General features: G+C 72.3%; 92 protein-coding genes, 1 tRNA gene and 6 pseudogenes (1 of these 99 only partly in view). 35 read left to right on the top strand and 64 right to left on the bottom strand.

What is annotated here, in order from left to right:
• The 12 genes from BMX65_RS26455 to BMX65_RS26400 all read right to left on the bottom strand — a co-directional run.
• On the bottom strand, nt 1–964 hold the 5' end (the start) of the coding sequence (locus BMX65_RS26455) for an ATP-dependent Clp protease ATP-binding subunit (protein WP_069990399.1). It extends 1562 nt beyond the left edge of the window; 964 of the gene's 2526 nt are visible here — the first part of the coding sequence; its start codon is at nt 962–964; its stop codon lies off the left edge, out of view.
• Nucleotides 965–1563: 599 nt separating this feature from the next.
• A complete protein-coding gene (locus BMX65_RS26445; protein ID WP_075002862.1) occupies nt 1564–1902 on the bottom strand; it encodes a histone-like nucleoid-structuring protein Lsr2 in 339 nt (112 codons plus the stop codon).
• A 159-nt stretch (nt 1903–2061) separates the two neighbouring features.
• The gene (locus BMX65_RS26440; RefSeq protein ID WP_027761346.1) at nt 2062–2586 is read right to left on the bottom strand and encodes an amino-acid N-acetyltransferase; all 525 of its coding nucleotides are present in this window, start codon (nt 2584–2586) and stop codon (nt 2062–2064) included.
• A 9-nt stretch (nt 2587–2595) separates the two neighbouring features.
• Entirely contained in the window at nt 2596–3006 is a 411-nt protein-coding gene (locus BMX65_RS26435) for a BlaI/MecI/CopY family transcriptional regulator (protein ID WP_075002861.1), read from the bottom strand.
• 127 nt (nt 3007–3133) lie between these two features.
• Nucleotides 3134–3307 carry a hypothetical protein gene (locus tag BMX65_RS33055; RefSeq protein WP_177214350.1) on the bottom strand — a complete coding sequence of 58 codons (174 nt, stop codon included), beginning with the start codon at nt 3305–3307 and terminating at the stop codon, nt 3134–3136.
• 124 nt (nt 3308–3431) lie between these two features.
• Nucleotides 3432–4211: a hypothetical protein gene (locus tag BMX65_RS26430; protein ID WP_338068954.1), complete on the bottom strand. Its 780-nt coding sequence runs from the start codon at nt 4209–4211 to the stop codon at nt 3432–3434.
• A 285-nt stretch (nt 4212–4496) separates the two neighbouring features.
• Entirely contained in the window at nt 4497–5294 is a 798-nt protein-coding gene (locus BMX65_RS26425; RefSeq protein ID WP_019355666.1) for a type III pantothenate kinase, read from the bottom strand.
• Nucleotides 5294–6310 carry a carboxylating nicotinate-nucleotide diphosphorylase gene (gene nadC / locus BMX65_RS26420; protein WP_075002859.1) on the bottom strand — a complete coding sequence of 339 codons (1017 nt, stop codon included), beginning with the start codon at nt 6308–6310 and terminating at the stop codon, nt 5294–5296. The genes BMX65_RS26425 and nadC overlap by 1 nt, the downstream gene beginning before the upstream one ends.
• Nucleotides 6307–8118 carry an L-aspartate oxidase gene (locus tag BMX65_RS26415; RefSeq protein ID WP_075002858.1) on the bottom strand — a complete coding sequence of 604 codons (1812 nt, stop codon included), beginning with the start codon at nt 8116–8118 and terminating at the stop codon, nt 6307–6309. Before BMX65_RS26415 ends, nadC begins: the two co-directional genes overlap by 4 nt.
• Nucleotides 8115–8978, bottom strand: a complete 864-nt coding sequence (gene panC, locus BMX65_RS26410) for a pantoate--beta-alanine ligase (RefSeq protein WP_075002857.1) — start codon at nt 8976–8978, stop codon at nt 8115–8117. The genes BMX65_RS26415 and panC overlap by 4 nt, the downstream gene beginning before the upstream one ends.
• Complete coding sequence (locus BMX65_RS26405; RefSeq protein ID WP_239502167.1) at nt 8975–9973, bottom strand: Rossmann-like and DUF2520 domain-containing protein; 999 nt, start codon at nt 9971–9973, stop codon at nt 8975–8977. Before BMX65_RS26405 ends, panC begins: the two co-directional genes overlap by 4 nt.
• Nucleotides 9974–10152: 179 nt before the next feature.
• The gene (locus BMX65_RS26400) at nt 10153–10386 is read right to left on the bottom strand and encodes a hypothetical protein (protein WP_075002892.1); all 234 of its coding nucleotides are present in this window, start codon (nt 10384–10386) and stop codon (nt 10153–10155) included.
• Nucleotides 10387–10550: 164 nt separating this feature from the next.
• On the opposite strand from BMX65_RS26400, the gene BMX65_RS26395 reads away from it, so the two are divergent.
• Nucleotides 10551–11672, top strand: coding sequence for a DUF5937 family protein (locus BMX65_RS26395; protein WP_075002855.1), 1122 nt, complete (start codon nt 10551–10553; stop codon nt 11670–11672).
• Between the two features lie 60 nt (nt 11673–11732).
• Here the strand turns inward: BMX65_RS26395 and BMX65_RS26390 are convergent, their stop codons facing one another.
• Together BMX65_RS26390 and BMX65_RS26385 are read right to left on the bottom strand one after the other, a co-directional pair.
• Complete coding sequence (locus BMX65_RS26390; protein WP_075002854.1) at nt 11733–12413, bottom strand: response regulator; 681 nt, start codon at nt 12411–12413, stop codon at nt 11733–11735.
• 183 nt (nt 12414–12596) lie between these two features.
• Entirely contained in the window at nt 12597–13838 is a 1242-nt protein-coding gene (locus BMX65_RS26385; RefSeq protein ID WP_107437583.1) for a sensor histidine kinase, read from the bottom strand.
• A 227-nt stretch (nt 13839–14065) separates the two neighbouring features.
• Here BMX65_RS26385 and BMX65_RS26380 point away from each other — a divergent pair, with 227 nt between their 5' ends.
• Together BMX65_RS26380 and BMX65_RS26375 are read left to right on the top strand one after the other, a co-directional pair.
• Entirely contained in the window at nt 14066–15073 is a 1008-nt protein-coding gene (locus BMX65_RS26380; RefSeq protein ID WP_075002852.1) for an SAM-dependent methyltransferase, read from the top strand.
• Nucleotides 15074–15235: 162 nt separating this feature from the next.
• On the top strand, nt 15236–16678 hold the full coding sequence (locus tag BMX65_RS26375; protein WP_075002851.1) for a dihydrolipoyl dehydrogenase family protein: 1443 nt from the start codon (nt 15236–15238) through the stop codon (nt 16676–16678).
• A gap of 267 nt (nt 16679–16945) precedes the next feature.
• Here BMX65_RS26375 and BMX65_RS26370 read toward each other — a convergent pair whose 3' ends face one another.
• Nucleotides 16946–18127 (bottom strand): ABC transporter ATP-binding protein, encoded by a 1182-nt coding sequence (locus BMX65_RS26370; protein WP_075002850.1) that lies wholly within the window; start codon nt 18125–18127, stop codon nt 16946–16948.
• Between the two features lie 333 nt (nt 18128–18460).
• Here BMX65_RS26370 and BMX65_RS26365 point away from each other — a divergent pair, with 333 nt between their 5' ends.
• Genes BMX65_RS26365 through BMX65_RS26350 form a run of 4 tightly spaced genes read left to right on the top strand, consistent with a single transcriptional unit; the run spans nt 18461 to nt 21929 of the window.
• Nucleotides 18461–19222 (top strand): ABC transporter permease, encoded by a 762-nt coding sequence (locus BMX65_RS26365; RefSeq protein ID WP_075002849.1) that lies wholly within the window; start codon nt 18461–18463, stop codon nt 19220–19222.
• A gap of 4 nt (nt 19223–19226) precedes the next feature.
• Entirely contained in the window at nt 19227–19916 is a 690-nt protein-coding gene (locus BMX65_RS26360) for an ABC transporter permease (RefSeq protein ID WP_075002848.1), read from the top strand.
• Between the two features lie 36 nt (nt 19917–19952).
• The gene (locus BMX65_RS26355; protein ID WP_075002847.1) at nt 19953–20948 is read left to right on the top strand and encodes an ABC transporter substrate-binding protein; all 996 of its coding nucleotides are present in this window, start codon (nt 19953–19955) and stop codon (nt 20946–20948) included.
• 51 nt (nt 20949–20999) lie between these two features.
• A complete protein-coding gene (locus BMX65_RS26350) occupies nt 21000–21929 on the top strand; it encodes a coiled-coil domain-containing protein (protein WP_143081890.1) in 930 nt (309 codons plus the stop codon).
• 129 nt (nt 21930–22058) lie between these two features.
• On the opposite strand, the gene BMX65_RS26345 is transcribed toward BMX65_RS26350, so the two are convergent.
• A complete protein-coding gene (locus tag BMX65_RS26345; RefSeq protein ID WP_075002891.1) occupies nt 22059–23207 on the bottom strand; it encodes an NADH-quinone oxidoreductase subunit D in 1149 nt (382 codons plus the stop codon).
• 70 nt (nt 23208–23277) lie between these two features.
• Between BMX65_RS26345 and BMX65_RS26340 the strand changes: the two genes are divergently transcribed.
• From BMX65_RS26340 to BMX65_RS26310, 7 genes are all read left to right on the top strand, one after another.
• Nucleotides 23278–23862: a PH domain-containing protein gene (locus BMX65_RS26340; protein ID WP_107437588.1), complete on the top strand. Its 585-nt coding sequence runs from the start codon at nt 23278–23280 to the stop codon at nt 23860–23862.
• On the top strand, nt 23859–25346 hold the full coding sequence (locus BMX65_RS26335) for a PH domain-containing protein (protein WP_239502165.1): 1488 nt from the start codon (nt 23859–23861) through the stop codon (nt 25344–25346). Before BMX65_RS26340 ends, BMX65_RS26335 begins: the two co-directional genes overlap by 4 nt.
• 119 nt (nt 25347–25465) lie before the next feature.
• Nucleotides 25466–26395 carry a dihydropteroate synthase gene (gene folP, locus BMX65_RS26330; protein WP_075002845.1) on the top strand — a complete coding sequence of 310 codons (930 nt, stop codon included), beginning with the start codon at nt 25466–25468 and terminating at the stop codon, nt 26393–26395.
• Nucleotides 26392–26922 carry a nuclear transport factor 2 family protein gene (locus BMX65_RS26325; protein WP_075002844.1) on the top strand — a complete coding sequence of 177 codons (531 nt, stop codon included), beginning with the start codon at nt 26392–26394 and terminating at the stop codon, nt 26920–26922. The genes folP and BMX65_RS26325 overlap by 4 nt, the downstream gene beginning before the upstream one ends.
• A 289-nt stretch (nt 26923–27211) precedes the next feature.
• Nucleotides 27212–27571, top strand: a complete 360-nt coding sequence (folB, locus tag BMX65_RS26320; protein WP_019355644.1) for a dihydroneopterin aldolase — start codon at nt 27212–27214, stop codon at nt 27569–27571.
• The gene (gene folK / locus BMX65_RS26315; protein ID WP_075002843.1) at nt 27568–28164 is read left to right on the top strand and encodes a 2-amino-4-hydroxy-6-hydroxymethyldihydropteridine diphosphokinase; all 597 of its coding nucleotides are present in this window, start codon (nt 27568–27570) and stop codon (nt 28162–28164) included. Before folB ends, folK begins: the two co-directional genes overlap by 4 nt.
• Before the next feature lie 95 nt (nt 28165–28259).
• Nucleotides 28260–28748: a DUF3180 domain-containing protein gene (locus tag BMX65_RS26310; protein ID WP_075002842.1), complete on the top strand. Its 489-nt coding sequence runs from the start codon at nt 28260–28262 to the stop codon at nt 28746–28748.
• A gap of 322 nt (nt 28749–29070) precedes the next feature.
• Here BMX65_RS26310 and folE read toward each other — a convergent pair whose 3' ends face one another.
• The 6 genes from folE to dacB all read right to left on the bottom strand — a co-directional run bounded on the left by folE (nt 29071) and on the right by dacB (nt 37026).
• The gene (gene folE, locus BMX65_RS26305; protein ID WP_075002841.1) at nt 29071–29676 is read right to left on the bottom strand and encodes a GTP cyclohydrolase I FolE; all 606 of its coding nucleotides are present in this window, start codon (nt 29674–29676) and stop codon (nt 29071–29073) included.
• 158 nt (nt 29677–29834) lie between these two features.
• Nucleotides 29835–31856 carry an ATP-dependent zinc metalloprotease FtsH gene (gene ftsH / locus BMX65_RS26300; protein WP_020699826.1) on the bottom strand — a complete coding sequence of 674 codons (2022 nt, stop codon included), beginning with the start codon at nt 31854–31856 and terminating at the stop codon, nt 29835–29837.
• A 182-nt stretch (nt 31857–32038) separates the two neighbouring features.
• Entirely contained in the window at nt 32039–32578 is a 540-nt protein-coding gene (gene hpt, locus BMX65_RS26295; RefSeq protein ID WP_075002840.1) for a hypoxanthine phosphoribosyltransferase, read from the bottom strand.
• Between the two features lie 97 nt (nt 32579–32675).
• Nucleotides 32676–33914: a tRNA lysidine(34) synthetase TilS gene (gene tilS, locus BMX65_RS26290; protein ID WP_075002839.1), complete on the bottom strand. Its 1239-nt coding sequence runs from the start codon at nt 33912–33914 to the stop codon at nt 32676–32678.
• A gap of 203 nt (nt 33915–34117) precedes the next feature.
• Nucleotides 34118–35257, bottom strand: a complete 1140-nt coding sequence (locus BMX65_RS26285) for a zinc-dependent metalloprotease (protein ID WP_075002838.1) — start codon at nt 35255–35257, stop codon at nt 34118–34120.
• 68 nt (nt 35258–35325) lie between these two features.
• Nucleotides 35326–37026, bottom strand: a complete 1701-nt coding sequence (gene dacB / locus BMX65_RS26280; RefSeq protein WP_239502164.1) for a D-alanyl-D-alanine carboxypeptidase/D-alanyl-D-alanine endopeptidase — start codon at nt 37024–37026, stop codon at nt 35326–35328.
• A gap of 132 nt (nt 37027–37158) precedes the next feature.
• Between dacB and BMX65_RS26275 the strand changes: the two genes are divergently transcribed.
• Nucleotides 37159–37650: an inorganic diphosphatase gene (locus BMX65_RS26275; protein ID WP_019355633.1), complete on the top strand. Its 492-nt coding sequence runs from the start codon at nt 37159–37161 to the stop codon at nt 37648–37650.
• 84 nt (nt 37651–37734) lie between these two features.
• Here BMX65_RS26275 and BMX65_RS26270 read toward each other — a convergent pair whose 3' ends face one another.
• From BMX65_RS26270 to BMX65_RS26245, 6 genes are all read right to left on the bottom strand, one after another.
• Nucleotides 37735–39387 carry a threonine/serine exporter family protein gene (locus tag BMX65_RS26270; protein ID WP_075002836.1) on the bottom strand — a complete coding sequence of 551 codons (1653 nt, stop codon included), beginning with the start codon at nt 39385–39387 and terminating at the stop codon, nt 37735–37737.
• Nucleotides 39388–39605: 218 nt separating this feature from the next.
• Nucleotides 39606–40427 (bottom strand): MerR family transcriptional regulator, encoded by an 822-nt coding sequence (locus BMX65_RS26265; RefSeq protein WP_079172097.1) that lies wholly within the window; start codon nt 40425–40427, stop codon nt 39606–39608.
• A 93-nt stretch (nt 40428–40520) separates the two neighbouring features.
• Nucleotides 40521–41126: a PadR family transcriptional regulator gene (locus BMX65_RS26260; protein WP_075002835.1), complete on the bottom strand. Its 606-nt coding sequence runs from the start codon at nt 41124–41126 to the stop codon at nt 40521–40523.
• Between the two features lie 83 nt (nt 41127–41209).
• The gene (locus BMX65_RS26255) at nt 41210–41806 is read right to left on the bottom strand and encodes a DinB family protein (protein WP_075002834.1); all 597 of its coding nucleotides are present in this window, start codon (nt 41804–41806) and stop codon (nt 41210–41212) included.
• 256 nt (nt 41807–42062) lie between these two features.
• Nucleotides 42063–43520 carry an aldehyde dehydrogenase family protein gene (locus BMX65_RS26250; protein WP_075002833.1) on the bottom strand — a complete coding sequence of 486 codons (1458 nt, stop codon included), beginning with the start codon at nt 43518–43520 and terminating at the stop codon, nt 42063–42065.
• A gap of 56 nt (nt 43521–43576) precedes the next feature.
• Nucleotides 43577–44482, bottom strand: coding sequence for a helix-turn-helix domain-containing protein (locus tag BMX65_RS26245; protein WP_075002832.1), 906 nt, complete (start codon nt 44480–44482; stop codon nt 43577–43579).
• Between the two features lie 299 nt (nt 44483–44781).
• On the opposite strand from BMX65_RS26245, the pseudogene BMX65_RS34365 reads away from it, so the two are divergent.
• Both BMX65_RS34365 and BMX65_RS34360 read left to right on the top strand, forming a co-directional pair.
• Nucleotides 44782–45147 (top strand): annotated as a pseudogene (locus tag BMX65_RS34365) (ATP-binding protein); the annotation flags it as partial.
• Between the two features lie 282 nt (nt 45148–45429).
• Nucleotides 45430–45666, top strand: a pseudogene (locus tag BMX65_RS34360) (ATP-binding protein); the annotation flags it as partial.
• On the opposite strand, the gene BMX65_RS26235 reads toward BMX65_RS34360, so the two are convergent.
• Nucleotides 45629–45868: a DUF397 domain-containing protein gene (locus BMX65_RS26235; RefSeq protein WP_075002830.1), complete on the bottom strand. Its 240-nt coding sequence runs from the start codon at nt 45866–45868 to the stop codon at nt 45629–45631. The pseudogene BMX65_RS34360 and the gene BMX65_RS26235 overlap by 38 nt on opposite strands.
• Nucleotides 45869–46058: 190 nt before the next feature.
• On the opposite strand from BMX65_RS26235, the gene BMX65_RS26230 reads away from it, so the two are divergent.
• Both BMX65_RS26230 and BMX65_RS26225 read left to right on the top strand, forming a co-directional pair.
• Nucleotides 46059–48011: an ABC transporter ATP-binding protein gene (locus tag BMX65_RS26230; protein WP_075002829.1), complete on the top strand. Its 1953-nt coding sequence runs from the start codon at nt 46059–46061 to the stop codon at nt 48009–48011.
• Between the two features lie 242 nt (nt 48012–48253).
• A complete protein-coding gene (locus BMX65_RS26225) occupies nt 48254–49387 on the top strand; it encodes a rod shape-determining protein (protein ID WP_075002828.1) in 1134 nt (377 codons plus the stop codon).
• Nucleotides 49388–49428: 41 nt separating this feature from the next.
• On the opposite strand, the gene BMX65_RS26220 is transcribed toward BMX65_RS26225, so the two are convergent.
• A complete protein-coding gene (locus BMX65_RS26220) occupies nt 49429–49899 on the bottom strand; it encodes a Crp/Fnr family transcriptional regulator (RefSeq protein ID WP_075002827.1) in 471 nt (156 codons plus the stop codon).
• Nucleotides 49900–50014: 115 nt separating this feature from the next.
• On the opposite strand from BMX65_RS26220, the gene BMX65_RS26215 reads away from it, so the two are divergent.
• Nucleotides 50015–50227: a DUF2277 domain-containing protein gene (locus BMX65_RS26215; RefSeq protein WP_075002826.1), complete on the top strand. Its 213-nt coding sequence runs from the start codon at nt 50015–50017 to the stop codon at nt 50225–50227.
• A 203-nt stretch (nt 50228–50430) separates the two neighbouring features.
• Here the strand turns inward: BMX65_RS26215 and BMX65_RS26210 are convergent, their stop codons facing one another.
• The 3 genes from BMX65_RS26210 to BMX65_RS26200 all read right to left on the bottom strand — a co-directional run bounded on the left by BMX65_RS26210 (nt 50431) and on the right by BMX65_RS26200 (nt 53875).
• Nucleotides 50431–51024 carry a MarR family winged helix-turn-helix transcriptional regulator gene (locus BMX65_RS26210; protein WP_398761438.1) on the bottom strand — a complete coding sequence of 198 codons (594 nt, stop codon included), beginning with the start codon at nt 51022–51024 and terminating at the stop codon, nt 50431–50433.
• A 229-nt stretch (nt 51025–51253) separates the two neighbouring features.
• A complete protein-coding gene (locus BMX65_RS26205) occupies nt 51254–52651 on the bottom strand; it encodes a carbohydrate-binding protein (RefSeq protein WP_075002825.1) in 1398 nt (465 codons plus the stop codon).
• 252 nt (nt 52652–52903) lie between these two features.
• On the bottom strand, nt 52904–53875 hold the full coding sequence (locus tag BMX65_RS26200; protein WP_075002824.1) for a LysR family transcriptional regulator: 972 nt from the start codon (nt 53873–53875) through the stop codon (nt 52904–52906).
• 148 nt (nt 53876–54023) lie between these two features.
• Between BMX65_RS26200 and BMX65_RS26195 the strand changes: the two genes are divergently transcribed.
• The 3 genes from BMX65_RS26195 to BMX65_RS26185 all read left to right on the top strand — a co-directional run bounded on the left by BMX65_RS26195 (nt 54024) and on the right by BMX65_RS26185 (nt 56723).
• Nucleotides 54024–55394: an ANTAR domain-containing protein gene (locus BMX65_RS26195; RefSeq protein ID WP_075002823.1), complete on the top strand. Its 1371-nt coding sequence runs from the start codon at nt 54024–54026 to the stop codon at nt 55392–55394.
• 691 nt (nt 55395–56085) lie between these two features.
• Nucleotides 56086–56508 (top strand): SseB family protein, encoded by a 423-nt coding sequence (locus BMX65_RS26190; RefSeq protein WP_075002822.1) that lies wholly within the window; start codon nt 56086–56088, stop codon nt 56506–56508.
• Between the two features lie 2 nt (nt 56509–56510).
• Nucleotides 56511–56723, top strand: a complete 213-nt coding sequence (locus BMX65_RS26185; protein ID WP_079172096.1) for a hypothetical protein — start codon at nt 56511–56513, stop codon at nt 56721–56723.
• Nucleotides 56724–56875: 152 nt separating this feature from the next.
• Here BMX65_RS26185 and BMX65_RS26180 read toward each other — a convergent pair whose 3' ends face one another.
• The 3 genes from BMX65_RS26180 to BMX65_RS26170 all read right to left on the bottom strand — a co-directional run bounded on the left by BMX65_RS26180 (nt 56876) and on the right by BMX65_RS26170 (nt 61320).
• A complete protein-coding gene (locus BMX65_RS26180; RefSeq protein ID WP_075002820.1) occupies nt 56876–57565 on the bottom strand; it encodes a response regulator in 690 nt (229 codons plus the stop codon).
• Nucleotides 57562–59484, bottom strand: a complete 1923-nt coding sequence (locus tag BMX65_RS26175) for a sensor histidine kinase (RefSeq protein ID WP_079172095.1) — start codon at nt 59482–59484, stop codon at nt 57562–57564. Before BMX65_RS26175 ends, BMX65_RS26180 begins: the two co-directional genes overlap by 4 nt.
• A gap of 282 nt (nt 59485–59766) precedes the next feature.
• Complete coding sequence (locus tag BMX65_RS26170; RefSeq protein ID WP_075002819.1) at nt 59767–61320, bottom strand: CitMHS family transporter; 1554 nt, start codon at nt 61318–61320, stop codon at nt 59767–59769.
• A 484-nt stretch (nt 61321–61804) separates the two neighbouring features.
• Here BMX65_RS26170 and BMX65_RS26165 point away from each other — a divergent pair, with 484 nt between their 5' ends.
• Together BMX65_RS26165 and BMX65_RS26160 are read left to right on the top strand one after the other, a co-directional pair.
• Nucleotides 61805–62458, top strand: coding sequence for a dienelactone hydrolase family protein (locus tag BMX65_RS26165; RefSeq protein WP_075002818.1), 654 nt, complete (start codon nt 61805–61807; stop codon nt 62456–62458).
• Nucleotides 62459–62542: 84 nt separating this feature from the next.
• Nucleotides 62543–63193 (top strand): phosphoribosyltransferase, encoded by a 651-nt coding sequence (locus BMX65_RS26160; protein WP_075002817.1) that lies wholly within the window; start codon nt 62543–62545, stop codon nt 63191–63193.
• Between the two features lie 191 nt (nt 63194–63384).
• On the opposite strand, the gene BMX65_RS26155 is transcribed toward BMX65_RS26160, so the two are convergent.
• The gene (locus BMX65_RS26155) at nt 63385–64338 is read right to left on the bottom strand and encodes a SigB/SigF/SigG family RNA polymerase sigma factor (RefSeq protein WP_075002816.1); all 954 of its coding nucleotides are present in this window, start codon (nt 64336–64338) and stop codon (nt 63385–63387) included.
• 499 nt (nt 64339–64837) lie between these two features.
• Here BMX65_RS26155 and BMX65_RS26150 point away from each other — a divergent pair, with 499 nt between their 5' ends.
• The gene (locus BMX65_RS26150) at nt 64838–65206 is read left to right on the top strand and encodes a hypothetical protein (RefSeq protein WP_075002815.1); all 369 of its coding nucleotides are present in this window, start codon (nt 64838–64840) and stop codon (nt 65204–65206) included.
• 445 nt (nt 65207–65651) lie between these two features.
• Here the strand turns inward: BMX65_RS26150 and BMX65_RS26145 are convergent, their stop codons facing one another.
• Nucleotides 65652–66194, bottom strand: coding sequence for an ANTAR domain-containing protein (locus BMX65_RS26145; RefSeq protein WP_075002814.1), 543 nt, complete (start codon nt 66192–66194; stop codon nt 65652–65654).
• A gap of 326 nt (nt 66195–66520) precedes the next feature.
• Entirely contained in the window at nt 66521–67990 is a 1470-nt protein-coding gene (locus BMX65_RS26140) for a hypothetical protein (RefSeq protein WP_075002813.1), read from the bottom strand.
• Between the two features lie 584 nt (nt 67991–68574).
• On the opposite strand from BMX65_RS26140, the gene BMX65_RS26135 reads away from it, so the two are divergent.
• Together BMX65_RS26135 and BMX65_RS26130 are read left to right on the top strand one after the other, a co-directional pair.
• A complete protein-coding gene (locus BMX65_RS26135; protein WP_075002812.1) occupies nt 68575–69303 on the top strand; it encodes an ABC transporter ATP-binding protein in 729 nt (242 codons plus the stop codon).
• The gene (locus tag BMX65_RS26130) at nt 69300–71675 is read left to right on the top strand and encodes an ABC transporter permease (RefSeq protein WP_075002811.1); all 2376 of its coding nucleotides are present in this window, start codon (nt 69300–69302) and stop codon (nt 71673–71675) included. The genes BMX65_RS26135 and BMX65_RS26130 overlap by 4 nt, the downstream gene beginning before the upstream one ends.
• A gap of 215 nt (nt 71676–71890) precedes the next feature.
• Here the strand turns inward: BMX65_RS26130 and BMX65_RS26125 are convergent, their stop codons facing one another.
• Nucleotides 71891–73075 (bottom strand): GDSL-type esterase/lipase family protein, encoded by a 1185-nt coding sequence (locus BMX65_RS26125; protein ID WP_075002810.1) that lies wholly within the window; start codon nt 73073–73075, stop codon nt 71891–71893.
• Between the two features lie 124 nt (nt 73076–73199).
• On the bottom strand, nt 73200–73775 hold the full coding sequence (locus BMX65_RS26120) for a TetR/AcrR family transcriptional regulator (RefSeq protein WP_075002809.1): 576 nt from the start codon (nt 73773–73775) through the stop codon (nt 73200–73202).
• 71 nt (nt 73776–73846) lie between these two features.
• Between BMX65_RS26120 and BMX65_RS26115 the strand changes: the two genes are divergently transcribed.
• Nucleotides 73847–74338: an FBP domain-containing protein gene (locus tag BMX65_RS26115; RefSeq protein WP_075002808.1), complete on the top strand. Its 492-nt coding sequence runs from the start codon at nt 73847–73849 to the stop codon at nt 74336–74338.
• Nucleotides 74339–74605: 267 nt separating this feature from the next.
• Here the strand turns inward: BMX65_RS26115 and BMX65_RS32595 are convergent, their stop codons facing one another.
• The 8 genes from BMX65_RS32595 to BMX65_RS26080 form a co-directional block, all read right to left on the bottom strand.
• A complete protein-coding gene (locus BMX65_RS32595) occupies nt 74606–74818 on the bottom strand; it encodes a hypothetical protein (protein WP_143081889.1) in 213 nt (70 codons plus the stop codon).
• Between the two features lie 363 nt (nt 74819–75181).
• Nucleotides 75182–75592, bottom strand: coding sequence for a hypothetical protein (locus tag BMX65_RS32590; RefSeq protein WP_075002807.1), 411 nt, complete (start codon nt 75590–75592; stop codon nt 75182–75184).
• Between the two features lie 464 nt (nt 75593–76056).
• Nucleotides 76057–77703 carry a hypothetical protein gene (locus BMX65_RS26105; protein WP_075002887.1) on the bottom strand — a complete coding sequence of 549 codons (1647 nt, stop codon included), beginning with the start codon at nt 77701–77703 and terminating at the stop codon, nt 76057–76059.
• A complete protein-coding gene (locus BMX65_RS26100; RefSeq protein WP_075002806.1) occupies nt 77703–78614 on the bottom strand; it encodes an ABC transporter ATP-binding protein in 912 nt (303 codons plus the stop codon). Before BMX65_RS26100 ends, BMX65_RS26105 begins: the two co-directional genes overlap by 1 nt.
• Before the next feature lie 10 nt (nt 78615–78624).
• The gene (locus BMX65_RS26095; RefSeq protein WP_107437580.1) at nt 78625–78960 is read right to left on the bottom strand and encodes a hypothetical protein; all 336 of its coding nucleotides are present in this window, start codon (nt 78958–78960) and stop codon (nt 78625–78627) included.
• 162 nt (nt 78961–79122) lie between these two features.
• Nucleotides 79123–80337, bottom strand: a complete 1215-nt coding sequence (locus BMX65_RS26090) for a sensor histidine kinase (RefSeq protein WP_079172093.1) — start codon at nt 80335–80337, stop codon at nt 79123–79125.
• Nucleotides 80338–80413: 76 nt separating this feature from the next.
• Nucleotides 80414–81136: a response regulator gene (locus BMX65_RS26085; protein WP_075002804.1), complete on the bottom strand. Its 723-nt coding sequence runs from the start codon at nt 81134–81136 to the stop codon at nt 80414–80416.
• Nucleotides 81137–81547: 411 nt separating this feature from the next.
• Complete coding sequence (locus tag BMX65_RS26080) at nt 81548–83452, bottom strand: FtsX-like permease family protein (protein WP_079172092.1); 1905 nt, start codon at nt 83450–83452, stop codon at nt 81548–81550.
• 563 nt (nt 83453–84015) lie between these two features.
• On the opposite strand from BMX65_RS26080, the gene BMX65_RS26075 reads away from it, so the two are divergent.
• On the top strand, nt 84016–84672 hold the full coding sequence (locus BMX65_RS26075) for a response regulator (protein WP_177214349.1): 657 nt from the start codon (nt 84016–84018) through the stop codon (nt 84670–84672).
• A gap of 187 nt (nt 84673–84859) precedes the next feature.
• On the opposite strand, the gene BMX65_RS26070 is transcribed toward BMX65_RS26075, so the two are convergent.
• The gene (locus BMX65_RS26070) at nt 84860–86197 is read right to left on the bottom strand and encodes a sensor histidine kinase (protein WP_143081888.1); all 1338 of its coding nucleotides are present in this window, start codon (nt 86195–86197) and stop codon (nt 84860–84862) included.
• Between the two features lie 343 nt (nt 86198–86540).
• On the opposite strand from BMX65_RS26070, the pseudogene BMX65_RS26065 reads away from it, so the two are divergent.
• Nucleotides 86541–87217 (top strand): annotated as a pseudogene (locus BMX65_RS26065) (FAD-dependent oxidoreductase); the annotation flags it as partial.
• A 186-nt stretch (nt 87218–87403) separates the two neighbouring features.
• Here the strand turns inward: BMX65_RS26065 and BMX65_RS31720 are convergent.
• The 7 genes and pseudogenes from BMX65_RS31720 to BMX65_RS26025 form a co-directional block, all read right to left on the bottom strand.
• Nucleotides 87404–88214, bottom strand: a protein-coding gene (locus tag BMX65_RS31720; protein WP_239502162.1) for an IS5 family transposase whose coding sequence is annotated in 2 segments (ribosomal slippage) — nt 87404–87880 and nt 87882–88214 — 810 coding nt in all. Because the reading frame shifts where the segments join, the coding sequence is not laid out codon by codon here.
• Between the two features lie 139 nt (nt 88215–88353).
• A complete protein-coding gene (locus BMX65_RS32585; protein WP_143081887.1) occupies nt 88354–89115 on the bottom strand; it encodes a hypothetical protein in 762 nt (253 codons plus the stop codon).
• Nucleotides 89116–92632: 3517 nt separating this feature from the next.
• A pseudogene (locus BMX65_RS26045) lies at nt 92633–94336 on the bottom strand (relaxase/mobilization nuclease domain-containing protein); the annotation flags it as partial.
• Nucleotides 94333–94749: a MobC family plasmid mobilization relaxosome protein gene (locus tag BMX65_RS26040; protein WP_239502161.1), complete on the bottom strand. Its 417-nt coding sequence runs from the start codon at nt 94747–94749 to the stop codon at nt 94333–94335. The pseudogene BMX65_RS26045 and the gene BMX65_RS26040, both read right to left, overlap by 4 nt.
• Before the next feature lie 467 nt (nt 94750–95216).
• Complete coding sequence (locus BMX65_RS26035) at nt 95217–96068, bottom strand: DUF2637 domain-containing protein (RefSeq protein ID WP_075002799.1); 852 nt, start codon at nt 96066–96068, stop codon at nt 95217–95219.
• Between the two features lie 449 nt (nt 96069–96517).
• A pseudogene (locus tag BMX65_RS26030) lies at nt 96518–97831 on the bottom strand (DUF3631 domain-containing protein).
• Nucleotides 97832–98064: 233 nt separating this feature from the next.
• On the bottom strand, nt 98065–98295 hold the full coding sequence (locus tag BMX65_RS26025; RefSeq protein ID WP_030404206.1) for a hypothetical protein: 231 nt from the start codon (nt 98293–98295) through the stop codon (nt 98065–98067).
• A 94-nt stretch (nt 98296–98389) separates the two neighbouring features.
• Between BMX65_RS26025 and BMX65_RS26020 the strand changes: the two genes are divergently transcribed.
• Nucleotides 98390–99091 carry a helix-turn-helix domain-containing protein gene (locus tag BMX65_RS26020; protein WP_075002798.1) on the top strand — a complete coding sequence of 234 codons (702 nt, stop codon included), beginning with the start codon at nt 98390–98392 and terminating at the stop codon, nt 99089–99091.
• A pseudogene (locus BMX65_RS34195) lies at nt 99088–100753 on the top strand (tyrosine-type recombinase/integrase). The gene BMX65_RS26020 and the pseudogene BMX65_RS34195 overlap by 4 nt, the downstream one beginning before the upstream one ends.
• Nucleotides 100754–100868: 115 nt before the next feature.
• Here the strand turns inward: BMX65_RS34195 and BMX65_RS26005 are convergent.
• The 5 genes from BMX65_RS26005 to topA all read right to left on the bottom strand — a co-directional run bounded on the left by BMX65_RS26005 (nt 100869) and on the right by topA (nt 111160).
• A tRNA-Thr gene (locus BMX65_RS26005) sits at nt 100869–100945 on the bottom strand.
• An 81-nt stretch (nt 100946–101026) separates the two neighbouring features.
• The gene (locus BMX65_RS26000; RefSeq protein ID WP_075002795.1) at nt 101027–102688 is read right to left on the bottom strand and encodes an alpha/beta hydrolase; all 1662 of its coding nucleotides are present in this window, start codon (nt 102686–102688) and stop codon (nt 101027–101029) included.
• 263 nt (nt 102689–102951) lie between these two features.
• Nucleotides 102952–104163 carry a DNA polymerase III subunit delta' gene (locus tag BMX65_RS25995; RefSeq protein ID WP_075002794.1) on the bottom strand — a complete coding sequence of 404 codons (1212 nt, stop codon included), beginning with the start codon at nt 104161–104163 and terminating at the stop codon, nt 102952–102954.
• Between the two features lie 276 nt (nt 104164–104439).
• On the bottom strand, nt 104440–107919 hold the full coding sequence (gene tmk, locus BMX65_RS25990; protein ID WP_420856831.1) for a dTMP kinase: 3480 nt from the start codon (nt 107917–107919) through the stop codon (nt 104440–104442).
• A gap of 295 nt (nt 107920–108214) precedes the next feature.
• On the bottom strand, nt 108215–111160 hold the full coding sequence (gene topA / locus BMX65_RS25985; protein WP_075002792.1) for a type I DNA topoisomerase: 2946 nt from the start codon (nt 111158–111160) through the stop codon (nt 108215–108217).
• Nucleotides 111161–111369: 209 nt separating this feature from the next.
• Here topA and BMX65_RS25980 point away from each other — a divergent pair, with 209 nt between their 5' ends.
• Nucleotides 111370–111777, top strand: a complete 408-nt coding sequence (locus BMX65_RS25980; RefSeq protein ID WP_177214348.1) for a TM2 domain-containing protein — start codon at nt 111370–111372, stop codon at nt 111775–111777.
• A 55-nt stretch (nt 111778–111832) separates the two neighbouring features.
• On the top strand, nt 111833–112258 hold the full coding sequence (locus BMX65_RS25975; RefSeq protein ID WP_075002790.1) for a DUF2752 domain-containing protein: 426 nt from the start codon (nt 111833–111835) through the stop codon (nt 112256–112258).
• 175 nt (nt 112259–112433) lie between these two features.
• Here the strand turns inward: BMX65_RS25975 and BMX65_RS25970 are convergent, their stop codons facing one another.
• On the bottom strand, nt 112434–114074 hold the full coding sequence (locus tag BMX65_RS25970) for a DUF7059 domain-containing protein (protein ID WP_075002789.1): 1641 nt from the start codon (nt 114072–114074) through the stop codon (nt 112434–112436).
• Nucleotides 114075–114126: 52 nt separating this feature from the next.
• Nucleotides 114127–114699, bottom strand: coding sequence for a small secreted protein (locus tag BMX65_RS25965; RefSeq protein ID WP_075002788.1), 573 nt, complete (start codon nt 114697–114699; stop codon nt 114127–114129).
• Nucleotides 114700–115048 lie beyond the last annotated feature (349 nt).

Raw genomic sequence — 115048 nt, 5'->3', positions numbered from 1 at the left:
GCGTGGTGGCACCGATGGTCTGCAGCTCGCCGCGGGCCAGCATCGGCTTGAGGATGCTCGCCGCGTCGATGGCGCCCTCGGCGGCGCCCGCGCCGACCAGGGTGTGCAGCTCGTCGATGAACAGGATGATGTCGCCGCGCGTACGGATCTCCTTGAGCACCTTCTTCAGGCGCTCCTCGAAGTCGCCCCGGTAGCGGGAGCCGGCGACCAGCGCGCCCAGGTCGAGGGTGTAGAGGTGCTTGTCCTTGAGGGTCTCGGGCACCTCGCCCTTGACGATGGCCTGCGCCAGCCCCTCGACGACGGCGGTCTTGCCGACGCCGGGCTCACCGATGAGCACGGGGTTGTTCTTCGTACGGCGGGACAGGACCTGCATGACCCGCTCGATCTCCTTCTCGCGCCCGATGACCGGGTCGAGCTTGGACTCGCGGGCGGCCTGCGTGAGATTGCGGCCGAACTGGTCCAGCACCAGCGAGGTGGACGGCGTGCCCTCGGCGGGTCCGCCGGCCGTGGCGGCTTCCTTGCCACCGGAGTAACCGGACAGGAGCTGGATCACCTGCTGGCGCACCCTGTTCAGGTCGGCGCCCAGCTTGACGAGGACCTGGGCGGCGACGCCCTCGCCCTCGCGGATCAGCCCCAGCAGGATGTGCTCGGTACCGATGTAGTTGTGGCCGAGCTGAAGGGCTTCGCGGAGCGACAGCTCCAGCACCTTCTTGGCACGAGGAGTGAAGGGGATGTGGCCGGACGGCGCCTGCTGGCCCTGTCCGATGATCTCCTCCACCTGCTGGCGGACAGCCTCAAGCGAGATCCCGAGGCTCTCCAGTGCCTTAGCGGCGACACCCTCACCCTCGTGGATCAGGCCCAGAAGGATGTGCTCGGTGCCGATGTAGTTGTGGTTGAGCATCCGGGCTTCTTCCTGAGCCAGGACGACAACCCGCCGCGCGCGGTCGGTGAACCTCTCGAACATCGTTAATCGCTCCTCAGAGCGGTCAGGCAGTGAGGGGACGCTCCCCTCGCTGTCCTTCCGCAGCTTAGTCCCGCAACGGGGGACCGCTCATTCCAACTGCCGACTGCGGCCCGGTCGACCCGGTCGATCATGCGCCTCCTGCCCGGACAGCCGACACCAGTTCCAACCCGATGGTGCGAGACGATGTTCCCGCAGGCCAGGCGTATTCACCTGGATCCACTACGCCGAAGGCGAACACCTCCGCACCGGCACCCTGGCCGTGCGGTGGCACCTGTCACTCAGCACCCCCGATCCGCCGCCGCCACCTGGGGCTTCCTGGCTGTCAGAGCCTTCTTACCCGCTCGGTGTGACAATCCATGCGGCTTCCGCCGGATACGGCACCCCGCATCCGCTGAGGGCGAACAGGCGGGTGCCCTTTCCGTGGACACCGTAAGAGAGCGGGCACACCGGGTGACGCGGCACAGCAGCGCGTGACGGGACCGGTGCGCGACGGGACCTGCCGACCGGAGGTCGGCCGGCCCCTGGGGAGGCCGCCGCGAGGGGGCCTCCCGAACCGGGACGGCCATCGGGGTCAGGGTCGGCCCGTGAGCCGGAACGCGTCAGCCGTTGGCCTTCTCGTACGCCTCGCGAATGCTGGCCGGAACGCGCCCGCGGTCATTGACCTCGTAACCCTGCTCCTTGGCCCACGCGCGGATCTTCGCGGTGTCCTGGCTGCTGCTGGAACCCGATCCCGAGCGGCCCCCCTTTCCGCGCGAGGAACGGCCGCCGGTGCGCCGGCCACCCTTCAGATAGGGCTCCAGAGCGGATCGGAGCTTGTCCGCATTAGCGGTCGTGAGGTCGATCTCGTAGGACTTACCGTCCAGCGCGAACGTCACCGTCTCGTCCGCCTCGCCGCCCTCGAGGTCGTCGACAAGAAGAACCTGAACCTTCTGTGCCACCTGCTACTCCCATTCGTCCTGGATAACGGATTACAGATACCGACGTGGAAAGCAAACCGCTTTTCTCCGGGAAACACAAACCCTGTGCCGAGTTTGCCCGGCGGCTCCGCTGGGATTGGCGGGATCTTTCGGACATAGTGGCGGGGCTTCGCCCCCGGCTCACAGATGCAGCAGCATCCGGCTGTTGCCCAGGGTGTTGGGCTTCACCCGTTCGAGACCGAGGAACTCGGCCACGCCCTCGTCGGGGGAACGCAGCAGCTCGCTGTAGACATCCCCGTCCACCGGGGTCTCGCCGATCTCCGTGAAGCCGTGCTTGGCGAAGAACTCGACTTCGAAGGTGAGGCAGAAAATGCGCCGCACCCCGATCCAGCGGGCGGTGCGCAGGAGCTTCTCCAGCAGCAGATGTCCGACGCCGGTTCCGCGCCGGGAACGGTCCACGGCCAGAGTCCGGACCTCCGCGAGGTCTTCCCACATGACGTGCAGCGCGCCGCAGCCCACGACTTCCGCGTCCGCGTCCCGTTCCGCCACCCAGAACTCCTGGATGTCCTCGTAAAGGGTCACGGTGGCTTTGTCGAGCAGGATGCGGTCGCGCGAGTAGGCGTCGAGCAGTTGGCGCACCGCCGGGACATCGGCCGTGCGGGCCCTGCGGATGGTGATCTCGGATAGCGGTGCGCGTTCTGTCATGAACGGACGCTATCGACCCTCGGTCTCGCCGCCCGCAGCGGGGGGATCGAGATGGACACCGTTCAGATGTGCGACTCGCAAGGCGGTCCGCAACACTTCGGCCTGTTCCGGGGACATCATCCCGAAGAAGTCGACGAGAGCGGCGGCGGGGTTGTCACTGGCCGACCACGCCTCATGCATGAGAGCGGCCGAGTATGCGGCCCGGGTGGAGACGGCTGCATAACGATAGGCGCGGCCTTCTTGATCCCGGCGCAGCCAGCCCTTCTGGCGCAGGTTGTCCATTACGGTCATCACCGTCGTGTACGCGACGGTGCGTTCCTTCTGGAGATCTTCGAGGACTTCCCGCACGGTGACCGGGCGGTTCCAGCGCCACACCCGGGTCATCACGGCGTCTTCCAGCTCTCCCAATGGCCTCGGCACAGAAGAACAATAGTGGAAAATGTCCGAATCGAGGAAATTACCCGGACAGTGGGCGGGGTGCACCGGGGTGGTCCGGGGGTGGTCCGGAGTCCGGGGGATCCGCGGCGCGGCAGGCGCCGGGGAGGGCTCAGCTCCGGCGCTGCTGCCCTGCGGCCTCGGCGCGCGCGGCGGCGGCGGCGTCCACGATGCCGTCCTCCTTCGCCTTGTTCGCGCCACCCTGGGTCTTGACGATCGTCACGATGAGCGCCGTGAAGGCCACCGCCATCACGAGCGGCGGGGTCAGTGCGGCGACGTAGTCCATGACAGGGCCTCCTCGGTGAACAGAGCCCCCAGGGTAACGCCGCCCCCCGCGGCCGGACCGGCAGGGCCGCGCGACGGCGGGGCGGAGGCACTCCGCCGTCGCGGGACCACCGGCACGTGCCGCGTCACACAGGGACGGCGCGCGGCGCCAGGAGGGCCCGCGGCGGGCGGCCCCCGACGAGCCCCTGCTCCCCGGCGAGCCCCTGCTCGGTGTCCGGCTCCGCGTCCGGCTCGGCGCCCGGCTCCGCGGACGGCTCGCTCGGGGGCGGCGGCGCGGGCGGGGTCCGGCGCCGGGGCGGAAAGACCTCGGCGGGGGTGGGCACGGGCCGCGAGGGGGTGGCGGGGCGCTCGGCGGGAGCGGGCTCGGCCGGGCCGGGCGAGGGTTTCCCCGGCCGCCTGGGCGCCGGCTCCGGCCCGTCGCCGTCCTCCTGTCCTGCCTGCCCGGCCTGCCCGGCCGCCCGTACGGCGGGCACGCGGGACACCCGGCGGCCGTCCTGCGGACGGGGCAGCCGGGGGACACGGGCCTCCTCGGCACGCCGCAGCAGGCCCGTGCGGCGGGCGGCCTCGCGCGGGCCCACCGGCTGGGCGCACAGCGCGCGGAGCGCGGCGAGGTCGGCGGGGACGGGGAGGTACCCGGCGGCGAGGGCGTCCGCGAGCTGCTCCAGGTAGCCCGCCGCGGCGCCGGGCAGTGCCGCACGGTGGCGGGCGAGGTCGGCGCGTACGAAGGAGCGCAGCCGTGCGCCCTCACCGATCGCCTCGTCCACGGCCCGGACGAGCCGCAGGTACTCCTGGACCCGCTCGGGCGCGGGGTCGGACTGGAGGGCGATGGCGAGAGCGCCGCCGAGCACACGCAGCTCGTGCGGGCCGAACGCCACGCCGCCTCGGGAACCGTATGGCGTGGGCATGCGGCGACGATAGAGGGCGGGCGAGCCAAATGTACGTATTGCCTGATTTACGGCGTGGCGCGCCCACCCGCCCGGGGCCCGTCCACCGCGTGGCGCGCCCGTCGCTCCCGAGGGCCGTACCCCGCGGACACCGGAACGGGCCGTATGCGGACACCGGAGCGACCCGTACCCCGCGGACACCGTGAACGGGCGCACACGGCGCGAAGAGGCGTCGCGGGCGTCCCAGGGCGTGCGCCCGACGCGCGGAGTCCGCGCGAGCCGCCCGCCGGGCGGCGGGGAGCTGCCTCAGCCCCGTTCGACGTTGCGCTCGTACACCAGTCGCAGGCCGATCAGCGTCAGCCAGGGCTCGTGCTCGTCGATCACCGTCGACTCGCCCAGCACCATCGGGGCGAGCCCGCCGGTCGCGATGACGGTGACGTCCTGCGGATCGTCCGCCAGCTCCGCCGCCATCCGGTTGACGACCCCGTCCACCTGGCCCGCGAAGCCGTAGACGATGCCCGCCTGCATCGCCTCGACGGTGTTCTTGCCGATCACGCTGCGCGGCCGGGCGATCTCGATCTTGCGGAGCTGCGCGCCCCGCATGCCCAGCGCGTCCACCGAGATCTCGATACCGGGTGCGATGACGCCGCCGACGTACTCGCCGCGCGCCGAGACCGCGTCGAACGTGGTGGCCGTGCCGAAGTCGACCACCACGCACGGCCCGCCGTACAGCTCGACCGCCCCCAGCGCGTTGATGATCCGGTCGGCCCCGACCTCCTTCGGGTTGTCCATCAGGATCGGCACGCCGGTCTTGACTCCGGGCTCCACCAGCACCGCCGGGATGTCCCCGTAGTAGCGCCGGGTGACCTCGCGCAGCTCGTGCAGCACGGAGGGGACGGTCGAACAGATGGCGATGCCCTCGATGTTGTCGCCCAGCTCCTCGCCGAGCAGCGGGTGCATCCCCATCAGCCCGTTCAGCAGCACGGCCAGCTCGTCCGCCGTCCGGCGCGCCTCGGTCGAGATGCGCCAGTGCTCGACGATCTCCTCGCCGTCGAACAGGCCCAGCACGGTGTGGGTGTTGCCCACGTCGATGGTGAGCAGCATCAGCGCTGTTCCTCTCGCAGGTCCAGGCCGATGTCGAGCACCGGAGCGGAGTGGGTGAGCGCCCCTACGGCCAGGTAGTCGACGCCGGTGGCCGCGTACTCGGCGGCGTTGGCGAGCGTCAGCCGCCCGGAGGACTCCAGCCGCGCCCGGCCCGCCACCAGGGTGACGGCCTCGGCGGTCGTCCCCGGGGTGAAGTTGTCCAGCAGCAGCAGATCGGCCCCCTGGTCGAGCACCGGCGGGATCTGGTCGAGGCTGTCGACCTCCACCTCGATGGGGATGTCGGGGAACTCCGCGCGCACCCGCGCGAACGCCTCGGCCACACCGCCCGCGGCGATCACGTGGTTGTCCTTGATCAGCGCCGCGTCGGACAGCGACATCCGGTGGTTGACCCCGCCGCCGCAGCGCACCGCGAACTTCTCCAGGGCACGCAGCCCCGGCGTGGTCTTGCGGGTGTCGCGCACCCGCGCCCCGGTGCCCTCCAGCGCGTCCGCCCAGGCGCGGGTCGCGGTCGCGATCCCGGAGAGCCGGCACAGCAGGTTGAGGGCGCTGCGCTCGGCGGTGAGCAGGTCGCGGGTGCGGGTGCGGACCGTCAGCAGCCGCTGCCCGGCCACCACCCGGTCCCCGTCCAGCGCGTGCCGCTCCACCTCGAACTCGTCGGTGCACACCACCGAGAGGACCGCCTCGGCGACCCGGAGCCCGGCGACGGTGCCCGCCTCCCGGGCCGTGAAGTCGCCCGTGGCGACGGCCTCCTCCGGGATGGTGGCGACGCTGGTGACGTCCACACCGCGGTCGAGGTCCTCCTCGACCGCCAGGTGGGCGATGTCCTCGACCTGCACGGGGTCCAGGCCGGAGTCGCTCAGCAACTGCGCCAGATCGGGGTCCAGGCCGCACTCCAGCGGGTCGAGCCCGTCCGGGTCCGGCTCGGCCGAGCAGCCGCAGCCGTCGCCGCAGCCACCGCTCTCGGACGGCGCCGAGGGGCCCCGGCCGATCTGGAGGAGGGGGAGGTCGTCGGTCACTGTTGCTCCTTGGGCAGGGCGACAACCGGCGGGAAGGCGGTCGTCCGGGTGGTACGGAGAGTGCAGGCAGAAGCATCCGGAGCGGCTTCGTCCGCTCCGGCCGCGGGGGCGCCGGTCGCCTCGTCAGCGGCAGCGGCCTCGTCGGCGGCGCCTGCGGGGGCGCCGGTGGCGGTGAGGGTGACGACGAGGTGCCGGCGCCACCGCTCGTCGTCCCGGTCCGGGTGGTCCTCGCGCCAGTGGCAGCCCCGGGTCTCCTCGCGGCGGAGGGCCGCCGCGACCAGCACCCGGGCCACCAGATGGAGATTGGTCGTCTCCCAGGTGTCCACGCCCGGCTCGGGGCGCTTCTCGGCGGCCTCGCCGGAGAGAGCCGCCAGCCGGTCCGCAGCGCCCGCCAGGGAGGCGGCGCTGCGGAGCACTCCGGCGCCCTCGGTCATGACGCGCTGGATGCGGCTGCGCGCGGAAGCCGGAAGGAGCACCGCCCTCGCCGCGGCACCGGTGTCCGCGGGCCGCGCGGGCGCCGCGGACCCGCCGTCCGGACCCGCGGCCGGGTCGAGCACCGCCTCGGCGATCCGCTCCGCGAACACCAGGCCCTCCAGCAGGCTGTTGGAGGCCAGCCGGTTGGCGCCGTGCACACCGGTGCAGGCCGCCTCGCCGCACGCGTAGAGGCCCGGCACGGTGGTGCGGCCGTGCCGGTCGGTGCGGATGCCGCCGCTGGCGTAGTGGGCGGCGGGGGCCACCGGCACGGGCTGCGTCACCGGATCGATGCCGTGCGCCCGGCAGGCGGCCAGGATCGTGGGGAACCGGGTCTCCCACATGTCCGCGCCGAAGTGCCGGGCGTCCAGGTACATGTGGTCGGTGCCCTGCTCGGCGGCGCGCCGCGTGATGCCCTTGGCGACGATGTCGCGCGGCGCCAGCTCGGCCAGCGGATGGGCGCCCCGCATGAAGCGCACCCCGGCGGCGTCGACCAGATGGGCACCCTCCCCGCGGACCGCCTCGGAGATCAGCGGCTGCTGGCCCTCCGCGTCCGGGCCGAGGTAGAGCACCGTCGGATGGAACTGCACGAACTCCAGGTCGGAGACCTCGGCACCGGCCCGCAGCGCGAGGGCGACCCCGTCGCCGGTCGAGACGGCCGGATTGGTGGTCGCGGCGAACACCTGGCCCATGCCGCCGGTGGCCAGTACGACGGCGGGGGCGTGGACGGCGCCGACGCCGTCGTGCTGCCCCTCGCCCATCACATGCAGCGTGACACCCGCCGCCCGCCCCGCGGCGTCCTTGAGCAGGTCCAGGACGAGCGCGTTCTCGACGGTGCGGATGCCCTGTGCGCGGACGGCCTCGACCAGGGCGCGGGAGATCTCGGCGCCCGTCGCGTCGCCGCCCGCGTGGGCGATGCGATTGCGGTGGTGGCCGCCCTCGCGGGTCAGTGCTATCCCTCCGGTGCCGCGGGAGGTGTCGAACCGGGCGCCCGCCGCGATGAGCCGCCGCACGGCCGCCGGTCCCTCGGTGACGAGCGTGCGCACGGCGTTCTCGTCGCACAGCCCGGCACCGGCCACCAGGGTGTCGTCCAGATGCTGCTCGGGGCTGTCCTCCTCGTCCAGCGCCGCCGCGATCCCGCCCTGGGCCCAGCGGGTGGATCCGGCGTCCAGCCGGGCCTTGGTGACGACGACGGTGCGGGCTCCCCCGGCCGCGCAGCGCAGCGCCGCCGTCAGCCCCGCGACCCCGGAGCCGACCACGACGACGTCCGCCTCCAGGGTCCAGCCCGGCGGGGGCGCGGGCAGCACGGAACCGGCCGGGCCGGGTGCGGCGCTCATCGCTCCGCCCCGAAGTGCAGCGGGACGTTGTCGATCAACCGTGTCGCGCCCGCGCGGGCCGCGACGGCGAGGACGGCGTCGCCCTGCCAGTCCTCAGCGGTGATCACGGTGAACCCCTCGGGGTCGGCCAGGGCCGCGTAGTCCACGTCCAGTCCGTCCTCCGCCGCGGCGTCCAGCACCTGCCGGGCGGCGCCCAGCACCGCCGCCGGTCCCTGCGGCACGGCCCGTTCCCCGGCACGCAGGGCGCGGGAGAGGGCCAGGCCGAGGGCGCGCTCGGGGCCGCTCAGATAGCGGTTGCGGCTGGAGAGAGCCAGCCCGTCGTCCTCCCGCACGGTGGGGACCGCGACGATCTCCACCGGGAAGTCCAGGTCCCGCACCATCCGGCGGACCAGGGCGAGCTGCTGGGCGTCCTTCTGCCCGAAGAACGCCGCGTCGGGCGCCGTGAGGTGGAGCAGCTTGGCGACGACGGTGAGCATCCCGTCGAAGTGCCCGGGCCGGGAGGCGCCCTCCAGCACGGCGCCCGTCGGCCCCGCGGCGACCCGCACCCGCGGCTCGCCGCCCGGGTAGACCTCGGCCGCGGACGGGGCGAAGACCACGTCCGCGCCCTCCTTCCCGGCGACCTCCAGGTCGGCCTCCAGGGTGCGCGGGTAGCGCTCCAGGTCCTCACCGGCGCCGAACTGCAGCGGGTTGACGAAGACCGTCACGACGACCTGGCCCTGCGGACCCACCCGGTCCCGGGCGGCGCGCACCAGCGCGGCATGGCCCTCGTGCAGCGCGCCCATGGTCATGACGACGGCGCGCTCGCCCGCGCGTGCCAGGGAGCGCAGTTCGGCAGCCGTGCCGATGACTCGCGGCGTCATGCGCCCGCCTCCCCGTCCCGGTCCTGGCCCGGACCCTCGTCCGCACCGCTGCCGGGGTCGTTCCCCGGTGTCTGCGGGGTGCCGCCGGCCGGTCCGGCACCGCCGGACGAGCCGTCGCCCGGGGGGCCGCCCGGCGCGCCCGCCGCCGCCAGCACGTCCAGCAGCGCCTCGGCGGGCTCGGGCCGCAGCAGGCCGTGCGCCAGGGCTCGGTCGGCGGTCGCGCGGGCCATCGCCAGATATCCGGCCACCGTCTCCGGCGCGCTGCGCCGCAACTCCTCGACGTGCGCCGCGACGGTGCCCGCGTCCCCGCGGGCCACCGGGCCGGTCAGGGCGGCGTCACCGGAGCGCAGCGCATTGTCCAGGGCGGCGCCCAGCAGCGGGCCCAGCATCCTGTCGGGGGCTTGCACGCCGGTGGCGCGCAGCAGGTCCATCGACTGGTTGACCAGCGTGACCAGGTGGTTGGCGCCGATGGCGAGGGCCGCGTGGTAGAGCGGGCGGGCTTCTTCGGCGACCCACTCCGGCTCGCCGCCCATCTCGATGACGAGGGCCTCGGCCGCCAGCCGCAGCTCCTGCGGCGCGGTCACCCCGAACGCGCACCCGGCCAGCCGCTGCACGTCCACGGCCGTGCCGGTGAACGTCATCACAGGGTGCAGCGCGAGGGGCAGCGCCCCGGCGCGCAGCGCGGGTTCCAGCACCGAGATGCCGAACCGGCCCGAGGTGTGCGCCACCAGTTGGCCGGGGCGGACGGCGCCGGTCCGCGCCAGGCCGGACACCAGGTCCGGCAGCGCGTCGTCGGGCACGGTCAGCAGGACCAGCTCGGAGCGGGCCAGCACCTCGGCCGGGTCCACCAGCGGCACGCCGGGCAGCAGCTCGGCCGCCCGGCTGCGGGACGCGTCCGAGACCCCGGAGGCCGCGACCGGGCGGTGCCCGGCCAGCCGGAGCGCCGCGGCCAGCGCCGGGCCGACCCGTCCGGCGCCGACGACGCCCACGGACAGCCGCGCCGGGCGGTCCTCGGCGCGGGCCGGGACCGCGGGCTCGGGCCTGCCCCCGGCGCCGGGCCGGGAGGCGTCCCCGGTGCCGTCCGGGAGAGGGAAGTGGTGTGCGTTCACGAAAGCGGCCTTCCGTATGCGTTCCGGTCCGCTCAGTGGCCGGTACCGGACGAGACCACGCCATGCTAAGCCCTCCCCGCCCGGCGCCGGAGGGGCCGGGGTGCGGTCCGGGAGGCCCGCTGCTGAGCCTCGTCCCGGCCGGCGGTGCCGCCGGCCCCGAGCTCCTTCCTGGCCTCCCTGCGGGCCACCCACCACGCCCGCAGGAGCTTCGCCTCGTGGCTGCCGGGAGCCGGAGGCGGTGCCTGACCGTGGGAGCCGAGCCGCCAGATGTCCAACGCGTACTGATCCATGAGTGCCATGCGCACCACGGTGCGGCGCTCCCGCCACCGGAGCACGCGGGTTGACCAGGGCCGTCAATCGACCCGGCGTGGATTGACGACCCTGGTCAATCGGGGAAGAAGCGGCAGCGGAAAGACGGGTTCCGGCAGGGTCCGGCGTCCGGCCGGGAGGGCACTATGGGGGCATGAGCGTCACCATCGACATCGCCGGGCTGCCGCTGGAGCGCATCGTCTTCGCCCCCTCCCCGCTGGCGGAGCTGGGCACCGCGCTGCACACCCTCTCCGAGCCCGGACACCATCCCCGGGCGCACAACTGGGCGACCGCCGTGAACGCCTCCCTCCCGCCGGAACTCGCCGACCGGCTGTGCGAGGCGGACTTCCTGTGGCGTACGACGTTCTCCGATCTGCTGATGGGCTTCGCCGGGCTGGGCGACGCCGTCGTCCAGCCCGGGGCGACGCTCGCCGAGGACCTGGACCTGGTCGACAAGCTGGACGACGAGCAGTTCGTCACCACCGCCCTGGAGTTCACCTGCGGCGCCGACTACGCGGCCGCTGCCGGGCTCTCGCCGCTGTCGGACGCGGGGCTGCGCACCCGGGCGGTCGAGCTGGCCGCAGCACGGGGGCCGCAGCAGCGCCGGTTCACCGAGCGGCTGCTGGAGGACCCGCCCGCCGTACGGGCCTGGGTGCGGCGCCTGTTCGAGGACTGCGAGCAGGCGTTCTTCGCCGACACCTGGAACCGGGTGCGCGGCCAGCTCGCGGCGGACGCGCGGCAGAAGGCGGAACTGCTGCGCCGCCGGGGGCTGTCGGCGACTCTGGAGGCCGTCTCCGCCGCGCTGTCGACCGACGAGCGGGGTTCGGTCATCGCCGTGGACAAGCTCGTCAGCGGGCGCACCACGGCTGTGGACCCGGCGGTGGGCCCCGGGGTGACCTTCGTCCCCTCCGTCCACCAGTGGCCGCATCTGATGGTGCTGTACCGGCACGGCTGGCGGCCCGTCGTGCACTATCCGCTGGCGTCGCGGGAGCTGTCCGGGCCGCTGCCGGTCGAGCAGTTCAAGCTGCGGATGGAAGCGCTGGCGCACCCCATGCGGATGCAGTTGTGCCGCAGCCTGGCGCGCGGCCCGTACACCACCGGCGAACTGGCCGACCACCATTCGGTCAGCTCCCCGGAGATCTCCCGGCATCTGACCGTGCTGAAGAAAGCCGGTCTGATCACCGCGCAGCGGCGCGGGCGGTACGTCCAGTACCAACTGGACCTGAAAGTGGTGGGACGGCTGGGCAGCGACTTCCTGGAGACGGTGCTGCGCTGACCCCTCCCGGCGGCGGTGACGGGGCACTGCGCGGGCCGCGAACGGCCCCCGCAGTGCGCCTCACTGCCCCCCGGCCCGCACCAGCCCCGTCTCGTACGCCAGCACCACCGCCTGCACCCGGTCCCGCAGCCCCAGCTTGGCCAGGATGCGGCCCACATGCGTCTTGACCGTGGCCTCGGACAGCACCAGCCGGGCGGCGATCTCGCTGTTGGACAGACCCTGCGCGATCAGAGCGAGGACCTCGCGCTCGCGGTCGGTGATGCGGCGCAGCTCCTCGGCGACCGGCTCCGAGGACGAGGCCGGCAGCACGGAGGAGAAGCGGTCGATCAGCCGCCGGGTGGTGCTGGGGGCGACGACCGCGTCGCCGCTGCGCACGGCCCGGATCGCGGCCAGCAGGTCGCCGGGCGGCACGTCCTTGAGCATGAAGCCGCTGGCTCCGGCCTTGAGCGCGGAGAAGGCGTACTCGTCCAGGTCGAAGGTGGTCAGTATCAGCACCTTGGGGTCGCCCGGCCCGCCCTCGCCGCCGTCGCAGATCCGGCGGGTGGCCTCCACGCCGTCGACGCCGGGCATCCGCACGTCCATCAGCACCACGTCCACCGGCTGTTCGCGCAGCACGGCCAGTGCCTCGGCGCCGTCGCTCGCCTCCGCCACGACCTCCATGTCCTGCTGCGCGGTCAGCACCATGCGGAATCCGGTGCGCAGCAGCGCCTGGTCGTCGACGAGCATCACGCGGATGGTCATGGCAGGTCCTCGGGTTCTTCTCGGCTCGGGCAGCGGCTCGGTGGGTTCGGCGGGTTCGGCGGGTTCGGCGGAGACGGGCGGGAACAGCGGGGGGATCAGCAGCGGCAGGGGGTCGACGGGGCGGTGGACGGTGGGCGGGCGGGCCCGCGGCGCGGGCTCGCGGGCACCCGCCGGGGTGCGGCCTCAGTCCGCGGCCTTGAGGGGGAGGGCGGCACGGATGCGGAACCCGCCTCCGGAGCGGGGCCCGGCCTCCAGCGCACCCCCCACCATGCCGACACGTTCGCGCATCCCGATCAGCCCGTGTCCGAGGCCGTCGGCGCCGCCGTCCTGGTACAGCTCGCGCTGGGCGCCGCGGCCGTCGTCCTCGGCCAGCACGGACAGCTCGTCGTCCCGGTAGCAGAGCTGCACCGTAGCGCCCACGTGCGGACCGCCGTGCTTGCGGGTGTTGGTCAGCGCCTCCTGCACGATGCGGTACGCGGTCAGTTCGACGCTGCTGGGCAGCGGGTGCGGGTCGCCCTCCACCCTGAAGTCGACCGTCAGACCGGCGCCGCGCACCTGCTCGACCAGGTCGGCGATCTGCTCGACGCCGGGCTGCGGCAGATACGCGTCCCCGTCCCGCTTCGCGGTGTCGCCGCTGCGCAGCACGCCCAGCAGCCGGCGCATCTCGGCGAGGGCCTGGCGGCCGGTCCCCGAGATGGTCTCCAGCGCCATCCGCGTCTGATCGGGCGAAGCGTCCAGCACATAGGAGGCGCCGTCGGCCTGGACGACCATCACCGAGACGTTGTGCGCCACCACGTCGTGCAGTTCGCGGGCTATCCGGGCGCGCTCCGCCGCGACCGCCACCTTGGCCTGGGCCTCGCGCTCCTTCTCCAGCCGCTTGGCGCGCTGCTCCAGCTCCAGGTAGTAGGCGCGGCGGGTGCGCAGCGAGTCGCCGAGCACCCAGGCCAGCACGAACGCCAGGGTCATGAAGAGCGTGCCGAAGACGTCGGCGGTCGGATTGTGCGGCGAGCTGGGCCAGCGCAGCGTGTCGATGGTGGGGGCCAGCAGCGCCCCGGCCAGTGCCCAGCGGGAGGCCCAGCGGGTGTGCCGGGAGGCGACGGTGAAGAGGATGACGAGGAAGGCGAAGTTTCCGGGGAACGGACCCACGTCGGCGATCACCTGCGCGACTCCGGTACCGGTCGCCAGCAGCAGCATCTTCTCCGGCGCCCGCCGCCGCAGCGCCACCACCAGGCTCAGCGCGAGCGCGATGGGGACGATGGCGATCTGCTGGCCGGTCCCCCGCGGCAGCGGGTCGGAGGCGTCCGGGCCCGGAGGGGTCGACACGCTCGCGACGATCCACAGCGACGACATCATCAGCAGGAACACAGCCCAGAGGCTGTCCACCCAGGTGGGGTGCCTGCGGATGAAGTCGTAGAGCCGATTCACGTAACTAAGCGTATGCAGGGCACGCACGTGCAGGGGTCAGCCGGACGGCCGATCCCTGGCCGCCCGCCTACTCCGCAAGGTGGAGGGCAGGGGTCCGCACCAGCGGTGAGACCGGCCCGCTCCGTCGTCCGGACCCGGCCGGGCCACCGTCGGGAGCGGGGTCCGGTGCCGGGCGCACCCGGCCCGCGAGCGCGGCACGACCTCCGCGGCGGCTCTAGGGTGGGGCCGTGCACAACGAGCCGCCCGGGTGGCGCACGGCCACCGAACACGCGCTCTACGGGCCGGACGGCTTCTACGCCCACCAGGTCCCGGCGGCGCACTTCCGCACCTCGGTGCACGCCTCTCCGCTGTTCGCCGATGCCGTGGCGCGCCTCCTGCTGCGGGTGGACGAGGCACTGGGGCACCCCGAGCCGCTTGACCTGGTGGATGTCGGGGCCGGCGAGGGCGAACTGCTGACCGGCGTGCTGGCGGCGCTGCGGTCCCGGGAGGCGGCCGGCAGCGACGTGGCGGCCCGGCTGCGTCCGGTCGCCGTCGAGCGGCGGGCGCGGCCCGCGCGGCTGGACCCGGCGATCGGCTGGCAGCACGAGCTGCCGGAGCCGGGGACGTGCACGGGGCTGCTGTTCGCCAACGAGTGGCTGGACAACGTCCCCGTGGACGTCGCCGAGTACGACGCGGCGGGCACCGCGCGGCTGGTGCTGGTGGAGCCGGACGGCACCGAGCGGCCCGGTCCCCCGGTGTCCGGCGCGGACGCGGACTGGCTGGCCCGCTGGTGGCCGCCCGCGGGGGACGGCGCGCGGGCCGAGATCGGGCATCCGCGGGACACCGCGTGGGCGCGCGCGGCGAGCGCACTGCGCCGGGGCGCCGCCGTCGCCGTCGACTACGCGCACCGGCGCGCCGACCGGCCCCCCTTCGGCACCCTGACCGGCTTCCGCGGGGGGCAGAGCTGCCGGCCGGTGCCGGACGGCTCCTGCGATCTGACCTCCCATGTCGCTCTGGACGCGGTGGCCGCCGCAGCGCCGGGCAGCAGCACGCTGCTGACCCAGCGGGCGGCGCTGCGGGCGCTGGGGGTGACCGGGCGGCGCCCGGCGCTGTCCCTGGCCTCCGGCGACCCGGCAGCCTATGTGCGGGAGCTCGGTGCGGCCGGTGCGGCCGCGGAGCTGCTGGACCCGGGCGGTCTGGGCGGATTCGGCTGGCTGGTGTGCGAGGTGGGGTGCGCTGCCGGTCCCTGGGAGTGACCGGAGCGCCCGGCCTCCGACCGCGGTGCCGGGCCTCCGGGAGCGACCGCGCCGGACATGCCCGTCGGCGCCGGGGCTCTTATGCTCGCCGGAGGCCCGGCACCGCCCGGAGCGCCGGGCGGCGGCGCTCCGGGCGGGCCGACGAGCGGAGGAGTCCGGGGTATGGCGCGGGAATGCGATGTCGTCGTGCTGGGGATGGGACCGGGCGGCGAGGAGGTCGCGGGGCGGCTGGCCGAGGCGGGCCTGGACGTGGTGGGCGTCGAGGCGGAGCTGCTGGGTGGCGAGTGCCCGTACTGGGCGTGTGTGCCCAGCAAGATGATGGTGCGGGCCGGCGATCTGCTCGCCGAGGCGCGGCGGGTGCCCGGGATGGCGGGCACGGCGCGGGTGGAGCCGGATTTCACCCCCGTCCACGCCCGGATCCGGGACGAGGCGACCGCCGACTGGGACGACGCGGCGGCCGTCGAGCGGTTCACCGCCAAGGGCGGCCGCTTCGTACGCGGCCGCGGCAGGTTCACCGGGCAGGGCCGGGTCGAGGTCGACACCGGTAGAGACGGGGACGGGGACGGGGACGGGGACGGGGACGGGGACGGGGGCGGTACCGCCGCGGAGACGTTCACCGCGCGGGTCGGTGTCGTCCTGGCGACGGGCAGCGCCCCCGCGGCGCCGCCCGTGCCCGGCCTCGACCAGGTGCCGTACTGGACGAACCGGGAGGCGGTCTCCGCGGCGGAGGCCCCGGAGTCGCTGCTGGTGCTCGGCGGCGGCGCGGTGGGGGTGGAACTGGCCCAGTCCTACGCCCGCTTCGGCACCCGGGTGACCCTGGTCGAGGCGTCCGCGCGGGTGGTCTCGGCCGAGGAGCCGGAAGCCGGGGACCTGCTGCTGGAGGTACTGCGCCGGGAGGGGCTGACGGTGCTGACCGGCGCGCGCGCCGCCGCGGCGCGGTACGCGGACGGCGCCTTCGTCCTCACGCTGGACGGCGGCGAGGAGGTGTCCGCGGAGAAGCTGCTGGTGGCGACCGGGCGGCGACCGCGGCTGGACGCGCTGGACCGCGCGGCGCTGGGCCTGGGCGCGGAGGCCCGCCGGGTGGAGGTGGACGCGCACATGCGCGCGGCGCCCGGCGTGTGGGCCCTGGGGGACCTGGTGGGCGAGGGCGCCTTCACCCATGTGGCGATGTACCAGGCCGACGTGGCGGTACGCGCCGTGCTGGCCGCGGCGGGCCGGGGCGAAGCGGGTCCCGGTGCCGACTACCGCGCGGTGCCCCATGTGACCTTCACGGACCCGGAGATCGGTTCCGTGGGGCTGACCGAGGCCGTGGCGCGCGAGCGGGGGCTGACGGTCCGCACCGGGACGGCCCGGGTGCCGGACGGGGTACGCGGCTGGATCCACAAGGCGGGCAACGACGGTCTGATCAAGCTGGTGGAGGACGCCGAACGGGGCGTCCTGGTGGGCGCGACGGCCGCCGGGCCGATGGGCGGGGAGGTGCTCTACGGGCTCGCCGTGGCCATCCGCGCGGCCGTGCCCACGGCGACGCTGCGCGACATGATGTTCGCCTTCCCCACCTTCCACCGCAGCGTCCTGGAAGCGCTCGGCGACCTCGCCGCGGACTGACGGGCCCGGCGGCGGACCGACGGCCTCGCCGCAGGCCGAAGCGCGCCGCGGCGCATCCGGCGCCGCAGCGCATCCCGCCCGTACGCGGTGCGCCCGACCGCCGCCGTGCGGAGCGCCCGACCGCCGCTGTGCGGTGCGAGGCCGACCGCCGCCGTGCGCTGTGCGCCGGCCCGCGGCCCGGCTGCCGTGCGCCCGCGCCGGGACGGCCGCACAGCGGCTCCCGGCGGCTCCCGGCTCCTCCGCCGGCCCGGGAGGTGCCCGTCCCGCTCAGGAGCTCTCGATCGTCTCCAGTTCGACCTCCTGGCGGGCCACGGCGCGGGCGTCGGCGTCGACCGAGCGGCGCAGCGCCTCGTGCAGCTTGGCCGGGGTGAGCACGCCGACGAACCGGTCCCCGGCGTCCAGCACGGCGATCCATCCGGCATCGTGCTGGAGCATCGTGCTGAACGCCTGCTTGAGGGTGGAGCCCAGCGGCAGCCACGCCTCCATCCGCTGCGCGTGGTCGCCGACCGTCCCCGAGCCGTCCCCGCCCCGCACCGACGCCTCGACCAGGGCCGCGGCCGAGACCCAGCCGTGCAACTCCTCCGCGCCGTCCAGGACCACGGCCCAGCGCGCGCCGTCGGTCGCCATCCGTGCGGCCGCCTCGGCGAGCCCGTCGCTCAGGTGGAGGGTCGGCGGCTGCTCCAGGTCGCCGGGCTCTATCGGGGTGACCGACAGCCGCTTGAGGCCGCGGTCGGCGCCGACGAAGTCGGCCACATATCCGGACGCGGGAGCGCCCAGCACGGTGGCGGGTGTGTCGAACTGCTCGATCCGGCCCTCCCCGTAGACGGCGATCCGGTCGCCGAGCCGGACGGCTTCCTCGATGTCGTGCGTGACGAACAGCACCGTCTTGTGCAGCCGCGACTGGAGCCGCAGGAACTCGTTCTGCAGGTGCTCGCGCACCACCGGGTCCACGGCGCCGAACGGTTCGTCCATCAGCAGCACCGGCGGATCCGCGGCCAACGCCCTGGCGACCCCGACCCGCTGCCGCTGGCCCCCGCTGAGCTGCTCGGGGTAGCGGTCGCCGAACACGTGCGGGTCCAGGCCCACCAGGTCCAGCAGTTCGCGGGCGCGTTCCCGCCTGCGCGCCTTGGACCAGCCCAGCAGGTGCGGAACGGTGGCGGTGTTGTCCAGCACCGTGCGGTGCGGGAAGAGCCCGGTCTGCTGGATGACGTAGCCCATCCGGCGGCGCAGCTCGACCGGTTCGACGCGGGCGATGTCGGCGCCGTCGACCAGGATCCGCCCCTCGGTCGGCTCGATCAGCCGGTTGACCATCTTCATGGTGGTGGTCTTGCCGCAGCCCGAGGGCCCCACGAGGGTGACCAGTTCCCCGTCGGCCACCTCGAAGGAGAGCCCCTCGACCGCGACGGTCCCGTCGGGGTAGCGCTTGGCCACGTTCTCGAAGCGAATCATCTGCCCATCCTCGTCTCCGGCCCGTTCCCGGCTGGTGCCCCGGCCGCTCCGGTCGTATGCGGACAGCGAAACACAGCCCGCCGACAATCCTCCCGGCAGCCTGCTGATCCCGCGGACTGCGGATGAACCGAACGGTTCCGGGGTACGGCACTCCGGACTGATTGTCAGTCCGCCGGGATAGGGTCGGCCGTCATCGTGGCATGACACTTCACAACGTCGTCCGAACGGCACCGTCCGGACGGCAACCATCCGGACAAACCGTCCGAACAAACCGTCCGAACAAACCGTCCGGACAACGCCGTCCGAGCACCGCACAGCGCGGGGAGGTGACCGATGAGCAGCACGGCAGGAGGCGGCCCGCAGGGCTGTCTCGCGCAGAACGACTGGCTGTGCTGGACGTATGTGCGCACCCGGCAGAGCGAACTGCTCGACGCGACGGTGGAGCACGTCTGGATCACCGCGCTCTCCGTCGTGATCGCACTGGCGCTCGCCCTGCCGCTGGCGGTGGCGGCCCGGCGCTGGCGCGCGGCCCGCGCCCCGGCCCTGGGCGTGACGACGATCCTCTACACGATCCCCTCGCTGGCGATGTTCGCGCTGCTGCTGCCCGTCTTCGGGCTGTCGGCCGCCGTGGTGGTGACCGGCCTGGTGCTGTACTCCCTCACGGTCCTGGTGCGCAACATCCTGGCGGGGCTGGACGCGGTACCGGGCGAGGCCCGGCAGGCCGCCGAGGGGATGGGGTACGGACCGGGCAGGCTGCTGCTGGAGGTGGAGCTGCCGCTGGCACTGCCCGCGCTGCTGGCGGGAGTGCGCATCGCCACGGTCACGGCGGTCTCGCTCACCACGGTCGGCGCCATCGTCGGCTACGGCGGACTGGGAAACCTCATCTACGACGGCATGGAGAGCTATTTCAAGGCGCAGGTGCTGACCGCCTCGGCCATCTGCGTCGTCCTGGCGGTCGTCGCGGACCTGCTGCTGCTGTGGCTCCAGCGGATGCTGACCCCGTGGACCCGCGCGGGCGCCCGCAAGCGGGCCGTGCGCGCACCCGCCGCGCCCTCCGCTGCCGCGGCGCAGGACCTCGTGGGGAAGGCGGGCTGAGCGCATGGGCATCCTCACCGACGTATGGACCTGGTTGACGACCGGCTCCCACTGGACCGGCACCGGCGGCGTGCTGCAACGGCTCGGGGAACACATCTATCTGACGGGCGTCTGCCTGCTGCTCTCCTGCGCGCTGGCGCTGCCGCTCGCGCTGTGGCTCGGCCATGTGGGGCGGGGCGGCGCGCTGGCGGTGAACCTCTCGAACGCGGGCCGGGCCGTGCCCACCTTCGCCGTGCTGGTGCTGCTGTCGATGGGCCCGCTGGGCCGGTACGGCGACTGGGCGACGATCGTGGCGCTGGTGCTGTTCGCGCTGCCGCCGCTGCTGACCAACGCCTACACCGGTGTGCGCGAGGCGGACCGGGAGGTCGTCGAGGCGGCCCGGGGCATGGGGATGACGGGCGGGCAACTGCTGCGCCAGGTCGAACTGCCGCTCGCCCTCCCGCTGATCATGACCGGGGTGCAGACGGCCGCCGTGCAACTCGTCGCCACGGCTACGCTCGCCGCGCTGCCGGGCGGCGGCGGCCTCGGCCGGCTGATCACCGCCGGATTCGGCAACTACGACACTCCCCAGGTGGTCGCGGGCGCCCTGCTCGTGGCCGCGCTGGCGCTGCTGGTCGAGCGCGTCCTGACCCTCACCGAGCGGCTTCTGGACCCGATGCGGCGGCAGCCCGCCGGCCGCACGAAGCCCGTCTGACCGCCCCACCAAGAACGACACCGGACGAATGGACGCATGATGGCCCGCTCCCGCACCACCACCGACACCACCGCCCCCCGGCGCAGAACGGCGGCCCGGCGCGGTCTCGCCACCGCCGGCACGGCCTCCGCGCTGGCGCTGGCACTGGCCGCCTGCGGCGGCAGCGACCTGGAGGAGAAGGACTCCGGCTCAGGCGGCGGCAAGGGCAGTCTGGTCGTCGGCTCGGCCGGCTTCACCGAGTCGGAGATCCTCTCCGAGCTCTACTCCGGAGTGCTGTCCGAGGCCGGTTGGAAGACCACGGTCAAGAAGGTCAAGAACCGCGAGCTGTACGCGCCCGAGCTGGAGAAGGGCCGCATCGACGTCGTACCGGAGTACGCGGCGACGATGGCCGAGTTCCTCAACGCCAAGAAGAACGGCGCCAAGGCCGAGCCGGTCGCCTCCAGCGACGCGGACGAGACCGTCGAGGCGCTCCGCGACCTGGCCGAGCCGCGCGGTCTGAAGGTGCTGGAGGCCGGCGACGCGGTGGACCAGAACGCCTTCGCCGTCTCCGCGGACCACGCGAAGAAGCACGACCTCAAGACCCTCAGCGACCTGGGCCGTTCCAAGGAGCGCGTCACCATCGCGGCGGGCGACGAGTGCGAGACCCGGCCGTTCTGCCGCCCCGGGCTGGAGAAGACCTACGGGATCGACGTCAAGGGCATAGACCCCAAGGGCGTGGGCACCAGCCAGTCCAAGCAGGCCGTCAAGGACGGCAAGGACCAGCTCGTGCTGACCACCACCACCGACGCCACCCTCGACCAGTTCGGCCTGGTGCTGCTGGAGGACGACAAGAAGCTGCAGAACGCGGACAACATCGTGCCGGTCGTCAACGCGAAGGACGCCGGTGACAAGAAGGTGGCGGACGCGCTCGGCAAGCTCACCCGCACCCTCACCACCAAGGACCTGACCGAGCTCAACCGCAAGGTCGACCAGGACCGGGAGAAGCCCGCGGACGTCGCCGAGGAGTACCTGAAGAGCAAGGGGCTGGCGTGACACGGTTCGTCCGGTGTCGTCCCCCGGGTGGAACACGGTAAATTCCCAGCCATGCCACGTGGACGTCATCGCCATTCCCCGCCGCTGCACCGACGCCTGCCCCCGGTGTCCGTGGCGGTGTCCGCACTGGCCTGCGCCGGCGGGGCCTGGCTGTGCGGTGAGCCGGGCGTCGCCGACCTGGAGACGGTGGTGCTGCGCGCGCTCACCGCGGCAGCGGCGGCCGCCGCCGTCACCGGCGCCGTACTGCTGCGCGCCTGGGACCGCGCGGCGGGCAAGCAGGTCGGCGACCTCAAGGCGCAGCTCGCCAGCTCGGCCTGGCGGGCCGAGGAGAAGCAGGCGGACCTGGAGGGCGAGGTCGAGGAGCTGCGCGAGCTCCGCACCAAGCTGGAGGGCAGGCTCCGCGAGAAGCGCGCCGAGCTGACCGGTCTCCGCTCCGAGCACGCCGACCTGCTGCGCCGCTACGCCAACGCCCAGACGGAGCGGGCGAGTGCGCTGGAGGGGCGCAGGGTGCTGGAACTGGAGGCGGGGACGACGGCCCCCGCCAAGGCCCTCACCACCTCGGCCACCGACCACCGGCACAGCTCCGGCGCACCGACCCCGCTGACCTACCGGCAGGCGGGCGAGGCACTGGACGCGCTCGCCCGCAACGCGGTGCGGCAGCGCGCGGCGGCCCGGCTGTCCCACAGCCGCGCGGCCACCGTGGTGCCCCCGCAGGCCCCGCCGCGCTCCCGGCCAGTGGCCCCGCGTACGGCCGGGCGGCGCACGGCCGGGTCCGCCGCGCAGAACGGGCCCGCAGCCGGAGCGGACGGGTCCCGGGATCCGGATGAGGCCGCGGACGGTGCGGAGACCGGTTCGGCCGGGGCAGCCGGAACGGCCAGGGCGGCGGAAGGTGCGGCGTCCGAGCCGGACGGCCGCGACAGCGGCACGGGCGGCTTCGACTTCTTCGGGCGGAGCAGGCGCCGGACGCGCTCGCCGTCCTGACCCGCGGGCGGGGAGCGGGCGGCCGGGGAGCGCGCCCGGAGCCCCGGGCGCTCAGGGCCGCTCAGGGCCGCTCAGGGCCGCTCGCGGCACCATGCGGCCCTGCTCGGCGCCATCGGGTGCTGCTGAGCGCTATTTGTCGATGTCGCCCACCACGAAGAAGAACGACCCCAGGATCGCGACCATGTCCGCCACCAGCGTCCCGGGCAGCAGCTCGGTGAGCGCCTGGATGTTGTTGAACGAGGCGGAGCGGAGCTTGAGCCGGTGCGGGGTCTTCTCGCCCTTGGAGACCAGGTAGTAGCCGTTGAGGCCCAGCGGGTTCTCCGTCCAGGTGTAGGTGGCGCCCTCCGGCGCCTTGAGCACCTTGGGCAGCCGCTGGTTGACCGGCCCTGGCGGCAGTTCGGCGAGCCGGTCCAGGCAGGCGTCGGCCAGGTCCAGGGAGTTGTGCGTCTGGTCGAGCAGCAGCTCGAAGCGGGCCAGGCAGTCGCCCTCCGACCGGGTGGCCACCCGCAGTACGTCGGCCAGCTCGCCGTAGGCCAGATACGGCTCGTCGCGGCGCAGGTCGAAGTCGACCCCGGAGGCGCGGGCGATCGGACCGCTGACCCCGTAGGCGTGCACCAGCTCGGGGCTGAGCACGCCGACGCCCCGGGTGCGGCCCCGGAAGATCTCGTTGCCGAGCACCAGCTTGTCGAAGGTGTCCATCCGGCCGCGGACGGCGGCCACCGCCTGCCGCGCCCGGTCCCGCCAGCCCGCCGGGAGGTCGTCCTTGAGCCCGCCGACCCGGTTGAACATGTAGTGCATCCGGCCGCCCGAGAGCTCCTCCATCACGTTCTGGAGCACCTCGCGCTCCCGGAAGGAGTGGAAGACCGGCGTGATCCCGCCCAGCTCCAGCGGGTAGGAGCCCAGGAACATCAGGTGGTTGAGCACCCGGTTCAGCTCGGCCAGCAGGGTGCGGGTCCACACCGCGCGCTCCGGGACCTCCATGCCCAGCATCCGCTCGACGCCGAGCACCACGCCCAGCTCGTTGGAGAACGCCGACAGCCAGTCGTGGCGGTTGGCGAGCACGATGATCTGGCGGTAGTCGCGGGCCTCGAAGAGCTTCTCGGCGCCCCGGTGCATATAGCCGACCACCGGCTCGGCGTGCTCGATCCGCTCCCCGTCCAGGACCAGCCGCAGCCGCAGCACGCCGTGTGTGGAGGGGTGCTGCGGGCCGATGTTGAGCACCATGTCGGTGCTCTCCGCGGCACCGCCGATGCCGACGGTCGTCTCCGTCTGAGTCATGACGCTCATCCTGTCAGCTTCCTCCTGCGGACGGACACGGGCTCCGGTCGCCCGCACGTACGCTGAACGGATGACCGACCCCACCCCGGCACCGCCCGCCCCGCCGGGTTCCGGACAGCACGCCACCCCGCACGGCACCGGCCCGCACGGCACCGGCTCAGCGGAGCCCGGAACCGGTCCGGCCGGGCCGGACGGCCCCGCGTGGCGCGGCGTGGAGCGGGCGCTGCTGCCGCTGCGCCGGTGCGTGCTGCTGGCCTGGCTGCTGCCACCGGCCGCGGCGGCGGGAGTGGTACCGGCACTCACCGCGGGACCGGTGTGGGCGCTGTGCGCGCTGCTGCCGCTCGCGGCGGCCGGCTGGGGCTGGGGAGCACTGGCGCGCAACTGGCGCTCGTGGCGGTATCTGGAGCGCGCCGACGACCTGCTGATCTCCCGCGGCGTCCTGTGGCGCGAGACCACGGTGGTGCCCTACGGGCGGATGCAGCTCGTGGAGGTGACCTCCGGGCCGCTGGAGCGCCGCTTCGGACTGGCCTCGCTGCAACTGCACACGGCCGCCGCGACCACCGACGCCGGGATTCCGGGCCTCACGCCCGCGGAGGCCGAACGGCTGCGCGACCGGCTCACCGAGCTGGGCGAGGCCCGATCGGCGGGACTGTGACCGGCGACCCCGCGGCCGGCGGCCCGCCCCGGACCGACACCGGCACCCCGGCGACCGGCCCCACCGGCGCCCCGGCGGCCAAGACCACCGGCGCCCCGGCAGACCCCGCGGAGAACACCGCCCCCGCCGACCGGGGTCCGCGCTTCCTGCCGCGCCGCCCCGAGGGCAACCGGCTGCACCCGGTCACCCCGTGGCGGCGGGCCTGGGCGCCGCTCGCCGGGCTGCTGGCGTTCGCCATGCACGACCTCGACCGGGCCCGCGAGTGGTCCGAGCAGCTCACGGCGGTCTGGGCGGCGCTAGGACTGGCGGTGCTGCTGCCGGTGGCCGCCGGGTACGGATTCCTGTCCTGGTGGTGCACCAGCTATCTGGTCACCGACACCGAGCTGCGCATCCGTACCGGCCTGCTGTTCCGCCGCACCGCCCACATCCGGCTGGACCGCGTCCAAGCCATCGACATCTCCCGGCCGCTGCCGGCCCGGATCGCCGGGGTGGCCAAACTGAAGCTGGACGTCGTCGGCACCGAGGACAAGGACGAGCTGGCGTATCTGGGCGAGCGGCAGGCCGTCGCGCTCCGCGCCGAACTGCTCGCCCGCGCCGCCGGAATCGCCCCGGACGCGGCACCCGAGGCGGGCGAGGCGCCCGCCAGGGAGCTGCTGCGGGTGCCGCCGCGCACCCTGGTGGTCAGCGTGCTGCTGCGGGGCGCGGTCTGGGGGACGCTGGCCGCGCTGCTCCTCGTACCGACCCTGCTGTGGCTGGCGACGGAGAGCGTGTGGACGGTCCTGGCGACGGCGCTGCCGCTCGCGGGCGGCTGCTGGGCGGCGAGCGGCGGGCGGGTCGTCAGGGAGTTCGACTGGACCGTGGCCGAGTCCCCCGACGGGCTGCGCCTGGACGCAGGACTGCTGGACCGGCAGCACGCCACGGTGCCGCCCGGAAGGGTGCAGGCCGTCCGGATCGCGCAGCCGCTCCTGTGGCGGCGGCGGGACTGGGTGCGGGTCGACCTGGAGATCGCGGGCACCGGCGGCGGTACCGGAGACGGCGTGCTCGTGCCGGTGGCCACCTGGCCGGAGGCCGCAGCCGTGCTCGCACGGGTGCTGCCCGGCGTGGACCCGGACGCCGCGCTGGCCGCGTGGACACCGGTTCCCCGCCGCGCCCGCTGGTGTGCACCGGTGGTCCGCCGCGGCTACGGACACGGGGTCGCTCAGGGCGTCTTCGTCGCCCGCCAAGGACTGCTGACCCGCCAGACCACCCTGGTGCCGCACGCGAAGGTGCAGAGCGTGCGGTTCGCCCAGGGGCCGTGGGAGCGCCGCCACCGGCTGGCCGACGTGTACGTGGACCTCGGCGCCGGGGGCACCGCACGGGCGCGCCTGCGCGACCAGGACGAGGCCCTGGCCCTGCTGCGCGCCCAGGCCGACCGTTCGCGCACCGGCCGCCGCTCGGCGCTCCCGGAGCGCTGGCTGACGGCGCCGGACGGCTCGGCCGGCTGAGGCGCCCGGCGCGTCGGCCGGCACTCCGGCCCGGGGCCGGACCGCGGCGGCAGGGAGCCGGACCGCGGCGGCACGGTGGCGGTCCCACCCCGCGGAAGGCAGGCGCCTACCCTGGGCACATGGGTGCGAGAACGCGTGGCCGCGTGGACGGCCTCCCCGAATGGGACCGCTGCGCAGTAATGGGTGTGGTCAACGTGACCCCCGACTCGTTCTCGGACGGGGGGCGGTGGTTCGACACCGAAGCAGCGATCAAGCACGGGCTCGACCTGGTGGCGCAGGGCGCCGACCTGGTGGATGTCGGCGGCGAGTCCACCCGGCCCGGCGCCGCCCGGGTCGGCGAGGACGAGGAACTGCGCCGGGTGCTGCCGGTGGTGCGCGGGCTGGCCGGGGAGGGCCTGGTGGTCAGCGTCGACACCATGCGGGCCTCCGTGGCGGCGCAGGCGGTGGCAGCGGGTGCGGTCCTGGTCAACGACGTCAGCGGCGGCCGCGCCGATCCGGAGATGGTGCCCGCCGTCGCCGACGCCGGTGTGCCGTTCGTGGTGATGCACTGGCGGGGCCAGAGCATCGACATGAACAACCGCGCCGTCTACACGGATGTCGTCGGCGAAGTCCTCGACGAGCTGCGCACGGCGGTGCAGCAGGCCGTGGCGGGCGGCATCGACCCCGCGCGGATCGTGGTCGACCCCGGGCTGGGCTTCGCCAAGCGCGCCGAGCACGATCTCGCCCTCGTCGCGGCACTCGCCGAACTGCGCGCCGGGCTGCCCCACCCGATGCTGGTGGCCGCCTCCCGCAAGCGGTTCCTGGGCCGGGTGCTGACGGACGCGCAGGGCGCGACCCCGCCGCCGGCCCGCGAACGCGACGCGGCGACGGCCGCCGTCACCGCGCTGGCGGCCCGGGAGGGCGCCTGGGCGGTACGGGTCCACGAGGTGCGGGCCAGCGCGGACGCCGTCCGCGTGGTCCGGGCCGTGGACGCGGCCGCCGAGGCCCTGCCCGACGCGCCCCGGGTTCCGGTGACCCCCGGGACGACGAACCCGGAGGCGGCGACATGAGCGGCGCGCGAACCGACAGCGAGGCGGTCGAGGCCGCCAACACCGCCCTCTACGAGGCGGTCGAGCAGGGCGACATCGAGGCCCTCTCCCGGATGTGGCTGGGTGCGGAGGCGGTCGATCCGGACGACCCCGAGGGCGGTGAGGGCGAGCACGGGGTCCGGGTCGTCCACCCCGGCTGGCCGGTGCTCACCGGACGCGGCGAGGTGCTGCGCTCGTACGCCCTGATCATGGCCAACACCGAGTACGTCCAGTTCTTCCTCACCGATGTGGAGATCTCGGTGCTGGGCGACACCGCGCTGGTCAGCTGCACCGAGAACATCCTCAGCGGCGGCCCGGCCGAGGCGGACGGCTCGGCGGGACCGCTGGTCGGCGGCCTCGTGGTGGCCACCAACGTCTTCCGCCGCACCGAGCAGGGCGAGTGGAAGCTGTGGTCGCACCACGGCTCGCCGGTGCTGGTCGAGCAGGACGACGAGGACGGGGACGGCGAGGGGGAAGGGGACCTGGGCCAGGGCGACATCGAGCTCTAGACCCGCTCCGTACAGCTTCCGTGAGCGCGCCGGCGCCTCGGCCGGGGCGCCGGAGGACGCCCTGTCCGGCCTCGTCCCGTTCCTCCGCACCGGGCTGCGTTCGGCAACCGTTCCGCCAGGACCACCCGATCCGGCACACGGCCGGGAATGCGCGCGTGACCGCGAACGCTGAGGGGTAGGCGGCGCCGCGAGCCGTCACACCCACGGGTAGATTCGATCCGGTGCCGCCAGGGGCGGTCCGGTGCCCCGAGGGGCGGTAGACGTTCGCACGACCGACGGGAGTGGTGAAGTGGATCGCGTCGCACTGCGCGGCCTCGCGGCGCGTGGGCATCACGGCGTGTTCGAGAGGGAACGCGAGCAGGGGCAGACCTTCGTCGTGGACCTCGACATGGGACTCGACACGCGGTCGGCCGCCGAGAGCGACGACCTGTCCCGTACGGTCCATTACGGAGTCGTCGCCGAAGAGGTCGTCGCGGTCGTCGAGGGGGAACCTGTCGACCTGATCGAGACGCTCGCCCAGCGGATCGCCGACACCTGCCTGCGGCACGAGGCCGTACGCGAGGTGGAGGTGGTCGTGCACAAGCCCGACGCCCCGATCGCCGTGCCGTTCGAGGACGTGACCATCACTATCAAGCGGAGCCGCGCATGACGCCGAACAGTGACCCGACCGTACAGCCGGTGCCCGCCTCCGTGGTGCAGCAGGTGGACGCCGCCGACACGACGCTGCACAACCCGAAGACCGCCGTGCTGTCGATCGGCAGCAACCTCGGCAACCGCCTGGAGTCGCTGCAGAGCGCCGTCGACGCGCTCGCGGACACCCCGGGGATGAAGGTGACGGCCGTCTCGCCGGTCTACGAGACCGAGCCGTGGGGCGTCGAGCCGGGCAGCCAGCCCGCCTACTTCAACGCGGTCGTCGTGGTCCGCACCACCCTGCCGCCCGGCTCCCTCCTCGAACGCGGCCACGCCATCGAGGAGGCGCTGGAGCGGGTGCGCGAGGAGCGCTGGGAGCCGCGCCCCATCGATGTGGACATCGTGGCGTACCAGGGCGTCGTCTCCGACGACCCGCAGCTCACGCTCCCCCACCCCAGGGCGCACGAGCGGGCCTTCGTCCTCGTGCCCTGGCACGACGTGGACCCCGCGGCCGAGGTTCCGGGCCGCGGCAGCGTCGAGGAACTGCTGCGGACGCTCGGCACGGAGGGCGTCACCGCCCGTCCGGACCTGGAACTCATCGTGCACGCCTGAGCGTTGGCTGCGCGTACCCCGTTGCCCGTTCCCGCCCGGCGTCCCCCCGGCCGACGCCCGCACCGCCCGGATCGCACCCGCGAGGTGGAAGCTCGATGAACCAACTCCGTATCCGCACCCTCGCGGCGCTCTTCGTCGTCGCCGGAGTGCTCTCGTGGGGCGGAGCGCGGCTGTGGGACGCGCTGGGCACGCTGCCGGGGGTGCCGTTCGCCGCGCCCATCGTGCTCGGCGCCATCGCGGCGGTGCTGCTGGCCACCGCGCTCTCGCTGCGCTCCCGACTGAAGGCGCAGCGGGAGCGGGAGCCGGGTGCCAAGGGTGTGGACCCGATGATGGCGGCCCGTGCCGTCCTCTTCGGACAGGCGAGCGCCCTGGTGGCCGGGCTGGTCTCGGGCATGTACGGCGGAACCGGGCTGTTCCTGATCACCGAACGCGCCGACGTCCCGGCCCGCGCCCAGCAGGCGCTCTACGCGGGCCTCTCCGTGGTGGCGGGCATCGCGGTGATAGCGGCGGCCGTCCTGCTGGAGCGCATCTGCCGGCTGCCCGAGGACGAGGACGAGAACGGCCCCCCGACCGCCGCGGCCTGAACCCGGCGGGGCCGTGCCCGGACCGGGCCCGACGGGCCGGAGCACGGCCCGGACGGCGGGCGCGAAGGAGCCGGAACCGGCGGCAGCAGGGCCTTGCCGACCAGGAGGCGTCCCGGACGCTTCCGGCCCGGCCTCAGTCCCGGACGCTTCCGGCCCGGCCTTCACCCCGCGGAGGACATGCGCCGCAGGCTCAGGCCCGGCCTCAGGGACTCAGGCCCGGCCTCAGGGACTCAGGCCCGGACTCAGGGACTCAGGCCCGGACTCAGGGACTCAGGCCCGGACTCAGGGACTCAGGCCCGGACTCAGGGACTCAGGCCCGGACTCAGCGGGCCAATATCAGGCTCATCGCCTCGGCCCGGGTGGTCGCGTCGCGGAGCTGTCCGCGGACCGCGGAGGTCGTCGTCTTGGCGCCGGGCTTCCGGACCCCCCGCACCGACATGCACATGTGTTCGCACTCGATGACCACGATGACCCCGCGGGGCTCCAGAATCCGCATCAGCGAGTCGGCGATCTGGGTCGTCAGCCGCTCCTGCACCTGGGGCCGGCGGGCGAAGACGTCGACCAGCCGGGCCAGCTTGGACAACCCCGTGATCTTGCCGCTGGCGGACGGGATGTAGCCGACGTGCGCCATGCCGTGGAACGGCAGCAGGTGGTGCTCGCACTGGCTGACCACCTCGATGTCCTTGACCAGGACCATCTCGTCGTGACCAAGGTCGAACGTCGTGGTCAGCACGTCCTCGGGGCGCTGGTTCAAGCCCGCGAACATCTCCCGGTAGGCGCGGGCCACCCGCGCCGGGGTCTCCAGGAGTCCCTCCCGGTCGGGATCCTCGCCCACGGCGATCAGGAGCTCGCGTATCGCGTTCTCGGCGCGCTTCTCGTCGAAGGCGCTGTTCGGGCTCTCCCCGTCCAGGGTCACCGGGTCGGTCATCTGGTCCCTCGTTCCTCGACTTCCACAGCCTGCGGACCGTCACCGTGCGTGATCCGGCCGGACTGTCGCGTACACAGCGAAAAGCCGCGCCCCTCGACATTAACCCGAGGGGCGCGGCTGACATTCCGTGGCGCGGTTCTCACCGCGCCCACCTGCGGTTATCCGTTGTCCGGATCCACGGGCTCGACGATGGCGTCCGAGTCCCGGGGGCCGATCTCCTTGCCCAGGTTCGGGCCGGAGTTCCCGTTGGTCAGCGCCGCGGGCGGAGCCGACACCGGGGGCCGGGTGGAGGGAGTACGCCGCGAGGAACCCGTCCAGGCGGGGCGGGCCGGACGCTTGACGACAGGGTTGAAGACCTCGGCGATCTCCTCCTTGTTCAGCGTCTCCTTCTCCAGCAGGGCCAGGACGAGGTTGTCGAGGACGTCGCGGTTCTCCACCAGGATTTCCCAGGCTTCGTTGTGCGCCGTCTCGATCAGCTTCTTGACCTCCTCGTCCACCAGTCCGGCGACCTCCTCGGAGTAGTCCCGCTGGTGGGACATCTCCTTGCCCAGGAAGGGCTCGGACTGGTCGGAGCCGAACTTGATGGCGCCCAGCCGCTCGGTCATGCCGTACTGGGTGACCATCGCGCGCGCGGTGGCCGTCGCCTTCTCGATGTCATTGGCCGCGCCCGTGGTCGGGTCGTGGAAGACCAGCTCCTCGGCCGCCCGGCCGCCCATCATGTAGGCGAGCTGGTCGAGCATCTCGTTCCGCGTGGTCGAGTACTTGTCCTCGTCGGGGAGGACCATCGTGTACCCGAGCGCGCGGCCTCTGGAGAGGATGGTGATCTTGTGGACCGGATCGGAGTTGGGTGAGGCCGCCGCGACCAGGGCGTGTCCGCCCTCGTGGTACGCGGTGATCTTCTTCTCCTTGTCGCTCATGATCCGGGTCCGCTTCTGCGGTCCGGCCACGACGCGGTCGATCGCCTCGTCCAGATACTTGTTGTCGATCAGCTTCTGGTCGCTGCGCGCGGTGAGCAGCGCGGCCTCGTTCAGCACGTTGCTCAGGTCGGCGCCGGTGAAGCCCGGGGTGCGCCGGGCGACCGCACTCAGATCCACGTCGGGCGCCATCGGCTTGCCCTTCTGGTGGACCTGGAGGATCTCCAGGCGGCCCTGCATGTCCGGGCGGTCGACGGCGATCTGCCGGTCGAACCGGCCCGGCCGCAGCAGTGCCGGGTCCAGGATGTCCGGCCGGTTGGTGGCGGCGATCAGGATGACGCCGCCCTTGACGTCGAAGCCGTCCATCTCGACCAGGAGCTGGTTGAGGGTCTGCTCCCGCTCGTCGTGGCCGCCGCCCATACCGGCACCGCGGTGCCGGCCGACGGCGTCGATCTCGTCGACGAAGACGATGGCCGGGGCGTTCGCCTTGGCCTGCTCGAACAGGTCGCGCACCCGGGAGGCGCCGACACCGACGAACATCTCCACGAAGTCCGAACCGGAGATCGAGTAGAACGGCACGCCCGCCTCACCCGCGACCGCGCGGGCGAGCAGCGTCTTACCGGTGCCGGGCGGGCCGTAGAGCAGCACGCCCTTCGGGATCTTGGCACCGACGGCCTGGAACTTGGCGGGCTCCTGCAGGAAGTCCTTGATCTCGTGGAGCTCCTCGACGGCCTCGTCGGAGCCGGCCACGTCGGTGAAGGTCGTCTTCGGGGTGTCCTTGGTGATGAGCTTGGCCTTGGACTTCCCGAAGTTCATCACCCGGGAGCCGCCGCCCTGCATCTGGTTCATCAGGAACAGGAAGATGACGATGATCAGCACGAACGGCAGCAGCGAGATCAGCATCCCGACGAACGGGTTCTGCTTCTGCGGCGCGACCGTGTATCCCTTCGGGATCTCCTTCTGGTCGTACTTGCTCTGGAGTTCCTTGGCGATGTCGACTCCCTGGGAGTCGATGTAGCTCGCCTTGATCTTGTCGCTGTCCTCGACCTTGGCGCCGTCCTTGAGCTCGAGCTTGACGATCTGCTCGTCGCCCGTGGTGAGCTCTGCGGACTTCACCTTGTCCTGTCGGATCGCCTGTACGACCTGGCCGGTGTCCACCGTCTTGAAGCCGCCGGACGAGCCGACGACCTGCATCAACACGACCACGGCAAGGACGGCCAGCACGATCCACATGACCGGCCCGCGGAAGTATCGCTTCACGTCCATCCATACGGAGCGCGTGGGCCCCGTCCCTCCTGCCACAGTGAGTTGAAAAGCCTGACCTTCGGACGGTACCCCAGCATTGTCACCCGGCGCCGCCGAGGACGGTCAACCGCACCGCCCTCCGACCCTGCAACGAGGGACACCGACCCTGTGTTCCCGGCCCGCACGCGCGTGCGCGACGGATGTCAGCCGCCGTATACGTGCGGGGCAAGCGTGCCGACGAACGGCAGATTGCGGTACCGCTCGGCATAGTCGAGGCCGTAGCCGACGACGAACTCGTTCGGGATGTCGAAACCCACCCACTTCACGTCGATCGCCACCTTGGCGGCGTCCGGCTTGCGCAGCAGGGTGCACACGTTGAGGGAGGCGGGCTCGCGGGATCCCAGGTTGGACAGCAGCCAGGAGAGCGTCAGCCCCGAGTCGATGATGTCCTCGACGATCAGGACGTGCTTCCCCTTGATGTCCGTGTCCAGGTCCTTGAGGATCCGGACCACACCCGAGGACTGGGTCCCGGCGCCGTAGGAGGACACCGCCATCCAGTCCATCGTCGCCGGGGTGGACAGGGCGCGCGCCAGGTCCGCCATCACCATGACGGCACCCTTGAGCACCCCGACCAGCAGCAGGTCCTCGCCCGCGTACTCCGCGTCGATCCGCTCCGCCAGCTCGGCCAGCTTCGCGTCGATCTCTTCCTTGCTGACCAGCACCGACTGCAGGTCGGTGCCCATGTCTTTCTCGTCCACCCGTGCTGCTCTCGCTCGTCGCGGTCCGGTCGCCCCGGCCCGCCGCAGCCTCCGGACGGCCCGGTGAGTGCCGGGGCGCCGGTCAGCTCGGTGAGCCGTGCCGGATGACCAGTCTGCCACCCTGGCGCGCGACCTCCACACGCCCGGGCAGGTTGAGGGCCCGCTGACCGCGCCACGCGGTGATGAGGCGGTCCATCTCCTCGACGTGCCGGGCGAACAGCGACCCGGCCGGGGAGCCGGCCTCGATCGCCGCCCGGCGCAGCACCCGCCGCCGCACCGCGGGCGGCAGCGCGTACAGCCGCACCACGTCCAGCTCCACCGCTCCGTCGGCGCCGGGCGCGCCCTCCGTCCGGGCGACGGCCCGGCCGGAGGGCGCCGAACCGTCCGCCTGGTCCGGCACCCCGGCGTCCTCCGGACCGCTGCCGGGGGTGCGCACGACGGCGCGCTCGGCGTCGTCGGTCCATGCGTCGAGCGCGTCCGCGTCGTCCCGGGAGAGCTGCGCCGTACGGGCCAGGGCCTCGATGACGCCCTTGCCGAGCGCCTTCTCCAGCGCCGGCAGCGCCTCGTGGCGGACGCGGGAGCGGGTGTAGGCGGGATCCGCGTTGTGCGGGTCGTCCCAGACGGGGAGCGACTGGACCATGCACGCCTTGCGGGTGGTCTGCCGGTCGACGGCCAGGAACGGGCGGCGGTAGCGGCCGCCGGGCCCCGAGACCGCCGCCATGCCGGACAGCGAGCGGGTGCCGGAGCCGCGGGCCAGCCCGAGCAGCACCGTCTCCGCCTGGTCGTCGCGGGTGTGGCCGAGCAGCACGGCGGCCGCGCCGTACCGCTCCGCGATCGCGTCCAGCGCGGCGTACCGGCCCTCGCGCGCGGCGGCTTCGGGGCCGGTGTTGGTCCGTCCCACCTGGATGGCGACCGACTCGACCGGCGTCAGTCCGAGTCCGGCCAGCCGGTCGGCGACGTCCTGGGCGCGCTCGGCGGAGCCGGGCTGCAGGCCGTGGTCGACCGTGACGCCGCCGGCCCGCAGGCCGAGGCGGGGGGCTTCGAACGCGAGCGCGGAGGCGAGGGCCATCGAGTCGGCGCCGCCGGAGCAGGCGACGAGGACGAGCGGTGGCGGCGCTTCGGTGGCGGGGAGATCGGCGGGGAGATCAGTGGGGAGATCAGTGGGGAGGGGGCCGGCGGTCTGGGGGGTCGCCGCGAGGTGTGCGCCGCGCGCGCCGCGCGTGCTCGCGTCGTGGGCGCTGAGGTCGTGCGCGCTGAGCACGTCGTGGAGTGTGCGGCGGACCGCCAGGCGTATTGCGGCGACCGCGGGGTGGGGACCCATGTCCGATTCACTTCCTCGTCAGGAGCTGCGCAGACCGCGGAAGGGGGGCTTCCGCGGATCCGGGTGGGGGCGTCGAAGTCGGCAACTGCTGTCACGCTGTGTGTGTCGATGGTGACAGAGACGGACTGTGTTCCCCGAGCATCGCACGCGTACCCCGCCCGCACGGTCCCTCGGAAGGGTGATTGGCGAGGCTTCCGTCCGCCTCAATCGGCCTTGCGGTGCACCCTCGCGATCCACTCCGCGGGTCGGGCGATCTCCGCCTTCGTCGGAAGGGTGTTCGGTGACGTCCACACACGGTTGAAACCCTCCATGCCCACCTCGTCCACCACGGTGCGCACGAACCGCTCCCCGTCCCGGTACTGGCGCAGCTTCGCGTCCAGGCCCAGCAGCTTGCGCAGCGCCAGGTCGAGCCGTCCGGCACCGGCGGCCCGGCGCTTCTGGAACTTCTCGCGGATCTCGGTGACGGTCGGGACGACCTGCGGGCCCACACCGTCCATCACGTAGTCGGCGTGCCCCTCCAGCAGCGACATGACGGCGGTCAGCCGGCCCAGCACCTCGCGCTGCGCCGGGGTCTGCACCAGCTCCACGAGGCCGGGCCGCTCCTCCGCTTCGTCGGCCGCGCCGTCCTCGCCCGGCCTGCCGCCGGCCGGCGACTGGACGGCCTCCCGGAGCCGCTCCACCAGCGTCGAGGGGTCGATGTCGGTCTGCTCCAGGAAGGACTGGATCTCCATCCGCAGGTGGTCACGCAGCCAGGGCACCGCCGTGAACTGGGTGCGGTGCGTCTCCTCGTGCAGGCACACCCACAGCCGGAAGTCGTGCGGGTCCACCCCCAGCTCGCGCTCCACGTGCACGATGTTCGGCGCGACCAGCAGCAGCCGCCCGCCGCCGTCGGCGCCCCCCGGCAGGTCGCGGCCGGCCGGCGCGAACGTCTCGTACTGGCCCAGCACCCGCGAGGAGAGGAAGGACAGCAGCATGCCGACCTCCACCCCGGTGACCTTGCCGCCGACCGCGCCGAGCACGGCCCCGCCGGGGACACCGGCGCGGCGCTCGGCCACCTTTCCCAGCAGCGGCGAGAGCAGCTCCCGGAACCCGGCGACGTTGGCCCGCACCCAACCGGGCCGGTCCACCACCAGGACGGGCGTGTCCCCCGCCTCGGCGTCGGCGGGGGCCAGCCGGGTGAAGCCGCGTACGTGCTCCTCGGAGACCTTCGCGTGCCGCCTCAGCTCGGCGACGATGCCGCGGGCCTCTTCCCTGCTGACTTCCGGCCCCGGCCGTCCGAGCCGGGTCGCGGTCGTGACCGCGAGATTCCAGTCGACCATCTGCACACCACCGAGGCTCGTCATTCTTTCACCGTACGTGCAGTGCGTGCGGGGCGGGAGGAGACCGCGAGGACCACGCGCCCGCCCGGGGATCAGCCCGCGGAGGGCGAATCCCGGCAGCCGCAGTTGGCCAGGGCCGAGGCGAGCCGGTCCAGGGACCGCTGCGCCGCGTCCCGCGCACCGGCTCCCGTCGTCATGAACGCGAAGGCCAGCATCCGGCCGTCCGCGTCCACGACGGTGCCGGCCAGCGTGTTCACCCCGGTCAGGGTGCCGGTCTTGGCCCGCACCAGCCCCGCGCCGGGCTCGCCGCGCTCGCCGCCGTACCGGCTGCCGAGGGTGCCGGTGAACCGGGCGACGGGCAGCCCGGTGAGGACGGTGCGCAGCGCGGGGCGGTCCGGATCGGCCGCCAGGGTGAGCAGTCGGGTGAGCAGGGCCGGGGAGACCCGGTCCGCGCGGTCGAGGCCGCTGCCGTCCGCGAAGCGGGCACCTTCGAGCGGCAGGCCGAGCCGGTCGAGGGTGTGCCGTACGGCGCGGCCCGCACCACGGAAGCCGGCCGGCTCGCCCGCGGCGAGGGCCGTCTGACGCGCGAGGGCCTCGGCGAGGTCGTTGTCGCTGTGGGTGAGCATCCGCTCGACCAGCGCGCCGAGCGGCGCCGAGCGGTGCACGGCCAGTTCGGTGGCCTGCTTCCCCGCGGTGCGCTCCCGGGGTGCGCCCTCGACGGCGACCCCCTTGTCCTCGAGCGCGTCCGCGAACGCGTCGGCCGCCTCCCGGGCGGGGTCGGCGGCGCGCGGCGCCGGGCCGTGGTCGCTGTCGTCCGTGCGGCCTTCCTCGACCATCAGCGGGGTGACCCGGGCCAGGTTCTCGTTGGGCCCGATGACGTGCCGCTCGGTGCCGGTGTAGCGGGAGGTGTCGTACCGGAGCCGGACCGTGTGCACCTCGTCCCGGTCCAGGGCCCGGGCGGTCCGCGCGGCCAGGGCCGTCAGGTCCTTCCCGGTGAGCGTGGGGTCGCCGCCGCCGACGAGGGTGACCCGGTCGTCCTCGCGGACCGCGCGGGTGGCGATGCGGTACGTCTCGCCGCGCGCGGTCAGCGCCGCGACGGCGGTGGCCAGCTTGATCGTGGAGGCGGGGGCCGAGACCGCCCGGGCGTCCCGGGAGAAGAGCTGCCGCCCGGTGACGGCGTCCACGACGGAGGCGTGCCGTACGGCACCGAGCGAACCGTCCTCGATCAGCGGTTCGAGGGTGTCGGCGAGGGCCGAGGCGGTGGGCGGCGGCATCTGCTCCGGCCGGGTGTCGCCGCGACCGGAGCCCTGCGGGCCGCCCTCGCCCGCGCCCTGTTCCGGAACGGGCCCGGCCGCGGCGAGCACCTGGGGGGCGGCGGGGGGTCCGGAGGGGCGACCGGGGCTGCCGGGGGTGCCGGGGGTGTGGTCCGCGCCACTTCCGCGTTCCTGGCGGGCCGCCCGGACCCGCTCGGCCGTACGCTGACCCGAGTCCCACGGCCCCGCCGCGGCCACCGCCAGCAGCGCGGCCACGAGCCCCAGCGCGGTGGAGGCGGCGGTGAACCGGACCGTCAGCCGCTGCTGCGGAGAGGCCGCCCGCCAACGACGCCGGGCCCCGTGCACCGCGGCGCGCCCGCGGGCGGCCGCGCGGGCGGCGGTCGTACGAGTGTGTGCCGCGAGGGCGTGCGCACGGGGCGCGACGGTCCGGGTGTACGCCGCCGCGGAGCGGGCCGCGCGGAGGCCGGAGCGGTATGCCCGGTTCGCGGCGCCACGCACCTTCGATCCGGTGTCATGCACCTCGACCAGCCCCTTTCGCGAGCACACATGTGCGTGGGGGACACTTAATCACCAGACTGGAGTTCTTCTGGGGGACGGCCCCCAGGGCACACGAGTGCTGATCTCATCATGATCTATACGGAGGAGCCTCCCTTGGAGTTCGACGTCACCATCGAGATCCCGAAGGGCTCGCGGAACAAGTACGAGGTGGACCACGAGACGGGCCGCATCCGCCTCGACCGGCACCTGTTCACTTCGACCGTGTACCCGGCGGACTACGGCTTCGTCGACGGCACCCTGGGCGAGGACGGCGACCCGCTCGACGCGCTCGTGCTGCTGGAGGAGCCCACCTTCCCGGGGTGCATCATCAAGTGCCGCGCCATCGGGATGTTCCGGATGACCGACGAGGCGGGCGGCGACGACAAGCTGCTGTGCGTCCCCTCCTCGGACCCGCGGATGGAGCACCTGCGCGACATCCACCACGTGAGCGAGTTCGACCGGCTGGAGATCCAGCACTTCTTCGAGGTCTACAAGGACCTGGAGCCCGGCAAGTCGGTCGAGGGCGCCGACTGGGTGGGCCGCGCGGAGGCCGAGGCCGAGGTCGAGGCGTCCATCAAGCGGCTGGCCGCCGAGGGCGGGCACTGAGAACCGTTTCTGCACGGGGCTGCGCCCCTGCCCCCGTTCGGGTGACGGAGGGGCTGCCCGGTCGCCGGGCAGCCCCTCCGCCGCTCAGAAGCCCCGGGTGCGCTTTGCGGCGCGGCGGCCGGGCAGCGGGGTCTCCTGGCCCGGGGTCTTGATGAAGAGGCGGGCCAGCTCGCCGCCCAGGTTGACCCCGATGGCGATGGCCAGGGCCAGCGCGCCGGCCGTGGCCAGATGCTCGAACCCCTTGTTGACGTCGCCCTGGGCGATGTTCAGCAGCCCGAAGTAGGTGTTGCTACCCGGCAGCAGCGGCCCGATCGCCGCTGTGATGTACGGCAGCGACGAGGCGAACTGGTACCGGGACAGCAGTTGGCCGAAGAGGCCGACGAGCCCGGCGGCGACCACGGTGGCCGGGACCGGTGTGACGTCGGCCTTGGTCAGCACGCCGAAGATCAGCCAGGCGACGCCCCCGTTCATGGTGGCCAGCACCACGGTGTGGCGCTCCTGCTGGAGCAGCACGCAGAACGCGAGCGCCAGCAGCATGGCGGCCAGCAACTGGGTGAGCGGCCGGTCGCTGTGGTGCACGATGTCGGGCGTCAGCCGGGCGTTCAGCCGGGCGCCCAGGTACAGCACCATCAGCACGCCGCAGACGATCCCGACGATGAGGTAGATGACCTCCAGCAGCCGGGCGGCGGCGGTGATGTAGAAGCCGGTGAGTCCGTCGTGCACGGCGGCGACCAGTGCCCGCCCCGGGATCAGCGCGAAGAGGCCACCGGTGATGACCGCGGATGCCTGGATGCGGGTGTCGGTGTGCTGGGCGAGCAGTGCGACGCCGACGCCCATCCCGGCCGGGGGCATGGCGGCGGCCGCGAACTGGTAGAACTCCGGCAGTCCGCGCCCGGCGCACAGCCAGGCCAGCCGGTCGCCGAGCATGGCGCCGAACGCGGCCAGCACGAAGACCAGCCCGTCACCGCCCACCAGCAGCGAGGCCGCGCCGGACAGGGCGCCGCTGGCCACGGTCAGCGCCCACTTGGTGTAGGGGTGCCGGTTGCGGCGCATCTCCGCGAGCCGCCGGTATGCCTCTTCCAGCGACACCTCGCCCTGGGTGATGTCGGCGACGAGCGCGAAGACGGCCGACAGCCGGGTGTAGTCGGTGCCGCGCCTGCGGACGGTCCGGCTGAGCGTGACCGGGTCGTCCACCAGCGAGGGCTGGTGGGTGATGGACAGCAGGGTGAAGGTGACCTCGGGTTCGGTGCGGTCGAGTCCGTAGGCGTGTGCGACGCCGAACATGGCCGCCTCCACGTCCTCGGCGCCCTCCCCGCCCGCGAGCAGCAGCTCGCCGATCCGGAGCGTCAGGTCGAGAACGCGGGGAACGGGGGGTCCGCTCTCCGCGCCCTCGTCACCGCGCGGGGAGCGCTCGGGGACCGGACGCTCGGCGAGCGGCATCCGGACCATGGAGCGCATCCGGTCCTGCCAGGGCGAGCCCGGCTTGGCCAGCGGCCCGACGACGGGGATGCCGTCGGGCGGCGTGAAGGCGCTGCCCGGCTCGTACGACAGCGGACTGACCAGCCCCTCCGGGATGGTGAACTCGGAGGTCGGGTGCTCCTCCTCCGGGACGGGGGGAAGCGGCACGCCCAAGGGCGCCGTGAAGGCGCTGCGTGATTCGTCGGACGCCGGTTTGGTGTCGTCCGGCTCACCACCCTGCTCCGCGGCGTCGCCGTTTCCCCGGGGCTGCCCCACCACTTTCTGTGCGCTCCTTACCCTCTCGCGCCTGATGCGCGTTCCGTCTCAAGTTTCCAGCAGTGCCACACGACCGACGTGGTGTCCAACGGAAATGGTTCCACGACCCGGAAGCGTGCTACCTCACAGTGGAGCATGAGAAGTGATCCTCTCCCCAAAGGTCCCCCTGTACAGGGGAATTAAAAGAGAGAGAACACGAGGGCAGGGAGTGCGGAGGGGGCTCAGGGAGCGGAGGACCCGCTCTCGCCCCGCTCCGTGCTTACTGCGTTTGCCGCGCGTTCGCGCTCCCGCTCGCGCTCTTCGTTGGCCGCGATCGCGTCCCGCAGGTACCGGGCCAGCCCCGGCCGGATCGCGTCGTAGGTCGCGGTGAAGCGCTCGTCCTGGACGTACATCTCGCCGAGCCTGCTGTGCATCCCGTGATCGCACGGGTAGCTGGTCCGGGAGATGAACAGCCGGTGCCGCTCGGCCAGATCGGTCACTCCGGGTGCGTCCGGCGCGTCCCCGGCCGCCATCCGGTCGGCGACCGCGCGGTGGATCTCGTCCAGCTCCCGCGTGAGCGCCTGCCAGTCCTCCTTGGTGCGGGCGGCGGCGCGGCGCTGCGACTCCCGGTACGCCTCGGTGCTGCCCCAGCGGTGCTCCGCCTCCTCGGCGTGCGCCTCCGGGTCGAAGTCCCCGAAGACCTCGAACCGCTCCTCGGGGGTGAGACTGATGCCCATTTTCCGTGCCTCCATGGCGCGTTCCACGGCGGTGGCCATCTCCGTGAGCCGACCGATCCGCGCCGTCAGCACGGCGTGCTGCCGGCGCAGCAGGGTGATCGGGTCCGCAGCGGGGTCGTCCAGCAGGACGGCGACCTCCTCCAGCGGGAAGCCCAGTTCCCGGTGGAAGAGGATCTGCTGCAGCCGGTCCAGGTCGGCATCGGTGTAGCGCCGGTGTCCGGCCGCCGTGCGCTCCCCGGGGACCAGCAGTCCGATCTCGTCGTAGTGGTGCAGGGTGCGCACCGTGATCCCGGCGAAACCGGCGACCTGCCCGACGGAGTGGCCCATTTCCGCCTCCTCGTTCGCTTACGGCATCCACGGTGCTCCCTCACGTCACGTGAGGTGCAAGCCGTTCTTCCGGGCGCCGCTCCGGTGCCCGGGTCAGAACGGGCGCCGGTCCGTCAGAACGCTGAGGTCCCGGTCGCCCTCGCCCGCCATCACGAAGGCGCCGCCCTCCAGCCGGGAGATCAGGTCGCGGGCCCACGCCGCGTCGCTCTCGGCCGTGTGCACCCACAGCTTCATGATCTCCCCGATGTGGCCCCACTCCGGTGGAACACCGCCGTCCGGGGCCCAGCTCGAGGTGACCTCCGCGCGCCAGGACTCCAGCGCGGCGACCCGCTCCTCCAGCAGCGCGACGGCCTCGGCGCGGGGCAGGTCGACGAGGAACCCGACGGCGGAGGTGAGCAGCTCCTGCTTCTCCCGGGTGGCGGTCAGCGCGTGCCGCAGCAGCCGGAAGAACTCCGCCTCACCGGCCGCGGTGATCTCGTACTCGGTGCGCGGCGGACCGCCGGCGGTGCTGGGGGCGATGTCGTGCGCGAGCAGCAGATCCTGCTTGGCGAGCTGCTTGAGCGCGTGGTAGATCGAACCGGGCTTGGCCGCGGACCACTCGTGCGCGCCCCAGAACTCCAGATCGTTGCGGACCTGGTAGCCGTGCGCCCGCCCCCGCAGCCGCACGTCTCCCAGCACCAGCAGCCGGATCGCCGACATCGCTCCCTGCCCCAGTCACACCGCCGTGGTTCTGTCAAGCACCACCCTATGCGGGTCCGCCGGGGCGGGGAGCGGCAGCGGGCTCAGTTCTGCGCGGTGTCGCCCCCGCCGGGTGCGCCGCCGAAGGCCGACCAGTCCGGCTCGGGCATCGCGCCCGTCTCGAACACGAGGTCGAAGGCGCCCTTGCCGTCGAGCGTCTCGCGGATGATGTCGGCGTGCCCCGCGTGCCGCGCGTACTCCTCGATCAGGTGCAGCAGGCCCCAGCGCCAGGAGAACTCGCCGCCCTTGTCCCAGGGCGCGGGCGGCACGACGAAGGTCTCGTCCAGGGAGCCGAGCCCGCCGACGGCCCGCTCGGTCTCGGCACCGACCCGCTCGCTGTCGGCCAGCAGCACCTCGACGGTCTGCTCCGGGCCGGGGATGAAGCTGGTCTCCCACTCCGCGCGCTTCTCCTCCTCACCGGCCTCGATCCCGCGGAAGGTGCGCAGCCAGCTCACCTCCATCACGGTCACATGCTTGAGGACGCCGGCCACCGACAGTTCGCTGGCCGCAGGGGTGCTGCGGGCCTGCTCCTCGGTCAGCCCGTGCAGGGCCCGGCGGATGCCGCCGCGCTGCGCCTCCAGGAACGCCAGCAGGGCTCCGCGCTCGTCACCGGGGGTCTCTGCCTGGACGACTACCGGCATGCTGCTCGCCACCTCTCGGGTCGGTCCGGGGCCTCTCCCCGGCCGGTGACCACAAGCTATGCGGCCTCGCGGTCAGGTTCTGTCCTCGATCGCGCGCGAGCGGGCGGACCTTCCGGCGCCGTCGGCCCCGGCACGGGCGAGGGGACGCCGCGGCAGCACGGCAGCGCGGCGGGGGCGCCCGGTATCGGGAGGGCGCCATGCTGTTCTGACGGGCTCCACCCGGCCCGCGGGGGCCGGGTGGAGCCCGTCAGAACGGTCAGAACGGGAACTCGCTGCGCTCCCGCTGGATGGAGACCCAGCGGGTGGTGGTGAACGCCTCCACCACCTGGGGTCCGTTCAGCCTGCCGAGGCCCGAGTGCTTCTCGCCGCCGTACGGCACGATCGGTTCGTCGGCGACCGTGGAGTCGTTCACATGCACCATGCCCGCCTCGATCCGGCGGGCGACGGAGACACCGCGCTCGATGTCCGCGGTGTGCACCGCACCGGCGAGTCCGTAGGGGGTGTCGTTGGCGACCCGCACCGCGTCCTCCTCGCCGTCCGCGCCGATGATCAGCGCGACCGGCCCGAAGATCTCCTCGTGCCGCAGCGGGGAGTCGGGCGGCAGGTCCGCCAGCACGCTGGGCGAGACGAGGTTGCCGTCCGCCGAGCCGTGCAGCAGCGCCGTGGCACCCTCGGAGAGGGCCTGCTCGACGATGGCCGTCACCCGCTCCGCCTGGCGGGAATTGATCAGCGGGCCGATGTGGGTCTCCGGCTTCGCCGGGTCACCCACCACCAGCCTGCCGACCCGGTCCACGAACTTCGCGGTGAACTCCCGCTCCAGGCTGCGGTCCACGATGATCCGGTTGGCCGCCATGCACAGTTGGCCCTGGTTGACGAAGCGGCTGTAGACCGCGGCGTCCACGGCGTAGTCCACATCGGCGTCGTCCAGCACCACCAGGCCGCTGTTGGAGCCGAGTTGGAGTATCACCCGCTTGAAGTTGCGGCCCGCGACGGTGGCCACGTGGCGGCCGACGCGGTCGGAGCCGGTGAAGGAGATGACCTTCGGCACCGGGTGCTCGATCAGCGTGTCGCCGATCTCCGCGCTGTCGGTGATCACGACGTTCACCAGCCCCGGCGGCAGCCCGGCGTCCTCCAGCACCTTGGCGACCAGGGTGCCCCCGCACACCGGGGTCGACTGGTGCGGCTTGAGTACGGTGGCGTTGCCCAGCGCCAGCGCGGGTGCCACGGACTTGACCGCCAGCAGGAACGGGTAGTTGAAGGGGGAGATGACCCCCACGACCCCCACCGGGTCCCGGTAGACGCGGTTCTCCTTGCCCGGCACCGAGGAGGGCAGGATCTCCCCGAGCGGGTTGAGGGAGAGCTGGAGCGCCTCCCGGAAGAACTCCTTCACCATGTGGATCTCGAAGGCCGCCTTGTGCCGGGTGCCGCCCAGCTCGGCGATGATGGCCTCGGTGATCTGCGGCTCGTTCTCCTCGATGACCCGGATCGCCCGCTCGAAGACCCGTCTGCGGGTGTACGGGTTGGTGGCAGCCCAGTCGCGCTGCGCGCGTTCCGCCGCGCGATACGCCTCGTCCACCTCGTCGCGCGTGGCGACGGTGATGGAGGCGAGCTTCTCCCCGTTGTACGGGTTGAAGTCGATGATGTCCCAGGAGCCGGAGCCGGGACGCCACTCGCCGTTTATGCACTGGAGTGCCAGATCCGTGAAGTAGGCCATGCCATTCCTTCGGGGGGTTGAAGGAGATGCTGCTGCTTGGTCATCGTACCGATGTGTCACAGGAGTTGGCGGATTCGCCACAGGTGATCCCGGGTGTCTTCGGGAGAAAGGCTGATGTCCACCAGCCGCCGCAGCGCCTGGTCGTACTGTGCCACCTCGTCCCGCTTGTCCAGGTACAGGGCGCTGGTGAGCTGTTCGAGGTAGACGATGTCGTTGAGATCGGACTCGGGGAAGCGCAGCAGGGTGAAGGCACCGGCCTCGGCGGGATGCCCGCCGAGGGCGAACGGCACCACGTGCAGATGCACGTTGGGCTGGTGGGAGACCTCGGCCAGGTGGGCGAGCTGCGCCTCCATGACGGCCGGCGAGCCGAACGGCCGGTGCAGCGTGGCCTCGTCCAGCACGCAGACCAACTGCGGGGCGCTCTCGCCGAGGAGGAGCTTCTGCCGTTCCAGCCGGAGCGCGACGCGGCGCTCGGCGTCCTCCTCGGCCAGCGGGGTGCGGTGGCCGGCGGCGACCACGGCCCGGGCGTACTCGCCGGTCTGCAGGAGTCCGTGTACGAACTGGACCTCGAACGTGCTGATGTGCGAGGCGGCGCCCTCCAGCCCGACGTACGTCTGGAACCAGCCGGGCAGCACGTCGCTGAAGTTGTGCCACCAGCCCGCGACGCTGGAGTCCCTGGCCAGCCCCAGGAGGGGGGCCCGCTCGGCGTCGTCGGTGACGCCGTAGAGCGTGAGCAGATCCTCCACGTCCCGGGCCTTGAAACTGACCCGGCCCAGCTCCATCCGGCTGATTTTGGACTCGGAGGCCCGGATCGAGTACCCGGCGGCCTCTCGGGTGACACCGCGGGCCTCGCGCAATCTCCTGAGCTGCGATCCGAGCAGGATGCGCCGGACCATCGAGCCGCTGGAGCTGTTCACTCCCTTCGCCGCTCCGATGTCGCTCCCTGCCGATTCTGCTGCCATTCCGATCAGCCCTCCACCCCTGCTTGAAGGGAAGTGTGCCATCCCCGCGCTCCGTTGCGTGCCCGCCCGATTACACACGATCGAAAGTCTCTCGTGCACGTGCATCTGCCCTTGCATCTGCTGTGAGCATTGGGAACCATGGGGAGGGCACAAGTGGACTCGCCGGCACGGAAGTTGGCTGCGCGGGTTGCACTGTGGCGCCCGCACCAGACGGAGTAGCACGGCCGACAGGATCCGCACAGGATCGACACTGCCGCTGACGCCAGGAGTGGCCCTTGTTGGGGACCGAAGGACCGACGGTGCTGGAGCCCTTACGGGAGGGGCTCCGTACGCCGGATGCCACCTCGGTCTCCGGCTCCGCCTCCTGTGCGCTCCCGCCGCGCTACGAAGCGGTCTCCAGCGCCCGGAACTTCACCCGCAGCACGCTCCGGTACTGGGACCTGGCAGAGAAGTTCGACGACGTGGCGCTGGTGGTCTCCGAACTGGTGACCAACGCCATGCGGCACGGCCTCACCCCCGGCGCCGATCACGGGGCGGCGTCGGGGGACGAGGGCGACCCACCGGTCCGGCTGCATCTGATGCGCTGGTCGGCCCGGCTGGTCTGTGCCGTACGGGACCCCAGCGGCCAGCCCCCCGATGTGACGGCCGTGCGGGACACCGCCGCGCACCGGGGGGCACACGGGGGATTCGACGACCGCGGGACACCCGCCGGCCTTCACGACCGGCCGGCACTCGCACACTCCATGGAGTACGGGGGCTCCATGGATCGAGGGGGTGCCTCGGCTTCCGGGGCCCCTCTTGAACCCGGGAGGCCCCCCGGAACCGAGGGGCCTCCCGGACACGGGGAAAACGGGGGACACGGGGGACACGGGGGCGCCGTGGAAGCCGCTGACGCGTTCGCCGCGTGCGACGCGTCGGGCGTCTCGTACTCCGAGGACGCGGAGTACGAGACGCCCGGCTTCACGGCGGAGTCGGGCCGCGGTCTGCGCCTGGTCGACTCCTTCAGCGACGCCTGGGGCTGGCACCCGCTCTCCGGTCCGCTCGCCGGGAAGATCGTCTGGGCGCTCTTCCGGACCGGGCGCGAGGCACCGGCCCTGGGGGTGCCGGCCCTCGGCGAAGCTCCTGCCTCCGGCGGGGTGCCGGTGGTCAGCGGGCTGTCAGGTCGTCGAACTCACCGTCCTTGACGCCGAGGATCATCGCCTCCAGTTCGGCGGACGTGTAGACGAGCGCGGGCCCGTCGGGGAAGCGCGAATTGCGCATGGCGATCTCCCCGTTGGGCAGCTTGGCGAACTCCACGCAGGCTCCCTGCGAGTTGCTGAAGCGGCTCTTTCTCCACACGACCCCCTGGAGGTCCCTGGCGGCCATGCCGTTGAACGCTTCGGGCACTTGGAACTCCTGAGGTGGTCGAATGTGCAGGACCGGGTCGCGCAGCCGTGAACTGCCAACTTCCCGGGATCATAACTTCGTTCACGTACTGATGCATGTGCTGATGCACGTGCACGACCACGGGTCGCAAGGCCGTCACCTCCGGTCAGACCCTTGACTTGAACTTAGCTTCAAGTTCTAGCGTCACGCCATGAGCATGGAGATGACGGCCTGGCAGGCGCTCTACAACGCACGCCAGGCCCACCAGGACCAGCACCCCTTCTCCGCGGCCGCGATCGGCCGCATCGTCCGCTTCGCACACCGCCACCACCGCAGAATGCTCGCGTTCATGCTGCTCAGCAGCGTGCTCGCGGTGCTCACGGTGGCCACCCCGCTGCTCGCGGGCCGGGTGGTGACCGCGATCGACCACCAGGCCGCCGCCGGTACCGTGCTGGGACTGGCCGGGCTGATCGCGGCCATCGCCCTGGCGGAGGCGGGCGTCGGCCTTCTGACCCGCTGGCTGTCCGCGCGTGTCGGGGAGGGACTCATCCTCGATCTGCGTACCGCCGTCTACGACCATGTGCAGCGGATGCCGGTGGCCTTCTTCACCCGCACCCGTACCGGCGCCCTGGTGAGCCGCCTCAACAACGACGTCATCGGCGCCCAGCGTGCCTTCTCCTCCACCCTCTCGCAGGTCTTCAGCAACGTCGTCACCCTGCTGCTGACCCTGGTGGTGATGTTCAACCTGTCCTGGCGGATCACCCTGCTCGCACTGGTGCTGCTGCCGCTGTTCGTCCTCCCGGCGCGGCGGATGGGCGCCCGGCTCGCCCGGCTGGAGCGGGAGCGGGCCGACCACAACGCGCGGATGAGCACCCAGATGACCGAGCGCTTCTCCGCGCCCGGCGCCACCCTGGTCAAGCTGTTCGGACGGCCCCGCGAGGAGTCCGAGGAATTCGCCGCCCGCGCCGACCGGGTACGCGCCATCGGGGTGCGCACCGCCATGGTGCAGGAGGTCTTCTTCACCGCACTGACCCTGGTGGCGGCCCTGGCACTGGCCCTCGTCTACGGGCTCGGCGGCTACTACGCGCTGCGCGGCAGCCTGGAGCCGGGCGCCGTGGTCTCCCTCGCACTGCTGCTCACCCGCCTCTACGCCCCGCTGACCGCGCTGGCCAGCGCCCGGGTCGCAGTCATGAGCGCCCTGGTCAGCTTCCAGCGGGTCTTCGAAGTCCTCGACCTCGAACCGCTGATCGAGGAGAAACCGGACGCGGAAGAGGTGCCCGCCGGTCCCGTCTCCGTCGAGTTCGACGACGTCCACTTCAGCTACCCCTCCCCCGACAAGGTCTCCCTCGCGTCCCTGGAGGAGGTCGCCACGCTCGACACCCGGGGCGGCGAGGAGGTGCTGCACGGCATCTCCTTCCGCGCCGAACCAGGACAGATGGTCGCCCTCGTGGGCTCCTCGGGCGCGGGCAAATCCACCCTCGCCTCGCTGCTCCCGCGCCTCTACGACGTGGACGGCGGCGCCGTCCGGCTCGGCGGGACGGACGTGCGCGACCTGAGCGCCGCCACGATCCGGCAGACCCTCGGCATGGTCACCCAGGACGGGCACCTCTTCCACGACACCATCCGCGCCAACCTGCTGCTGCCCCGGCCCGAAGCCACCGACGAAGAGCTGTGGTCCGCGCTGCGCCGGGCCCGCCTCGACGGGCTGGTCGCCTCCCTGCCGGACGGGCTGGACACCCTCGTCGGGGAACGCGGCTACCGGCTCTCCGGCGGCGAGCGGCAGCGGCTGACCATCGCCCGGCTGCTGCTCGCCCGGCCCCGCCTCGTCCTGCTGGACGAGGCGACGGCCCACCTGGACTCCACCTCCGAGGCCGCCGTGCAGGAAGCGCTCGTCGAGGCACTGCAGGGCCGCACCTCCCTCGTCATCGCCCACCGGCTGTCCACCGTGCGGGCCGCCGACCGGATCCTCGTCCTGGAGGAGGGCCGGATCGTCGAGCAGGGCACCCACGAGGAGCTGCTGGCCGCGGGCGGCCGCTACGAGGAGCTCCACCGCACGCAGTTCCTCGCGGGCGAGCACCCCGCGGAGGCGCAGACCGCGGAGGCGCAGGCCGCGGAGGCGCGTGCGGACGCCGCCGGGACCCCGGAGGCGGTGCCGCACAGGTGAGCGGCCGCGGAGGCCCGCACCCGCGCCCCCTCGGGGAGGCGCGGACCGCGGACGCCGCCGGGCCCCGGAAGCACCGGAGCACACCCGGACGCGGGCGGCGGGCCGACCGGTGTCACCCCCGCGGACGCGCTCGGCAGGCGTGAGCGCACGCGGGGGCACAGGCTGAGCCGTGGACCGTCCCACGGCTCCGTCCCGCGGCGGTCCACTGGTACACGCCAGCCTGCCGGAAGGACACGAGCGCCATGAGCTGCTCCACCCTCGAGTCTCTGACCCGCTGCTCCGTCGCCGTCGACCTGGGGGCGGCCAGGACCCGTGTGTACGCGAAGGGTGCGGGGCTCATCGTCGACCAGCCGTCGGCCGTCGCGGTGAACACCTACTCCGGCAGCCTGATCGCGGTCGGCCAGGCGGCGGAGCGCATGGCCGGACGCACACCGCAGCACATCGAGGTCATCCGGCCGATCGCCAACGGCCACGTGGTGGACATCGAGATGGCCCGGCGGATGGTGCGCACCCTCATCGGCGAGAAGCTGCCCCGCCTCAGACGGCGCCGGACGATGCAGCGGGCCGTGGTCACCGTCCCGCACGACGCCGACCCCCTGACCCGCCGCGCCGCCGTCGAGACCCTCTCCGGAGTGGGGGCGCGCCACGTCGAACTGGTGGAGGCCCCGATCGCCGCGGCGATCGGATCCGGACTGCCGGTCGTCCACCCCGAAGGGGCGATGGTGCTGCTGTGCGGGACGACCAGCACCCAGATCGCGGTGGTCTCGCTGGGCGCCATCGTGGCGGCGGGCACGGTCGGCCTGGGCGGGGACACCATCCACCACTCCGTGGTGCAGTACCTGCGCAACCGGCACGAACTGCTGCTGCCCAGCCAGGACGTCCGCCCGCTCCACCTGGCCCTGCTCGGCAGCGGCGGCGTCGGCACCGGCGTCTACACCGGAACCATCGAGGTACAGGGCCGGGACGTGGTCTCGGGCCTGGCCCGCACCGTCACCATCGACCCGGAGGAGGTGCGCGGTGCCATCCAGACCCCGCTCACCGGCCTCCTGGACACCATCCGGATCGTGCTGCACCGCTGCCCGCCCGACCTGGTGGCCGACCTCGCCGAGCACGGCATGGTGCTGGCGGGCGGCACCGCGCTGCTGCCGGGGCTCGCCGAACAGCTACGGGAACACACCGGGATGGCCGTGCAGGTGGCGGAGGAACCGGAACTGTGCGCGGTCAACGGGCTCGCCGCGATGATGTCGGGCCGGATCACCCCGCACCCGACGGGCTGGGACTCCCCGGCGGCCGAGGGCACGGCCGTCCCCGCGGGCGCGGGTGCGCTCGCGGGTGGCGCGGACGCGGTACCGGTGCCGGGGCAGGACATCGGCTAGCCGGCGCCGGGCCCCGACGGCTGCGCCGCGCGGCGCCGGGTTCAGATCGGGTCGGTGGCGGCGTCGTGCGGCGCGTAGGGCCCGAACAGGTCCACCAGCCGGGCACGGCAGCGCTGCAGCCTGTCCGCCATCACCGCCGCCACGGACCTGGTCATCGCCAGGCCCAGCGCCGTGTCCTCGTCGCACAGCACCCGGACCGTGAGGGCGTCGAACTCCAGGGCGCGGACGGGACTGTCCGCCTGGGCAGCGAGCGACCACACATACGGCTGGAACATCCAGGACCAGCCGAGCAACTCCCCGTGCCGGACGTGGTCGATGGCCACGTCACGGTGTCCCGGGATGTGCATGGCCAGCGTCGCCGAGCCGGTGTGCAGTATCCAGAACCGGTCGGCTCTCGAGCCCTCCTCGAAGATCCGTTCCCCGGCGTCGAAGTGCACTTCCGACCCCAGGGAGCGCACCCGCTCTCGCTGCTCGGGTGTCAGCTCGCCGAGCAGTCCCGTCGTGGTCTGCATGGCCCGCCCTCCCTTCCGGGAACGGAGCGACGTATTCCCACGTCACGGCCTTTTCACGGTACCTCTCCTCACTCGAACAGGCGAGCCGGGAGAGACGCGACGTACCGTCGGCAGTATGTGCAGAAGCATTCGGACCCTGCGTCCGCCCTACGCCGAGGCCGTCACCGAGCAGGACGTGCACGCGGCCGCACTCCAGTACGTCCGCAAGGTGTCCGGATTCCGGGCCCCGGCAGCGCACAACCAGGCCGCCTTCGACCAGGCCGTCGAGCGGATCACCGCAGCGACCGAGGACCTCCTGGAGAGCCTGGTGGTCAAGGGCTCCGGGTGAGCCCCGGGCGCGGGTACGTGTGACCCCGCGACCGCAGGTGCGCCTGAGCCCGCGACCGCGGGTACGCGAGCCCGCGGGTACGCGTGCCCGCGGGTACGCCTCACCCCGCGACCGCGGTGCGCCGGGCCTGCGCCCGCCGACGGTTCAGCGCCGGGTGCTGCCGCAATGCCGCTCAGCGCCGGGTGCCCGCCGGAACGCCGCTCTCAGCGCCGGGTGCCCGCCTCCTCGCGGCTCTCCAGCAGCCGCAGCAGTTCGCCCAGTGTCCGGGCGAGCCCGTCGCGCTCCTCCTCGCCGAGGCCGGCGAGCAGCGACCGCTCGTACGCCACCTGCTCCGGCAGGATCCGGTCCACCAGCTCGCGCCCCTGCGCGGTCAGTGACAGATGCGCCACCCGGCGGTCCCGCGCGTCCGGACGCCGCTCGACCAGGCCCCGCTCCTCCAGAGTGCGGACCCTCTTGGTGACCGCCGTCCCCGAGGCATAGGTCTCCCGCGCCAGCCGCCCGGGGGTCAGATCCCGGTCCTCGCGGCGCAGGGCGCTGAGGATGTCGAACTCGGGCCGCGAGAAGCCCTCCCGGGCCAGCGGTGCGTCGGACGACTGCCGCAGCAGCGCCGCACACCGGGTGAGCCGGCCGATCACCCCGATCGGCTCGGTGTCCAGGTCGGGCAGCACCTGCCGCCACTGCCCCAGGACCCGCGCGACGACATCCTCCCCCGCCGTCCAGCCGTTCTCCCCCGCCGCTCCCGCTCCGTCGGCTCTTCCCCCGTCGGCTCTTTCGCCGGGTGCGCCTTCCGCCGGCACGTGCTGCCCCTCTCACCCGAGCTCGTCTCTCCCGTACACCGCCCAATTCTGCCGCCGGGGGTCGGAGCAGTACGGGAGCGGGGTCCCGCCGGGCGCGCGTGGCGCCCGGCGGGACCCCGGGGAGTGGCCGGCGGCCCTGCGGGTCCCGCCGGTGGCGGGGCCGCCGGCCGGCACCGCGAGCAGGAGCCGGACGGACTCGCGGTCGGAACAGGCGCGGCTCCGGGTCGGTTCAGACCCGGCTCCACAGGGACGGCGCATCCTGCGGGTTCCAGCCCGGCTGCGCGGTGTGGGCCTGGACGCAGCGGTAGGTCCCTCCGTTGTAGGTGACCTGGTCACCCACCCGGTACGCGGTGCCGGCGGCCCAGGTCCCCTGGTCGGGCGGGTCGGTCGGACCGCCCCCGCCGCTGGTCACGAGGGTGAGGCCGTACGCCTGGAGCGCCGGGTTGACCGGGTAGAAGAACGTGGTGCCGCCCGAGGTGCAGTCGCCGGAGCCGCCCGAGGTCATGCCCTGGGCCTGGCTGCCGGAGATGAACGAGCCGCCCGAGTCCCCCGGCTCCGCGCACACCGTGGTCCGCGTCACCCCGGAGACGGTGCCCTGCGGGTACGTGACGCTGGTGTTGCGCTGCTGGATGGTGCCGCAGTGCCAGCCGGTGGTCGAGCCGGAGCGGCACACCGACGACCCCACCGGTGCCTCGGTGGAGCCGGCCACCGTCACCTCACCGCCGCCGTAGCCGTTGACCAGCGGACGCGGCGTCCAGGAGGAGTTCGCCGCGACCCAGGCGTAGTCGCGGCCGGGGAACGTCGAGCCCTGGAAGCTGCCCTGGGCCTGCTGGTTGTAACCGGAAGTGGAGGTACCCGGGGTGCCGCAGTGGCCCGCCGTCACGAATCCGCCCTGGCCGCCGCGGGTGACGGAGAAGCCGATGGAGCACCGGCCGCTGCCGTTCATGTAGTAGGCGTCGCCGCCGCGCAGGTCGGCCAGCGGGCGGGGCTCGGCGGTGGTGCGGCGCACCGTCACCGCGTCCCGGTCCACGCCGGCCCGCTTCAGCAGCGCGTGCGCCGCCGAGGTGCTGCGGGCCTCCACGACCACGTCGTTGCGGACGGTGTCGATGTACCAGACGGGGACGCCCTTCGGCGCCGAACGGGCTGCCGCGCGGTCGAGCGCCTTCTGCACCCGGTCGAGTGCGCCGAGGTCCCGCGCGACGACCCGCGCGGTGGCACCCGCCTCGCGGATGCGCGACCGCTGCGCCGGATCCGTGGTCGCGACCGTCAGCCGCCCGGCTGTCCGGCCGCTGACACGGGCCCCGGCGAAGCTGTCGCCGAGGGCGCTGCGCAGCGCGCGGGACGTGGCCGCCGCCGCTGCCTCGTTGCCGAGCCGGGTCTCGGCCTCGGACGCGGTCAGCCCGAGGTCCCGGCTCATCGCCCGGACCAGGTCGGGGTCGGGGGTCGCACCCCTGCCGCTGCCGCCGGGCGCGCGGGGCCCCTCGGCGGCAGCGGCGGGGGACGGCTCGCTCAGTCCGGCCAGTACCAGGCCCGCGACGGCCAGTACGGCGGCGGCAGCGGCGGCACCCTGCCGGCGCACGGCGCGGGATCTGAGTGGGAGGCTTCCGGAACTCGTGGGTCTCGCCATGGAGTTCTCCTCTGTGGGGCGCTCCCGGCGGGGACGGGGAGCGGGTTGGCGAAACCGTAGACCGGACCGCCATTGGTCCGGACCTCTCATCTGTCCCCCTGCCACGGCGTTATGGCGCCCGCATCATGGTGCGGGCTTCCGCGATGCGGCGGCACCGCGTCCTGGTGCGGGCCGCCGTGTCATGGCGGCGCCCCTCCTCCCGGAGCGGCCCTCCGCACCGAGACGGCACGGCTGCCTCCCGGGCTCTCCGTGTCACGTCGGCGTCTGCCGCAGCCGGCGCCAGTGGACGTAGCTGGGGCTGAGCGCGGCGGCGCCGGCGTGCACGGCACGGGCGTGGGCCAGGACGCTCTCCGCGGTTTCGGCGGCCGCCGTGTCCGGATACCAGCCCAGGACATGCCGCCACATCAGCGGCGAGCCGAGCAGCGGGCGCGTCACCAGCCCGGGAGTCGGCGGAAACGTCGCCCGGCACAAGCCCACCGCCCGGCCCACCTGCACCAGGTGCACACAGGAGGCGGTTTCCGTCTCGTACACCGCCTCCGGGGTGAACCCCACCCGCGCACAGGCCGCCGCGAAGCACTCACCGAAACAGCCGTCTCCCGGAACAGTGGTCCAGCACGCGCCCGCCAACTCCCCCAGCGGCACCTCCTCGCACGTCGCGAGCGGATGCCCCTCGGGCAGCATCACGAACACCGGGTCCACCGCGACCTCCCGCCACACCACCGCCGCCCCCCTCCCCGCGGACGGTGGAGGGCTGAGCCCGCACACCCCCGTCAGCGCGTAGTCGATCCGGCCCTCGGCCAGCAGCCCCACCAGTTCCCGGGTCGACCACGAGGTGCAGGTCGCCACCGAGGCCCCCGGGAAGGCCGAGGCCAACCGGTCCACCAGGCCGCCCAGCAGCGGCCCGTGCGTACCGCCCAGCCGGTAGCGGGTCTGCCGCTCCTGCGCGGCCGCCCGCTTCCGGCTGAAGCTGCGCGCCTCCTCCTGGAGCTCCGCGACCGCGGGCACCAGCACCCGGGCCCGCTCCAGCACCAATTCCCCCAGCTCGGTGGGCCGCACCCCGTGCGGGCTCCGGACGAACAGTTCACCGCCCAGGGCCCGCTCCATCCGCTTGAGCTGCGCGCTCAGCGCCGGCTGCGCCAGCCCCAACCCGGTCGCGGCCCGCGTCAGGCTCCCCGCCTCGGCGATGGCGGAGACGACCTTGAGGTGTCGGAGTTCCAGGTCCATTCCCATACGGTGCGGCGCCCGCCGACCGCCGACAAGAGGGCGGCACCGGGCCTTTACGGCCCGACGGGGGACCGCACTGCCGCGCTCCCCGAGAGGTGAGTACCGTTGTCGCACTGCAAATGTTCCGGGGGAGAAAGAAGGACACCCTATGGGCGCGACGGGCGGCCCCGGCACCGCACGGGCAGAAGTCGTGCGACTGCCGCACGGAGACGGCCTGTGGGCGGTCCGCGCGGAAGGCGGTGTGACCGACGCCGACCACCCGGCCCTCCACGAGGCCGCGCGCCCCGCGCCCGGCTGCACCGCCGTGGTGATCGACCTCGCCCTGGTCCCGCACGTGTCCCCGGAGGGCGTCCGCGCGCTGGCCGCCTGCGCGCGGACGCTCGCGGCCGACCGCCGCGCACTCCTGCTGGCCGCCCCGAACGAGCGGCTCCGCCGCGCACTCTCCGCGGAGGGGATCTCCTCCGCGGAGGGGGGTCACGCCGCGGAGGGGGGCTTCTCCGCGGAGGGGGGCTTCTCCGCGGAGAGCCGTTCCGCCGCGGAGGGCGGCTCCTTCTCGGCAGGCCGCCCTATTGTGGTCCGCTCCGTCGCGGAGGCGGCCGCGGGCTGCGCCACGTCCCCTGCGCAGCCGACCGCCGCGCAGCCGTCCGCCGCGTCACCCACGCCCGCCGCACCGTCCACGCCCGCCACACAGCCGGCGGAGCCCCCCACTCCTCCCGGCGAACTTCTCCGGCTGCGCAAGGAGATACGCCACCTGCGGGCCAAGGCCCGGACCCACCCGCTCGTCTCCCGCGCCCAGGGCATCCTGGAGGAGCGCTACCGACTACCGGACGACCGGGCGGCGTTCTCCCTGCTGGAAGCCAGCTCACAACGGTTCAACGTACGGCTCCGCACCCTCGCGACCGCGCTCGTCACCACCCCGGGCCCCCGCTCCTACGACAGCGTGTGGTTCCCGGCCCGGGAGCGGCGCACCCCGCCACGGCTGGCCTTCGCCCCGGGGCTGCGGACCGCTTCCGCGAACACCGCGGAGGTGCTCTCCGCGGTGCTGCGCCGCAGCATGGAGGTCGTCGGCGCGGACATGGGCAACGTACAACTCGTCGACCCGGTCACCGGGGACCTGCGGATCGAGAAGCACCGCGGTCTGGACGAGGACTTCGTGGAGTTCTTCGACCGCGTAGGCAAGGACGGCACCGCCTGCGCGCAGGCTTCGCAGCAGGTCACCCGCGTCACCGTCACCGACGTGGCCACCGACCCCCTGTTCGAGGAGCCCGCCCGGGAGGCGATCCTGGCCGCAGGCAGCCGCGGCTGCCACAGCACACCCCTGGTGAAGCAGCCCTCCGACCTGCCCGAGGGAGTGGTCTCCACCCACCACGAACGCCCGGTGCGGGCGCTCTCGGCCGCGGAGGCCCGAGCCCTGGACGAGATGGCAGCGCAGGCCGCGCAATGGCTGGAGTGGTACCGGCACACCGTCGTCCTCGACGCGCTGGAAGACCTCCACTTCGCGGGCAGCACCTGGCGCTGACCCCTCCGGGGGTCCCGCCGCCCTCGCGGGCCACGCCCCGGCAGCGGCCCCGGTTGCCGTGTCGGGGGCACGCCCCCTGGCGTTTCCGGCTGCCGCCGACGGGTCGTGTCGGGGGGCTCCGCCCCCCAACGGCCCCCCGCTAGTGGGCTTCGCCCCCTAGGACCCCCAGCCGCATCTGCGGCGCTCTCCGGCTCCGGGCACCCGGCGAGGGGCCTGCGCCCCGGGTGCGGCCGGTGACAACCCTGCGGGTCGCCGGAAAGAAGGACAGCCCGCCTTTCGTCCTCCTAGAAGAACAACCCGCAGGGTTGTCACCGGCCGGATCGGGGACCCTGCCTCCGCGCCGCTGACACGCGTTCGCAGCGGTGACCCTTGGCGGCCGGGGGTTCTAGGGGGCGAAGCCACCTAGCGGGGGGCGTCGGGGGGCGGAGCCCCCCGACACGGCCTGTCGGCGGCAGCCGAGAACAACGGGGGCGTGCCCCCACAACACGGCAACCCCACACCGGCGGCAGCCGGAAACGCGAGGGGGCGTGCCCCCAGCAACAAGGCGCCCCGCGACGTCCGCGAGGGCACCGTCACAGCGGAAGGCCGGAGCCTTCTGAACTGCACTGGTGTCCTAGGGATGTGCGAATATCGCCCAGTACGATCCGGCCGGATGTGCGGCGGGGGCAAGGGGAGGAGGGGAGGGGGACCCATGTCGTTGCGCGATCTCGTCCACGACGCCGCCGTGACGCGGATGTCCACGTCCGAGCGGCTGGACCGACTGCGCTCCGCACGTCTGTACTTCCAGCGTCCTGAGAATCCCGGGTTCCTGGTGGCCGAGACCGTGGACGGCCCGGTGGTGCCGGTCTTCACCTCCTGGGAGCAACTGGCCCTGTTCGCCGGAGTGTGCGACTGGGCTTCCACCACAGCGGAGGATTTGGTGGACCTGCTGCCCGACGGCGTTCGGGCACTGGTGGACCCGCTGGGCGAACGCCCCTTCCTGCTGGACGCGGACCGGCTGCCGCCGCCGGAGACGGCCGGGCCCGACGCCGGCGAAGGGGCCGCGGACGCTGCGAACGAGGGCCCCGCGGATGTCGCGGAACCCGCAGACGGCGACGCCGCCCGGAGGGGGTGAGCATGTCGGGGGACAGGAAGGGCGCGTACGACGGCCCCAAACCCGGTGACGGGTACGCGATCGAGATCGCGGGTGTCCGCAAGATCCTCAAGCCGCTGGAGGAGTCGGTCATCGCGGCTCGGAAGATCAAGGACGTGGTCGGGTGCGAGGCGACGTTCACCTCGACGGCCGGAGTCGCGGTCACGATGGACATCGACGACCCCGCCCGACACTGACCGGGGTTCGCGGAGCCCTGGCCCGACCGCCGTCGCGTCGGGCGCCTCGCTGAGCCCGGCGGTGCTTCCCCTGCCGTCGGACGACGTGGAGTCCCCGGCGCGGGACCTCGCGGGGAGGTCGCGTACCCCGGCGGTCCCGGCCGCCCCCGCACTCACCCTGCCGGGCCGCGCCAGTGGTAGAGGTGCACCGGGCGGCCGGTCTCGCCGTGTTTGAGGCGGTGGCGGACCAACCCGGCGCCTTCCAGGAGTTTCAGGTAGCGCTGCGCGGTCTGGCGGCTGAGGCCGGCGCGGTCGGCGACCTCCTGGGCCGAGAGGGCGTCCGGGGCGCTGTGCAGCACCTCCCGCACCAGGTCGGCCGTCAGGACCGAGTGGCCCTTGGGCAGGGTTTCCGCGGAGCCGGGCGGGGTGGGGGCACCGAAGACGCGGTCCACCGTCTCCTGGGTGGCGCCGGACCGCGGGGCCGTCGCCAACTCGCGGCGGAGCGCGGCGTAGCTGTCGAGCTTGCCGCGCAGATGAGCGAAGGTGAACGGTTTCACCACGTACTGCAGCGCGCCGTGGCGCTGGGCCGCGCGCACGGTCGCGGTGTCGCGGGCGGCGGTCACCATGATGACCTCCGTCTCCACGCCGAGGTCGTGCAGGCGGCGGAGGAGGGTGAGGCCGGACTCGTCCGGCAGGTAGTGGTCGAGCAGCACCAGGTCCACCGGGTGCTGCCGCAGGAAGAGCAGCGCGGCGGCGGCACTGTGCGCGGTTCCGGCGACGCGGAAGCCCGAGATCTTGGCCACGTAGGCGGCGTTGATCCGGGCCACGTCCGGATCGTCGTCGACGACCAGCACGTCGATCATGTCCGCGATCCCGCGTCGGCTTCCGACCGGGTGCGGGAGGGAGCGCCCTCCGCCGTGGCGGCCTCAGCCGTGGCGGCCTCCGGCCGGTCGCCCTCCGGCGGAAGCCGGTCCCCTTCCGCCGGATCGGCCGCCGGATCGGCCGCGGAGGCGGCCGCGGAGGCGGCCGCGGAGGCGGCCGCCAGGTCGACCGCGGAGGCGGCCGCGGAGGCGCATGCGGGATCGGCCGCGGAGTCACCCCCGCGGACGCGGTCCGGCGCCGCGTGGGCGGTGTCCGTCAGCGCCTCCGGCAGGACGACGCGGAACTCGGCACCGCCCCCGGTCCATGTGTCGTTCCCGGTGGCGGTACCGACCCGTACCGTGCCGCCCGCGCGTTGCGCGAACCGGCGGATCAGGGCCAGGCCGAGACCTCGGTGCGCCGTGCTGCCGCCCTCCTCGCCGCTGTCCGCGCCGGCATCCGCTGCGGCCTTCGTGGACCAGCCCTCCTCGAACACCGACTCCCGGTGCGCGGCGGGGACGCCCGGCCCGGTGTCGCGTACCGCGAGCACCACGGTGCGGTCGCCCTCGACGCGCAGCTCCACCTCGACCGCCGGTTCCGCGCTGCCCGCCGCCGCGTCCAGCGCGTTGTCCACCAGGTTGCCGACGACCGTGACGAGGCCGCTCGGATCGGCCAGCCGGTCGGGGAGGAAGGAGTCGGGGTGGAGGCGCAGTGCGACGCCGCGTTCGGCGGCCACCGCCGCCTTGCCGACCAGCAGGGCCGACACCAGGGGGTCGTGCACGCGCTCGGTGACCTCTTCGGCCGTGGCGCGATGCACCCCCAGCGCCTCGGTGACGTACCGCGCGGCGTCCTCGTGCAGGCCCAGTTCCAGCAGGCCGAGCAGGGTGTGCAGCCGGTTGGCGTGTTCGTGGTCCTGGGCGCGGAGGGCGTCGAGCAGACCGCGGGTGCCTTCGAGTTCGCGACCGAGGCGTTCGAGTTCGGTGCGGTCCCGCAGGGTGGCGACGGCGCCGCCGTCCGCGGTGGGCATCCGGTTGGCGACCAGGACGCGGGAGCCGCGCACGGTGACCAGGTCGCGGCCCGCCACCCGGCCGGAGAGCACGTCGGCTGTCCGGCCCGGGCCGAGGGCCTCGGTCACCGGACGGCCGAGCGCGTCGGCGCCGAGGCCGAGGAGCCGCTGGGCCTCGTCGTTGACGAGCCGTACCCGGCCGTCGGCGTCCAGCGCCACCACGCCTTCGGCGAGGCCGTGCAGCATCGCCTCGCGCTCGGCGAGCAGCGCCGAGATGTCGGAGAAGGCGAGGGCGTGGGTGCGGCGCCGCAGTCGCCGGGCGAGAAGGCAGGCGGCCAACGCTCCCACGGCCAGCGCGCCGCCTGCGTACGTCAGCAGCTTGGGGACGAGCGCCAGCAGGCTCTCGCGGACGTTCGCGTAGTCGATGCCGACGGAGACCGCGCCGATGATCCGGCCGTCGGCGTTCCGCAGCGGGGCCTTGCCGCGTGCGGTACGGCCCAGGGTTCCGTCGTCGATCTGGGCGACGTCCCGCCCTGACAGCACCGGTCCCGGGTCGGTGGAGACGTGCCGGCCGAGGGCCGAGGGCGAGGGGTGGGACCAGCGGATACCTCGCTCGTCCATGATCACCACATACTCGGCGCCGGTGGCGCGCCGGATGCGTTCCGCCTCCGTCTGCAGGGGGCCGCGCGGGCTGGGGCGCTCGGCGGCGTGCGCGGCGGCGGTCAGCTCGTCGGCCAGCCCCGGCCGGGCCGCGGTGGTCTGGGCGATCGCGAGGGCGCGGCGGGTGGCCTGCCGATCGAGCTGATCGCTCAGCGGGGCCAGGAACACTCCGCTGACCAGCGCGGTCACGCCGACGACGAGAGCGAGCTGGGCCGTCAGCACATGTGAGGAGACACGGCGTGGCGATCCGACGCGCATCCGCCCCGCCTCCTCTCGTCCGGTCTGTCCCGTCGGCCGTTCGTCCGGTCCGGCTGCCCGATCCGGTCGTCCGGACCCACCGGGTTCCCCGGCCTGGCCCGTCCCTCGGGTCCCGCTGTACTCGTCCGGTCCCGGACCCCGGTTCCGCAGTGCGCGGAGCCGGTTCCGCAGGGCCCGGACCGTCCGCCCGGCGCGGCCCGCCTGTCCGGAATCAACTCTTCCGGGCGCTTCTTGCCAGGAAGCGTAGAGGACGACCGCGGCCGGGTGTCCAGAGGAGCCCGGTCACATGATCCCGAAGAGCAGCCCCGCGCCCAGCACCGTCAGGGAGGTCAGCACCGCCCACTTGATCGTGAACCGGGTGTGCTCCCCGAACTCGACCTTCGCCATCCCGACCAAGACGTAGACCGCCGGGACCAGCGGGCTCGACATGTGCAGCGGCTGGCCGACGAGCGAGGCGCGGGCGATCTCCAGCGAGCTGACCCCGTGCGCGGCCCCGGCTTCGGAGAGGATCGGGACGATGCCGAAGTAGAAGCCGTCGTTCGACATCAGGTAGGTGAACGGGATGCTCAGGATCGCGGTGACCACCGCCATGTGCGGCCCCAGCGCGTCGGGGATCGCGCCGACCACGGTGCGCGCCATCTCGTCCACCATGCCGGTACCGGTCAGTACGCCGGTGAAGACGGCCGCGGCGAAGACCATGCCCGCCACGTTGAGCACGTTCTCGGAGTGCGCCGCGATGCGGGCCTTCTGGTCGGCCATGTCCCGGAAGTTGACCGTCAGCGCGACCGCGGCACCCAGCAGGAACAGTACGGGGATGGGGAGGAGCTGGGTGATCAGCAGGGCCAGGAGGGCGACGGTGAGGGCCGCGTTGAACCAGTACAGCCCCGGGCGGAGAGTGGACCGGTTCGGGTCGAGCACCGCGGCCCCGCCGGCCGCCGGGCCGGAGGGCGCCGCATCGCCCTCGGTGCCGGGATGCGCGGCGCTGCCGCTCCCCGCACCGGAGGGCACGCCGCCGTCCCCACCGCCGGTCCGGGCCTTGCTCAGCGAAACCCGTCCGGCGCCTGCCCGGGCCTCCGCTCCCGCGCCCACCAGTACGGTCTCCGCCCCGGCGGCGGACCCGGCCCCGGCGTCGGACCCGGCGTCGGCGGCGTGGCCGCGCTCGTCCCGCTCGTCCGCACCGGCGCCGGACGCACCCGCGCCGGACACACCGGCGGCGGACAGCAGGCCGAGGCGGCGGCGCTCCCGCAGGCCGAGGGCGTAGGAGAGGACCAGGACGCACAGCAGGCCGACGGCGAGCGCGGGGATCATCGGGACGAAGATGTCGCCCGCGTCCACGTGCAGCGCGGTCGCGGCCCGCGCGGTGGGCCCGCCCCAGGGGAGGGTGTTCATGACGCCGTTGGCGGTGGCGGCGACGCCGGTCAGCACGACGACGCTCATCCCCAGCCGCCGGTAGAGCGGCAGCAGCGCGGAGACCGTGATCATGAAGGTGGTCGAGCCGTCCCCGTCCAGCGAGACGATCGCGGCGAGCAGCGCCGTACCCATCACGATCCGCAGCGGGTCGGCTCTGCAGAACCGCAGGATGCCGCGGACGATCGGGTCGAAGAGGCCGACGTCGATCATGACGCCGAAGTAGATGATGGCGAACATCAGCATCGCGGCCGTGGGGGCGAGGTCGCCGACGCCGTCGAGGACGTACTCGCCCAGGTGCGCGCCCTGTCCGACCAGCACACAGAAGAGCGCGGGGATGAGCACGAGCGCGGCGATGGGGGACATCTTCTTGGCCATGATCAGCACCAGGAAGGTGGCGATCATGACAAATCCGAGGATCGTCAGCATGGAAGAACCAATCTCTCGCCCGCCGCGACGCGGCGGGGGAAGCCGCCCGCGCCCCTGCCGTGTCGCGGCGGGAGCCCGGTGCCCGGTGACGGAGCGCCCGGTGGCGGCCCTGCGACGGGCCGCGGCGCCCTGCGGTCGCCCGACGGTAAGCAGCGCCGACGCGCCGTCACAAGGGCGTCATCCGCGAGCAATATGCGCGAAACCCCAGCTCAAGCGGGGTGACTGGGAGATCCCGGTCGGGTGACTCGGGCTGTCCCGGTCGACGGGCGGCCGCGGCCGGACCTGCGGCACCGGCCCCGGCGGCCCGGCGGATGCGGCGCATCCCAGATGGGTGCGACGGCCCCGGCGGGCACCGCAGACCCCGGCGGGCACGGGCCGGTGCCATCGGGTCGGTGCGTCGCCGACCTGGTTGGACGCGGCGGCGCTGGGCACCCGGGGAGGGCACGCGGTGTGAGGGGAGTGAGAGGGCGTGCCTACGGAAACCATGGAAACCGTCCGCATCAGGACCGGCGGCGGAACGGTGCTCACCGGTGATCTCCAGGTGCCGGACCGGGTGACGGGCGCCGTACTGTTCGCGCACGGCAGCGGCAGCTCGCGCTTCAGTCCCCGCAACCGCGCGGTCGCTGCCGCGCTGCGCGAGGAGGGGCTGGCCACCCTGCTGCTGGATCTGCTGACCGAGGACGAGGAGCGGATCGACGCCGCGACGGCGGAGCACCGGTTCGACATCCCGCTGCTGGGCCGCCGACTGGTGGCAGCCGTCGACGAGCTGACGCGCCACGGCCGGACGGCGGGGCTGCCGGTGGGCCTGTTCGGGGCGAGCACCGGGGCGGCGGCGGCACTGACGGCCGCGGCCGAGCGGCCGGGCACCGTGTACGCGGTGGTCTCCCGCGGAGGCCGGCCCGATCTGGCGGGCGACACCCTGCCGCAGGTGCTGGCCCCGGTACTGCTGATCGTCGGTGGTGACGACCACCAGGTGCTGCGGCTGAACGAGGCCGCCGCCGAGCGGCTGCGCGCCCCGCACCGGATCCACATCGTCCCGGGCGCCACCCACCTGTTCGAGGAGCCCGGCACCTTGGAGGAGGTCGCGCGGGTGGCGGCCGGTTGGTTCGCGCTCCCGCCCACCACGGACGGCGAGTGAGGCCCGGGACGGGACGGCCCGGACCGGGACGACCGGGACCGGGCCAGCCCGGCATCGGCCGGGCGTAGCGAGAAGGGAGCCGAGATGCGTTTCGCAGACCGCGTCCAGGCGGGCCGCGAACTCGCCGCGGAAGTCAGCCGATTGCAGCGTACGGAGGAGTTGCGGGATCCACTGGTGCTGGCGCTGCCGCGGGGCGGCGTACCCGTCGCCGCCGAGGTGGCACGCGCGCTGCACGCGCCGCTGGACGTGCTCGTCGCCCGCAAGATCGGGCTGCCGGGGCGGCCGGAGTACGGCGTCGGAGCCATCGCCGGGGAGGATCCGCCGGTCTACGACACGACGGCCCTGGAGATGCTGGGGCTCACCGCCGACCGGCTGTCCTCGACGGTCGCGCACGAGCGCACCGAGATGCACCGCCGCCAGGACCTCTACCGGGGCGACCGCCCCGAGCCGCGGATCGAGGGCCGTACCGTCCTCGTCGTCGACGACGGGCTGGCCACGGGCGTCACGGCCCGGGCCGCGCTGCGGCATCTGAGGCGGCAGCGGCCCGCGCGGCTCGTCCTGGCGGTCCCGGTCGGCTCACCGCAGGCCGTCAGGGACCTCAGCCGCGAGGCGGACACCGTGCTCTGCCCGAACCAGCCGGCCGTCTTCGAGGCCGTGGGCCTCTGGTACCAGAACTTCCCGCAGATCACCGACGCGGAGGTCACCGAGGCCCTGCACGCGACGACGGCCGGCTGAGGCACCCGGGGCCACGCGGTCGGCCGCTGCCGCCGCTGCCGCATCGGCGACAGCCGACGACGGCGCGCAGCGGCGCACTGCGGGCGAGCCCGCGCCGGGGTGCCCGGAATCATCCGGGCACCCCGGCGGTGAGGTCCGGGGCGACTGCTCCGGCGCCGAGAATGCGGCGCCGGAGGCGTTCGAGGTTGCCGTCAGGCCGCTGCCGCGACGTCGGAGGCGACCGCCGGGGTGCGGCGCGCGGTCTGCCCGGCGCCGGTCGCGCGGGGGGTGCCGCGCCCGGTACCGGTACGCCCGGTCCTGCCGGTGCGGCCGGAGCTCGTCTCCGCGGGGCGGCGTGCGGCCCGGCGCTCGTGCTCGACCTGGCGGCGGACCCGTTCGCAGCTCTTGGACAGCAGCCGGGAGACGTGCATCTGGGAGATGCCCAGTTCCTCGCCGATGCGCGACTGGGTCATGTCGCGGAAGTAGCGCAGGTACAGCACCTGCCGCTGGCGCTCGGGCAGTTCACGCAGGCACGGCTTGACCGCCTCCCGCGCCACCACCGTGTCGTACTCGGGTTCCGAGACCCCGAGCGTGTCGGCGAGCGAGAAGCCGTCGTCGGCACTCCCCGCGACCGACGCGTCCAACGACAGCGAGCGGAAGCTGTCCAGCGCCTCCAGCCCCGCGGCCACGTCCTCCTCGGACATGCCCGTGTGCTCGGCGATCCGCGCCACCGACGGCGGGCCTTCCTCCAGGCCCGCGGTCAGCTCCCGCACGGCGTTCCGCACCTTGTTCCGCAGCTCCTGCACTCGCCTGGGAACATGCACGTCCCAGGTGTGGTCACGGAAGTGCCGCCGGATCTCACCGGTCACGGTCGGCACCGCGAACGGCACGAACGGCGTTCCCTGCGCGGGGTCGTAGCGGTCCACCGCCTTGACCAGACCGAGCGCGGCGACCTGCTCCAGGTCCTCCAGCGACTCACCGCGGTTGCGGTACTTGGCGGCCAGCCGATGCGCCATCGGCAGCCACGCCTCCACCAGTCGGCCGCTCAGCTCTTCCCGCTCCGGGCCTTCCGGCAGCGCCGCCAGCCGCGCGAAGTCCTCCGCGGTGTCGGGTGCGTCGTCGTGGCTGTGGCGGGTGCGCTGGGGCCGGTACCTCACGGGGCACATGGGATCGGGCTCCTCCGGGTGTCGCTGACACATGGACAACCGCGGGAGAAGCGGCCCGGGTGACACACCCGGGGGACCCTGGGGGTCTCCTCCCGCGATGTGCCTGTACTCCCAAGCACGTGGAGTCTCGTGTATCCGACTCCGGCTCCGGTAAACACCCGCACCTGTCAGGTGGACGCCCCCGACCCTGCCGGGGGACGCACGCCCGGCCCTGTGCCCCGGTCGGCCGCTTCACCGGCGGCCCGCACGTACCCCCAGGACCCGGCGGCAGCACGGCGCGGAGCGGCCGAGTGTTCCTGGGGCTGTTCCTCGGACTGTCCGGGACTGCACGGGACCGTACGGAGTTTGTGCGGTTCTGTGCGGGACGGTCGGAGCGCGCAGCGGCGGCGGGCCCGCGTGGAGGTGCGCCCGGACGGGGGGCGTAAGGTCGGCGTCCGGCCATCTGCATCCATGTAGATGGCCGGTTGTTTGTCCATACCCTCACCAGGAGATTCTCCGCATGACGACCGACAGCGCCACCGGTCCGCCCATCTACAGCAGCCTGATCGAGGAGCACGGCGACGTGCCGGGCGATGTACGCCAGGCCGCCGAGGCACTCACCCAGGAAGCCGAGCAGGCGGTGGACTTCTCGCCCGTGCACCACCGCCACCCCAGTACCGGAAGACCGGAGTCGGCCGAGCCTCCGGCGCCCGGTCCTGCCGTCGGCCCTGCCCCTGCCGCCGGCCCTGCTCCTGCCGCTGCTCCCGAGCAGCCGCGCCGCTACGCGCCGCCCGCGCCCAAGGCGCCGACCGGGCCCTCCGGCCCGCGAGCCGGTCAGCAGCCCGGCCGCCCGGCCGCGGAGCGGCCGCAGGAGTACGCGACCGAGTAGTCGGAGGTCCCACCGCGGACCGGAGCGGCGCGATTCCGCGGACGCGGTCCGCTGACCGGCCCCGCAGCCGCGGCTGCGCGCATCGGGGCCGGGCGCCGTTCGGGACCGGGTCCCTCGGGACCGGGTCCCGTCCGGGGCCGCGGCGGGGTCGGGATCCAGCCGGAAGGGGCTCAGGCGGCCCGGCTCGGGGTCGGCCGCGCAGCTCGGTGCAGCGAGCGCGTGCCTCGGCGCCGGCCGCGCAGCCCGGGACGACGAGCGCGTGGCGCCGGACCGGCCGACTGGTCGGCTCGCAGGGGTGTCGCACCGGTCGCCTGGCCGGTGTCCGCACCGGTCGTCTGCCGGTCGGCGGTCGTCTACCGGTCGGCGGTCGTCTACCGGTCGGCCGGACGGTGTCCGCACCGTCTGCGGGTCACCGGGCGGTGTCCGCGCGGGTCACATGACGGAGTCAGCGCTGTGCGCGCAACTCGCGGCGGTCCGAGGGGCCGCTTCTGCCGCGTCGGCCGGGCGCCGTCCGCACTTCGCGGAGGGCGGTGGCCAGATGCTTGCGCACCGGCTTGGGGACGGCGGCGCCCTCGGCGCCGGACACCAGTGCGGCGGCCACGCTCCGCAGCTTGACGTTGGAGTGCTGGGAGACCCGCACCAGGACCTGCCAGGCCGCCTCCGCGTCGCAGGGCGCCAGCGCCATCACCATGCCCCTGGCCTGGTCGATGACGGGACGGCTGGCCAGCGCCTCCCGGAGTTGCCCGACCTCCGTTTCGAGTGCGTCGATCCGCGCGGTCAGCTCCTCGCGCTCCCGCGCGGACAGCGGCGCGTCACCGGAGTCCGCCGAGCGGTCCGGTTCCGCATCACCGTCCGCGGCGGCGGGCTCGCACTCGGCCCTGTGCGCCGGGGGCGCGGCCGGGGCCGTCGCCTCGCCCGGCGGTACGGTTCTGGGCCGCGGGCATCCCGCGAGCGCAGACGTACGCGCAGACCCGGTTGCGGCACTCATCAAGCTCTCCCAGCGTCGGACGGTCCTTGAACACGGAACCGCTGTCACGACCGACCCCGCGTTCCGGACTCCTCCGAGCGTGAACCCACCGGCCCGACACCAGCAACCCTGCGCCAACCGGGCATCGCACCCGAAAAACGGCACCGGGGGCTGTGTCCCCAACCCGCCGGTGCCTCCGCGAGGCGAGCTCACTCTCGCGTACCGGTGCACGTAACCGCCGATCCGCCAGGGCAAACCCCTCGGAAGCGGCGGGGTGGCGGCTTCGGTGGCGGCCCGCCGGGCGCGGCGGAACGGAGTTCGGCCGGAAATCGCCCCCTGCCCCGGCCTCAGAAGCCGCCCCCGAAATCACCGCCGCCGAAACCGCCGCCGTCGCCGAAGCCGCCGCCGAAATCGCTCGGATCGGCGCCGCCCCCGGAGAAGTCGCCGCCGAAGTCGCCCCCGCCCGAGGGGTCGCCGAACCCGTCCGCGTACGGTCCGCCGAGCGCACCGCCCAGCAGGGTGCCCGTCAGCAGTCCGGGCAGCAGCCCGCCGCCGAAGTACCCGGCGGCCCACGGCGCGTACACCGGTCCGGCCTCCCAGTACGGCCGCGGCCCCTGCGGGGTGCCGACCTCGCGGGCCGCGGGCTCCTCGCCGCCGGCCAGCCGGGCGGCGTCCGCCGCGCAGACGGGGACGGCCCGCTCGGTTCCGCCCGGCGGCGCCCACTGCACGTCCTCGACCGACGGCCCGTGCCGCGGGTCGAAGAAGCACGGGGCCCGGCGCTCGGGCAGGGCCGTGCCGCGCAGCCGCGCGTCCAGGGTGGCGAGCGCGAACCGGCCGTCCGCCAGCGCCCGGCTCACCCCCCGTACGTCCTGCGGGCGGCGCGCGGCGGCCATCCGGGTCTTGGCGTCGTCGTACGCGTCGAGTGCCTGCGCGTAGTCCTCGCGCGCGGCATCCGCGTCCTCCCCGCCCGTGCTGTCCTCCCCGTCCGTCCTGTCCATCCCATCCGTCCCGCCCGCCTCGCCCCCGGTCCGGGCGGTGCCGGTGCCGCCTGGACGGGCGCGGGCGGTGGCGGTGGCCGGGTCGAAGCCGATCCGGCTCAACTCCTCGCCGAACGCGGTGATGTCCTCGTCCACGACCGGGCGCAGCTTCTCCAGTCCGGCCCGCTCCAGCCGGGCCCGCCGCCTGCGGGAGCCCCGGCTGACCAGGAAGGCGCCGGCCCCGGCGAGCAGCACCAGGACGCCGAGGGTGACGATCGCCGCGGTGCCGCCTCCGGTGCGCCCGCCGTCCCCGGCGGCCCCGCCCCCGTCCCAGGCCGCGGGCGCCGAACCGGATGCCTGCCGGACCGCGCGGTCGGTGAAGTCGGTGACCATCGCGCCCGGATCCCCCGGGTGCGCGCGCCGTACGGCGCCGACCGCGTCCCGGACGGCGTCCCGCGACATGACCTGGTGGTCGGCGCCCGCGTCGAAGCGGTCCCCGAGCGCGACCGCGTAGACGCCGGTGATGCCTGTCTCGGCGCGGAGTTCCTGCAGCAGCGTCTTCCGGTCGAAGTCGCCGTCGGCCGGCAGTACGGCGACGAGGACCGGCTTGTCGGCCCGTTCGACGGTGTTCCGCAGCGCCTTGGCGGCCGCCGGTGGGAGCACGTCGCGGGCGCGCGGGTCGACGTGGACGGGACCGTCCCGCAGTGCGGCGGCCACGGCGGAGACCCCGTCGCCGTCCGCGGCGCGCGGTCCGCCGGGACCCGCGGTCGTCAGCAGCAGCGCGACCAGCGCCCCGGTGAGCACCGACACGAGCCGCGCACCCCTTCGTACGGTGTTCATACGATCACGTTAGCGCAAAACGGTCATTCTCCACCTTTCAGGAGTGCAGCCCCGACAGCGAGAAGCACCCCTGACACGTCGTGAACTTTTCCGCCGAACCCGCCATCCAACGTTGTACCGGCCTCCGGGTCCGGCTCCGGGGCGGAGGCCAGACGCGGAGGCCGGCGCCTGACGGCCGCACCCCCGGGGGCGCCGCGGACATGTATACACCCCGTGTATACACATGATGTAGAGTCGCGCATGTCCATCCGCCACCCGCCCCACCGGCCTCCGCCGGACCGCCGGACCGGCGGACCGGCCGACCGACCGACCAGCCGACCGGCGAAGGCCGGTGACCGGCGGCCGACGGCCGACGGCGGACGGCCGACGGCGGACGGCCGACGGCGGACCAGCACCGATACCCACCACGACCCCTTCCGCTTCCGCCTCGGCACACCCGCCGAGGCATTCCCCTCAGACAATCCGCCGGGGCGATCCACTCCGGCCCCGGAAATGTCCCGAGCGGTGCGGCAGCCGAAGCCGACCCGCGCCGGCCCCGAGACGGCCGCCGCCCCACCCACGAACCCACCCCGGAGGTGCGCCCCTTGCTCCCCCCACTCAGCACCGGCCAAGGCTCCGGCCCGGCGGCCGGACCCCTGCTGCACGCCGAGGGCGTGCACAAGACCTACGGATCGACCGCGGCGCTCTCCGGTGCCGACTTCTCCGTCGCCGCCGGTGAGGTCGTCGCGGTGATGGGCCCCTCGGGTTCCGGCAAGTCCACGCTGCTGCACTGCCTGGCGGGAATCGTCCCGCCGGACGCGGGCCGGGTCACCTACCAGGGCCGGGAGATGTCGGCGCTCTCCGACGCGGAGCGCAGCGCGCTCCGCCGGGGCGACTTCGGGTTCATCTTCCAGTTCGGCCAACTGGTGCCCGAGCTGACCTGCCTGGAGAACGCGGCCCTGCCGCTGCGCCTGGGAGGCACACGCCGCAAGGAGGCCGAGGCGCGGGCCCAGGAGTGGCTGGAGCGACTGGAGGTCGACGACATCCGCCACCACCGGCCCGGCCAGGTGTCCGGCGGCCAGGGCCAGCGCGTCGCCGTGGCCCGCGCGCTGGCCGGATCGCCCCGCGTCGTCTTCGCCGACGAGCCGACCGGCGCGCTCGACTCGCTCAACGGGGAGCGGGTCATGCAACTGCTGACGGCAGCCGCCCGCGAGACCGGGGCCGCGGTCGTGCTGGTCACCCACGAGGCGCGGGTGGCCGCCTACTCCGACCGCGAGGTCGTCGTCCGGGACGGCACGGCACGGGACATGAGCGGTGTGGTGGGCGCGGTATGAGCGGCAGGCCCAGGGCGCACCGGGTGCGCGAGTGGACACGGGACCTGGCCATGGGCGCCGGGTTCGCCTTCGCCGGCCGTCAGGGCCGGCTCCGCACCCTGCTGACCGCCGTCGGGGTGGGGCTCGGGGTGGCGATGCTGCTGCTGGCCGCCGCGGTGCCGTCGATCATGAGCGCGCAGGAGTCCCGCCGGGACGCCCGCGCGGTCAACGGCTCGGTGCTGGGGAACGCCACCTCGACGGACGAGAGCCGGGCCACCGAACGCACCCTGCTGACGGCCGTGGCGAACACCACCTTCCACGGGCAGGACATCGACGGCCGGCTCCTGCAGGCCGACGGCAGCCACCCGGTCACCCCGCCGGGCACCGAGCGGATACCCGGCCCCGGCGAGATCGTGGTCTCGCCCGCACTGAAGGAGCTGCTCGACTCCGCGGAGGGCGCTGAGCTCGCGAAACGGCTGAACGCACGGGTCGTCGGCGTCATCGCGGACGACGGCCTGCTCGGACCGGCCGATCTCTCCTTCTACCTGGGCAGTGACACGCTGCGGGCCGAGGACGCGCAGCGCGTGAAGTACTTCGGCCACGTCGAGGAGCACCGCGACGTGGACCCGCTGCTGATCCTGCTCGGCGCGGTGGCGTGCGCGGTGCTGCTGATGCCGGTGGCCACCTTCATCGCGACGGCCACCCGGTTCGGCGGCGAACGGCGGGACCAGCGGTTGGCGGCCCTGCGGCTGGTGGGGGCCGACGCGGCCATGACCCGCCGGATCGCCGCCGGGGAGTCGCTGGCCGGAGCGGTGCTGGGACTGCTGCTCGGCGGCGCGGTCTTCCTGCTCGGGCGCGGACTGGCCGCGGACGTCACCCTCTTCGACGTCAGCGTCTTCCCCGCCGATGTGGTCCCGGACCCGGTGCTGGGCGCACTGGTGGTGCTCGGGCTGCCGCTGGTGACGGTCGGCGCCGCCGTGTTCGCGCTGCGGGGCGTGACGATCGAGCCGGTGCGGGTGACGCGGGAGAGCACACCGCGGCCGCGCCGTCTGTGGTGGCGGCTGCTGCCCCCGGTGGTCGGGCTGGCACTGCTGCTGCCGCTGGCCGGGACGCTGGGTCCGGGGGGCGGCGGCCAGGTGAACGAGTTCCAGGTCGCCGCCGGGGTGGTGGCGCTGCTGAGCGGGGTCGCGCTCCTGCTGCCCTGGATGGTGGAGCGACTGGTCGGCAAGCTGCGCGGGGGGCCGGTCTCCTGGCAGCTCGCGGTGCGCCGGCTCCAGTTGTCCAGCGGCACGGCGACCCGGGCCGTCAGCGGCATCACCATCGCCGTGGCCGGGGCCGTCGCACTGCAGCTCCTGTTCGCCGGGGCCCAGGCGGAGGCCAGCCACGAAACCGGTCTGAAGAAGTCCGCGCTGCGGCAGGTGAACGTCATCGACCTCACGGTGGACACCGCGGGCGCCCGGAAGCTGGACCGGGCCCTCGCCGCCACCCCGGGCGTCGCCGGGACCACCGGGTTCCTGGAGAGCACCCAGGAGATCGCGGGGAAGCCGGCGGGCACCGACGCTGCGGAGTACGCGCAGGTCATCGTGGGCGACTGCGGCACCCTGCGCGAGGTGGCGGAGATCGGCTCCTGCCGCGACGGGCAGGTCTTCCGCGCGGCGGCGGACCCGCGGGACGCGGACGAGGAGACCAGCCGTCCCGCTCCGCCGCGCCCGGGAGCCGCCCTCCGGGTGGCCGGGCCCGACGGCCGCGGCACCGGGAACTGGCGGATCCCCGACGACACGCCCACCGTGCCAGCGAAGCCGTCCGGCTGGGGCGCTCCGGTCACCGGGATCCTGGTGACGCCCGGCGCGCTCTCCCCCGACCGTCTCGATCTCCAGTACACCGGCTCGGTGCGGCTCCAGGACGAGGAGCCGGAGGCGCTGGAACACGTCCGGACGACCGTCTTCCGGCAGAGCCCGGCAGCCGACGTGTGGCTGTCGCAGCCGACAGAGGTCTCCGCAGGGTTCGCCGAGCTGAGCCGGGTCGTCTTCGCCGCGGCCACCGCGGTGCTGGTGCTCATCGCCGCCAGCATGGTCGTCTCCCAGGCGGAGCAGCTCCGCGAGCGCAGGCGGCAGTTGGCGGTGCTGGTGGCCTTCGGGACCCGCCGCGGCACGCTGGGCGCCTCCGTGCTCTGGCAGACGGCGATCCCGGTGGCGCTGGGTCTCGTACTGGCCTCGGCGTTCGGACTCGGCCTCGGCTGGACCCTGTTGAAGGTCATCTCGCGGCCGGTCGCGGACTGGGGCGTCGTCTGGCCGATGTTCGCCGTCGGCGGCGGGCTGGTCGCCGTCGTGACGCTGCTGAGCCTGCCACTGCTGTGGCGCATGATGCGCCCGGCCGGCCTCCGCACGGAGTGACGCGCGGCGGCGCGCTCCCCGGCGCCGCCCTCCCCCGCAGCCGCCGCCTCCCCGCGCCGCCGGAGCCGCAGTGCGGGGAGGCCCGAAGCCCGGGAAACGCGCACAGGACCGGGGGGAGGGAGGGAAGGGCGCAGGGAAAGGCGCAGGGAAAGGCGCGGGGAAGCATGCGATGAAGGGCACGAAGAAGCGCGCGAGGAAGGGCCCGCCACGGCCGCTCACGCTCCGGCGGCGGCGAACGGGCCCCCTTCCGCGAACACGAGCCCGGCGAAGCGTGCGCCGATGCGGCGGTGGGTGGCCGCGTCCGGGTGGAGCTCGTCGGGGAGCGGCAGTTCGGCGGCGTCCGCCTCGCCGTACAGCTCCAGTCCGTCGAGGTAGTACAGGTTCGGGTCGTCGGCCGCCCGGGAGCGCACCACCCGGGACAGCTCCTCGCGGATGCTCCGCAGGGTCAGCTTCCCCGCGGCGCGCTCCGCCGGATCGCCCATGGCCAGGAACCGCAGCCGACCCTCCCCGAGCGCTTCCAGGTCCGGGAGGCTGGGGCCGGGGGTGTCCTCGTGGATCGGGCACAGGAGGGACGAGACGACCAGCAGCGGCGTGTCGGGATGGCCCTCGCGGAGGGTGTCGAGGAAGCCGTGCACGGCCGGGGTGAAGGCACGCAGCCGCATCAGGTCGCTGTTGACCACGTTGATACCGATCTTGACGCTGATCAGGTCGGCCGGGGTGTCCCGCATCGCGCGGGCGGTGCCCGGGTCGAGCAGCGCACCGCCGCCCAGCCCCAGGTTGACCAGCTCCACGCCGCCGCTCGCGGCGGCGAGCGCGGGCCAGGTCGTGGTGGGGCTCGCCGCGTCGGAGCCCTGGCTGATCGAACTGCCGTGGTGCAGCCACACCCTGCGGCCCCGGTCGGGCAGCGGCTCGACGGGGGCGTCGGTGCGCAGGGCCAGCAGCTCGGTGGTCTCGTTGTGCGGCAGCCAGATCTCGACGTCCTTCATCCGGTCCGGCAGCCCGGTGAAGCGGAGCGTGCCGCCGTGGCCGGAAGCGGTCTCGGCGGTCCCAGCCGTCATGTCGACGGTCAGGATGTTGCCGCCCCGCACTCCGCCCTGGTCGGCCAGACTGCCGTCCACGACCAGGTCGTACACCCCGTCGGGGCGGGACGGGACACCGGCGTAGGCCCGCTTGGTGGGCAGGGTGTCGAGTTCGACGGCGGTCGCCGCGGTGCGGAAGGCCAGCCGCACCCCGGAGGGCTGGGACTCGGCCATGCGCAGTTGTCCGTCGTCGCACTGCGCCCGGGCCGCGGCGGGCAGCCAGTGCGGCAGCAGCCCGCGCTCGGTGCGCTCCAGTTCCAGCGCCCCGCGCACGAGGTCCGCGGTCAGGGGCGTGGTGGTCCAGTCGTCCTCGGCGTGCATGTCCTCAGCCTGTTCGCGTCGTCGGTGCGGGTCGGTACAGCGCTGTGCAGAGCGCTCCGGGCCGGGCCGGTACAGGTCGGTCCGGGCCGCTGCAGGTGGTCCGGGGTCCGGGTGCGGAGGGGCGTCACGGGCGGGGCTCGGGCCAGTTGCGCAGCAGGGCGTCGAGGGAGTCCAGCACCCGCTCCCACGTCACCTGGGTGTCCGGGGCGCTGTGGCTGAACCCGCCGCCCATCTCCAGGCTCACGTAGCCGTGGAAGACGCTGCCCAGCAGCCGGACCGCGTGCGTCTGGTCCGGCTCCGCCAGGTCGTAGCCGCGCAGCAGCGCCCGGGTCATCCGGGAGTGCCTGACTCCCGCGCTGGCCGCCGCGGTCTCCGGGTCGAGCCTGGTCTGCGTGGCGGCGTAGCGCCCGGGGTGTTCCCGCGCGTAGTCGCGGTAGACGTTCGCGAAGGCCGTCAGCGCGTCCTTGCCGGAGCGCCCGGCGAGCGCCTCGGCGGCCCGGTCGGCCAGCTCCTCCAGGGCGAGCAGCGCGATCTTCGTCTTGAGGTCCTGCGAGTTGCGCAGATGCGAGTACAGGCTCGCGACCTTGACGTCGAAGCGCCGGGCCAGCGCCGAGACGGTCACCTGGTCGAAGCCGACCTCGTCGGCCAGCTCCGCGCCCGCCCGGGTCAGTCGCTCCGTGGTCAGCCCCGCACGCACCATGACGATCCTCCTGTTCAGACGAGACGATTATGCATTTGCCTAACACCTTTAGGCAAATTAGCCTCACCCTTATGCAACCGTTGACCGAGCGAGAGATCCGGGCCGCGTTCGTGAACTGCACGAAGGGAGAGGCCCGGCGGCTGTCCGTGCCGCGCGACCTGGCCGAGCGGCCCTGGGAGGACCTGGACTACCTGGGCTGGCGGGACCCCCAGGCCCCCGACCGCGCCTATCTGGTCACCCGGCGGGGCGACCGCCCCAGGGCCCTCGCGCTGCGCTGCCCCGCCCCGGCCCCCTGGCAGACCCGGCGCAGCATGTGCTCGATATGCCTGACCGACCACACGAGCGGCGTCTCGCTGATGGTCGCGCCGATGGCCGGCAAGGCCGGGAAGCAGGGCAACTCGGTGGGCACCTACCTCTGCAGCGACCTGTGCTGCTCGCTCTACGTACGGGGCAAGAAGGACACGGGCCTCGCCGTCCGGTACCGCGAGTCGCTCACCGTCGAGGAGAAGATCCAGCGCGCGGCGGCCAACCTCGACGCGTTCTTGGCCAAGGTGACGGCCTGACCCCCGGCCCGGCCAAGGTGAGGGCCTGACCCTCGGCCCGGCCCCGGGGACCGCACGCCCCCGGCACGGCTGGAGCGGCACCGGAGGCCCCGCCCCGGGGGGCAGGGCCGCGGACACAGAGCAAAGGATGCCTCCGACTGTCGAGCCGGTACTCCCTTGCCGAGTACATGACTCGGGACGTCGCCAACTCCGGGGCAGTGGCAGACCACACGCTAGAGGCAGGCCCACCGCGCCTTTCACGGCTCGGGAGGCGCTTCGTGGTGCGGATCAGGTGATCGGCGCCGCGACATGCCGACCGGAGAGAGCCCACAGGAGGGCACCCACATGATCGAGACTGGCGGCATCGGCGCCTTCGTCAGCCTGGGCGTCGGCAAGGCCGAACCACGCCACCGCCGTCACCTCGGCCAGGGAATGCCCTTCGACAAGCGCCTGACCCAACAGCGCCCCCGAACTCCAGGCCCTCGGCAGGCCGAAAGCCAAACGCGGCCTGTACGCGTGGTGCCGTCGACCAGGTCGCCCCCGGTGGCACCCCGGCCCTGGATATCGCCCGCGGACCTGGACAGCGAGGTTCCACATCCGCCCGAGCCTGACTATGCGCGGATCGCTGACCGGTACCCCCGACGAGGCTGTGACGCGTACACAGCGGCCGGCCCTGCGGTCGTCGATCTGGACGATGCACCTCTCACCGACGTGGAAATGACCGACAGCTTCGGCGACCCTGCCGCCGAAGCCACCCACCTGCCCAGCAGACCGCCGGGGGCTGTTGGACAGATCCAGTCGCGGCTGGATCGAGTCCATGACCCGCGATCGCAGCGCCCTCGCCGTCGCATCACGAACTCGCCTTCAGATGGAGGACTGACGCTCAACCTCGACATTAAATGCGGCCAGCGCCGCAGAATCTCCGTCGAAGAGCTTCTCGTAGAACAATGCATCCGCAGCCCATTCGGGAAATGAAATGATCGATACCCCGGAGCGCTCATTCAAGTAATGGGGAAAATAGTTGGCAATCCACCACGAAGGAATAGTTCCATCCTTCACTTCAAATAGCGCACAGGGATGCCACACCGGGTATCCCAAATTTCGATCATCAAGGATATAGTACCAGAAAAGACCACTCACGCAGGTGATACCAAAAACTATATATTCACATCCAGGAGTGATGGCGAATTCAGTTGATTCCGCGATGTTCCATCGCTCACTCAGCGCATCGGACGGAAGTGCTGCCCCGGTGCGGGCGACGGCTTGCACCTTCATCTTGCGTCGGACCCCCGCTGGTAGAAGTCTCGCTTGAATTCATATTCTACATTTTCCCGGCACCAGATTGCGAGATCAGCGCGCACCGTTCTCACCCGACGCCGCCTTCACCTCTGAGGACGCTTTGCATTTTGCCCCACTATCCCTCACCGCACAGGGCCCGGAGTCGACTTTCGCCACCCAATCCCCTCATGAAAATCTCGCCGGACGCAGGTTGCCCGGCCTCACTCATTCCGATTTGGCCGCAATAACCCTGCGGTACCTGGTCAGGAATTCTACTCCTGTTCGGTTGCCCCTTCGGAGAGGGCGCAGTCCGGTTCGTGAAATGGACGCCCCAGACCCGGTGACCGGTCCGTCCTCCGTGCCGACGTTCCGGAGGTGCGGGCGGAACTCTCACGCCACCTGCCCGCGCAGGCGCCCGGCCCGGCCCGACCCGACCCGGGCCGCGCCAGCGCGTCGTGCGGCTACGACGTCGCCCGGCGGGCGGCGCCCGACAGGAAGACGACCGAGAGCATCACGACCACGGCCGCCGCCAGGAACACCGGCGGCAGACCGGCCGGACTGCCGTCGTCGGCCCGGATCGCGCCCATGAAGTCGACCGCCGCGAGGCCGTTGACCGTGCCGTACCAGAGGGGCAGGTAGGCGAACTGGAAGAGGCGGTGCGTCCGGCTGAGCGTGCCGAGGAGCAGCGCGAAGGACGGGATGAACAGCGCCCCGAGGAACCAGTGGACCAGGCCCTGGGTGTCGGCTCCGGTCACCATGCGGAGCGCCGGTCCGATCCCGGCCGCGGCCGTGAGCAGGAACCCGGCCCCCCACTCCGCCGCCGTCCTGCTGCGCACCGCCGGACAGGCGCCCAGCAGGGCCTCGACTCCGTGCTCATGGCGCTGGGTGCCCAGCCGGGACCAGATGAGCACCGGCCAGATCCAGGCCACCGGCAGCAGGATGCGGGTGACACCGGTCGCGGGCGTGACCATCTGGGAGGCGACTGCGAGGACGAGGACTCCCGCCCACCACCACAGCGGGATGCCCTGGACGAGAATGCGCACCTCCCCCGCCAGCAGGCGCAGCGCGGGGCTGCCGTATGTCACGGGGGTGCGCGGCGGATTCGCGAACGCGGCCGGCCGCGCTTCCGCGCGGTCGTCCCGGACCCCCGCGACGGGCAGGCCGGTTGCCGCCGGGACGGCACCGCCGCTCGCGGTGCCTGCTGCCGGGTTCAGGAGGAGGCCCGAGGCCGGGGCCCGGAGTCCGCGCCCTCGGGCCGGGTCGAACCGGGGGAACCAGAGCACTGGCAGCAGCGCGAGGCCCAGCGCGATGGCGACCAGCGCGTACCGGCCGAGCAGGAACGCGGCGTCCGGATCGAAGCCCTGCCAGTCGAAGGTCTTCAACGGCTCCTGGATCTGCGTCAGCCCCAGACTGAACTCACCGGCCGTGCCGGGGTCGATGCCCTGCTCCGCCAGGCCCGCGCCGAGCGACTGGACGACACTGTGCACTCCGATGCCGCCGAGCGGCGCGTGGGGAGACTGGCCGGCGAGCACGAGGACGGTCCAGACGAAGAACCACAGGACATTGCCGAGGCCCGCTCTCAGCGGCGGAATCGTCTCGAACAGCAGCGCCGCGGCCGCGGTGAGCGCCATCAGCGGCAACGCGATGCTCACGAAGGGGCTCAGCAGCCGCACCGGGTCGACCGCCATGGTCTCCCCGCGCGCCCACTGCATGACCAGCGCGGTGACCGCGAGGACGCCCAGCATGGAGGCCAGCACCAGCACGCTGCTGAGGAACTTGGCGATCAGGTAGGTCCACGTCCGCAGCGGCGTCGTCGCCAGGAGGCGGCCCACTCCGGTGGCCTCGTCGCGCGCGATCGCGTTGCGCACGACGTAGAACCCGCCCAGCGGGAGCCAGACGGTGGCGGCCAGCGCGACGACCATGCCGGTGTACGCGCTGTTGTAGGTACCCCGGTAGTCGCCCACCTGCATGACCACCCAGTCGGACTCCGGGGCCGGGGTGGCGAGGTAGCCCAGCCCTACGGCCGCGATCAGGACGACGGCGTAGGCGGGCCGACGCACCCGGTCGCGGAAGTCGCCGACCGCGAGCCTGACCACGGTCTCCGGCATCACCGCCACCCCGCAGACCGGTCGGAGGCGGACGGCGCGTACGGCTGCCCGGCCCGGTTCACGATGGCCAGGTACGCGTCCTCGAGTTCGGGGGTGACCTGCTCGGCGCCGCCGTACGGCAGGCCCTGCGCCAGCAGCCGGACCCGCACTCCGCCCGCGGTGCGGAGCATCCTGCTGACGAGCTGCCGCCGCTGGACGTCCGGCAGGTCGCCGGGGTCGACGAGAACCTCCCACACCTGTCCCTCGACCGCGGCCAGCAGGTCCTGCGGCGACCCGCGGCGCAGCAGCCGCCCCTGGGCGACCACGGCGATGTCGGAGGCCACGGACTCGACGTCGGAGACGATGTGGGTGGAGAGCATGACGACCCGGTCCGCGGCGAGTTCGCTCAGCAGGTTCCGGAACCGCACACGCTCCTCGGGGTCGAGACCGGCGGTCGGCTCGTCGACGATGACGACCTCCGGATCGGCGAGCAGCGCCTGAGCGATGCCCACCCGGCGCAGCATGCCGCCGGAGTACGTGCCCAGGGGCCGCTTGACCGCCTCGGTGAGGTTGACCAGTTGCAGCAGCTCGTCGATCCGGGCACGGGCCGAGCGGACCGAGAGCCCCTTGGCGGCGGCCAGATACGAGAGGAACTCCCGCGAGGTGAGGTTCGGGTACACACCGAAGTCCTGCGGGAGGTAGCCGAGGGAGCGGCGCAGCGCCCCGGGCCTGGCCACCACGTCGGTGCCGTGGAACAGCACCCTTCCGCCGGTCGGCCGGGTCACGGTCGAGGCGATCCGCATCAGCGACGACTTGCCCGCGCCGTTCGGGCCGAGCAGCCCCAGCATCCCGGTCTCCAGCCGCATGGTCACGGCGTCCACAGCCCGCTTGCCGCCCCGGTACACCTTGGTGATGTCGACGAGTTCCAGCACGACGCGCCCCCTACTTCCCGCTGCCGGTGAGCTTCGTGGCCCTGCCGCCGCGCAGCACGGTCACCGACTTCGGCACCTCGACCCGGAAGCGCGTGTCACAGTTGGCGAACCCTTCGCAGCCCGCCTCCAGGTCCAGTCGGCCGGCCCGGAGCCGCCACTCGGAGTGCGGATCGGCCCCGAAGCCGACGTCGAACCACCGGGTCACCTCGATGTCGTCGCGGTCGGTCGCGACGAGGTCCGCGGGCATTCCGTGGGACCGGACGTCGAGGGTCCTCCCGTCGAAGGCGAACGTCTTCTTCTCGGGTGCCGCGTCGTCGACATCGGCGCAACCGGGGAGAACGGACAACGGGAGCAGGGCGCCAGCAGCCAGGACACTCCGCGACAATCTGCGAGAGAACACACGTACCTCCGGAAAGCTCGACAGGCCGTGTCCAGAGTGATCTTTCCGAGCCCGCCGGACATCTGCCGTTCGGCAGATATCCGGTGTCCGGCCGGTGAGCGGGCCCGGTCAGCGGCTGCCGGAGGAGGCCGTCGGCGCGGCCGCCGGCAGCGTCCCCGCGACCCGCCATCCGCCGGCGCACGGACCCGACTCCAGCACCCCGCCCAGGCTCCGGTACCGCTCCTCCAGTCCGACCAGCCCGGTGCCGCCGCCCTTGCGGGACGGGAGCAGCGGCCTGGTGCTGCCGCCCCCGTCGTTCACGACCCGGACCCGTACGACGGCACCGCTCGCCGGCCCGACGGCCACCGTGACCCGGCGGGCCCCGGCGGCATGGCGCCGGACGTTGGTCAGCGCCTCCAGCACCAGGACGTACACGGCCTCGTCGACCTCCCGCGGCAGCGCCCCGGCCAGACCGTCGTCCAGGTCCAGTTCAGCCGTGCCGGAGCCGGACTCGGCGAACCTGCCGACCAGTTCGGGCAGGTCCGCCACGCCGTACACCCGGGTCGACGGATGCGCGGGCTCCTGGCCCCCCGCGTCCTCGCGCACTTCCTCGGCCCGGCGCAGGGTCTGCAGAGCGCGGTCCATGGAGTCGAGTGCCCGCAGGCCCGCTTCCTCCACCCGGGACAGCAGCGCCCGGCTCTCGCCCGGGTCCTGCGGTGCGACCTGCGCCGCCTGCACGTCGAGCACCATGCCGGTCACTTCGTGGGCGACGGAGTCGTGCAGGACCCGCGCCATCTGCAGCCGCTGCTCCCGCCGGGCCTGCAGGACCGCCCGGCGCCGCCGGTTGTCCGCGGACCGCAGATAGCTGCCGATGCCGACGGCGCAGGCCACCGGCAGCAGCGTCACCAGCACCATGATCACCACGTCGTCGGCCCCGGCACCCGGCTTCCGCAGGGTGAAGCGCAGCGGCAGGGCGAGCGTGGTGAGGACCGCGAGCAGCCCGGCGGGGAGGAGGTACCGGGATCGCGTATGCCGGACGAGACGCCCGGTGAGGATCAGCAGCCCCGCACATTCGAAGGGCATCCACAGCAGCGTGAGGCCCGGCCGGCCGGCGTAGAGGACGTCCGTGAGCAGGGAGACCGCCATGGCCGCGAACGCCGCCGCGCTCCCGGTGACCCTCCCCCACGGCCACCGCAGCAGCGGCACCGCCACGACGAGCAGAGCAGATACGCAGACGAGCAGCGCACCGGACGGGCCGAGCAGAGCCGGCGGGACCAGGCAGACGACCGCCGCACCGACGGCGAAGCTCCGCCAACCCCCCGGCACCGCACGGCTCGTCGTCATACCGGGCAGCCTATGCAGTCCGCGGAGCGGGGCATCCGTTCACCGACGATTCGATCAGCGGGTGCGGGGCGGCTCGTCACTTCGTGACATACCCCTTCTCCCAGGCCCACACGGCGATCCCGACTCTGTTCCGCACACCGAGCTTCCGTTGGATGCTGGCGACGTGCGTCTTGACCGTGCCCGGTGAGATGAACATCTCCGCCGCGATGTCGGCGTTGGTGAGCCCTTCGCCGACCTTCCCGGCGATTTCGCCCTCCCGCTTGGTGAGCGGTTCGGCGGGGGCCGCGGGGACGGCGGGAGTGCCGGACCGGCGCCCGGCTCCGGAGCGGGAGCCGGGTCCTGGCGCGGGGCCGCGGCCGGGCCCCGTACCCGGGCCGGTGACGTGCCTGAGCAGCCGTACCGTGATGGAAGGGCTGATCAGACTGTCACCGGCCACCGCCGCACGCACGGCCTCCACGAGCAGCGTGGGTCCGGAGCGCTTGAGCAGAAAGCCCGAGGCCCCGTAGCGCAGCGCCGGGTAGACGTACTCGTCCAGGTCGAAGGTCGTGACGATGACGACCCTGCCCGGGAACCCGGCCGCGGGGGCGAGCAGACGGCGGGTGACCTCCAGCCCGTCCGCGCGCGGCATCCGGACGTCCAGGAGAGCGACATCGGGCCGCAACCGGATCGCCGCCTCCAGCGCTTCCGCCCCGTCCGCGGCCTCGCCGACCACTTCGATGTCCGCCTGCTGCTCGAGGATGCGGCGCATGCTGCGGCGGACCGTCTCCTGATCGTCGGCGATGAGCACGCGAATCGTCATGGCCGGTCATTCTGGCAGGCGGGGATCGGCGGGAGGCGACGCGGAGGAGGTCGTGCCGGGGCAGAGCGAACTCGTTCTCACCCGCTGTTGAGCCAGACTCCACCGCCACACATCGTCCCCGCCGGCCCACTCGCCCCAACGGCACCGGTGACCTTCCCGCACAGCCAAGATCCGACGAGCACGGCTGAGCTACGTGATGACGGTCTGCCTCGATCTGCGGCGACGACGCATCGGACAAGGAAGACCCGGGTGGACGGACGTCTCCGCTGTCGTCCAGGGAGACGACGGACCCCGCGATGACCGAGGCAGCCGTGCCCGCGACGGAAGCCCACTCTCCGAGGTACAGGCGCCAGAACAGCCTGCCGAGGCCCTTTCACGCACGACTGCCTCCTTTCTCCCCGTATCGCTCCGTCATGCCGGTCTCCTCGCGAACTGCTTCCGGACGCCGGACAGCGGATGAGCGGTGACGGCTGACGGAACGGCGACTGCGAGAGCCGCGGCGACCAGCACTCCGACGCTCCACGGCCCGTCGAAGCCCGGCACCGGGCCGGCCTTGAGCACCACGGACAGCGGAACCAGGCAGGTCACGGCCGTGACAGCGGCCAGAGCCACGCCGACCGCAGTGGCACCGGCCGCCTCGTACAGGACGCAGCGCAGCAGCTGGAATCTGCCCAGCCCCATCGCCCGCAGGGAGGAGCGCTGTGCGCGGCGGTCGCGTTGGGCGAGCGAGCAGGTGTTCGCGGCGGCCAGGAGCGCATAGCCCGCGACGACAGCCACGATCAATCGGGAGGCCAGGTCGTCGGCGGGGTTGCGGGGGGCGAGGTCGGCCAGATAACCGGCCCGGGAGTCGACCTTCTGGCCCGGCTCCTTCGGCCAGGACCGGATCTGGCCCGTGAGCAGGATGCGGTCGGCGTACGGCGACGGTGTGCGGTCGAGCGCGGTGGAACGCGGGATCACGAACTCGGGGAAGGCGAGGTCGCGTTCGAAGACGGCAACCAGGGTCAGCGTCCGGCGCGAGCCGTCGGCCATGGTCAGCCGCACCTTCTGGCCGACGCTCCAGTGATGCCCGTCGGCCTGCATGGCTCCGGCCGCGAAGGCGCCGTCGCGAAGGTCCGCCAAACGCCCCTCGCGCACATCGAGGTCCACGACGTCGGCCAGCGCGGGTCCGTCCACGCCCCAGGCGCTGGTGGCCGCCGGTTCGTCGTCGAAAGACGTGGGAGGCGCGGTGACCTCCGATGCCACCAGGGGAGTGGCCGTCCCTCCGGGGAACGTCCGGGATGTGACGGGGAGGCGGCCGCCCGGCTCGGCGGTGACCACTCCGTCGGCACGCAATCCTTCCCCGGTCTGCCGCTCGACCGCCCGACCGATGGTGGCGCCCGCGCCGAGCAGGGACACGGCGACGCCGACCGCCAGCAGCACCGGCACCGCCATGGCCGTCGTCCGCGCGGGATCGGCCCGCAGCCCGGCGGCGGCGATACGGCCCACGCGGCGGTCCAGGCCCCGCATGGCCCAGCAGGCGGGGACGACCAGTACGGGCACGATCCACGGCGGGAGCACTGCGAGGGTGGGGATCACCACCAGTGCCAGGCCCGGCGCCATGGCCCCCCTGACCGTCGCGGGGATGTCCAGGAACGCCATGGCGAACAGCAGAGGGACGCACAGGGCCAGGGCCATGGCGACACCCGTGATCAGCCGGATCCGGCTCCGGGACGACGCCCCGGACAGCTCCGCGTCCTTGAGCAGGGCCCCGGGGCTGACCCGCCCTGCAGCCAACACGGCAGCCATGGCCGCCAGCAGCGCCACTGCCGCCGTGGTGAGACAGACGGCGACGGCCGTCCACCACGTCTGTCCTCCCGACGGAAGCGGCGCCGCTTCGGGAAAGAGCCCGCGTTCCACGAGCAGATCCTTCCCGAGGTGTGCCAGCGGCACCATGCCGACGGCAGCACCCGCGGCGGCTGCGAGGAAGGCGAGACTCGCCACATCGACCGCAACCATGCGGCGCAGTCCGCCTGCGGTGACACCCAGGGCGCGCAACACGGCGAACTGGGCCAGGCGTTGCCCCGTCCACAGCGAGACGGTCGAGCCGATCACGACGACCGCACACATCAGCAGCATGGACAGCAGAAGCGACAGCAGGTTCCTCGCGTCCTGGGCGGCGTCAGCCGCCGCAGAGTTCTCCGGGAAGTCCGGCAGGCCGGCGCCGATGAACAGCAGCGCGCACGCGCCCACCGCGGCAGCCGTTATCGCGCACGCCAGCGCCGCACCGGCAACTCTGCCGGGATATGCCCGCACTTCGGAGACGAACAGGTGACGCATGCTCGTCGTACCGGCAAGGGAGCTAGGGACGCGAGACGCCGCAGACACGGTTCACTGTCCTCCGCGGGGACATAGGCTGGGAGAAGCCCAAGGAATCCACCCTCATTGTGGCCTCTCGGAACGAGTGGATCTGGGCGCACGGCATCGGCAGCGGCTTGAGCCAACTCCAGGCCCCCGGACGACGTGGCGCAGCGCGCGAAGAGGAGTCCGAATTTTCTCGCACGCTCGGCGGGAAGCGGGATGAGGAATCCTCGCAGCAATCCAACAGCTTGCACCAAGTGGAACCAACGGGAATGTACGCCTCATCTACGGGATCCACGCACCCTCCCACTTCTCGACCTGTCCGCTCACTGATTCCAATCCTCTATTTCTGCGCGGCAGCTGGCAACCGCTGCACGGCAGACCCCAATCGGAGGGTTCGCATCCGCTTTAACCCTGATCTGCGCACCCCAAACCCACCGTGGACGCTCGGACGGTCACGCACTATTCCGCACCCTGCCCAAAACCAATGCATGGAATGAACGAAATCACCCGGCCTCGCCGCCTCCCTCGACCATGGCACCATGAGCGGTATGACGACGCGCATTTTTCTCGCCGACGATCAAGCCGACATACGCATGGGATTCCGGCGGATCCTCGAAGCCGAGACGGACTTGCAGGTCGTCGGGGAAGCCGACAACGGAATCGCGGCACTGATGGCGATCCGCTCCCTGGAGCCCGAGGTGCTGCTGGCGGATATCCGGATGCCGGAGATGGACGGACTGGAACTGACGCGGGAGATCACCCGCTCGATGCCGGCTGTGCGCGTCGTCGTCGTCACCACGTTCGACCTCGACGAGTACGTACACACAGCACTGCGCGAGGGTGCTTGCGGATTCCTCCTCAAGCGCTCCCGTTCCGCCGTACTCGTCGAGGCCGTGCGCGCGGCCGCCGCCGGAGACTCCATGATCAGCCCTGAGGTCACCACCCGGCTGCTCAACCGCTTCCGACGTGAGCGCCGAGCGGTCCGCCGACCCGACGAACCGATGACGTCACGCGAAGAGGAAGTGGCCCGACTCGTCGCGGAGGGGCTGACCAACTCGGAGATCGGTGCCGAACTGTTCATCTCCGCGGGGACAGTCAAGACCCACCTGGCCCGGCTGCAGAAGAAGTTGGGCGTTCGGAACCGTGTGGGCATCGCCGCATGGGTCTGGGAGTCCGGTCTGATGGCTCAGAAGTAGGTTCCACTTCCGCAGCGGGACCCCGGTCCGACGCCGACGCCACCAGGATCCCACCGAACGCGTCCCTCGCACGGTGCCCAGACGGGCCAGTGCGGGCGCAGCACATCGCGGCCAGCGCCAAGACGTTCCGCCCCCTCGTTCGTTCAGACATGCGGATCAGGCTGTCAGGGCTGGGCTTCCATCGGTATCAGCCATTCGGCAGATTGCATCCCCCGGGCGCCTTGTACGAAGAGAGCGGCAGTACGACGGCAACTCGCCACCCACCTCCCTCGCGAGGACCCGCGGTCAGCCTCCCGCCCAGTCCCTCGACTCGCTCGGAGAGACTGCTGATACCGGTACTTCCGGCTCCTGCCACGCGTTCGACCAGCCCGGTTTCGGCCTCTGGATGCTGCGCGTCATCGGTGATCTGCACACGCAGCCTCGAACTGTCATCCGCTCCTTCGCGCCGGAGGAGAACTTCCACCCGTGACGCGCTCGCGGCGTGCCGGCGCACGTTGGTGAGCGCCTCCACGATCACCCGGTATCCCATCCTGCTGATCTCCGCCGGAATGTCGTCCGTGGCGCCCTCGGCCATGAGGAGGACCGCCTCGGGCGCGCCCGTACGGTTGAACCGTGCGACAAGGGGCTCGAGTTCGCCGAGGTCACGACGTGGACCGCGGCGCGACGGCGGAACTGATCGTTCCTCCTCCCCGCTGCTGCCGGAAGCAAGTTCCCGACGCCCGGCCGGCCCCAGAGTGCGCTCGCGATCGTCCCCTGGCGGCGTCTCGGCCATGAGTTGAACAGTGTGGTCCATCGCCTTGAGAGCCTGGGCACCCGCCGCACCGATCTCGGGAAGCAGCTCCAGCGCCTGCCGCGCATCCTTCTTCGCCATTACCTGCGCCGCCTCGACGAGGACGACCACCGCCGTGACGTCATGAGCAGCGTAGTCGTGCAGGTCACGCGCCAGGCTGAGCCGTTCGGCACGGCGCTCTGCTGCAGCGATGGCGCGGCTGCGCGTGTCCAGGTTCCGCAAGTAGGCGCCGACACCCATGGCGACCATGGCGAGAATCGCCCAGATCAAGCAGAGTTGCAGAGTCTCGCTGCGGCTGGAGGGCGGGACGACGTTCATGGTGATACGCAGGGGCGACAGCGTGATCGTCGTCGTCAGCAGCGCAGCGAGGCCGATCGCCGTCCGGATGCTCGCATGACGCACCCCGACGGCCATCAGCATCATCAGCGCCACCGTCTCAGCCGTCCACCAGTTCGCTGCATCCGACCGGGCGGGGCCCTCATAGACGAAAGTGACGATCACAGAGACCGCTGCGGTTCCCGGCAGGGCAACCAGCAGGACCCTCTGTTGCGGAGGTCCCCACACTGTCATCACCCATGCGGCGATGACCGAGACCGCACCGGAACCACTGACGAGCGGCCCGACCGACTCTGTCGTCATGGCGGCGATCACCAACGTCGCGCCCACGAGCAGCGCACAGAGGAAGCCTCGTAACCGAACCCGCCGTCGTCTCCCCGAGTCCGTCTGCTTGGTCACACGGCAGAAGCCTAGTACCCGTCGCTTGACCTCGGCAGGGAAACGTCACCTCGGAAGGCCCACGCACAGCGGAACAGAAGCAGGACGCCGCTGAGAGGCCGGGCCCGCGCCCGACCCTGCTGAATCGCCGCTCCCCCTGTTCAGCCCCCCCCCTACCGCCGCGGTCCGCCTGATGCTCGGCTGCGCTGCCCGCCGGAAACAGCGAAAACCCAGGTCATAACCGATGGTGCGCTCGGTGAGCCGGATCGGACTCGGCCGCGGAACGTCGAGGCTGCGCAGCCGAAAAGCAGGCCACCAGAACTGTCCGCAATGCCCGAGCTCATGCATTGCGACCAAGAAACGAAGAACCGCAGGCCAGAATCCTGACCTGCGGTTCACCGTGGAGCCGCCTAAGAGAATCGAACCCTTGACCTACGCATTACGAGGGCCTGCAAGATCATCCCGAACGGTGCTGATCGACATGCCCACCTACCTCAACTACCTCCTGCATCGGCTTGATGCCGCTGGTGGAACAGTCGAGCGGCGACGCCTGGCCTCACTCTCGGACGCCGGCCCGGCCACCATGATCGTCAACTGCACGGGCCTCGGTGCCAAGGATCTACTCCCCGACCCTGACCTGCGGCCCATCCGCGGCCAGCACGTCGTCGTCACCAACCCAGGGTTGACCGAGTTCTTTTCCGAGGACACCGGCCTCTCACCGGACCTGCTGTGCTTCTCCCGCACGGCGACACCGTCGTCCTGGGCGGCACGGCCATCGACGGAGAGGGTGGCCTATCCTCCGACGACAAAGCGGCAGCCGGCATCCTCGCACGCTGTGCCGAGGTCGAACCTCGCCTTGCCGCAGCCCGCGTTCTGGAACATCGGATTGGTGCCCGGCCCACCCGGCCCACGGTCCGGGTGGAGGCTGACCAGCAGGAGGACGGCGCTGTGGTCGTGCACAACCACGGGCACGGCGGTGCTGGCGTGACACTGTCATGGGGTTGTGCCGAGGAAACTCATGGACTGTTCGCGAGCGAGTGAGGTCAGACCTATTCCACACCGACGTCACCGTCGCCCGGCAACGTCTCTCGGCCAGCGGCTGGGCCACCTACGCCGCCGAAATGAGCACGCAGAAAGTCAGCAGTGAGGAGTACTCATGGGGAGCGCAAGCCCCTATGACACCGCGCTTTGTGACATCGACGCCGTTCTTAAGAGCTCGTAACACGATCATGTGCGGGACTTCTTGAGGCGTCTCCAGCAGATCAGGCTGCAGGCGAGGCAGACGAAGGCGTCGTGGAGTTCGGTGCGGCGTTCCCAGCGGACGGCGAGACGCTTGAAGTGGTGGAGGAGCGCGAAGGTCTGCTCGACGACGTAGCGGAGCTTGCCCGTCCCTTTGATGTTCGGGCAGCCCTTGCGCGAGATGACGGGCAGGATCCGTAGCTTGCGTAGCGCGTTCCGGTTCGGGTTGGAGTCGTAGCCCTTGTCGCCGAGCAGGGCGTCGGGCCTGCGGCGGAGCCGGCCAGGGCGGCCTGCGACGGGTGGGATCCCGTTGACCAGGGCGAGGGTCTGGGTGACGTCGTTGACGTTCGCTGCGGTGGTGATGACCTTGAGCGGGGTACCGCGTCCGTCGCAGATCAGGTGGTGCTTGCTGCCCGTCTTCCGCCGGTCGACCGGCGACGGACCGGTGTCGGGTCCCCCCCCTTTTCGCGCGGATGTGAGAGCCGTCCACGCACGCACGTGACCAGTCGAGTTCGCCGGCCGCGTTCAGCTCCGTGAGCAGGACTTGGTGCAGTTGCTCGAAGACTCCTGCTTTCTGCCACCGGTCCAGGCGACGCCAGCAGGTCTGGCCGGAGCCGAATCCCAGCTCCAGGGGCAGGAGTTGCCACGCTATGTCGTTGTGGAGAACGAACAGGATGCCTTGGAGACAGAGCCGGTCCGACACCGGCCGCGGTCCAGGCGACCGTTCCGGCCACGGCGGCAGCAGCGGTTCGATCAGTGCCCACAAGTCGTCGTCGACGATCCACGGCCGAGTGCTCACACCATCACGAACGGCCGAATCGTCAGATCGGTCACGCCCCACCAGGACGATTCAGCAAGATCGTGTTACGAGCTCTAAGGCACTGACCCACCGCCAGTACCGTCCGCGCGGACGGGACCAGGACTGGTGACTGTTCAGGTCAATTACGCAATAACGCCCACACTTCATGGAGTCGCTTCATGTAGGACTCGCCAACCACCCGGGTAAGTTCCGCCACGGCATGAGCCAAGCGGAGAGCAGGAACCGCCTGGGGCGTACCAAGTACCTTAAGTTCACTTAGCACGTCGAAGTAACTACAGGGCAGCCTTCCGGTCCGAGAGATGAGGCTCTCCTCAGCGAACGCGGCCAAGACGTCGTCGGCAGCTTCGCCCTTTCGCAGCTTGTAGCCCGCCCAACGCCGCTTCACTTGACTGACGTGGAACCCCCGTGACCCATCATTCAGTCTCATACCGAGGTCGGCCGCGACCCGCACGACGACTGCCTCTTCGCTCACAGCCACCTTGGTCTGCCATGCAGTACGAAATGCATTGCTCCGATTCTGCGTAATGGTCTCGCAGAGCACGCCTATCGCAGTGTTGAATGTCTTCATCAGCACGGTGCCGCACGCCATCCAGTCACCCGATGTCGCCGGATTACGACCACCACAGGCCACCTTAGCCCAGCACTCGGCCTGCTTATCCTGCTTGCCAACGTCAGCGTGCTGGTACGAGGTGCGCAGTTGGTTGATCAGGAGGTCGAAGTCACGAGCACCGCCCTGTGTCCTATACCCCATCAGGAATCGAACATCCAGCTTCCAAGTCTCCCACCACAACTTGTATGCCGTTGAGACTAGATCCTTGAAGCTAGCTTCGTCCTGCACACTGTCCGGCCATGAAGGGAGGAACGAAAGGTCCAGAGTCATACCGATCGAGATTTGACGGTGCCGAGCCAGTGTGGTGCAACGGGTACGGAACTCTTCACATTCAGCGCGCATCAGCAGACCGCCGGGGTACGCGGCCGGGGCGGCCGGTGATCGGGTCGGCGAGCGCACCGCGCATGTTGAATGCGATGTGGAACGAGGGCAAGTTCTCGTTCTTCTTCCGATAGTCGGAGATCGAGAAACGCAGAGGAATGAAACGCACCTCAGTGTGCAGCTCATAGACCCAGGCAGTACCGCGGCGCCCGTCCGGGGTGGCGGACAGGACTCGGCCGGTGAAGGTCTGAGCGGCGCCATCCGGCTGCGAGGCTAGGTATTTGGAGATGATGCGTGAGGACACATCTCGCGACTCGCGATCGAGTCTGGCGAACGCCTCCTTCGAAGCCTGGTATTGCCCGAGATGAAACAAGGCCAACCCCCGCAAGAAGTCGCGCCGGTACCGGTCGTAGCCAACGGTTTCTGGAATCGTGTCCACGATGGCCAGGCACTCAGTCCAGGTCTCATCGCTGAATTTCACTACCTCGCGTTCGCCGTGCAGGAACCGTCGACCAGCCTTCGACTCCCAAAACAAGTCCAGAAGCAGCCGTGAGCAGCGCCAGTCAGAGCGGACCTCGCTCGGTGCGCGCCGCAAAGTCTCGACGGCCACCTGCGGCCCATCCTCACCTGCCTTGGCCGCGCGCAGTGCGAGGAAGTAGTACGCGGCCGGATCGCTGTTCTCGGTAAGCGCGAGCAGATGCTTGGTCTCCATGACCGGATCATCGAGAAGCCTGGCCAGCTCCACATGCCGGTCGTCATACTTGGCCGCCTGTTTAGGACTGAGCGCACCGGGGTCAAGAGAATCGAGCGAGGACTGGGCGCTGGCCAGTAGGCCAAGCCGGTCGCCCGGTGCCAGCGTGCCGGACTGCACAGCATCTCTGGTTGCCCAGGCGATGACGTCGACCGGGTACACATTCTCTGGATCCACGGCGCGGGCCTGCAGCGCCACCCGGGTCACGTCTCGCATGAGCGCGAGGATCTGGGGGGATGTCGCCTCGTCCCGCGACGCTGACAGCTCGTAGATCTGCGCCCCTTCGGCACTGGCCAATTCCACCAGCAGGTTCAGCCGGGAGTGCGGTGATGGGTCGGAGTCCTCCAGCGTGGCTTCCAGCATTCGCTGCACGTCCCGCAACAGCCGGAGACGCTCCTCGCGTGAGATGGCCTCGCTCCGCTGCGCCCACTTAACGTACTCACGGGTGAGGTTAGCCTCCAGCAATGCCATGCGGGGGTGCGCGTAGCCGTGGGCCAGCCGCAATTCACGGAAAGCCTCGGCAAGCTCGAGATAGTGCGGTGTGAAGCGGCGGTCGTCGGACTGCGGTCCGATTCGATCCAGCAGGTCCGCAATGAACTGGACCTCGCCGCCGCCCCACCGGTTCAACTCCGGTCGCAAGTTGGTGATCAACTGGGCTGTGACTTCGACTTCGGTGGGTAGGTTCAGGTCCTCCCGAGCAAGCAACTCGGCTTCCAAAGGCGTACGAGTGCCGAGGAACTGACCGCCGCTGTCATCCTCGGTCCAGCGGAAGATGTCGAAGTTCTTCACGAGGTCGACCAGGCGGTCCGCACCTTCCCGTCCCAGGACGCGCAGCAAGAGCTCGAGCGGGATACGCAGCCCGCGGCGGCCAGCAACTAGAATCATGGAGGTGATCTGTTCAGCGGCGCTACGCTCCTCGAACGAGAGATTTATCAACTCCGCATTCGGTCGCTCGGCGGGCCGCAGCACACCGATGTCCACGCCTGCGTCCTGCAGCGCTCTCGCGACGGCTGTGAGGCGCGTCTCGCTATGCCTTGCCGCGGTGCGCGAGAGCCTCTCGAGCCCGACCTCCGCCGCCCGTGCCTCGGTGACCAAACCGTGCCGCAAACTCCACTCCGTCTCCGGCAATAGCAGATAGAGGAGTGCGAGGAACGAAGAGTCGAGCTTGTCGACCTGGTTGCTCGGGACCGATACACCGAACGAGGACAACCAAGGAACTAGGCGGCTGCCCTCGGCGGCGCTGAGTACAGGGTCGACTGCGATGATGCTATTCCGCTTACGTGCGGATGCAGGCGGCGCATAGCTGCTGCCGACGATGACCACCCTTTGCCCACGCGATCCCAGTTGGCGTTGGAGCAGGTAGTACTCATCGCTGTCAACCATGCCATCCCACACCAACAGAGTCGGCAGATTGTGGCTCCGATCGGCCCAGGACGCGAAGGACTCGATGTCAGCCAGGGTCGGCCGTTCACCGCGCACCGAACGGTGGAGCACCGCCGCACGGCCAGTTCGCGCCACCTCGAGCGCCAGCGCGGTTAGGGCGATGGTCTTACCTGTCGCCGTCTGCCCAGCAACGATAATCGGCTCATGCAGGCCCAGTTCCTCCAGCGCCGATTGCACCCGCTGTAGCAGTCTCGTTTCGAAGTCTCGCTGCAGGTTGTAGCCGCTGGCCACGGCTTTCCATTGCGGTTGCCCTTCACCCGTGCCGAGAAAATGCCGGAATCGCTCGTATCGGATCGCGGATGAAGAAGATGCAAACGGCTCGAGCAGGTCGGTATCGACGGGCCGGGCCGCACCAATCACTCGATTCCGGGTGTCGACGTCAACCTCGGCAAAGGTGTCACCAACCGGAATGAATCGCCCGCCCTGAGCCCCACGTCCGGCCGCTGACCTCTGCAGCCGTCCCGTCTCCTCCAGCTCAGCCAACAACTTGGCGAACGGCTCACGGTGCGCCACTAGTACGCCGCGCTCCTGCGCGGCGTGGATGTAAGGGTCAGCGAGCAAGTCGTCAGTAGCGGAGAAAATGTGGGCTTGCCCCGCTTGAAGCCGGGTCAGGAAGGTAAAGAGGTCCTCTGGCCGCAGCCAGTCGTCAATTGCGTACCCGTCAATGATTAGAATGCCTCGCGGCGTGATGATCGTGTCGGCTAGGGCCGTCAATACCTCAGCTGCCCGGGCGCGCGCTTCAGTAGTGGCAACGGGACCAACCGGCGGCCGCTCTTCCTCAGGCAGCCCCAAACCGCCGAAGAGGTGTCTTAGGTGCAGCTCCGTCGCCGACCGAGGGTGCCTTCCGACCTGTGCCTGCGCAGTCGGCACCACACGACGCCAATCCCTCTGGAAGACATCGAGCAACCCGGAGTCGATGCGGGAGGTAAACACACCGTTCCACGGATAGTCCGCGGTGTCCGGCACCCAATCGAGCACTGGCCGTGCTGCTGACGACTGGTCATACGTGGTATAGACCGTAGCGTCGTCCGGGCCAAGCAGCATGGGCTGTGGAATCGGGACGCCAGAATCGTTGAGGGTCTGACCCAGGAGAAGGAAGGCAGGCCCCTCCACAAGTCGTTGCACAACGGTTGCGATCACGGACTCCATGGGAAGGAGGTTAGCGCCACGACCCGGCCCGCGACGGCGTTCGGCCGACGGCGCCTTGGTTGGCGTTCGGACTCGTCTGCGGCCTGCGCGATGTGCAGGAGCTCTCCGTAACTGTCCACGCTTTCGGTGGCGTTGCTCGGCGGCGGTCGTCGGTGCCGCGGTGGGCTGGTGATCGCGGGCCTGGTGTCCGATGGCCGCGGGCGTCGTGATCGAGCGGCGGCGAGCAGCTTCGGCTCGGGGGCTCGGCGCAGGGTTGCGGCTCGTGTGCTGGATGCAGGCGATCAGGACACGAGTGGGTTGGCGGGCTGTGCCGAGTTCGCGTTTGGCAGCGGCTTCCCTGAGGAGCTGGTGGGGTTTGTGGCCGCCGGCTTCGGCGTCGGCGAGAACTGTGGCGAGGGCGGGCCAAGCGGGGTCGGTGAGGATGCGGTCGGCATGGTTGGGGATGGCGGCGCGGAGGTCGTGGACGAGGGTCCGGCGGGCCTGCTCGCTCGGTTGACGGGTGGCGAGGCCGTCGAGACCGGGCGTGAGTGCCTGATCGGCTGCCGCCTGAAGGTGCTGGAGGGCCTGACGGGCCGCTTCAGTCTGGTGAGCGTGGCCCTTCGCTTCGTGCCAGTGGGCGGCGAGGACCGTCGCCCAAACGAGGGCGGCAACCAGGCTGGCCAGGGCGCTTGCATCGGGACCGGTGGCGCCACGGGCGATGTCGCGCGCGGCGGTGCGCACGGTGTGGGCGGCCTGGTTCTCGGCGCGGAACTGGGAGCGCTGGGCACGGGCGAAAGCTCGTGACGCGGCTCGGAGTTCGGCCTGGAGGTGAGCGGGGGCTTTCTGGGCAGTCGCTTCGATGAGTTCGCCGAGCGCGGTGATGCGGGCCTGGGCATGAGTGTCGTCGGCCATCTCGGTGTGGAGGGTGTCGAGGGCGTCGGTGGCCTGGTGCCAGGGGGTGGCCGGTTGGTCGCGGCGGGCGGTGGGGTGCTCCTCCAGCACGGTGGTTTCGAGGCGGGCCTTGAGTTTGGGAAGCGTGAGGTCGGGGGCGATCTATCCACCAGGGTGGACGATCTGTTCGCCGTCGTTGTTGAGGTCGCCGGGTCGGCCGACGGCGTAGCCGAGGAGGTCTCCGGACGGTCCGCGGCGGGGTTTGACCGCGATGCCGTCTGCTTCGAGATAGGCGAGGAGTTCCTCGGCGCTGCCGGCGTGGGGAATGGCAGCGCGGATGCGGTCCTGGAGCCAGTCGCGGCTGGTCTGCTCCCAGCCGAGCCGTTCGGACTTGTGCATCTCGGCCTGGGTGGGCCGACGTCCGGCGGTGTGGTCGCCCTTCTTCAGCTGCCGTAGGCCATAGTCCTTCTCGATCTGGCGGCAGGCGTCGCCGACGCGGACGCCGCTGTCGTGGAGCCTGGGGCGTCGGCCGTCTTCGCGGACGGTGGTGGCGAGGATGTGGATGTGGTCGTCGGCGTGGCGTACGGCGGTCCAACGGCAGCCGAGGTCGTCTCCGGCGGGGGCGATGCCGGCGGCTTCGACGATCCGCTGGGCGATCTCGGCCCACTCAGCGTCGGAGAGGCTGCGGTCTTCGGGGGCTGCGCGGACGGGGCAGTGCCAGACATGGTCGGTGACCTTCTTGCCGAACTCGCTGTTCCGAAGCTGGACTGGCTCGTCGAGTTGGCGGGCGAGCTGGGTGAGGGTGGCGTCTTGGTCACGGCCGGGGTCTGGCATGCCGAGCATGGCGAAGCTGGCGACGATGTGCGGGTCGGTGTGCTCGTCGTGGCGGCCGGGGCCGTAGAGGTAGGCGAGTAGGCCACGGGTGTTGGACCCGGCTGGTTTGATGGCGGCGATCACGCGGCCTGGTCCTTCCTGGTGCCGTCGGGTTCACGCAGGGCCTCGGCGATCAGCTCCAGCAGGCGGTCCAGCTCGCCGAGACGGTGACGGATGTCGGGCGGAGTCAGGTCGCTGTTGAGGGCACGGGCGATCTGGTTGACGTTGACGCCGATGCGGTTGAGCTCGCGCAGCACCTGGGCACGGAACATATGGGTGCAGCGGCGGTCCTCGGACAGCGGCAGATTCGCCGTGAACCGGCCGCTGATGAAGGCGAGGACGAAGTCGGCGGCGAAGCCGGACTCCCCTTTGTAGCCGTGCTCGGCGGCGGCCTCCTGGAGCCTGACATGCTCGTCGCTGGTGAACCGCATCGGACCGACACGGAAGGCCCGCTTCGTGCCGCTGAAATGACGGATCGCCAGCTGAACGCTCTGCACGTCTCCCTCAACGGCCGCCGGGGTGGCTGCGGACTCGGGGCGGAGAATCTGCTGCTGGACAGTGTGCAGAGTGTCCGGATCGGGGCTGCCCTCGGCCCCGACCTCCTGGTCCGGCGCCCCCTGGCGTCGGGCCGTCTCCGCCACCCCCGGGGCGGAGACCCCCGAAGACCGGCCTTGAGTCGGACTCGGGGTACTACTGGCTCCGCCAGGGGCCGTCCGTCCGAACGCCCGCCGCAGACGTCCCAGCAGGGTTGGGGAGTGCGACGACACAGGTGTCTCAGCGTCGGTGTCTTCAGGCGGGTGCTCGTCGTGCGTCAAGGAAGCTGCTCCAGGTACGGCCGGCAGGCGGAGCGGAGATGCCTGCCCGGCAGGGTCGTCGTGCTGCCCACAGGGTGTGGAGATTTGCTGGGCTGTTGGCCGTCTGCTCGGGCGACCGGAAGGGTTCCGGTCACCCGAGCAGGCGGCGGTCAGCGCTTCGAGACCTCGATCCCGGCGGCTTCTAGTTCCGGCCGAAGCAGTTCCATCACCTCGGTCTGCCGCTCACTGCCGATCGTCAGGTCCCGGTCCTTCACTGCCGCTCGGAGCAGACCGCGCGTGAGTTTGCCGTGCTGGTGACCGGCGGCCCGGCCGATATCCGCCAGCTCCGCGATGGTCGCCTTCGCCGGACGGCCACCGCTCGGTTTGCCCTCCGGAACCCGTGTCGCAGGTTCCGTCCGCTCACCGCCGGCGGCTCGTGAACCGGCAGGAGCGGCGTCTGGCAGGTGGCTGTGGCTGAAGTCGCCGACCGCTTGCTCCGGCGTCTGTACGGAACCGGTGTTCGGGGAGTCGTCGGACGGTGCGACGAGTTGGAGGATCTGTCGCATGAGGACGCCGAAGGCGACCATCGCGGCGGCCGGAGGGACGGCGGCGACCACGTAGTCGAGGAACGGGGCGGTGCGTGCGTTGCCCGTGCCGCTGACCCCGGCGACGTTCAGCGCTATGGAGCCGACCGATCCGACGGCGGTGACGGCGATCGCCCACGGGTCAGTGACGCGGCGCAGTGCCGCGCGCAGCATGAGCAGTTCGCCCGCGATGATGAACGCGTCCAGGGTGGCGGGCCAGGCCCAGCGGCGAATGGGCGACGCTCCGAGCCCGTGCTGGCCGGCGACGTCAGCCAGGTGCGCGTAGGAGAGCCAGAACGCTCCGGTGGTCAGGGCGACGATGACGATGCCGGCCGCGCCGAGCGCGAACTGCTCGGCGCCAGCCTTCCTTTTCGGTCGCCCTTCGCTGGGGACGTCATCGTGTGGCTGTGGGGCTTGCGTGAGGGGCGGAGTGGTCAAGCGGGAGGCTCCTGGGGGTAGCGGTGTGCGGCGTCTTTGCCGTCTCGGCCGTTGCACGTGCAGGTCAGGGCGGGACGGCAGCGCTCCTGATGTGTCGTCTCGGCGAGTGCTGGCGTCTTGTCCCGAGTCGGGACAGGTGTGCGGCGTCCTTGTCCCGACTCGGGACAAGGACGCGGCGCCTTCGGGGCCTGCCTTGCTTAGGTCGGTGTGTCCCTTGAGGGGACGGCTGCACAGCGCCGTCCGTCCCAGTAAGCAGGGCTCTGAGCTGCGGCGATACGGCATGGACGCCTGGGACGTGGCAAGACGGATTTCGGCAGCGCCTCCGGCGGGCAACACGCCGGGAGACGCTTGCGTTGCCGTCTTGCCCCTGGCTGGCGTCTTGCTCGTGTGCTGCCTGACCTGCGAGATCACGGCAGGGACGGCAAGTACGGCAACCAGGGAGGTGGGGGTCAACCTTCGCCGCGCGCAGGGTCGGCGTCGAAGGGGTGGACGGTAGGGCAGTACCGCCGCCAAGCGTCGAGGAACTTGTTGCGCATGTAGCCCTTGCGCTGCGTCCGGTCGGCCATGCGCACGTTGCCGGGCCGGATGTCGAAGTCGCGCAGCATCCTGCTGAGTTCCCGGGAGGTCAGGCCGTCGCGCCCTCGCTCCCCCCACGGGGCTTCGGGGTCTCGGTTCAGGTGGTGGAGAAGTTCCTCGGTGGACGGGCTGTCCACCTCACGCTGCGCGAAGAACACTCTGCGGATGTCGGCGAGGATGCGCGCACCACTGGGGTGATCCTCTTCCGCTGCCGCTTCGGCGGCGACCATCCGCGCGCAGGCGATCCGCGCCAGCCGGGGCCAGCGGCCGCCTGCCAGATCGGCGACGATCACCAGGGGCTCCCATGTGTCGGCAGCGCGGTCTTCGACCGGCATGTCCGGCTCCAGGTTCGCGACTTCCTCCAGCAGCGGCCTGGCCAGTGCGTGGATGCGGTCTCGCAGCTCGTGCAGGGCCGGGATGTCCCGGCGGGAGCGGAAGGGCTTGACCTTCTCGCCCTCGGCCCGGCGTCGCATGCGGATGACCACCGACCGGTCCATGACCGTGTCCGGCAGGTCCCCGATTCCCGCGATGGCCACCATCGCGAAGGTGGCGAACTTGTGCGGGGTGTGGTCGTTGCCGACGACCCGGGTGACGTACCGCCCGCGCTGATGGCCGGCGTTGAGCAGGCCGCGCGTCCCTTCGTTCTTCTCCGCGACCTTGGGGCCGAAGATGGTGTCGGCCTCGTCCACCAGCAACGTCGGCGGCTCGTCCTCGTGGATCGAGCGGAAGATGGCCGCCGGTGTGGTGTTGATGGTGAGCATGGGCTCGTGGACCCCGTCTCGGTCAGCACATCCAGCAACCACGACTTACCGCAGCGCTTCGCCGGCCCCACCACTGCCAGCCGCGGGGCGTGCTGCCACGCGGGCTGGAGATGTGTCGCTGCCACCCACAGGGTGATCGCGTCCAGTGCCTCAGACGAGGGCGGGATCACGAATTGGGCTATCTGCGAGCGCAGCTCGTCCACCAGCTTCGAGCCGGCCGTCGGCTCCGCGTCGGGGATGGCATCCAAGCCGATCGCCGGGTCCGCATCGTTGGCGCTGTCATTCCCCGTACCGTCGGTCGGGTCCACCGTGGCACTGTCGGCCTGTTCGGAGCTCAGATGGGCGCCAGGCCGGCCGGGGGATGGCTGTGGCGGGCCAGGCCGCTCGTGCGGGGGCGGAATAGGACTCGGGGTTCTCGGGTTGCACTGGGCGCCTCCTCGTCTGGCGGTTTCGGGTTTGCACACCCCTGCCGCCGGGTCGGTTCTCACGGGATTGCTGGGGAGTCTCGGGGCCTCCGGCGTTGCACCGCCGGAGGCTCCCCCTCTTCTCGCGGGTCTCTCGGCACCGCGAGCGACCACGGACAGTACGTCCACGCCGTGCCACAGTCCAGCGTTTCTGTGTCAGCTCAGCGCAGAACCATCTGCTACGCGTCAGGCGCTTCACGCTGCCAGCCCCAGCAGGGCCAACAAGTCCGCAGTCACCACTCGGTAGGCGTTTCCGAGACGGAGCACCTTGCACGGGTACTGGCCGCGCTTGGCGAGCTCGTACCCCTTGCTCCGTCCCAGTCCCAGCGCTCGGTTGCCTGTCTCCAGGTCAACGGCTGCGGGGAGCTCAAGGAGCTCCTCGCGGCTCATCCCCTTCGCTCGGCCGGCCTCTTCGTTCTCGCGCATGCGTGCTCCATCCATGACTGAGCCCACGGCGAACGCGCCCATCGCGTCCGTCTCCAGGTCTTGGAATCAACGCTAAGCGAGATACTGTGTCTACATGACACAGCACCGTGGCGATCCTGGATCCAAGAAGGTCGACGACGAGGACGACGTCCCGGAGTGGGTGGATCAGGTAATGGCCACCGTGGCCGCCGAAGTCCGCAGACGACGGAAGGAACTGGGTTGGAGTGCACAGGACTTGGCCGACAAGTGCGAGGAGATCGGCCACCCGATCCCACGCAACGTCATCGCCAACATGGAGTCCGGGCGCCGCTCCAACCTGCCCTTGGTCGACGTCATCGTCTTGGCCGAAGCCCTGAACACCCCGCCCATCTGCCTCGTCTACCCGGTCGGCTACGTCGACGACGTGCAGCGACTCCCGCTTCAGCACCCCACCACTTCGCTGGACGCGCTGCGCCGCTTCACCGGGGAGGAGACCGACCTCGGCACGGACGACGACATGCTCCGCTACTTCCGCGCCCACCACGCCGCCGAGGAGCGACTACGGAAGGCGCGCCGCGACGAGGACCACGCGCGCTACCACGCCGAGACCGCCCCGAACGCCGACCGTAAGGCCGAGGTCCTCCGCTCTCAGGCCCGTGCCGCCGAGGCGGCCGACGACGCCGCCAGCCACCTGCGCAGAATCCGCGCGTTCATCCGGGAAGAGGGCGTCACTCCCTCGTCCCTGTGGCCAGACGTGGCCACCGCGATCGACTCATCCGGGAGCGATCCCGAGACCACCGAGGAGAATGATCTTTGAAGGGTTCCGCCTACCGCCGCTGCTCCTGCCGAGACCCGAAGGCCGGCAAGGAATTCGGTATCTCCTGCCCCAAGCGCAGCAGCAGGAACCACTGCACTTACTCCGTACGCCAAGAGCTCTCGCCCCGCGAGGATGGCAGCCGCCGCTCCTTCCCTCGCGACGGGTACTGCAGCCTCAAGGCAGCCCAGGCCGACCTTGACCACGTACGCGCCCTCCTCGGGCTCGCCGACTCGGACGACCCCGAGGGCACCGAGCTCATCGCCGAGATGCTGGCCGAGGTCAGTCGCGAGCGCTCGCCCCTGCCCAAGGCAGAGGAGACAAGGCGGCGCCTCAGCTCCGCCCAAGACCTCATCGGCAGCCTGACCGTCGCCGAACGGCTCGACCGGTGGCTGGCCGGCAAGCGATACGCAAGTCCGGCCTCAACCGCTACGAGACCGACATCCGTGTCCGCCTGAAGCCGCGCATCGGCAATCGGCGCCTGGGCCGGCTGCGTGTCAGCCACCTAAGCGAGATGTTCCCGGACATCCGCGACGCCAATGCCCAGATCCCGGAGGACAACGCCCAACGGCGCGCCGCAGTCGACGAACTGGCGACCGTGCCGTGGAAGGGTGTGGAGCACGTGCCCGCCGCAAGGCGATGAAGGCGGCGATCGACGAGATGCCGCCCTTCCACTGCGTCACCGGCCCTGCCACGCGCCAGCACATCAAGGCCACCCTTCGCGCGGCCCTGAACGACGCGATCGGGCAGCAGATCATCCCGTTCAACCCGGCTGCCCATGTTCGCGATCGACCCCCTGCGCAAGCCGAAGGCACTCGTGTCGACCGACGAACGGGTCGCCAAGTGGGAGCAGACGGGCGAGAAGCCCTCGCCCGTGATGGTCGGGACGCCGGAACAGACCGGCGCCTTGCTCAACTTCGTCGCCGAGGACCGGCTGTACGCGATGTGACACCTGATCGCCTTCCGGGCCTGCGTCGTGGTCAGGTTTGCGGGCAGCCGTGGTCGGAGGCGAACCTCGACACCCACTTCCTCACCGTCTCCTCCCAACTCGTCCAGGATGGCTGGGAGGTGGAGGCATCCGATCCCAAGACTGACAGCGGCTCCCACGTGGTCGCCCTGGACGACGACACCGTCGAGGTGCAGAAGCAGCATCGCGGGCGGCAGGACAAGGCCCGCGGGAAGTGGGGCACCGCCTGGGTCGAGACCGGACACGTCTTCACCCAGGAAGACGGCTCCTGGAGCCATCCCGGCAACAAGATGACCGACCTCTTCGAGCGCCTCGTCGCCGCCCGCCTCCGGCCTCCCGCCGATCCGCCTGCACGACCGCGCCACGGCGCGGCCACCCTCATGCTCGCCGCCGACATCGACATCAAGATCGTGTCGGATGCCCTCGGGCACAGCGACACCCGGATCACGCACGACATCTACCAGAGCGTCCTGCCCCACGTAGGGAAGAGCGCCGCCGAGACGACCGCGAAGCTCGTCCCTCTCCAGCGCAAGGCCGAGGCCGAGAAGGCTGCGCGCAAGGCCGCGAAGAAGGAGAGGGCCAAGAAGGCGGCGGCCAAGGCGGCCGACGAGGACAAGAGCGGTAAGCCGAAGAAGGACGGGCTGAAAGCCCAGGCCAAGGCAGCCAAGAAGGCCACCCGCCGCAAGCCCAAGAAGTAGATCCCAGGCAGCTCCGCTCACGCAGACGACATCTCGGCAACTTGGCCGTGTGACCCGTCATGCCCTGAGCAACAGAAAACCCCAGGTCAGAATCCATCTGACCTGGGGTTCCACGTGGAGCCGCCTAAGGGAATCGAACCCTTGACCTACGCATTACGAGTGCGTCGCTCTGGCCGACTGAGCTAAGGCGGCAGTGCGTGCGGCCAGTCTGGGGGCCGCTGCGGCGATAAGTCTACAGGGTTTGCGGGGGTGGTCGGGACGGGGGTGGCGGGGTCAGCCGCAGGTGGTGCCGTCCTCGGGGGGCTTGCCCTGCAGCAGGTAGGCGTTGACGGCCTTGTCGATGCATGCGCTGCCGCGGAGGTAGGCGGTGTGGCCGTCGCCCTTGTAGGTCAGGAGGCGGGCCGAGGAGAGCTGGCCGGCCAGGCCCTGGGCCCAGCGGTAGGGGGTGGCCGGGTCGCGGGTGGTGCCGACGACCACGATCGGGTCGGCGCCCTTCGCGGCGATGCGGTGCGGGGCGCCCGTCGGCTCGACCGGCCACTCGGCGCAGTTCAGCGCCGCCCAGGCGAAACCGCGGCCGAAGACCGGGCTGGCCTTCTCGAAGGAGGGCACGGCCTTGCGGGCCGCGGCGGCGCCGGAGAAGGCCGGGGGCAGGTCGAGGCAGTTCACGGCCGGGTTGGCGTACATGATGTTGCTGTACTCACCGTCCGGGCCGCGCTCGAAGTAGTCGTCGGAGAGCGCCAGCAGCGGCGCGCCGTCGCCCTTGCCCGCCGCCGTCAGGGCCTCGCGCAGCACCGGCCAGGAGCCCTCGTCGTACATGGCGCGGATCACACCCGTGGTGGCCAGGGACTCGGTGAGGGTACGCGCCGGGTCGTCGGTCTTGAGGGGTGCGCGGTCCACGCGGGCGAAGAGCGCGCTGAGCTTCTTGCCCGCCTGCTGGACGCCGTCGGTGCCCAGCGGGCAGTCGGACATCTTCACGCAGTCGCGCGCGAACGCCTTGAACGCCGTGTCGAAGCCCGCCGTCTGCTCGCGGTTGATACGGCGTGCCGAGAGGGAGGGGTCCATCGCGCCGTCCAGCACGAGCCGCCCGGAGCGCTCCGGGAACAGGCCCGCGTAGGTGGCGCCGAGGTAGGTGCCGTAGGAGGCGCCGACGTAGTTGAGCTTGCGGTCGCCGAGCACGCCGCGCAGTACGTCCATGTCCCGGGCCGCCTCGACCGTCGAGACGTGGCCGAGGAGCTTGCCGGTGCGCTTCTCGCACCCCTTGGCGAACTTCTCGTACGCGGCGGTGAGCGCCTCGGTCTCCGCGGTGTCGTCCGGCGTCTGGTCGACCCGGGTGTAGGCGTCCATCTGCTTGTCGGTGAGGCATTCGACGGGCTCGCTGCGGCCGACGCCCCGCGGGTCCATCCCGACCAGCGTGTAGTGCTCGCGCACCTGCTGCGGATAGGCCAGGGCCACCGACTGCTGCACGTACTCGATCGCCGAACCGCCCGGGCCGCCCGGGTTGACCTGCAGCGAACCGCCCTCCGGTGGCTTCTTGCCGCGCTGCTTGGTGCGGGTCACCGCCAGGCCCGCGGTCGCCGCGTCGTCGCCGGGATCGTCGCCCGGCTTGTCGTAGTCCAGCGGCACCCGCAGCGTGGCGCATTCGAACTGGGCCGGGCCGCAGTCGTGCCACGACAACTTCTGCTCGTAGTACGGGCGCAGCTCGTCGGGGATCTTCGCGGGCAGCGGTTCGAGCGGGGAGGCGTCGGCGCCCGCGTGGGTGCCCTTCGCCGAGGGGTCGGTGCCCGGCTCGGACGAGTCGTCGTCCGAGCAGCCGGAGAGCAGCAGCGCCGTGGCCATGAGGACCGCTGCGCTCCCGAGACGGCTACGGGACCGGGCCCCGGAACGGCCGCGGGACTCGCCCCCGTAGCGGATACGGGAGGCGGGTGGCTGGCTCATGGGGCATCCCTCCGGCGGCGGCACGTGCTGGGAGCGTACCCAGCCGGGCACCGGACCGTCGCCCGCGGGTGCGCTGTGGCGCGTCAGTCCGCCGGTCGGCGCCGCCCCCGGCCGTCCCCGGCCCGTCCCCAGCCCGTCCCCTGTACCGCCGTACCGGGTACCGCCGTAGCGGTCGTCCCGCGCCGTTCGCCCGGCCGTCCGGCCGTCCGGCCGTCCGCCGCGGCCCCGGTCGTCTGGTGGGCGGAGAGCCCTGGCGGACGGTGTCAGCCGGCCCGCAGCGCCATCGTCATCGCTTCCACCGCCAGCAGCGGGGCGACATTGCGGTCCAGCATCCGGCGGCACTCCAGGATCGCCTCGATCCGGCGCAGCGTCTGCTCCGGCCGGGACGTCGCGGCGAGTTGACCGATCGTCCCGGCCGCGTCGTCGTGCGCCAGGGCGACGGACGAACCCAACTGGCGGGCCAGCACGTCGCGGTAGAACGTCGTGAGGTCGGAGAGCGCGAGGTCGAGCGAGTCGCGCTGGGTGCGGGTGGCGCGGCGCTTCTGCCTGTCCTCCAGCTCCTTCATCGCCCCCGCCGTGCCGCGCGGCAGCCGCTTGCCCTCCGCCGCGCCGAGGGCCGCCCGCAGTTCCTCGGTCTCCTTGGCGTCCAACTCCTCGGCGACCTGCTTGGCGTCCTCCGTAGCGGCGTCGATCAGCTCCTGCGCAGCGCGCAGCGCACTGCCCACGTCCTCGACCCGGGACGGCAGCTTGAGCACCGCCTGCCGTCTGGTGCGGGCCCGCTCGTCGGTGGCCAGCCGCAGCGCGTGGCCGATGTGCCCCTGGGTGGCCCGCGCCGCGGACGCGGCCGTCTCCGGCGCGATCCCGTCCCGCCGCACCAGCAGGTCCGCCACCGCGTCGACCGGGGGCGTGCGCAGCGCCAGATGCCGGCAGCGGGACCGGATGGTGGGGAGGACGTCCTCGGTGGACGGCGCGCACAGCAGCCACACCGTGCGCGGCGCCGGTTCCTCCACGGCCTTCAGCAGCACATTGCCGGCGCCCTCTGTGAGGCGGTCGGCGTCCTCCAGGACGATCACCTGCCAGCGCCCGCCCGACGGGGACATCTGCGCCCCGCGCACCAGCGCGCGCGTCTCCTTCACGCCGATGGTCAGCAGATCGGTGCGGACGATCTCGACATCCGCGTGGGTGCCGACCATCGTCGTATGGCAGCCCTCGCAGAAGCCGCATCCCGGGCTGCCGCCCAGCGCCCGGTCCGGGCTGACGCACTGGAGAGCCGCCGCGAACGCGCGGGCCGCCTGCTCGCGGCCCGCACCGGGCGGTCCCGTGAAGAGCCATGCGTGGGTCATCGCGGAGCCGGAGAGGTCCGCGGAGCCGTGCGCCGCGGCCTCCGCCGTCACATACGCGTCCGCGTCCCCCGCGGCAGCGGCGAGCTGCTTCGCTGCCCTGTCCTGGCCCACCAGGTCGTCCCACACCGCCATGGGGACCATTGTCGCGGATGCCGGTGACAGTCGGGTCCGCCGGATGCCGAGGCGGGGGCGGGGGCGGGGGTGGGGGCGCCCGCCGAGGGCCGGGGCCGAGGGTGACGTCCGGGATTGCCGCCGGGTGCTGCGCGCACCCGTCCGAAGCCTCGACGGCGCGGCCGGCCCGGCGCCCTCAGCGGCCGACGGACGGGCCGACGGACCGACGGACCGACGGACCGACGGGCCGGGGCCCGCCGGCCTGTCGTCCGCCGTCAGCCGTCCCGCCGTCAGCCGTCAGCGACGGCGGCGGTCCTCGTCGTCCTGCGGGTCGTGCGGGCCCAGCAGCTCGTCGGCCAGCGTGGGGACGTCGTCCATGGGGGTGTCCTCCGCCCAGGAGGGGCGGGGGCGCTCCCCCTCGTCGACCTGCGGCAGCTCCCGGGTTCGGTCCTCGGCATCGTCCGAAGCGGAGCCGGAACCGGAGCCGGATCCCGAGTCGGCACCGGAACCGGAACCGGAACCGGAATCCGCGTCCGCGTACCGCTCCCGCGGGTCCACCTGCGGGAGGACAGCGGTCTCCCCCGCGTCCTGGGACTCGGGGACGCGGGGCAGCACCGTCGTCGCGTCGGTGTCCGCCCCCTCGCCGTTCTGCCCGCCGGACCTGTCGGAGACCTGGGGCAGCACGGTCGTCTCGTCGTCGGACGGGCCGGTGCCGGGACGCGGCAACTGCGTGGTGTCCTCCGCGTCCGGGCCCGCGGCCTCGTCCCGCGAGCCCACCTGCGGGATCTGCGCGGTGTCCGCCTCCGCCCCGTCCGGCGAGCGGTCCTCGGAAGTCCGCGCACCGGAAGCGGAGCCTCCGGAAGCGGAGCCTCCGGAAGCGGAATCGGCACCGGGCGCGTCGGCGGGCTGCGCGGACTGCGCGTCGGCCTCTTCCCGCCGCGCCCGCTCCGCGGCCTCCGCCTCCGCCTCCGCCTCCGCTTCCGCCTCGGCCTTGGCCTTGGCCTTGGCTTCGGCGGCCGCTGCGACCCGCGCCTGCTCGGCCTTCAGCAGGGCTTCCTCGGCCTTGCGCTGCCGCTCCAGGCGACGCTCCTCGGCCTCGGCCCGGAGCCGCTTCTCCTCCTCGGCCCGCTTGCGCAGCCGCTCCTGCTCCTCCTCGTGGGCCCGCTGTTCGGCCTCACGCCGCTCGCGTTCCTCCTCGGCGATCCGGCGGGCCTCCTCGGCCTGCTTCCTGGCCTCCTCCGCCCGGCGGGCCTCCTCGCGCTGGCGCGCCAGTTCCGCTTCGCGGCGCTTGCGCTCCTCCTCCTCGCGGCGGAGTTTCTCCAACTGCTCCTGGCGCTCGCGCTCCTTGCGCTCCTCCTCCGCCTTGCGGCGGGCCTCTTCCTCGGCGCGCCGCCGGGCCTCCTCCTCGGCCCGCTTGCGGGCCTCTTCCTGGGCCCTCTTCTCGGCCTCGGAGAGCGGCAGCACCTGGTCGAGCCGGTGCCGGACGGCGGTGGTGACGTTCTCGGGCTCCTGCCCGGCGTCGACGACCAGGTAGCGGGCCGGGTCGGCGGCCGCGAGGGTGAGGAAACCGGACCGGACCCGCTGGTGGAACTCGACCGGCTCGGACTCCAGCCGGTCCGGCGCCTCCGTGAACCGCTCCCGGGCGGTCTCGGGTGCGACGTCGAGCAGCACGGTCAGGTGCGGCACCAGCCCGTCGGTCGCCCAGCGGTTGATCCGGGCGATCTCCGCGGGGGACAGGTCGCGGCCCGCACCCTGGTAGGCGACGGACGAGTCGACGTAGCGGTCCGAGATGACCACGGCGCCGCGCTCCAGCGCCGGACGGACGACCGTGTCCACGTGCTCGGCGCGGTCGGCGGCGTACAGCAGGGCCTCGGCGCGGTGCGAGAGCCCGGCAGAGGAGACGTCCAGCAGGATCGACCGCAGCCGCTTGCCGACCGGGGTGGAGCCGGGCTCCTTGGTGACGACGACCTCGTGGCCCTTGGCCCGGATCCAGTCGGCGAGCGCGTCCACCTGCGTGGTCTTGCCCGCGCCGTCGCCGCCTTCGAGGACCAGGAAGAATCCGCTTCCGGCCGGGTTCTGCCGGGGGCGGCCGCCGCCGAACGCCGCCAGCAGATCGCGCCGCAGCGGCACGCCCTGCCGGTCGTCGGTGCGGCCCAGCAGGATCGCCCCGACGGGCAGCAGCAGCGCGCCGACCAGCATCAGCGTGAACGAGGCGCCGCCGTGGTCGAAGACGAACGATCCGTTCTCCACCCGGTGCGGGCCGATGAACGCGGCCAGTACGGGTGCCAGGATCGCGCCCACGGCCAGCGACAGCCGGACCACGGCCTGCAGGTGCTCGGTCGTCCGGGCGCGGCGGGAGTCCTCGGTCTCCTGGTCGAGCAGGGTGTGCAGGGTGTTGGCTGCGATGCCGCCGCCGAGCCCGGCGAGCAGCGCCAGCGCGATGACGGTGGCGGTGTCGGGCACCAGCCCGGTCGCCAGCAGCACGATGCCGGTCAGCCCGGTGACGAGCGCGAGCAGCCGGCGCCGCGAGAGGGACGGCACCGTGTGCGGCGCCAGCCGGATCCCGGCGACGGTGCCGCCGGTCAGCATCAGCGCCAGCAGCCCGAAGGCGACAGGCCCGCCGCCCAGGTCGGCGGCCTGCAGCGGAGCGAGGGCGACTGCCGACGCGATGGCTCCGCCCACGGCGCCACCGGCGACGACGAGGAGCGGCACGGCTCCGGTGCGCCCCTTGTCGGAGCCGCCGTCCGCCGTACGGGGCCGCCGCAGGCCCTCCAGCGGCGAACGGGGGCGCGGGGTATGCCCGTCGGGCAGCTCCAGGAAGTACACGACGGCGGCCGCCGCGGCGAACAGGCCGGCCGCCACATACGAGGCGAGCGCGGCCTGGTGCGAGCCGAACCAGTCGACCCCCGTGGCGAGCAGGTTGCTGAACAGGGTGACGACGACGAGCCCCGCTGCCGCGACGGGCAGCGCGACGAAGCCGGAGCGCAGCCACAGGCGGCGCAGCGCCTCGCCGTGGTCCGGCAGCGGCCGCAGCGCTGTGCCCTCGGGCGGCGCGGCCGGCAGCAGCGCGGGGGCCGCGCTGTCCCTGGTCACGGTGGAGACCCGCTCGGCGACGCCCGTCACGAAGACGGTGATGAGCACGACGGCGAACGCGCTGCCGGGCGTCCAGTCGACCCACAGCGGGGCGATGACCAGTGCGGCGGCGCGCAGCACGTCGGCGCCGAACAGCGTCCACCGCCGGTCCAGGACCTTCTTCCCGGCGCCGGACCCGCTGCCGCTGCCGCTGCTGGTTCCACTGCTGGTTCCGCCGTCGCGGGCCGGTCCGCCGCTCTTCCCGGCGTCCGCCCCGGTGCTCGTTCCGTCGTCCGCCTCGGCGGGCGTTCCGGGGTGCGTCCCGGAGTCCGTTCCGGCCCGCGTTCCGGTTCCCGTCCCGCGGCTCGCCTTGACTCCGCTGACCAGCGCGGAGACCGGGCCCAGCAGGACGGCGCCGAACAGCAGCGTGGACAGCAGCCGCAGCCCGAAGACCGTGGCCACGACCAGCGCCATTCCGCGGTATCCGCCACCGAAGACCGGGTCTCCCGCCACGCCGCGCACGGCCGCTGCCTGCATCGCGAGCAGCAGCAGCACCAGGAGGCCCAGCATGTCGCCGATCCCACTGGTGAACTGCGCGGTCCACAGCCGCCGCAGCGGGGGGAAACGCAGCAGCGCGGTCACGGCACCCTCGCGGGATTCCGCTGCGAGGGCGTCGTCCGGGGCAGTTGGGGGCGAAGACTTCATCCCGCCAGCGTATAGGGAGGGAGCCAGCGCCCGGATCCGTACCCGAACATCTGTGTGCTACAGCTCCGCAACCGCTGCGTCGTCCTCCCACCGCGGCACTCTTCGGCCCCTCCGGCCGGCCTGACGTGCCGGCCCGCGTCGCGGACCCCGGACCCCCGGACCCCGGGGGCCGGGGGTCCAGGGTCCGGGACGAGCCGCAGCGCGTCGGCGTGTCGCGCGGGCCGCCTCTCAGGACGGCGCCGAGAACATCACCGAGAACGTCACCGAGAGAAGAGGAGAGCGGCGCCGGGCCGGCTCACTCCTCCGAGGACTTATCGGAGGCGGTCTTCTTCGCGGTGCTCTTGGTGGCCGTCTTCTTCGCGGACTTCGCAGGCGCCTTGGTGGCCGTCTTCGTGGCCGTCTTCGTGGCCTTCTTGGCGGTGGTCTTCTTCGCCGCCGTCTTCTTCGCCGCCGTCTTCTTGGCAGGTGCCTTCTTCGCCGCCGTCTTCTTCGCGGCTGCCTTCTTCGCGGGCGCCTTCTTCTTGGCGGGGCCCTTGGCCCGCTTCTCGGACAGCAGCTCGAAGCCCCGCTCAGCGGTGATCGTCTCGACGTCGTCGTCCCGCCGCAGGGTCGCGTTGGTCTCGCCGTCCGTCACGTACGGCCCGAACCGGCCGTCCTTGACCACCACGGGACGCTCCGTCTCCGGATCGGTCCCCAGCTCCTTGAGCGGCGGCTTCGCCGCGGCCCTGCCGCGCTGCTTGGGCTTGGAGTAGATCTCCAGCGCCTGCTCCAGCGTGATGCCGAAGATCTGCTCCTCGCTCTCCAGCGAGCGGGAGTCGGTGCCCTTCTTCAGATAGGGGCCGTAGCGCCCGTTCTGCGCGGTGATCTCGTTGCCGGACTCGGGGTCGACCCCGACGACCCGCGGCAGCGACAGCAGCTTGAGCGCGTCCTGCAGCGTGATGGTGTCCAGCGACATCGACCGGAACAGCGAGGCCGTCCGCGGCTTGACCGCGTTCTTGCCCGTCTTCGGTGTGCCCTCGGGCAGCACCTCGGTCACATACGGCCCGTAGCGCCCGTCCCGTGCCACGATCGGGCGGTCGGTCTCCGGGTCGGTCCCGAGTTCGAAGTCCCCGCTGGGCTTGGCCAGCAGCTCCTTGGCGTAGTCGACGGTCAGCTCGTCCGGCGGCAGGTCGTCGGGTACGTCGGCCCGCTGGCCCGGCTCGCCCTCCTGCTGACTGGGCCCTTCCACATAGGGGCCGTACCGCCCGACACGGAGCATGATGCCCTCGCCGACGGGGAACGAGGACACGCCCTTGGCGTCGATGGCGCCGAGGTCGGAGACGAGTTCCTTGAGGCCGCCGAGGTGGTCGCCGTCGCCGTTGCCCGCCGTGGCGGCCGCGCCGGTCTCCTCCTCGCCCTCGCCGAAGTAGAAGCGCCGCAGCCACGGCACGGCCTCCGCGTTGCCCGCGGCGATGCGGTCGAGGTCGTCCTCCATCCTGGCGGTGAAGTCGTAGTCCACGAGCCGGCCGAAGTGCTTCTCCAGCAGCCCGACCACGGCGAAGCTCAGGAAGGACGGCACCAGCGCGGTGCCCTTCTTGAAGACGTAGCGCCGGTCCAGGATGGTGCTGATGATCGAGGCGTAGGTGGAGGGGCGGCCGATCTCGCGCTCCTCCAACTCCTTGACCAGCGTGGCCTCGGTGTAGCGGGCCGGGGGCTTGGTCGCGTGCCCGTCGACGGACATCTCCCGGGCGCGCAGCGGGTCGCCCTCGGCGACCTGCGGCAGCCGCCGCTCCCGGTCGTCGAGTTCCGCGTTGGGGTCGTCGGCGCCTTCCACGTACGCCTTGAGGAAGCCGTGGAAGGTGATGACCTTGCCGGTGGCGCTGAACTCGGCGTCCCGGCCGTCCGCCGACCGGCCGCCGACCTTCACCGTCACCGACTGCCCGACGGCGTCCTTCATCTGAGAAGCGACCGTCCGCTTCCAGATCAGCTCGTAGAGCTTGAACTGATCGCCGGTCAGGCCCGTTTCCGCAGGCGTGCGGAACCGGTCGCCGGAGGGGCGGATCGCCTCGTGCGCCTCCTGCGCGTTCTTGACCTTGCCCGCGTAGGTGCGCGGCTTGTCCGGCAGGTAGTCGGCTCCGTAGAGCTGGGTGACCTGGGAACGCGCGGCCGAGACAGCCGTGTCGGAGAGGGTGGTGGAGTCCGTACGCATGTAGGTGATGAAGCCGTTCTCGTACAGCTTCTGCGCCACCTGCATGGTCGACTTCGCGCCGAACCCGAGCTTCCGGCTCGCCTCCTGCTGGAGGGTGGTCGTACGGAAGGGAGCGTAGGGCGAGCGGCGGTAGGGCTTGGACTCGACGGACCGGACGGCGAACTCGGTGTTCTCCAGCGCCGCCGCCAGCGAGCGGGCGCCCCCCTCGTCCAGATGGAGGACGGCGGACTGGTCCTTGAGCCGGCCGTCCGAACCGAAGTCGCGGCCCTGGGCGACACGGCGCCCGTCGACCGTGGTCAGCCGCGCCCCGAAGGTCGCCGGGTCACCCGCGGCGCCCGTGCCGGAACCCGCACCCGAGCCCGCCGGCGCCGAGGCATCCCCCGCCTGCCCCGTCGCGAACGTGCCGGTCAGGTCCCAGTACTCGGCGGACCGGAACGCCATGCGCTCCCGCTCCCGCTCCACGACCAGCCGGGTGGCCACGGACTGGACCCGGCCCGCCGACAGCCGCGGCATGACCTTCTTCCACAGCACGGGCGAGACCTCGTACCCGTACAGCCGGTCCAGGATGCGGCGGGTCTCCTGCGCGTCGACCAGCCGCTGGTTGAGGTCGCGCGGATTGCGGACGGCATTCTGGATGGCGTCCTTGGTGATCTCGTGGAAGACCATCCGCTTGACCGGGACCTTGGGCTTGAGCACCTGCTGCAGATGCCAGGCGATGGCCTCGCCCTCGCGGTCCTCGTCAGTGGCGAGCAGCAGTTCGTCGGACTCGGCCAGCAGCTCCTTGAGCTTTTTGACCTGGTCCTTCTTGTCGCTGTTGACGACGTACAGCGGCTCGAAATCATGATCGACGTTGACGCCGAGGCGGGCCCAGGGCTCGCCCTTGTACTTCGCGGGAACCTCGGCCGCGCCGCCGGGAAGGTCGCGGATGTGCCCGACGCTGGCCTCGACAACGTAGCCAGGGCCGAGATAGCCCTTGATCGTCTTGGCCTTGGCAGGCGACTCGACGATCACAAGTCGGCGCCCACCATTTGCTGTCTCGTGGGTCGGGGACAACTTCTGCTCTTCTCTCCGGTCGGTTTCGAGGAATCACTCTGCAGCGCTATCGCTGCGGAGTGTGACGGTACCTCCCGCCCCCATGTCAAACGGGAAAAGTCGGCAACGCCACTCGAACGGTAACCCGACAACCAGCCGTCCCGCCGCTCGACGGCTCTGGCAACATGTCCGGGGCACATCACCAGGTACCGCTCGACCTCGGAGGTCTTGTGTCCGATCCGAATCAGCCCGGCTACGGCTATCCCCAGCAGCCGGGACAGAACCCTTACAACCAGCCGCCCGGCCAGCCCGGCCAGCCCGGCCAGCCGGCGTACGGCTACCCGCAGCAGCAGCCGATGGGCGCCATGCCCGGCCAGTACACCGGGGACCCGAACGCTCCGTACGGTTACGACCCGTACGGACGTCCGCTCTCCGACAAGTCCAAGATCGTCGCGGGGGTGCTCCAGCTCTTCATCGGCAGCCTGGGCATCGGCCGGTTCTACACCGGCCACGTGGGCATGGGCATAGCCCAGCTGTTCACCTGCGGCGGTTTCGGCATCTGGGCGCTGGTCGACGGCATCATCTTCCTGACCAGCGACAGCCGCACCGACAGCGACGGCCGCATCCTGCGTGGCTGAGGCTGCCGAACGCCCCGGGGGAGGGCGACGCGACACGAGGGGAGGCACTGGCCACATGGCGCTCACCAACGTCCCTGCTGCCGTAGGCCGACTCCGCGCCGCCCTCTCCCACCCGGCCACCCCGCCACTCGCCACGGCGGCGGCCGGCCTGGCAGGCGCCTGCTACCTGTGGGGCACCGACCCGCACACCTCCGGCAACCTGCTGCCCCGCTGCCCCTTCAACTGGGCCACCGGACTGCTCTGTCCCGCCTGCGGCGGCACGCGGATGGCCTACGACCTGATGCACGGCGATGTCGCCGCGGCCCTGCACGACAACGCCGCGCTGCTCACCGTCGGCCTGCCCGTCGCCGTCTACCTCTCCGGCCGCTGGCTCTCCGAGGGGCTGCGCGGCCGACGCTGGGCCCCGCAGATGAGCACCCGCGGCAAGGTGGCCGTTCTGAGCGCGGCCGTCGCCTGGACAGTGGCCCGGAACCTGCTCTGAGGTCCGCGGGCCGTGCCGGCGGTCCGGGACTCGTCTCCCGCGTCTGTCCGGTGCCTCTTCGGCTTCTCCGGCGTCTGTTCAGGGCCTTTTCGGCCGCTCCGGCGCCTGTCCGGTGCTTCTCCGGCGTCTCCGGCGTCTCTCTGGTGCCCAGGACTCGACTCGTTCCACCAGGGCGTCACTCCACCGGGGTCAGGAACCCCTGTTCGACCAGGAGTCTGATCGACTCCGGTGTACGCGCCCGCAACTCGGCCGGATCCTCGCCCAGGAGCTGGCCGATGGCGTCCAGGATGCGGCCCGCGGTCAGCGTCCCGTCGCACACCCCGGCGAAGCCGGCGCCGACCGTGTCCACCGTCGTCGCCCGCCGCATGCCCCGGTTCTGCCGCAGCACCACGTACTCCGGATCCTCCGCGCCCGGCGCCCCGACCTGCTCCTGGACCACCTCGTCCGCGAGGAGGAAGCGGTGCTCCAGCAGTGCCGCGTCACCGGTCCGGCGCAGAAAGTCCTGGCGCTCGAAGTACGTCCGGATCACCTCGCCCAGCGGCTGCTCGACCGGGTGCGGCCACTCCTCGGCACACACCGAGGGGGACTCGGCGTCCGTGCGCCGCAGCGTGACCCAGCCGAACCCGACCGCCTTGGTGCCGCGTGCCGCGAACTCGTCCAGCCAGGCGTCGTAGCGCGCCGCGTACGCGGCCGCGCCGTCCCGGTGGTCCCCGGCGTCGCGCAGCCACAGCTCCGCGTACTGGGTGACGTCCTGCACCTCCCGCTGGACGATCCAGGCATCGCACCCCGGCGGCACCCAGGAGCGGACGCGGTCCCGCCAGTCCGCACCTTCCTGGTGCTCCCAGTTGGCCAGCAGTTGGCAGTAGCCACCCGGGGCCAGATGGCGGGCGGCCTGCTCGACGAGGCGGCGGCACATGTCGTCGCCCGCCATGCCGCCGTCACGGTAGGTCAGCCGGGCGCCCGGGGAGATCACGAACGGCGGGTTGGAGACGATCAGATCGTACGGCTCCTCGCCCGCCACCGGCTCGAACAGCGAGCCCTCGCGCAGCTCCGGCTCGGCGGCACCGGACAGTGCGAGGGTCAGCCGGGTGAAGCGCAGCGCCCGCGGATTGAGGTCGGTGGCGGTGACCTGCCCGGCGAACCGGTCGGCGTGCAGCGCCTGGATCCCGGAGCCGGTGCCGAGATCGAGCGCGCGGCCGACCGGGGTGGGCACCATGATCCCGGCCAGCGTGGTGGAGGCGCCGCCGACGCCGAGCACCACGTCCTCCCCGGGCCGTCCCGCGCCGGACACGCCCTGGCTGCCGGGCTCACGCGCGTCGCCGCCCGACTCACGTGCGTCGCCCGCGTCACGTGCGCCGCCAGACTCGCGCGGGCCACCCACTCCGCCCGCGCCGCCGACGGCGCACCCGCTGTCGCTGACGACCCACCAGTCCTGGCCCTCCGGGCCGCTGTAGGGGCGTACGTCGACGGTGGCGCGTACGGCTTCCTCGGCCTCCTCCGCGGCGGCCGGGTCCGGCACCCGCTCCAGCCAGCGGTCGGCCAGTACCGCGTCGACCGGCAGCACGGCACGCGCGCTCCGGTACGGCACGGCCTGCTGCAGCAGGAAGAGCCGGGTCAGCGTCGCGAGCGGCCCCTCGTCCCGGGTGGCGCGCAGCGCCGGAACGGTCTCGCCGCGGGCGAGGGCCGCGTAGGCGGGGGCGCCGAGGAGGTCCAGGAGGCCGTCGGCAGTGAATCCGGCGGCGATCAATGCCTCCCGCACCCTGTGGGTGCTCTCGGTCGTGGGCTCGGGAAGTGCGTCAGTGCTCACCCGCGCCATTCTCCTTCGCTCCCGGGCCGCTCCGCCGCCGGGGGCGCGGGTCGCCGTGTCCTCAGGAACCGCCCTTGGTCACACCCGTCTTCTTGCAGCTCTCCTGCTTGCCCATCGCCTTGCCGACCTCGCCCTTCTGCAGTTCCTGGAGAGCCTTGTCGCCGCTCTGACCCAGGGACTTGAGCTTGGCGGCCACGGAGTCGAGCCCCTCGTCGAACTTGTCGTCGGTGGGGAGCTTGTCGGTGGCGACCTTGAGGTCGTGGTACTGGTCCGAGATGTGGTCCAGTTCCTTGACGGCGTCCTTCTGCAGCGTCTCGCCGTCTTCCACGGGTGGCGCCCCCGCCTTCTTCACCGCCGAGGCCATGGCCTTGTACGCGTCGGAGACCTTCTGGAACCCGGCGGAGTCGGCCTTCTTGACCTCTTCGGGTGACTTGGTCGCCTGGGACGCGTCGGCGATCGAGGCGTTGGCCTGATCGATCTTGTCGAGCTGGGGCTGGAGGTCGTCGCAGACCTGCTTGGCCCAGTCGTCGGTCTTGCCACTGTCGTCACTGCAACCAGTCAGCGCGAGTACGAGCGCCGCACCGCCGGACAGCGCCGCCGCGAGCTTCTTGTTCACCGGATCGGTCCCTTCCATGGCTGTTCGGCCCGGAACATACACGCCAGAGAGGGAGTGGCGGCGAGCCCGAAGAACCTTATGCCTACTATTGCAGCCATTTGCACCAACGGTTCGGTGCGACATTCCGCACGCTCCCGCCGCCCGCAGTGCCGCGCTCCCGGCGGACGGGACACACATGGGCATACCGGCCGGGATGGGGCACGGGGCGGCGGACGGCCGCGGAGGCGGACAGCCGGGGAGGTGGGCGGCCGCGGAGGCGGACGGCCGCGGAGGCGGACAGCCGCGGAGGCGGACAGCCGCGGAGGCGGACAGCCGCGGAGGCGGACAGCCGCGGAGGCGGACAGCCGCGGAGGCGGACAGCCGCGGA

Origin of the sequence: Streptomyces qinglanensis (assembly GCF_900111245.1) — a bacterium.
GTDB classification, from domain to species: Bacteria; Actinomycetota; Actinomycetes; order Streptomycetales; family Streptomycetaceae; genus Streptomyces; species Streptomyces qinglanensis.
Note: the sequence above shows the minus strand (reverse complement) of the source record. Positions and strands in the feature narration are given on the sequence as shown.

Coding starts and splice junctions, on each gene's coding strand:
- BMX65_RS26170 (WP_075002819.1), bottom strand. CDS start 61,320: ATGCTGACGATCCTCGGATTTGTCATGATCGCCACCTTCCTGGTGCTG.
- BMX65_RS26425 (WP_019355666.1), bottom strand. CDS start 5,294: ATGCTGCTCACCATCGACGTGGGCAACACCCACACCGTGCTGGGCCTG.
- BMX65_RS26440 (WP_027761346.1), bottom strand. CDS start 2,586: ATGACAGAACGCGCACCGCTATCCGAGATCACCATCCGCAGGGCCCGC.
- tmk (WP_420856831.1), bottom strand. CDS start 107,919: ATGAAGTCTTCGCCCCCAACTGCCCCGGACGACGCCCTCGCAGCGGAA.
- BMX65_RS26165 (WP_075002818.1), top strand. CDS start 61,805: ATGGAAACCGTCCGCATCAGGACCGGCGGCGGAACGGTGCTCACCGGT.
- BMX65_RS26415 (WP_075002858.1), bottom strand. CDS start 8,118: ATGAGCGCCGCACCCGGCCCGGCCGGTTCCGTGCTGCCCGCGCCCCCG.
- BMX65_RS26190 (WP_075002822.1), top strand. CDS start 56,086: ATGTCGTTGCGCGATCTCGTCCACGACGCCGCCGTGACGCGGATGTCC.
- BMX65_RS26255 (WP_075002834.1), bottom strand. CDS start 41,806: ATGCCGGTAGTCGTCCAGGCAGAGACCCCCGGTGACGAGCGCGGAGCC.
- BMX65_RS26220 (WP_075002827.1), bottom strand. CDS start 49,899: ATGCAGACCACGACGGGACTGCTCGGCGAGCTGACACCCGAGCAGCGA.
- BMX65_RS26185 (WP_079172096.1), top strand. CDS start 56,511: ATGTCGGGGGACAGGAAGGGCGCGTACGACGGCCCCAAACCCGGTGAC.
- BMX65_RS26115 (WP_075002808.1), top strand. CDS start 73,847: ATGCAACCGTTGACCGAGCGAGAGATCCGGGCCGCGTTCGTGAACTGC.
- BMX65_RS26075 (WP_177214349.1), top strand. CDS start 84,016: ATGAGCGGTATGACGACGCGCATTTTTCTCGCCGACGATCAAGCCGAC.
- tilS (WP_075002839.1), bottom strand. CDS start 33,914: ATGGGTCCCCACCCCGCGGTCGCCGCAATACGCCTGGCGGTCCGCCGC.
- BMX65_RS25965 (WP_075002788.1), bottom strand. CDS start 114,699: ATGGAAGGGACCGATCCGGTGAACAAGAAGCTCGCGGCGGCGCTGTCC.
- BMX65_RS26195 (WP_075002823.1), top strand. CDS start 54,024: ATGGGCGCGACGGGCGGCCCCGGCACCGCACGGGCAGAAGTCGTGCGA.
- BMX65_RS26225 (WP_075002828.1), top strand. CDS start 48,254: ATGAGCTGCTCCACCCTCGAGTCTCTGACCCGCTGCTCCGTCGCCGTC.
- BMX65_RS32590 (WP_075002807.1), bottom strand. CDS start 75,592: ATGAAGGTGCAAGCCGTCGCCCGCACCGGGGCAGCACTTCCGTCCGAT.
- BMX65_RS26145 (WP_075002814.1), bottom strand. CDS start 66,194: ATGAGTGCCGCAACCGGGTCTGCGCGTACGTCTGCGCTCGCGGGATGC.
- BMX65_RS26365 (WP_075002849.1), top strand. CDS start 18,461: ATGAGCAGCACGGCAGGAGGCGGCCCGCAGGGCTGTCTCGCGCAGAAC.
- BMX65_RS26140 (WP_075002813.1), bottom strand. CDS start 67,990: ATGAACACCGTACGAAGGGGTGCGCGGCTCGTGTCGGTGCTCACCGGG.
- BMX65_RS26130 (WP_075002811.1), top strand. CDS start 69,300: ATGAGCGGCAGGCCCAGGGCGCACCGGGTGCGCGAGTGGACACGGGAC.
- BMX65_RS25970 (WP_075002789.1), bottom strand. CDS start 114,074: ATGGCGCGGGTGAGCACTGACGCACTTCCCGAGCCCACGACCGAGAGC.
- BMX65_RS26370 (WP_075002850.1), bottom strand. CDS start 18,127: ATGATTCGCTTCGAGAACGTGGCCAAGCGCTACCCCGACGGGACCGTC.
- BMX65_RS26400 (WP_075002892.1), bottom strand. CDS start 10,386: ATGGCACTCATGGATCAGTACGCGTTGGACATCTGGCGGCTCGGCTCC.
- BMX65_RS26395 (WP_075002855.1), top strand. CDS start 10,551: ATGAGCGTCACCATCGACATCGCCGGGCTGCCGCTGGAGCGCATCGTC.
- BMX65_RS26180 (WP_075002820.1), bottom strand. CDS start 57,565: ATGATCGACGTGCTGGTCGTCGACGACGATCCGGACGTGGCCCGGATC.
- BMX65_RS26360 (WP_075002848.1), top strand. CDS start 19,227: ATGGGCATCCTCACCGACGTATGGACCTGGTTGACGACCGGCTCCCAC.
- BMX65_RS25995 (WP_075002794.1), bottom strand. CDS start 104,163: ATGGCGGTGTGGGACGACCTGGTGGGCCAGGACAGGGCAGCGAAGCAG.
- BMX65_RS26175 (WP_079172095.1), bottom strand. CDS start 59,484: ATGCGCGTCGGATCGCCACGCCGTGTCTCCTCACATGTGCTGACGGCC.
- BMX65_RS25975 (WP_075002790.1), top strand. CDS start 111,833: ATGGCGCTCACCAACGTCCCTGCTGCCGTAGGCCGACTCCGCGCCGCC.
- folK (WP_075002843.1), top strand. CDS start 27,568: ATGACGCCGAACAGTGACCCGACCGTACAGCCGGTGCCCGCCTCCGTG.
- BMX65_RS26345 (WP_075002891.1), bottom strand. CDS start 23,207: ATGACTCAGACGGAGACGACCGTCGGCATCGGCGGTGCCGCGGAGAGC.
- BMX65_RS26245 (WP_075002832.1), bottom strand. CDS start 44,482: ATGGCAGCAGAATCGGCAGGGAGCGACATCGGAGCGGCGAAGGGAGTG.
- BMX65_RS26230 (WP_075002829.1), top strand. CDS start 46,059: ATGAGCATGGAGATGACGGCCTGGCAGGCGCTCTACAACGCACGCCAG.
- ftsH (WP_020699826.1), bottom strand. CDS start 31,856: ATGGACGTGAAGCGATACTTCCGCGGGCCGGTCATGTGGATCGTGCTG.
- BMX65_RS26080 (WP_079172092.1), bottom strand. CDS start 83,452: ATGCGTCACCTGTTCGTCTCCGAAGTGCGGGCATATCCCGGCAGAGTT.
- hpt (WP_075002840.1), bottom strand. CDS start 32,578: ATGGGCACCGACCTGCAGTCGGTGCTGGTCAGCAAGGAAGAGATCGAC.
- BMX65_RS26105 (WP_075002887.1), bottom strand. CDS start 77,703: ATGCCGGAGACCGTGGTCAGGCTCGCGGTCGGCGACTTCCGCGACCGG.
- BMX65_RS26205 (WP_075002825.1), bottom strand. CDS start 52,651: ATGGCGAGACCCACGAGTTCCGGAAGCCTCCCACTCAGATCCCGCGCC.
- BMX65_RS26390 (WP_075002854.1), bottom strand. CDS start 12,413: ATGACCATCCGCGTGATGCTCGTCGACGACCAGGCGCTGCTGCGCACC.
- BMX65_RS26090 (WP_079172093.1), bottom strand. CDS start 80,337: ATGACGACGAGCCGTGCGGTGCCGGGGGGTTGGCGGAGCTTCGCCGTC.
- BMX65_RS26375 (WP_075002851.1), top strand. CDS start 15,236: ATGGCGCGGGAATGCGATGTCGTCGTGCTGGGGATGGGACCGGGCGGC.
- BMX65_RS26325 (WP_075002844.1), top strand. CDS start 26,392: ATGAGCGGCGCGCGAACCGACAGCGAGGCGGTCGAGGCCGCCAACACC.
- BMX65_RS26160 (WP_075002817.1), top strand. CDS start 62,543: ATGCGTTTCGCAGACCGCGTCCAGGCGGGCCGCGAACTCGCCGCGGAA.
- BMX65_RS26265 (WP_079172097.1), bottom strand. CDS start 40,427: ATGGGCCACTCCGTCGGGCAGGTCGCCGGTTTCGCCGGGATCACGGTG.
- BMX65_RS26340 (WP_107437588.1), top strand. CDS start 23,278: ATGACCGACCCCACCCCGGCACCGCCCGCCCCGCCGGGTTCCGGACAG.
- folP (WP_075002845.1), top strand. CDS start 25,466: ATGGGTGCGAGAACGCGTGGCCGCGTGGACGGCCTCCCCGAATGGGAC.
- BMX65_RS26310 (WP_075002842.1), top strand. CDS start 28,260: ATGAACCAACTCCGTATCCGCACCCTCGCGGCGCTCTTCGTCGTCGCC.
- BMX65_RS26260 (WP_075002835.1), bottom strand. CDS start 41,126: ATGTCGGCGATCCGGCTGCTGGTGCTGGGAGACGTGCGGCTGCGGGGG.
- BMX65_RS26430 (WP_338068954.1), bottom strand. CDS start 4,211: ATGCCCACGCCATACGGTTCCCGAGGCGGCGTGGCGTTCGGCCCGCAC.
- BMX65_RS26155 (WP_075002816.1), bottom strand. CDS start 64,338: ATGTGCCCCGTGAGGTACCGGCCCCAGCGCACCCGCCACAGCCACGAC.
- BMX65_RS26085 (WP_075002804.1), bottom strand. CDS start 81,136: ATGACGATTCGCGTGCTCATCGCCGACGATCAGGAGACGGTCCGCCGC.
- BMX65_RS26125 (WP_075002810.1), bottom strand. CDS start 73,075: ATGCACGCCGAGGACGACTGGACCACCACGCCCCTGACCGCGGACCTC.
- BMX65_RS26120 (WP_075002809.1), bottom strand. CDS start 73,775: ATGGTGCGTGCGGGGCTGACCACGGAGCGACTGACCCGGGCGGGCGCG.
- BMX65_RS32585 (WP_143081887.1), bottom strand. CDS start 89,115: ATGACTCTGGACCTTTCGTTCCTCCCTTCATGGCCGGACAGTGTGCAG.
- panC (WP_075002857.1), bottom strand. CDS start 8,978: ATGACGCCGCGAGTCATCGGCACGGCTGCCGAACTGCGCTCCCTGGCA.
- BMX65_RS26350 (WP_143081890.1), top strand. CDS start 21,000: ATGCCACGTGGACGTCATCGCCATTCCCCGCCGCTGCACCGACGCCTG.
- BMX65_RS26150 (WP_075002815.1), top strand. CDS start 64,838: ATGACGACCGACAGCGCCACCGGTCCGCCCATCTACAGCAGCCTGATC.
- BMX65_RS26000 (WP_075002795.1), bottom strand. CDS start 102,688: ATGAGCCAGCCACCCGCCTCCCGTATCCGCTACGGGGGCGAGTCCCGC.
- folE (WP_075002841.1), bottom strand. CDS start 29,676: ATGACCGACCCGGTGACCCTGGACGGGGAGAGCCCGAACAGCGCCTTC.
- BMX65_RS26025 (WP_030404206.1), bottom strand. CDS start 98,295: ATGCGCGAGAACGAAGAGGCCGGCCGAGCGAAGGGGATGAGCCGCGAG.
- BMX65_RS26200 (WP_075002824.1), bottom strand. CDS start 53,875: ATGGACCTGGAACTCCGACACCTCAAGGTCGTCTCCGCCATCGCCGAG.
- BMX65_RS26250 (WP_075002833.1), bottom strand. CDS start 43,520: ATGGCCTACTTCACGGATCTGGCACTCCAGTGCATAAACGGCGAGTGG.
- BMX65_RS26285 (WP_075002838.1), bottom strand. CDS start 35,257: ATGACGAGCCTCGGTGGTGTGCAGATGGTCGACTGGAATCTCGCGGTC.
- BMX65_RS33055 (WP_177214350.1), bottom strand. CDS start 3,307: ATGGACTACGTCGCCGCACTGACCCCGCCGCTCGTGATGGCGGTGGCC.
- BMX65_RS26020 (WP_075002798.1), top strand. CDS start 98,390: ATGACACAGCACCGTGGCGATCCTGGATCCAAGAAGGTCGACGACGAG.
- BMX65_RS26215 (WP_075002826.1), top strand. CDS start 50,015: ATGTGCAGAAGCATTCGGACCCTGCGTCCGCCCTACGCCGAGGCCGTC.
- BMX65_RS26355 (WP_075002847.1), top strand. CDS start 19,953: ATGATGGCCCGCTCCCGCACCACCACCGACACCACCGCCCCCCGGCGC.